General features: G+C 42.0%; 106 protein-coding genes and 1 riboswitch. Of the genes, 47 read left to right on the forward strand and 59 right to left on the reverse strand.

Annotated features, from left to right (window positions below; translation table 11 throughout):
• Positions 1–134: 134 nt before the first annotated feature.
• The 4 genes from F0227_RS05570 to F0227_RS05585 are packed head-to-tail and all read right to left on the reverse strand — an operon-like array spanning position 135 to position 3,984.
• Positions 135–1,037, reverse strand: coding sequence for a LysR family transcriptional regulator (locus tag F0227_RS05570; protein WP_171752198.1), 903 nt, complete (start codon positions 1,035–1,037; stop codon positions 135–137).
• A 15-nt stretch (positions 1,038–1,052) separates the two neighbouring features.
• Positions 1,053–1,829 carry a lactate utilization protein C gene (locus F0227_RS05575; protein ID WP_171752199.1) on the reverse strand — a complete coding sequence of 259 codons (777 nt, stop codon included), beginning with the start codon at positions 1,827–1,829 and terminating at the stop codon, positions 1,053–1,055.
• Positions 1,830–1,838: 9 nt separating this feature from the next.
• On the reverse strand, positions 1,839–3,254 hold the full coding sequence (locus F0227_RS05580) for a LutB/LldF family L-lactate oxidation iron-sulfur protein (RefSeq protein WP_171752200.1): 1,416 nt from the start codon (positions 3,252–3,254) through the stop codon (positions 1,839–1,841).
• Position 3,255: 1 nt separating this feature from the next.
• Positions 3,256–3,984 carry a (Fe-S)-binding protein gene (locus tag F0227_RS05585; protein WP_171752201.1) on the reverse strand — a complete coding sequence of 243 codons (729 nt, stop codon included), beginning with the start codon at positions 3,982–3,984 and terminating at the stop codon, positions 3,256–3,258.
• Positions 3,985–4,765: 781 nt separating this feature from the next.
• Here F0227_RS05585 and F0227_RS05590 point away from each other — a divergent pair.
• The 5 genes from F0227_RS05590 to F0227_RS05610 all read left to right on the forward strand — a co-directional run bounded on the left by F0227_RS05590 (position 4,766) and on the right by F0227_RS05610 (position 10,157).
• Positions 4,766–5,221 (forward strand): YHS domain-containing (seleno)protein, encoded by a 456-nt coding sequence (locus F0227_RS05590; protein WP_171752202.1) that lies wholly within the window; start codon positions 4,766–4,768, stop codon positions 5,219–5,221.
• A gap of 360 nt (positions 5,222–5,581) precedes the next feature.
• Positions 5,582–7,621, forward strand: a complete 2,040-nt coding sequence (tssI, locus tag F0227_RS05595; protein WP_171752203.1) for a type VI secretion system tip protein TssI/VgrG — start codon at positions 5,582–5,584, stop codon at positions 7,619–7,621.
• Complete coding sequence (locus F0227_RS05600) at positions 7,621–8,196, forward strand: Twin-arginine translocation pathway signal (protein ID WP_171752204.1); 576 nt, start codon at positions 7,621–7,623, stop codon at positions 8,194–8,196. Before tssI ends, F0227_RS05600 begins: the two co-directional genes overlap by 1 nt.
• Entirely contained in the window at positions 8,196–8,492 is a 297-nt protein-coding gene (locus F0227_RS05605; RefSeq protein ID WP_171752205.1) for a PAAR domain-containing protein, read from the forward strand. The genes F0227_RS05600 and F0227_RS05605 overlap by 1 nt, the downstream gene beginning before the upstream one ends.
• A 210-nt stretch (positions 8,493–8,702) precedes the next feature.
• Positions 8,703–10,157 (forward strand): sensor domain-containing diguanylate cyclase, encoded by a 1,455-nt coding sequence (locus F0227_RS05610; RefSeq protein ID WP_171752206.1) that lies wholly within the window; start codon positions 8,703–8,705, stop codon positions 10,155–10,157.
• Between the two features lie 57 nt (positions 10,158–10,214).
• Here F0227_RS05610 and F0227_RS05615 read toward each other — a convergent pair whose 3' ends face one another.
• The 10 genes from F0227_RS05615 to F0227_RS05660 form a co-directional block, all read right to left on the reverse strand.
• Positions 10,215–10,835, reverse strand: a complete 621-nt coding sequence (locus tag F0227_RS05615; RefSeq protein WP_171752207.1) for a glutathione S-transferase family protein — start codon at positions 10,833–10,835, stop codon at positions 10,215–10,217.
• A gap of 20 nt (positions 10,836–10,855) precedes the next feature.
• Positions 10,856–11,893 carry an NADP-dependent oxidoreductase gene (locus F0227_RS05620; protein ID WP_171752208.1) on the reverse strand — a complete coding sequence of 346 codons (1,038 nt, stop codon included), beginning with the start codon at positions 11,891–11,893 and terminating at the stop codon, positions 10,856–10,858.
• Between the two features lie 213 nt (positions 11,894–12,106).
• A complete protein-coding gene (locus F0227_RS05625) occupies positions 12,107–12,703 on the reverse strand; it encodes a TetR/AcrR family transcriptional regulator (RefSeq protein WP_171752209.1) in 597 nt (198 codons plus the stop codon).
• Between the two features lie 90 nt (positions 12,704–12,793).
• Positions 12,794–13,096, reverse strand: coding sequence for a Dabb family protein (locus tag F0227_RS05630; RefSeq protein ID WP_171752210.1), 303 nt, complete (start codon positions 13,094–13,096; stop codon positions 12,794–12,796).
• Between the two features lie 124 nt (positions 13,097–13,220).
• Positions 13,221–14,393, reverse strand: coding sequence for a hypothetical protein (locus F0227_RS05635; protein WP_171752211.1), 1,173 nt, complete (start codon positions 14,391–14,393; stop codon positions 13,221–13,223).
• Complete coding sequence (locus F0227_RS05640; protein WP_171752212.1) at positions 14,390–15,031, reverse strand: energy transducer TonB; 642 nt, start codon at positions 15,029–15,031, stop codon at positions 14,390–14,392. The genes F0227_RS05635 and F0227_RS05640 overlap by 4 nt, the downstream gene beginning before the upstream one ends.
• Positions 15,028–15,435 (reverse strand): biopolymer transporter ExbD, encoded by a 408-nt coding sequence (locus tag F0227_RS05645; protein WP_171752213.1) that lies wholly within the window; start codon positions 15,433–15,435, stop codon positions 15,028–15,030. The genes F0227_RS05640 and F0227_RS05645 overlap by 4 nt, the downstream gene beginning before the upstream one ends.
• Positions 15,432–16,046, reverse strand: a complete 615-nt coding sequence (locus F0227_RS05650; RefSeq protein ID WP_171752214.1) for a MotA/TolQ/ExbB proton channel family protein — start codon at positions 16,044–16,046, stop codon at positions 15,432–15,434. Before F0227_RS05650 ends, F0227_RS05645 begins: the two co-directional genes overlap by 4 nt.
• On the reverse strand, positions 16,046–17,443 hold the full coding sequence (locus F0227_RS05655) for a MotA/TolQ/ExbB proton channel family protein (protein WP_171752215.1): 1,398 nt from the start codon (positions 17,441–17,443) through the stop codon (positions 16,046–16,048). Before F0227_RS05655 ends, F0227_RS05650 begins: the two co-directional genes overlap by 1 nt.
• Complete coding sequence (locus F0227_RS05660) at positions 17,440–18,228, reverse strand: DUF3450 domain-containing protein (RefSeq protein ID WP_253822045.1); 789 nt, start codon at positions 18,226–18,228, stop codon at positions 17,440–17,442. The genes F0227_RS05655 and F0227_RS05660 overlap by 4 nt, the downstream gene beginning before the upstream one ends.
• A 346-nt stretch (positions 18,229–18,574) precedes the next feature.
• Here F0227_RS05660 and F0227_RS05665 point away from each other — a divergent pair, with 346 nt between their 5' ends.
• The 3 genes from F0227_RS05665 to F0227_RS05675 are packed head-to-tail and all read left to right on the forward strand — an operon-like array spanning position 18,575 to position 21,334.
• Positions 18,575–19,804, forward strand: a complete 1,230-nt coding sequence (locus F0227_RS05665; RefSeq protein ID WP_171752216.1) for an FMN-binding protein — start codon at positions 18,575–18,577, stop codon at positions 19,802–19,804.
• Positions 19,801–19,962 carry a hypothetical protein gene (locus F0227_RS05670; RefSeq protein WP_171752217.1) on the forward strand — a complete coding sequence of 54 codons (162 nt, stop codon included), beginning with the start codon at positions 19,801–19,803 and terminating at the stop codon, positions 19,960–19,962. Before F0227_RS05665 ends, F0227_RS05670 begins: the two co-directional genes overlap by 4 nt.
• Before the next feature lie 22 nt (positions 19,963–19,984).
• Positions 19,985–21,334: a flavodoxin domain-containing protein gene (locus tag F0227_RS05675; protein ID WP_171752218.1), complete on the forward strand. Its 1,350-nt coding sequence runs from the start codon at positions 19,985–19,987 to the stop codon at positions 21,332–21,334.
• A 339-nt stretch (positions 21,335–21,673) separates the two neighbouring features.
• Here the strand turns inward: F0227_RS05675 and uxuA are convergent, their stop codons facing one another.
• The 3 genes from uxuA to F0227_RS05690 all read right to left on the reverse strand — a co-directional run bounded on the left by uxuA (position 21,674) and on the right by F0227_RS05690 (position 24,853).
• A complete protein-coding gene (uxuA, locus tag F0227_RS05680; RefSeq protein WP_171752219.1) occupies positions 21,674–22,858 on the reverse strand; it encodes a mannonate dehydratase in 1,185 nt (394 codons plus the stop codon).
• A gap of 60 nt (positions 22,859–22,918) precedes the next feature.
• Positions 22,919–23,695, reverse strand: a complete 777-nt coding sequence (locus F0227_RS05685; protein WP_171752220.1) for an FCD domain-containing protein — start codon at positions 23,693–23,695, stop codon at positions 22,919–22,921.
• Between the two features lie 171 nt (positions 23,696–23,866).
• A complete protein-coding gene (locus tag F0227_RS05690; protein WP_171752221.1) occupies positions 23,867–24,853 on the reverse strand; it encodes a TRAP transporter substrate-binding protein in 987 nt (328 codons plus the stop codon).
• Between the two features lie 316 nt (positions 24,854–25,169).
• Between F0227_RS05690 and F0227_RS05695 the strand changes: the two genes are divergently transcribed.
• The 7 genes from F0227_RS05695 (at position 25,170) to F0227_RS05725 (ending at position 33,981) form a co-directional block, all read left to right on the forward strand.
• On the forward strand, positions 25,170–25,667 hold the full coding sequence (locus F0227_RS05695; RefSeq protein ID WP_171752222.1) for a TRAP transporter small permease: 498 nt from the start codon (positions 25,170–25,172) through the stop codon (positions 25,665–25,667).
• Between the two features lie 24 nt (positions 25,668–25,691).
• Positions 25,692–26,993, forward strand: coding sequence for a TRAP transporter large permease (locus tag F0227_RS05700; protein ID WP_171752223.1), 1,302 nt, complete (start codon positions 25,692–25,694; stop codon positions 26,991–26,993).
• Positions 26,994–27,054: 61 nt separating this feature from the next.
• Positions 27,055–29,451, forward strand: coding sequence for a glycoside hydrolase family 31 protein (locus F0227_RS05705; RefSeq protein WP_171752224.1), 2,397 nt, complete (start codon positions 27,055–27,057; stop codon positions 29,449–29,451).
• Between the two features lie 15 nt (positions 29,452–29,466).
• Positions 29,467–30,933 (forward strand): fructuronate reductase, encoded by a 1,467-nt coding sequence (locus F0227_RS05710; protein ID WP_171752225.1) that lies wholly within the window; start codon positions 29,467–29,469, stop codon positions 30,931–30,933.
• A 10-nt stretch (positions 30,934–30,943) separates the two neighbouring features.
• The gene (uxaC, locus tag F0227_RS05715) at positions 30,944–32,350 is read left to right on the forward strand and encodes a glucuronate isomerase (protein WP_171752226.1); all 1,407 of its coding nucleotides are present in this window, start codon (positions 30,944–30,946) and stop codon (positions 32,348–32,350) included.
• Between the two features lie 10 nt (positions 32,351–32,360).
• Positions 32,361–33,320 carry a sugar kinase gene (locus tag F0227_RS05720; RefSeq protein ID WP_171752227.1) on the forward strand — a complete coding sequence of 320 codons (960 nt, stop codon included), beginning with the start codon at positions 32,361–32,363 and terminating at the stop codon, positions 33,318–33,320.
• 34 nt (positions 33,321–33,354) lie between these two features.
• Positions 33,355–33,981 (forward strand): bifunctional 4-hydroxy-2-oxoglutarate aldolase/2-dehydro-3-deoxy-phosphogluconate aldolase, encoded by a 627-nt coding sequence (locus tag F0227_RS05725; protein ID WP_171752228.1) that lies wholly within the window; start codon positions 33,355–33,357, stop codon positions 33,979–33,981.
• Between the two features lie 341 nt (positions 33,982–34,322).
• Here the strand turns inward: F0227_RS05725 and F0227_RS05730 are convergent, their stop codons facing one another.
• From F0227_RS05730 to F0227_RS05750, 5 genes are all read right to left on the reverse strand, one after another.
• Complete coding sequence (locus F0227_RS05730; RefSeq protein ID WP_171752229.1) at positions 34,323–35,489, reverse strand: MFS transporter; 1,167 nt, start codon at positions 35,487–35,489, stop codon at positions 34,323–34,325.
• Positions 35,490–35,630: 141 nt separating this feature from the next.
• Positions 35,631–36,698, reverse strand: a complete 1,068-nt coding sequence (locus tag F0227_RS05735) for a YjhT family mutarotase (RefSeq protein WP_171752230.1) — start codon at positions 36,696–36,698, stop codon at positions 35,631–35,633.
• Positions 36,699–36,712: 14 nt separating this feature from the next.
• Positions 36,713–37,873, reverse strand: coding sequence for an N-acetylneuraminate epimerase (locus tag F0227_RS05740; protein WP_171752231.1), 1,161 nt, complete (start codon positions 37,871–37,873; stop codon positions 36,713–36,715).
• 227 nt (positions 37,874–38,100) lie between these two features.
• Positions 38,101–38,934 (reverse strand): SIS domain-containing protein, encoded by an 834-nt coding sequence (locus F0227_RS05745; RefSeq protein ID WP_171752232.1) that lies wholly within the window; start codon positions 38,932–38,934, stop codon positions 38,101–38,103.
• Positions 38,935–39,001: 67 nt separating this feature from the next.
• Positions 39,002–39,871: an N-acetylneuraminate lyase gene (locus tag F0227_RS05750; RefSeq protein WP_171752233.1), complete on the reverse strand. Its 870-nt coding sequence runs from the start codon at positions 39,869–39,871 to the stop codon at positions 39,002–39,004.
• 268 nt (positions 39,872–40,139) lie between these two features.
• Between F0227_RS05750 and F0227_RS05755 the strand changes: the two genes are divergently transcribed.
• Complete coding sequence (locus F0227_RS05755; protein ID WP_171752234.1) at positions 40,140–41,327, forward strand: ROK family transcriptional regulator; 1,188 nt, start codon at positions 40,140–40,142, stop codon at positions 41,325–41,327.
• Positions 41,328–41,501: 174 nt separating this feature from the next.
• Here F0227_RS05755 and F0227_RS05760 read toward each other — a convergent pair whose 3' ends face one another.
• From F0227_RS05760 to F0227_RS05800, 9 genes are all read right to left on the reverse strand, one after another.
• Positions 41,502–42,503 carry a carbohydrate kinase family protein gene (locus tag F0227_RS05760; RefSeq protein WP_171752235.1) on the reverse strand — a complete coding sequence of 334 codons (1,002 nt, stop codon included), beginning with the start codon at positions 42,501–42,503 and terminating at the stop codon, positions 41,502–41,504.
• A complete protein-coding gene (locus F0227_RS05765) occupies positions 42,496–43,374 on the reverse strand; it encodes a ketose 1,6-bisphosphate aldolase (protein WP_171752236.1) in 879 nt (292 codons plus the stop codon). The genes F0227_RS05760 and F0227_RS05765 overlap by 8 nt, the downstream gene beginning before the upstream one ends.
• An 8-nt stretch (positions 43,375–43,382) precedes the next feature.
• Positions 43,383–44,159 carry a PIG-L deacetylase family protein gene (locus F0227_RS05770; protein ID WP_171752237.1) on the reverse strand — a complete coding sequence of 259 codons (777 nt, stop codon included), beginning with the start codon at positions 44,157–44,159 and terminating at the stop codon, positions 43,383–43,385.
• Between the two features lie 68 nt (positions 44,160–44,227).
• Complete coding sequence (locus F0227_RS05775; RefSeq protein ID WP_171752238.1) at positions 44,228–45,175, reverse strand: glucosamine-6-phosphate isomerase; 948 nt, start codon at positions 45,173–45,175, stop codon at positions 44,228–44,230.
• 9 nt (positions 45,176–45,184) lie between these two features.
• Positions 45,185–46,381: an AGE family epimerase/isomerase gene (locus F0227_RS05780; RefSeq protein WP_171752239.1), complete on the reverse strand. Its 1,197-nt coding sequence runs from the start codon at positions 46,379–46,381 to the stop codon at positions 45,185–45,187.
• 215 nt (positions 46,382–46,596) lie between these two features.
• Positions 46,597–47,487 carry a dihydrodipicolinate synthase family protein gene (locus tag F0227_RS05785; protein WP_171752240.1) on the reverse strand — a complete coding sequence of 297 codons (891 nt, stop codon included), beginning with the start codon at positions 47,485–47,487 and terminating at the stop codon, positions 46,597–46,599.
• Between the two features lie 54 nt (positions 47,488–47,541).
• Positions 47,542–48,825 carry a TRAP transporter large permease gene (locus F0227_RS05790; protein ID WP_171752241.1) on the reverse strand — a complete coding sequence of 428 codons (1,284 nt, stop codon included), beginning with the start codon at positions 48,823–48,825 and terminating at the stop codon, positions 47,542–47,544.
• 4 nt (positions 48,826–48,829) lie between these two features.
• Positions 48,830–49,351 (reverse strand): TRAP transporter small permease, encoded by a 522-nt coding sequence (locus F0227_RS05795; RefSeq protein ID WP_171752325.1) that lies wholly within the window; start codon positions 49,349–49,351, stop codon positions 48,830–48,832.
• A 320-nt stretch (positions 49,352–49,671) separates the two neighbouring features.
• Positions 49,672–50,637 (reverse strand): sialic acid TRAP transporter substrate-binding protein SiaP, encoded by a 966-nt coding sequence (locus F0227_RS05800; protein ID WP_171752242.1) that lies wholly within the window; start codon positions 50,635–50,637, stop codon positions 49,672–49,674.
• Positions 50,638–50,910: 273 nt separating this feature from the next.
• Here F0227_RS05800 and F0227_RS05805 point away from each other — a divergent pair, with 273 nt between their 5' ends.
• From F0227_RS05805 to F0227_RS05820, 4 genes are read left to right on the forward strand one after another with little or no spacing between them, the layout of a single operon-like run.
• Positions 50,911–51,597 carry an N-acetylmannosamine-6-phosphate 2-epimerase gene (locus tag F0227_RS05805; protein WP_171752326.1) on the forward strand — a complete coding sequence of 229 codons (687 nt, stop codon included), beginning with the start codon at positions 50,911–50,913 and terminating at the stop codon, positions 51,595–51,597.
• Entirely contained in the window at positions 51,598–52,458 is an 861-nt protein-coding gene (locus F0227_RS05810) for an N-acetylmannosamine kinase (protein ID WP_171752243.1), read from the forward strand. It abuts the gene before it with no gap.
• A 4-nt stretch (positions 52,459–52,462) separates the two neighbouring features.
• The gene (gene nagA, locus F0227_RS05815; protein WP_171752244.1) at positions 52,463–53,602 is read left to right on the forward strand and encodes an N-acetylglucosamine-6-phosphate deacetylase; all 1,140 of its coding nucleotides are present in this window, start codon (positions 52,463–52,465) and stop codon (positions 53,600–53,602) included.
• 14 nt (positions 53,603–53,616) lie between these two features.
• Positions 53,617–54,558 carry a DMT family transporter gene (locus F0227_RS05820; protein WP_171752245.1) on the forward strand — a complete coding sequence of 314 codons (942 nt, stop codon included), beginning with the start codon at positions 53,617–53,619 and terminating at the stop codon, positions 54,556–54,558.
• A gap of 25 nt (positions 54,559–54,583) precedes the next feature.
• On the opposite strand, the gene F0227_RS05825 is transcribed toward F0227_RS05820, so the two are convergent.
• The 3 genes from F0227_RS05825 to F0227_RS05835 all read right to left on the reverse strand — a co-directional run bounded on the left by F0227_RS05825 (position 54,584) and on the right by F0227_RS05835 (position 57,799).
• Entirely contained in the window at positions 54,584–55,411 is an 828-nt protein-coding gene (locus F0227_RS05825; protein ID WP_171752246.1) for a GDSL-type esterase/lipase family protein, read from the reverse strand.
• A gap of 118 nt (positions 55,412–55,529) precedes the next feature.
• Positions 55,530–56,741, reverse strand: coding sequence for an HDOD domain-containing protein (locus F0227_RS05830; protein WP_171752247.1), 1,212 nt, complete (start codon positions 56,739–56,741; stop codon positions 55,530–55,532).
• Between the two features lie 152 nt (positions 56,742–56,893).
• Positions 56,894–57,799: a DnaJ C-terminal domain-containing protein gene (locus F0227_RS05835; protein ID WP_171752248.1), complete on the reverse strand. Its 906-nt coding sequence runs from the start codon at positions 57,797–57,799 to the stop codon at positions 56,894–56,896.
• A gap of 292 nt (positions 57,800–58,091) precedes the next feature.
• On the opposite strand from F0227_RS05835, the gene F0227_RS05840 reads away from it, so the two are divergent.
• Positions 58,092–58,691: a TetR/AcrR family transcriptional regulator gene (locus F0227_RS05840; protein WP_171752249.1), complete on the forward strand. Its 600-nt coding sequence runs from the start codon at positions 58,092–58,094 to the stop codon at positions 58,689–58,691.
• A gap of 118 nt (positions 58,692–58,809) precedes the next feature.
• On the opposite strand, the gene argF is transcribed toward F0227_RS05840, so the two are convergent.
• The gene (gene argF, locus F0227_RS05845) at positions 58,810–59,895 is read right to left on the reverse strand and encodes an ornithine carbamoyltransferase (protein WP_216613337.1); all 1,086 of its coding nucleotides are present in this window, start codon (positions 59,893–59,895) and stop codon (positions 58,810–58,812) included.
• A 261-nt stretch (positions 59,896–60,156) separates the two neighbouring features.
• On the opposite strand from argF, the gene aguA reads away from it, so the two are divergent.
• Both aguA and F0227_RS05855 read left to right on the forward strand, forming a co-directional pair.
• Complete coding sequence (gene aguA, locus F0227_RS05850; protein WP_171752250.1) at positions 60,157–61,254, forward strand: agmatine deiminase; 1,098 nt, start codon at positions 60,157–60,159, stop codon at positions 61,252–61,254.
• A gap of 55 nt (positions 61,255–61,309) precedes the next feature.
• Positions 61,310–62,701: an APC family permease gene (locus F0227_RS05855; protein WP_171752251.1), complete on the forward strand. Its 1,392-nt coding sequence runs from the start codon at positions 61,310–61,312 to the stop codon at positions 62,699–62,701.
• 94 nt (positions 62,702–62,795) lie between these two features.
• Here the strand turns inward: F0227_RS05855 and F0227_RS05860 are convergent, their stop codons facing one another.
• Positions 62,796–63,722 carry a LysR substrate-binding domain-containing protein gene (locus tag F0227_RS05860; protein WP_171752252.1) on the reverse strand — a complete coding sequence of 309 codons (927 nt, stop codon included), beginning with the start codon at positions 63,720–63,722 and terminating at the stop codon, positions 62,796–62,798.
• Positions 63,723–63,825: 103 nt separating this feature from the next.
• Here F0227_RS05860 and F0227_RS05865 point away from each other — a divergent pair, with 103 nt between their 5' ends.
• Together F0227_RS05865 and F0227_RS05870 are read left to right on the forward strand one after the other, a co-directional pair.
• Entirely contained in the window at positions 63,826–64,992 is a 1,167-nt protein-coding gene (locus F0227_RS05865; RefSeq protein WP_171752253.1) for a DSD1 family PLP-dependent enzyme, read from the forward strand.
• Position 64,993: 1 nt separating this feature from the next.
• Entirely contained in the window at positions 64,994–65,917 is a 924-nt protein-coding gene (locus F0227_RS05870) for an ornithine cyclodeaminase family protein (protein ID WP_171752254.1), read from the forward strand.
• Here F0227_RS05870 and F0227_RS05875 read toward each other — a convergent pair.
• Positions 65,909–66,823, reverse strand: coding sequence for an alpha/beta fold hydrolase (locus F0227_RS05875; protein ID WP_171752255.1), 915 nt, complete (start codon positions 66,821–66,823; stop codon positions 65,909–65,911). The genes F0227_RS05870 and F0227_RS05875 overlap by 9 nt on opposite strands.
• A 226-nt stretch (positions 66,824–67,049) precedes the next feature.
• Between F0227_RS05875 and F0227_RS05880 the strand changes: the two genes are divergently transcribed.
• The 3 genes from F0227_RS05880 to F0227_RS05890 all read left to right on the forward strand — a co-directional run bounded on the left by F0227_RS05880 (position 67,050) and on the right by F0227_RS05890 (position 69,380).
• A complete protein-coding gene (locus tag F0227_RS05880; protein WP_171752256.1) occupies positions 67,050–67,775 on the forward strand; it encodes an AraC family transcriptional regulator in 726 nt (241 codons plus the stop codon).
• Between the two features lie 112 nt (positions 67,776–67,887).
• Positions 67,888–68,895, forward strand: coding sequence for an EamA family transporter (locus tag F0227_RS05885; protein WP_171752257.1), 1,008 nt, complete (start codon positions 67,888–67,890; stop codon positions 68,893–68,895).
• Positions 68,896–69,014: 119 nt separating this feature from the next.
• A complete protein-coding gene (locus F0227_RS05890) occupies positions 69,015–69,380 on the forward strand; it encodes a hypothetical protein (RefSeq protein ID WP_171752258.1) in 366 nt (121 codons plus the stop codon).
• Positions 69,381–69,475: 95 nt separating this feature from the next.
• On the opposite strand, the gene F0227_RS05895 is transcribed toward F0227_RS05890, so the two are convergent.
• Together F0227_RS05895 and F0227_RS05900 are read right to left on the reverse strand one after the other, a co-directional pair.
• Positions 69,476–70,234 (reverse strand): DeoR/GlpR family DNA-binding transcription regulator, encoded by a 759-nt coding sequence (locus F0227_RS05895; RefSeq protein ID WP_171752259.1) that lies wholly within the window; start codon positions 70,232–70,234, stop codon positions 69,476–69,478.
• Positions 70,235–70,248: 14 nt separating this feature from the next.
• On the reverse strand, positions 70,249–71,139 hold the full coding sequence (locus F0227_RS05900; protein ID WP_171752260.1) for a PfkB family carbohydrate kinase: 891 nt from the start codon (positions 71,137–71,139) through the stop codon (positions 70,249–70,251).
• 234 nt (positions 71,140–71,373) lie between these two features.
• Between F0227_RS05900 and yihU the strand changes: the two genes are divergently transcribed.
• From yihU to F0227_RS05915, 3 genes are all read left to right on the forward strand, one after another.
• Positions 71,374–72,267 carry a sulfolactaldehyde 3-reductase gene (gene yihU / locus F0227_RS05905; RefSeq protein ID WP_171752261.1) on the forward strand — a complete coding sequence of 298 codons (894 nt, stop codon included), beginning with the start codon at positions 71,374–71,376 and terminating at the stop codon, positions 72,265–72,267.
• 18 nt (positions 72,268–72,285) lie between these two features.
• Entirely contained in the window at positions 72,286–73,347 is a 1,062-nt protein-coding gene (locus F0227_RS05910; protein WP_171752262.1) for a galactose-1-epimerase, read from the forward strand.
• A gap of 211 nt (positions 73,348–73,558) precedes the next feature.
• Positions 73,559–74,809: an AGE family epimerase/isomerase gene (locus F0227_RS05915; RefSeq protein ID WP_171752263.1), complete on the forward strand. Its 1,251-nt coding sequence runs from the start codon at positions 73,559–73,561 to the stop codon at positions 74,807–74,809.
• A 64-nt stretch (positions 74,810–74,873) separates the two neighbouring features.
• Here F0227_RS05915 and F0227_RS22020 read toward each other — a convergent pair whose 3' ends face one another.
• Complete coding sequence (locus F0227_RS22020) at positions 74,874–75,008, reverse strand: hypothetical protein (protein WP_301338352.1); 135 nt, start codon at positions 75,006–75,008, stop codon at positions 74,874–74,876.
• A 150-nt stretch (positions 75,009–75,158) separates the two neighbouring features.
• Between F0227_RS22020 and F0227_RS05920 the strand changes: the two genes are divergently transcribed.
• The 6 genes from F0227_RS05920 to F0227_RS05945 all read left to right on the forward strand — a co-directional run bounded on the left by F0227_RS05920 (position 75,159) and on the right by F0227_RS05945 (position 83,230).
• On the forward strand, positions 75,159–76,019 hold the full coding sequence (locus F0227_RS05920) for a class II fructose-bisphosphate aldolase (RefSeq protein WP_171752264.1): 861 nt from the start codon (positions 75,159–75,161) through the stop codon (positions 76,017–76,019).
• 253 nt (positions 76,020–76,272) lie between these two features.
• A complete protein-coding gene (locus F0227_RS05925; protein ID WP_171752265.1) occupies positions 76,273–76,803 on the forward strand; it encodes a TRAP transporter small permease in 531 nt (176 codons plus the stop codon).
• Between the two features lie 12 nt (positions 76,804–76,815).
• Positions 76,816–78,105: a TRAP transporter large permease gene (locus tag F0227_RS05930; RefSeq protein ID WP_171752266.1), complete on the forward strand. Its 1,290-nt coding sequence runs from the start codon at positions 76,816–76,818 to the stop codon at positions 78,103–78,105.
• 65 nt (positions 78,106–78,170) lie between these two features.
• A complete protein-coding gene (gene dctP / locus F0227_RS05935) occupies positions 78,171–79,220 on the forward strand; it encodes a TRAP transporter substrate-binding protein DctP (RefSeq protein WP_171752267.1) in 1,050 nt (349 codons plus the stop codon).
• Between the two features lie 194 nt (positions 79,221–79,414).
• Positions 79,415–81,421, forward strand: coding sequence for an alpha-glucosidase (locus F0227_RS05940; protein ID WP_171752268.1), 2,007 nt, complete (start codon positions 79,415–79,417; stop codon positions 81,419–81,421).
• 213 nt (positions 81,422–81,634) lie between these two features.
• The gene (locus F0227_RS05945; RefSeq protein ID WP_171752269.1) at positions 81,635–83,230 is read left to right on the forward strand and encodes a PAS domain-containing sensor histidine kinase; all 1,596 of its coding nucleotides are present in this window, start codon (positions 81,635–81,637) and stop codon (positions 83,228–83,230) included.
• Positions 83,231–83,327: 97 nt separating this feature from the next.
• On the opposite strand, the gene F0227_RS05950 is transcribed toward F0227_RS05945, so the two are convergent.
• From F0227_RS05950 to F0227_RS05965, 4 genes are all read right to left on the reverse strand, one after another.
• Positions 83,328–84,368 carry a hybrid-cluster NAD(P)-dependent oxidoreductase gene (locus tag F0227_RS05950; RefSeq protein ID WP_171752270.1) on the reverse strand — a complete coding sequence of 347 codons (1,041 nt, stop codon included), beginning with the start codon at positions 84,366–84,368 and terminating at the stop codon, positions 83,328–83,330.
• 73 nt (positions 84,369–84,441) lie between these two features.
• A complete protein-coding gene (gene hcp / locus F0227_RS05955) occupies positions 84,442–86,103 on the reverse strand; it encodes a hydroxylamine reductase (RefSeq protein WP_171752271.1) in 1,662 nt (553 codons plus the stop codon).
• Positions 86,104–86,289: 186 nt separating this feature from the next.
• Positions 86,290–87,825 carry a nitric oxide reductase transcriptional regulator NorR gene (gene norR / locus F0227_RS05960; protein ID WP_171752272.1) on the reverse strand — a complete coding sequence of 512 codons (1,536 nt, stop codon included), beginning with the start codon at positions 87,823–87,825 and terminating at the stop codon, positions 86,290–86,292.
• 80 nt (positions 87,826–87,905) lie between these two features.
• Entirely contained in the window at positions 87,906–88,796 is an 891-nt protein-coding gene (locus F0227_RS05965; protein ID WP_171752273.1) for a DMT family transporter, read from the reverse strand.
• 356 nt (positions 88,797–89,152) lie between these two features.
• On the opposite strand from F0227_RS05965, the gene F0227_RS05970 reads away from it, so the two are divergent.
• Together F0227_RS05970 and F0227_RS05975 are read left to right on the forward strand one after the other, a co-directional pair.
• Entirely contained in the window at positions 89,153–89,434 is a 282-nt protein-coding gene (locus F0227_RS05970) for a DUF1496 domain-containing protein (protein ID WP_171752274.1), read from the forward strand.
• A 178-nt stretch (positions 89,435–89,612) separates the two neighbouring features.
• Positions 89,613–89,768 carry a hypothetical protein gene (locus F0227_RS05975; RefSeq protein ID WP_171752275.1) on the forward strand — a complete coding sequence of 52 codons (156 nt, stop codon included), beginning with the start codon at positions 89,613–89,615 and terminating at the stop codon, positions 89,766–89,768.
• Between the two features lie 163 nt (positions 89,769–89,931).
• Here the strand turns inward: F0227_RS05975 and ptsP are convergent, their stop codons facing one another.
• The 3 genes from ptsP to dhaK are packed head-to-tail and all read right to left on the reverse strand — an operon-like array spanning position 89,932 to position 94,055.
• A complete protein-coding gene (ptsP, locus tag F0227_RS05980; RefSeq protein WP_171752276.1) occupies positions 89,932–92,346 on the reverse strand; it encodes a phosphoenolpyruvate--protein phosphotransferase in 2,415 nt (804 codons plus the stop codon).
• Between the two features lie 3 nt (positions 92,347–92,349).
• Complete coding sequence (gene dhaL / locus F0227_RS05985; protein ID WP_171752277.1) at positions 92,350–92,988, reverse strand: dihydroxyacetone kinase subunit DhaL; 639 nt, start codon at positions 92,986–92,988, stop codon at positions 92,350–92,352.
• Between the two features lie 2 nt (positions 92,989–92,990).
• Positions 92,991–94,055: a dihydroxyacetone kinase subunit DhaK gene (gene dhaK / locus F0227_RS05990; RefSeq protein WP_171752328.1), complete on the reverse strand. Its 1,065-nt coding sequence runs from the start codon at positions 94,053–94,055 to the stop codon at positions 92,991–92,993.
• Positions 94,056–94,306: 251 nt separating this feature from the next.
• Between dhaK and F0227_RS05995 the strand changes: the two genes are divergently transcribed.
• Complete coding sequence (locus tag F0227_RS05995; protein ID WP_171752278.1) at positions 94,307–95,392, forward strand: glycerol dehydrogenase; 1,086 nt, start codon at positions 94,307–94,309, stop codon at positions 95,390–95,392.
• Positions 95,393–95,507: 115 nt separating this feature from the next.
• Here F0227_RS05995 and F0227_RS06000 read toward each other — a convergent pair whose 3' ends face one another.
• The 4 genes from F0227_RS06000 to F0227_RS06015 form a co-directional block, all read right to left on the reverse strand.
• Complete coding sequence (locus tag F0227_RS06000; protein WP_171752279.1) at positions 95,508–96,146, reverse strand: LysE family translocator; 639 nt, start codon at positions 96,144–96,146, stop codon at positions 95,508–95,510.
• A gap of 48 nt (positions 96,147–96,194) precedes the next feature.
• A complete protein-coding gene (locus F0227_RS06005) occupies positions 96,195–97,049 on the reverse strand; it encodes an AraC family transcriptional regulator (RefSeq protein ID WP_253822046.1) in 855 nt (284 codons plus the stop codon).
• A 20-nt stretch (positions 97,050–97,069) separates the two neighbouring features.
• Complete coding sequence (locus tag F0227_RS06010; RefSeq protein ID WP_171752280.1) at positions 97,070–97,780, reverse strand: hypothetical protein; 711 nt, start codon at positions 97,778–97,780, stop codon at positions 97,070–97,072.
• 123 nt (positions 97,781–97,903) lie between these two features.
• A complete protein-coding gene (locus F0227_RS06015) occupies positions 97,904–98,848 on the reverse strand; it encodes an alpha/beta hydrolase (protein WP_171752281.1) in 945 nt (314 codons plus the stop codon).
• 102 nt (positions 98,849–98,950) lie between these two features.
• Here F0227_RS06015 and F0227_RS06020 point away from each other — a divergent pair, with 102 nt between their 5' ends.
• The gene (locus F0227_RS06020; RefSeq protein ID WP_171752282.1) at positions 98,951–99,670 is read left to right on the forward strand and encodes a WYL domain-containing protein; all 720 of its coding nucleotides are present in this window, start codon (positions 98,951–98,953) and stop codon (positions 99,668–99,670) included.
• Positions 99,671–99,916: 246 nt separating this feature from the next.
• Positions 99,917–101,251 carry an ATP-binding protein gene (locus F0227_RS06025; protein WP_171752283.1) on the forward strand — a complete coding sequence of 445 codons (1,335 nt, stop codon included), beginning with the start codon at positions 99,917–99,919 and terminating at the stop codon, positions 101,249–101,251.
• 279 nt (positions 101,252–101,530) lie between these two features.
• Here F0227_RS06025 and F0227_RS06030 read toward each other — a convergent pair whose 3' ends face one another.
• The 4 genes from F0227_RS06030 to F0227_RS06045 form a co-directional block, all read right to left on the reverse strand.
• Positions 101,531–101,755: a hypothetical protein gene (locus F0227_RS06030; RefSeq protein WP_171752197.1), complete on the reverse strand. Its 225-nt coding sequence runs from the start codon at positions 101,753–101,755 to the stop codon at positions 101,531–101,533.
• A 107-nt stretch (positions 101,756–101,862) separates the two neighbouring features.
• The gene (locus tag F0227_RS06035) at positions 101,863–102,204 is read right to left on the reverse strand and encodes a hypothetical protein (protein ID WP_171752284.1); all 342 of its coding nucleotides are present in this window, start codon (positions 102,202–102,204) and stop codon (positions 101,863–101,865) included.
• A 57-nt stretch (positions 102,205–102,261) separates the two neighbouring features.
• The gene (locus F0227_RS06040) at positions 102,262–103,260 is read right to left on the reverse strand and encodes a GGGtGRT protein (protein WP_171752285.1); all 999 of its coding nucleotides are present in this window, start codon (positions 103,258–103,260) and stop codon (positions 102,262–102,264) included.
• 17 nt (positions 103,261–103,277) lie between these two features.
• Positions 103,278–103,970 carry an iron-sulfur cluster assembly scaffold protein gene (locus F0227_RS06045; RefSeq protein WP_171752286.1) on the reverse strand — a complete coding sequence of 231 codons (693 nt, stop codon included), beginning with the start codon at positions 103,968–103,970 and terminating at the stop codon, positions 103,278–103,280.
• Between the two features lie 119 nt (positions 103,971–104,089).
• A riboswitch (Fluoride riboswitch) is annotated at positions 104,090–104,192 on the reverse strand.
• Between the two features lie 747 nt (positions 104,193–104,939).
• Between F0227_RS06045 and F0227_RS06050 the strand changes: the two genes are divergently transcribed.
• Entirely contained in the window at positions 104,940–106,157 is a 1,218-nt protein-coding gene (locus F0227_RS06050) for an aromatic amino acid transport family protein (protein WP_171752287.1), read from the forward strand.
• A gap of 119 nt (positions 106,158–106,276) precedes the next feature.
• Here F0227_RS06050 and F0227_RS06055 read toward each other — a convergent pair whose 3' ends face one another.
• Complete coding sequence (locus tag F0227_RS06055; protein WP_171752330.1) at positions 106,277–106,960, reverse strand: DNA-3-methyladenine glycosylase I; 684 nt, start codon at positions 106,958–106,960, stop codon at positions 106,277–106,279.
• Positions 106,961–107,085: 125 nt separating this feature from the next.
• Positions 107,086–109,101, reverse strand: a complete 2,016-nt coding sequence (gene fusA, locus F0227_RS06060; protein WP_171752288.1) for an elongation factor G — start codon at positions 109,099–109,101, stop codon at positions 107,086–107,088.
• Positions 109,102–109,478: 377 nt separating this feature from the next.
• Here fusA and F0227_RS06065 point away from each other — a divergent pair, with 377 nt between their 5' ends.
• Positions 109,479–110,474 carry a Gfo/Idh/MocA family oxidoreductase gene (locus F0227_RS06065; RefSeq protein ID WP_171752331.1) on the forward strand — a complete coding sequence of 332 codons (996 nt, stop codon included), beginning with the start codon at positions 109,479–109,481 and terminating at the stop codon, positions 110,472–110,474.
• 56 nt (positions 110,475–110,530) lie between these two features.
• Here the strand turns inward: F0227_RS06065 and F0227_RS06070 are convergent, their stop codons facing one another.
• Together F0227_RS06070 and F0227_RS06075 are read right to left on the reverse strand one after the other, a co-directional pair.
• Entirely contained in the window at positions 110,531–110,791 is a 261-nt protein-coding gene (locus F0227_RS06070) for a hypothetical protein (RefSeq protein ID WP_171752289.1), read from the reverse strand.
• A 134-nt stretch (positions 110,792–110,925) separates the two neighbouring features.
• Entirely contained in the window at positions 110,926–112,911 is a 1,986-nt protein-coding gene (locus F0227_RS06075; protein ID WP_171752290.1) for a U32 family peptidase, read from the reverse strand.
• Between the two features lie 186 nt (positions 112,912–113,097).
• Between F0227_RS06075 and F0227_RS06080 the strand changes: the two genes are divergently transcribed.
• From F0227_RS06080 to F0227_RS06090, 3 genes are all read left to right on the forward strand, one after another.
• Positions 113,098–113,931, forward strand: coding sequence for an AraC family transcriptional regulator (locus F0227_RS06080; RefSeq protein WP_171752291.1), 834 nt, complete (start codon positions 113,098–113,100; stop codon positions 113,929–113,931).
• 134 nt (positions 113,932–114,065) lie between these two features.
• Entirely contained in the window at positions 114,066–114,776 is a 711-nt protein-coding gene (locus F0227_RS06085) for an AzlC family ABC transporter permease (RefSeq protein ID WP_345775796.1), read from the forward strand.
• Positions 114,773–115,084, forward strand: a complete 312-nt coding sequence (locus F0227_RS06090; RefSeq protein ID WP_171752293.1) for an AzlD domain-containing protein — start codon at positions 114,773–114,775, stop codon at positions 115,082–115,084. The genes F0227_RS06085 and F0227_RS06090 overlap by 4 nt, the downstream gene beginning before the upstream one ends.
• The last annotated feature ends 259 nt before the right edge of the window (positions 115,085–115,343 follow it).

The raw sequence follows: 115,343 nt of genomic DNA on the forward strand, positions 1-115,343 counted from the left end.
GTCAGATAATCTTGAAAGGGAATGCCATTCCTTCAATTATCTTTCTTGAACTGAACTTGTTGATGTTGCTCTGAATCCTGCATCTTGAGGTCACTTGAGTATATACTACATGAATCTGATTCAATTTATCGATATTAAAAATATTCGTTTATCGCTAAATAACGATCACGGATATGTTCAATCAAAGCTTGAATTCGTTTGGCGGGTTTACGGGTGTAGGGATAGACAGCATAAATGCCAACTTCCTTCCCTACCTGTTCAGCCAAGACTTCAACCAAACTGCCCTCTTGCAAATCTTCATACACCAAACAAGTCGGTACATAGGCTAAACCGTTCCCTGCTAACGCAGCTCTTCGTAATGCAGCAGAGTTATTAGAAGAGAAGTTACCGCTCACTTTCAAGGTATACACGTCACTATTTCGCTTGAACTGCCAGTCAAATGTTCCGGTGCTTTCATAGGTGTAACCAAGACAGTTATGTCGTAATAGATCTTTCGGTTTATCTGGTTTTCCGTACTTTTCCAGATACTGAGGTGTGGCGCATATCACCCAACGTGAATTGAAAATATACCGAGCAATTAAACTCGAATCTTCTAAATAACCCGTTCGAATGACTAGGTCATATTTATCAGCGATAAGATCGACAAACTCATTGTCCATCGACATATCGATGGTAAGCCCGGGATGTTGTTGGCAAAAGTCAGATACCGCTTCTGCCAACAGTAGGTCACCCGAGATAGTCGGCACTGACATACGAATATGCCCAGACAATACTTCGTTATAGCCGTTAATCGCATTAAATGCCGATTTGGCGATGTCTTTTATATCTTTAGCGCGATTGTAGAGAACTTCTCCTGCCTCAGTTGGAGAGAGATTACGTGTGGTGCGATAGATTAACTGCACCCCTAGCTTTGTCTCCAACTTGCTAACTCGTTTGCTGACCACAGATTTGGTAATATCATTCAGCTCAGCCACTTTGCTAAAAGAGCCGTTTTCAATTACCTGGGTAAACAAGACTAAGTCATCAATATCTGGCATAAGAAGTACTCTTAGTTACATATCATCAATTATAATATATGTCGCATAAACAGGGCCATGAACCCCTACTACTTTTATCAGTTCAATATCCGCTGTAGAGCTTGGTCCTGAAATAAAGTTAACGCAAGAAGGCATTCTCTCTCCCGCGGCGGCTTTTTGATGCAGTACCGCCGTGGCTTGGGTCAACCGTGCAAACAACGTACTTTTAGCAACAACAAATATCGATGCTTCAGGTAACAAGCTCACCGCTCTCCCCTGTTGAGGGTTACTATGCAGCACCATAGTACCAGACTCTGCTAACGCTTGTTCAGCATAAACAATACCAACCTTCGCTCGTTCAGCCAGCTCAATATTGCGCTGATAGCCGATAGCCGCTTGCCAAGTATTAATATCATATTGTTCAGACTCGATAGAGCATTCAGGGATCAACGCCAACAATCTTGGGTCGGCGGACAACAGCACTTCCGCTTTATTTGTCTCTTTATTTTGTTCAGAGAGCGAGTCCACCGTACAATATTGCTCACATACTTTTGTGATAGCTGTAGAGATAGACTCTTTTGTTACCACAATGGCTTGCGACGCCAAATTGGTTTGAGTATAGGCCAGCAGCACCTCTTTTAACTCATCTTTAGAGTAATCAGACATTACCTGATGGTGGCAATTATGTCGCAAAGCGGGTCTCTCAACCGGCTCAATATTTTTTTCACGTCCGAGTTTCTGAGCAATATTGTCCAAAAATGAATTGCGGTTGTAAATGCGTTCAGCATCCTCTGTTAACAAAGCGTTTGACATCATAGGCTCCTATTTCTTTTGATGAGATTTAAACCAACTACGGAACGACTCACCATCAGGCTCTGGTAAATCCCTTGCTTCTGTCCATTCACTCGTTGCACCAATATTAATAGGCATTTTGCCATTCTTAATCAGACTACTTGCTACAGACGCTCCCACTTTTACCGTACTATTCCACAGTATTGGGCGAGCATTAATGAAGTTAAATGCTGAAACGGTGGCTCTTTCTAGCGCAGGGGTAATATTCTGTTCAGCCATTTTTTGTCTATGTTTGAGGATCAAATCAGATAGAGGAATCTTCACCGGACAAACATCATTACAAGATTGGCACAAGCTACAAGCGTACGGCAGATCTTTAAAATCTTCATAACCGCCTAATAGAGGAGAAAGCACTGCACCAATAGGGCCAGAATAAATTGAGCCATATGACTGACCACCAATATGCCGGTAAGCAGGACAAGTATTTACACATGCGGCACAACGAACACAACGAAGAATATCTTTAAATTCAGAGCCTAAGATCTCAGAGCGACCATTATCAACGATAACTAAATGAAACTCTTCTGGTCCATCGCAATGTTCATCTTCTCTTGGTCCAGTCAGCGCAGTTACATACCCCGTCAACGGAATACCAACCGCACTCCGGCACAATAAACTAATGACAATATCCAACTCTTCGAAGGTAGGAACAATACGTTCCATTCCCATTACCGCAATATGGGTCTTCGGTAAACTGGTGGCCAAACGCGCATTACCTTCGTTGGTAACCAAACTAATGGTTCCTGATTCTGCTACTGCAAAATTACACCCTGTGATGCCAATATCTGCTTCTAAAAAGTCATGACGAATATAATCACGAACAAACTGTGTCATCTCTTCTGGATCATTGCTGCCCTGATAACCAATTTTATCTTTAAAAATGTCACGGATTTGGGTTCGATTTTTGTGCAACGCAGGAACCACAATATGAGAAGGAGGATCGCAATCATCGACCTGCAAAATGTATTCACCTAGATCGGTTTCTACCACCTCGCAATCGTTTTGTTGAATCACTCGGTTAAGGTCTATTTCTTCCGTTACCATCGACTTAGATTTAACGACCTTCTTGGCATTTTTCTTTTGCACGATGGATTCGATGTAATCCGTTGCCTGTTCGGCTGTTTTTGCAAAGAAAACATGTCCGCCGTTCTTAGCCACATTGTCGCTAAGCTGTTGCAGGTAATAATCTAAATTTTCAAGTACATGGTTACGGATATCCATACCCATTTCACGCCACTCTTCCCAGTTACCAAGCTTATCTGCGGCAATCTGACGGTTAGCAAACATTCGTTCCTGAGCATTTGCGACAGACTGACGCATAAACTCATCTTTCATCTGCACATTGATACGTTCACGAAACTGCTTATTGCTGGTTTTCATCGACATATTACTTCACCTCACCGCTTAGCAATACATCCACTATGTGCATCACTTTTACTGGTTTACCTTCACGACTAATTCGTCCACCAATATTGATTAAACAACTGATATCCGCACCGATTAGATAGTCAGGCTCAACCTCGGTAATATGGCGCACTTTTTCTATTACCATCTCACCGGAAATTTCCGACATTTTGACGGAAAAAGTGCCACCAAACCCGCAACAAGTCTGCTGATTTTGAATGGGTAGCAACTCTAATCCTTCTACATTGTTGAGAAGGGTTAGTGGCTCTTCTATTACGCCTAGTTTTCGAATCAAACTGCACGATGGATGATAAACACCCCGTCCTTTAAGCTTTGCTCCTAGGTGTTCAACTTTTAACTCATTAACAATGAATTGAGTCAGTTCAAACAGGCGATCTGCCACACGTTGAGCTCGACTGGCCCATTCAGGTTCATCGGCCAAATATTGAGGGTATTTCTTAATAGAAGCCGCGCACGATCCCGCAGGGCTCACTATCGGGTAATCATTCTCTTCAAATGCCTGAATGATATTTTTCATTGCAGGCTTGCTCCCTTCAATATAACCACTGTTGAGAGAAGGCTGACCACAGCACCCCTGCTTTTGTGGAAAAATCACTTCACAGTTCAACTGTTCAAGTAGTAATACGGTTTTTTTAGCGACATCGGCTTTCACCATATCACCAAGACAGGTGGCAAATAGATTCACCTTCATTGTGTTGCTCCCGTGGTAGAGATGCAATTAGCAAAAATGCTAATTTCAGTGCAGTTATTAAATTAGGCGACGAACACTTATAAAGAAGTATTAGTCGATAAATTTTAATTATTATTATCTTTCGAACAGTAAATATATATAACCTTACTGTTTATCGGTTTATATATAGTCTAGCTACAATTTTTAGCTTCGCTAGCAATAAATAGTCTACCCTACCTCCGTCACTGTGACGTATTGTGATATAAGGCTTTTACATACGAGGTTAAATGTCAAAATCACAATAAATAACAATGTGTTAACTTTACATCCATTTCAACACCAGCATTGATTGGGTTAGTTTTGGAAACAATAATTATCTAATTGAACTACAATTGGTTACATAAAAGCCTTTACGAGTGATTGCATTAACTAATCATTAAGTATTAGTCATTTGCTTACTTATCAGAAGATGCTTATTTAAATTCACTAGAAATATTCCATTAACATTTTTAAATATAAATCTAAAACTTATTAAAACACTTAATCACCCTTTTATTTCCGCTAACTAAAATAAATATATTTACCACTGACATCATTACTAAAATTCGTTCCCCCCTGCTAATAACTTCTATTTCCTTTATTGATTTAATTTCCTTCATTTCGCTCATTACTGCACGTTCATTACCATTTAAATTATCCCATCGGGAAGGTATTAAAAATAAAATGGCCTTCACTGAAATTTTTTTACCATTGCCCCTCTCTACTACAACATAGACAAAGACAATGTACGGAGATAACGAATATGAAAAAATGGATTAACGGTTTATTGCTGATCGCAGCCCAAGCCCTTTTCGCGACTTCTGCCTTTGCTGCTGATGCCATTTATACCGGTTTTTTCAGTAATAAAGCATTAGATGGCTACGATACCGTTGCTTACTTTACCGAAGGAAAACCAGTAGAAGGCAATAAGGATTTCAAGATCTCTTACAAAGGTGCCGATTGGTATTTTTCCAGCCAGGAGAACCTTGATAAATTCCAAGCAGATCCAGACAAGTTCGCACCACAATATGGCGGATACTGTGCATGGGCAATAGCGGCAAAAAATGACTTTGCCCCAGGGGACCCTAAACAGTGGAGCATTGTCGATGACAAACTCTATTTAAACTATGACAAATCAGTCAAAAATCAGTGGTTACAAGATGTTCCCGGATTTATAGCTCAAGGGGATAAAAACTGGCCGACTCTACTTGCTCAATAATACTATTGCGTAAAATTATAGAGCGAACATATTGTTCAACCTTCTTCGGTTTACTGCCTTTACCGAAGAAGGTTGATATTGTAAAAACCGATCCAGTTAACTTAGATTTCATGTAACTACGTGTGGCTTTATTCAATGTGACTATCTTCTAACTGTAGTAATGACTGTCCTTGATAATTAGTCCCTGATAATTATTGACGGCTGTCCTTTTATTTTCATGCCTTCACTCACTCTGTATCCTTTATAAGTACTGGTCTTATTAGCACTTCAGGAGCAAATCCTATAATGACTAAAACGCTGATATGATGTACTCTTAATTCATTGAATCTATGTTAAATTCATTCTTATTTTGGGGAACATATGGCCGTTGATGAGTACAATTCTAGCTCCCGCCCTTTGACGGTAAAACTGGATGGAAAAGGTCCTTACATTATTACCGATATGACCTGTAAGGAGGCGCTGTCTGCTGGAAGTAAACTATCACTATCACTTGTTTCTCCCGAACCTGTTCAAGATTCATCGTTAGGTAAACCTGTCGCGATTGAGTTTAATCAAGGTGAAAATAACCGCTCTTTCAATGGGTTAATTACTTCAATTGAACTTATTGAGTACAGTATCGAGAAAGATCTCTACTACTACCGAATAGGTTCAAGTGACGCACTATCTATTTTAGCTTTTCGTCACAACCGACAGATCTTCCAAAATGTCAGTAGCAAAAAAGTGCTTGAGACTATTTTTGAAAAAGCGGGAATAAAAAGCTATATCAAAATATCCGTATCTGGCGACGGCGAGGAGCACGAATATTGCACTCAAATGGACGAGACGGATCTGGCATTTGCTCATCGTATTATGGCAAGTGAAGGTTGGCATTATCGAGTTGATCACTCTTCCTCTTCTCATAAAGTACTTATTTCTGATAAAAATCAAAGCTTTGAAAGCGCCAAAAATAGCCCTTACTCATATAAAAAGTTGGGGAGTAGTAACGAGTTCACCATAAGCAATTGGAAACAAAAAAGTAAAGTCACCTCTGCCAAAGTCAGCCTTGCTGATTTCAGCCATGAACTTCCTGAGCTAATAGATAGTGGCGAACAGTCTTCCTCCGCATCAGCCAGCATCAATGACTTATCGAGTTACCACTATGGCGTTGGTAGCAAGGATAAATCTATCATTCGCACTCTAGCTAAGACACAAATGGAGTCGCTGGATGCAGAGAAATATGTATGCAGCTCTTCTTCTACTATTATGGAGCTCTCTGCAGGATACAATTTCAAGCTCTCTGACCATCCAATTTCTGACAGCAATCAAGAATATGTGGTCACCGAAATCGTTCATCATATAAAAAGCGCTGAATCAGGACGAGACATTCAATATCGTAATCAGTTTGAGTGTATTCCAAGTACCACAACCTTTCGTCCTAAAATGCTAAGTAAGCCTCGTGTATCATGCGTACACAGCGCTTATGTCACAGGCCCAAGTGGAGAGGAGATTTATAGTGATGATCAGGGAAGAGTAAAAGTTCAGTTTCATTGGGATCAAAATGGTGAAAATGACGAAAACACCTCCTGTTGGCTAGCGGTATCCCAAAACTTTGCTAGCAACGGATTTGGCATGCAGTTTACTCCACGGATTGGTGATGAAGTTATCGTTAGCTATATTGATGGCGACCCTGACTATCCCGTTATCTCTGGTTCAATTTATAACCCATCCAACAAACCACCATTTGATTCTGCAACTCAAAGTGGCATCCGCACTCGAACCACGCCAGACGGAAGCAGTAAAACCAGCAATGAAATCCGCTTTGACGATCAAAAAGACAAAGAACAGTTCTATCTCCATGCACAAAAAGATCTATTGCTAGAAGTTGAAAACGATAGCACGTCGACAATCACTGGTGCAAAAGCCGTTAACATAGAAAAAACCTTAGATGTAACCAGTAAGGAAGCGTTTACCGCGGCCACAGAAAAAACGATGGCGATTTCCAGTAAAGAAGCGTTTTCCTTAGATTCCAGCAAAACCGTTCAAGCTACGAGCAAAGAAGATTTCTCGATTAAATCGGATAAAAACATCGCCGTTGAAGCGAGTTCAAACGCAGACATTACCGCAACGGCATCAATAACCGTAGACGGACAAGAGATCTCCTTAAAAGGAAAAACCAAAATTGCCTTAGCTGTAGGCGCTTGTAAAATCGAACTTAGCGCGAGTGGAATAAAAATTGAAGCTCCTCAAGTCAGTATTGCAGGACAGGCAAAAGCAGAACTTAAAGCGGCGATGGTAACCGTTGAAGGGCAAGGGAAAACCGACATCAAGGGAGCCCTTGTCTCGGTAAATGGTAGCGCGATGACGGAAATTAAAGCAGGTGCCATGGTTCAAATTCAAGGTGCAATTGCGAAGGTAAACTAATGAAATTTTTAAAAATTCCACACCAATTCGCCAAGGACATAATGGCACTATACGAGCCAACAGCAGAAGCTCAAGAAGCACTGACCGAAAACATGTCCCCTTATGATTGGCTAGAACAAGCAATTAACAGTGAGTTATATAGTGACGCAGTCACATTTATAGCTCACGGCTTGCCAATTAGAGAATCTATTTGGTGGGCCTGTAACTGCGCAGCGAGTCGGGATGATTGGTCGACTGAAGAAAATGACGCCGTTAACGCCGCCAAAGCTTGGGTTTATACACCTGATGAAACCAGTCGGCGCCATGCCGAAGAGATGGCGAAAATAGCGACTCTAGATACAGGTGCCGGCTGGGCTGCACAAGCTGCGTTTTGGAGTGGTGGTAGCATGACATCACCAACCGATCCTATCGTTCCTCCACCCGCAAACTTATATGCTCAAGCCGTTGCAGGATGTATCAATCTAACCGCAGTGTTACCGGATGGTGCTCATGCGGTAGAACGATATAAGCATTATATTGATATGGGGTCTGATATTGCTAACGGTGGTAATGGCGAACAAGAAGGAGCGTTGTAATGTTTCCTGCTGCAAGAGCAACTGATATGCATGTTTGTCCTATGCAAACTCCTGCCATTGTACCGATTCCACACGTCGGAGGCCCAATACTGCCAATGCCATCTACGGTGCTAATAGGCAACTTACCTGCTGCAACATTGGGACAGATGTGTGTCTGCGTAGGTCCACCTGACAGCATTATTAAAGGGAGCGCCACAGTACTAATTAATAATATGCCAGCAGCAAGAATGACCGATATGACAGCGCACGGTGGAACCATAGTACTCGGTTTTCCAACGGTACTAATCGGCGGCTAACACTCCTTATTCGAGGACATATATGGTCACCTCGTCCGATAGATTGAGAGATTAATGATTAAGCTCACGTTACGGCAATAAACATTGTGCTGCCTTAGGATGAATTTCGCTCTTTTATCAATATGCACCATAATTGAATAAGTTAGAGTGAAATAAGTGTATCTAGTTGCTTAGATTTACACAAAAACTCGTTCGGCCAATAGGTAGTTTATGTTTCTAATAAACAGTGGAAATTCTAAACGCGGATTATTAATCATCATTATTTCACTTTTGATGCTGGCCGGGTTTGTTTTTACCAACGCGGTAAATTTTTACTACCTTAAACTCAATTTACGCAATTCAATTATCGAAACGGAACTACCAAAGGCGACGACTGAAGTCTATTCTGAAATCACTTTGAATGTGCTCCCAGCCATTATCGCTTCCTCTATGTTAGCCAATGATCGTTTTATCCAACGCTGGTTACAGAACAATGTCTGTGAGGATGAAGATCTTGTCAGCTATTTAGCTCAGATAAAACACCGTAGTAATGCCTTAATTAGTTTTGTCGTTTCATTCGAATCACAGCAATATTTTAACTCTGAAGGGGTTAAAATGTATGAATCAGAAGATGATCCTCAAGCTGCATGGTATTTTGATTTTGTTAATAGCGACAAAATGTATGAGTTAAATGTAGGGCCAAATATCGACTCAAGCCATACACCAGCACTGTTTGTTAACTATAAAATATTTCATGAAGATCAATTATTAGGCGTTGTTGGTTTAGGGTTGAAGTTCGATGTTATCAAGAACATTCTGCAACAGTTTAAACATAACTATAACCAAAACATCTACTTTCTTGATGCTCACGGCCATATTATTTCTCATTCAGAAGGAGCAATGCTCGACAGTAAAGCCATATCTAATCTGCCAACTTTCTCCGATGCGCTGAGCAATGCCAATCAACATGATTCAACCATTCTTGAGTATCAAAATGAGCATGGAAAATTCTTATTAAACCTACAATATATTGCTGAGCTCAACTGGTGGATGTTAATAGAGCAAGAGGAAGAGATCACCTTTAGCGAGATACGGACCATCCTCTATACCAATCTGTTTATCGGCCTAGTCACCATTATCGTCATCCTCATTATTGTCTCTTGGGTAGTAAATTTCTTTCATAAGCAGCTAGAGGCTATGGCAACAACAGATGCATTGACCCAGTTAAATAATCGAGCTGCATTTGAATATCAGGCGAAAAAAGCTCTGTTGCAGAGTGAACGTTCATCCACGCCTATTTCCGTACTCATGATAGATATCGATAAGTTCAAAGATATCAACGATAAATACGGTCACTTAAAAGGGGATCAGGTACTACAGACCATTGCGACCAATATTGACTCATCGACTCGACAATCTGACTGCGTAAGCAGGTGGGGAGGTGAAGAGTTTGTTGTCTTGGCACACAATAGTGATATAGACAGTGCCGCAATACTGGCTGAGAAAATTCGCGCCAGAATAGAAAACTGCCACTCCTTTCCACAGCCGATCACCATAAGTGTGGGAGTAACGCAGGCAGTTAATGGTGATTCATTGGATCATTTATTAGCCAGAGCAGATATCGCCCTATACCAATCAAAAAATAACGGCAGAAACTGTGTGAGAACAGTGCAAGCAGAGGAGTAACATCCACTTGTACTGTCCAGTTAACCGCGACTTGAATGCATCAGTTTTGCAACACGATTAAGATTGAGCACTCAGTTCAATTTGACCTGCTTTGTTAAAAGCAGGATGACTTGCCAGTTGCTCTGCGTATGCCTCAATGTTGCTATATTGCTGAATAAGCCCAAAGTTCTGTAACGCCTCCACAACAAAAGAGATCATAATATCCGCACCTGTTAAGGTATCTGCGACTAAATACCGCTTATCTTGTAATGACGAATTTAAATACTCTGCAATTTTCGCCAGCTCTGCATCTGCGTAATCTGCTAGAAAGTTAGTTTCACAACCATCTTTCATGACAAAGATCTTCAATAGTGGCGGCAAAATACCGGAACTTTCAGCAAAGTGCATCCACTGCAGGTACTCAACATGCTCTTTAGTACCGCGTAGCGGTGCCAGTTTTCCATCGGCATATTTGTCTATCAGGTACTCCGTAATCGCTCCAGATTCCGTCACAATCAAACCATCATCTTCAATAACGGGTGATTTGCCCAGTGGATGAATAGACTTAAGTTCTGGCGGAGCCAAGAAAGTGACGCTATCTCTTTGATAAGGAGTAATTTTATATTCTACATTTAGCTCTTCCAACAGCCAAATGATGCGTTTAGAGCGCGATTTATTTAGGTGGTGTAATGTGATCATTTTTATCTTATCCGTGCTATTTAAAGAGGTTGATTGACTTTAACAACAAGTTTTCCGAAGTTTTTACCTTCAAGAAGTCCTTGGAAGGCGTCGACGGCATTTTCTAACCCTTCCACCATCTGTTCTTTATATTTCACTTTGCCTTCTGCTAACCAAACAGACATATCCGCCGCAAACTCATCATAACGGTGTGCATAATCATCAAAAATTATGAATCCTTGCATTTTGATACGCTTAACCAACAAGGTTCCCATCAACATCGACATACGATCAGGCCCTTCTGGCAAAGAGGTGGCGTTATACTGCGAAATCAAACCACATAAAGGAACTCTCGCTGCGGTATTAAGCAATGGCAATACCGCGTCAAACACTTTTCCGCCGACATTTTCAAAATAGACATCAATTCCCTGATCACACGCTTTTGCTAGTTGTTCAGAAAAATCCGCCGCTTTGTGATCAATACACTCGTCAAAACCTAACTCTTCTTTAGCATAACAACACTTCTCTTCTCCACCGGCGATACCTACAACACGTGCACCTTTCAACTTACCAATTTGCCCCACCGTTGCTCCCACTGGGCCTGTTGCTGCAGCGACAACAATCGTTTCGCCCGGTTTAGGATCACCAATATCCAACAGTCCCATGTATGCGGTAAAACCTGGCATGCCCATAATGCCCAGTGCATACGAAGGTGCCATAGGCTGCTTTCCTAACTTCAGTAAGCCTTCACCATTAGAAAGTGCCAGTTTTTGCCACCCTGTATAAGCTAATACCCACTCACCCACTTCGAAATCACTGTTGTTCGACTCTTCAACCTGACAAACCGTACCACCAACCATAACATCATCAATGGCAACTGGTTCAGCATAGGATTTAGCATCACTCATTCGCCCTCTCATATACGGATCTAAAGAGAGATAAATGGTTCGTAGTAGCACTTCGCCTTCTGCGGGTACCGGTCTCTGGGTATTTTCTAAACGAAAGTTTTGCTCTGTTGGCGCACCAACGGGACGAGAAGCCAATACAATTCTGCTGTTACTTTCAAGTTGAGTTTTCATTATTTAATCCTTGTTATATTTACCTATTTTTTGCTATTTACTAAGGTAGTAAACGACAAAAAACGTGCCAATTAATGCAGCCAAATTCCAGTTACCGGTTCAATCTATGGCGTGACAAATAAAGTAACTTGCCACCACTAAATTAGACCAGTCGTCTAGCTCTGTGTTATAAAAAAACTCGTACAGCCACCTATACGAGCTCAAATTGTCTGTTTAGAGCAATGAGTTGCCTTGCAAAAAGCGTTCTGTTTTCCGCAACGTATTCATCATACCTTGTGGATCTTTACTCAATTTATATAAAACGCTTGTTCCTAACCAAAGTTGATAAAGGCTGACAGCAGCATCATGACTGTCTGTCACTTTAATTGAGCCATCTTTTATTCCAAGCTCTATACAGTCTGCAATGGCACCCGTAATATCGTTAGCACCTTTGTGTAACGCTAATCGCATGGGCTCGGATAGATCAGACACTTCAGCAGATAGCTTAACGACTAAGCAGCGCTCTGCGCCACATGCACCTTGTGAAATTTCTATCCATCGACGCCAATACGTAAGCAAACGTTCATTAGCGGATAAGTTATCATCTTCAAATAAACCCTTTAAGCGGACCATGTATTGACTAAAATAGTCCTCTATCAATGCTTCGCCAAACTGCTCCTTTGACTTAAAGTAATGATAGAAAGAGCCTTTAGGTACTTCTGCATGTTTTAACAGTTGGGACAGACCGACACTGGTAAAGCCTTTCGCTACGATAAGTTCATAGCCAGTTTGCAATATGTGCTGTCGCGTTTCATTCGTTTTTGTTTTCATGCAGACGATAATAAACAAAATTAGACCGGTCGTCTAGTTATTTTATAGTTCGCTATTTTTCGCCGCTAAAGATGCGATATAGCGCTTGTTTTAACAGCCTACTGTATAATCAACGACGACAATATCTTGAATGATTTTTCTGAAGTGGACTTTTAATGCATCATGTTCCGGGTGAGTGAGGTAACGATCTCTGGCTTCCTCACTACAAAATGTCATCACTATGGCAAGATCATAAGATTTGTTCTTTCCCTCCGGGCTATTATTCTCGCCCCACTCCACTGTTTCTATTCCATCGACCTTGTCTGAGATCGATAAAAAAGCCGCTTTCGCTGCATCTCGCTCAATAACCGTAGCACTCTGTTTTGTTTCAACCAACATTAAATGACGAATCAATCTGTTCTCCTTATCTGCTGAAAATTGTTTGGCTATCTTATTCCAAACAAACACTGATTGACTTACTTAGACTACTTCGCTTTTCTACAAAGTTCACCTAATCTCGTCAAAACAACGATATTTCTTAACGGTCAAAATACGCTAACCATCGGGCGGTTTGTCCATCGGATTTAATGTCATCGGCGCGACGGGCAGATTGTCGTGCCATCTCTAACTCACCAAGGTAAAAATACGCTTCAGTCTTAGTTAACCACTGCTGTTGAGTTAAACGGTTAAATAGATCCAGTTCAGATATAACTTGCTGATACTGCTTATCCCGCATTAACAGCTGCACATAAGACCAGTGATAACGGCTCTCTTTTTGTCGAGCGTTATTCCATGCTACGAGCGCGAGCGAAAACGCCTTTGCTTGCTGCCAATAACCTGCTTCCGTCGCCCAATCTTGAGCATTTTTGTCGTCAATATCATTTTGATATATTCGCGCAGCCAACTCTGGCGACCCTTGTTGCTGATATAACTGAGCCATCGTCATTAGCTCTCTCTTTGTCAGAGAAAATCCTGCCCGTTGGTACTGTTTTAAACTACTAAGCGCCATTGAGTACTGCTTAAGTTGTAACTGCAAATCAATCTGATATTTCCACCAACGCGCTTTTTTCGGCTCTGTGGCTTTAATATTCTCGACGACTATCAGCGCATTTTCCCACTGCTTTAGCGCAAGATACGCGCCTAACAAAAGCTCTCGTTCCCGAGTGGTAAGCTGAGGTATTAACTGCTGGTAACGAGCCATGGTATCCAACACAACTTGCCAATGCTGTAACTGATAGTTGGCTTTTGCTAAACGAAGAAGTGTTGATGAAAGTAGTGAATCCTGCTGAGCATTATCTATCTCTGTGGCCGACTGCAATGTCGAAACCAGCTTGGTATATTGCTCTATTGCTAATACGTAATGCTGTTCCGAGAACAGTATATCTCCGAGCATACGCTGGGTAGAGAGCAATAACGGTTGCGGCAACCCATTGCTCTCTATCGCCTTAACCAGAGCACGTTTGGTTTTATCAGACTCCTCCTGCTGCCAATAGAGTACGGCTAACATGCGCTGAACATACCCTAGGTCATAATCGTTACGAGTTTTCGTCCTTTCTAGTAGCTCAATCGCCGCTACATTATTGTCTTGTTGCTGTAGAACAAAAGCACTGTTCACTCTATTAGCCACAAAAGAGCTGAGCTCTTTCGCGTTAAGCATGACAGGAAATAGCGTTCCAACAGACAACAGTAGAAAAAGTACTCTTTTCATCATTCATTCTGCAAGGTAAATTCAAGTCTGACCGTTTGTCCAGATTGAGCGGTGGCGACACCATCTGTGATCATGGGTTGGTACTTCCATCGTTTTAGCGCTCGCTTCGCCTCTTTATCAAACATCCCTTTTGGTTCACTCTTTAGCACTTTTATCTCTACTGGAGCACCGGATGCATCTATGGTGAACTGCAACACGATATACCCTTCAATATTGCGTTTTTTTGCTCGAATTGGATAACGAGGTTCTATGCGATAAAGAGGCAACGCTTGTTGGTTTTTCGCCGGCTTAATTGGAGCCAGTTCCGGCAGAACCGGGGGGGTTATAGCCAGCCCTATTACTGTGTTGTCAATCTCTAACATAGGAGCCGTGATATTCTCTAGCGGGATGGATTGTAAAGGTGCCGCGCGACTTACTAGTAATTGCGTTGGCGCTGCCAACTGTTGCTGAGGGGGCTCCGGAAGACGACGTTGACGCCTTTTGGCCTCACTCTCCTGTTCCACTTGCACAACATCAAACCGTAAAGCAGAGTCTGTACTCGGTAGTGACCGCACGTCCAATTTAACTAACCAAGTCATAAAAGCAAAAACGGTCATCGTTAATAACAGAGCACAAGGGATGATAATCAAAACCCTGATCATGGTTTCTGCTCTGTGGCTAATGCAATACGCTCAACACCTGCTCCTTTAGCACCATCCATAACTGCAACGACTGTCCCGTTAAAAGCATAAGCGTCAGCTTGAATAACTAATGAGGCATCCGGTTTATCGATAATCATGCTTTCCAAGGTTGCTTGAACCCTCTCTACATCAACCAGACGATTGTCGATATAAATATGGTTGTCGGCTGTAATTGCAATAAATATCGCCGCGTTCTTTTGGCTAGTCGCGTGGTTTGCCGAAGGGCGATTTACCTCAACTCCCGACTCTCGTACAAAAGAGCTAGTAACAATAAAAAAGATCAGCATGATAAAGACGATGTCTAGCATAGATGTCATATCAATCTGTGCGTCATCTCTATTCTCTCGTCGACGGCCTAATCTCATTGCCCTTCTCCAGTTAATTCTTTATTCGCCAAAACAGATTGTTGATTGCCACTTTCAGACGCGTTGATACGTAATAAACGTGCTAAATGCAGTTGCCTCTTCTCAGTGATTCGAGAAATACGCGAATAGACAAACAAACTCACCAATGCGGCCACCATCCCTGCCATCGTGGGTAATGTTGCCATCGAAATGCCTGCCGCCATTAACTGGGGGTCAGCGTTACCTTGCGTCGCTAACACATCAAATACCGAGATCATTCCGGTAACTGTCCCTAATAAACCTAGCATCGGAAAGAGCGAAACAATCAACTTCAGCAGTGACATGTTCACCGTTAACTTGGCTTTAGCTTCACTTAACCATCGACCTCTCTGGGCTTGAGCAAACCATGAAAAACGGTCACTGCGTTGTAGCCAAAACCCAAACCAGCGTTGTTGGTCTCTAGGAAATACTCGAACCAGATACCAAACTCGCTCCAGAACCAACGTCCAAAATAGTGTCATTAATCCAGCAAGCCACCACAGAATTGGACCACCTTTAGCCATAAATCGCTCTGCTGTTGCCAGCCATTCCGTGTTTCCAACTATAGAAATAACGTCACTTAAACCGTCCATTATTCAACTCTAACTGCTGCAACTATGTCCTGCTCCGCTCGCTCAGCAACCAATCCTATCCCCTGTTTCTCAATACTATTTCTTATGGACTCTGCTTGCGATGAAAGGAGGTTATGCGTTAGTAATAGCGGCATCGCGGCGATTAAACCCAACACTGTGGTAACTAGTGCCATGGAGATACCCCCAGCCATAATTTTTGGATCTGCGTTGCCAAACTGAGTAATGGTTTGAAATGTTTCTATCATACCTGTCACTGTTCCAAGCAACCCTAACATGGGTGCCAGTGCCGCCAACAATTTGATAAATGATAACCCTCTTTCAAGCCGAGCTTGCTCTTCCATTACTCCTTCAAGTAAACGCAGCTCCAACGCCTCAACATTATTGGAGCGATCCTGATGATAAAGAGCTAGAATTCTTCCTAATGGATTGTCAGCACTTGGTGTTGTTATCTGAGTCAATTGACGTCGAATTCTTCTCCTGCAAATCATTAAGAAACTGCCCTGAACGATTCCGACAAATAGACCAATACCCAGAATGGCAATGATAATTTGGCCAATAATACCGCCACTATTTATACGATCCATCATGGTTGGTGTATTGGTTAATTGGGTCAACAGTTCTCCACGACTAACATCAATATCAAGCAACTGATAATGGCTTGGTGCTGCTTTATTATCGTCAGCAAGAACAGCAAGATTGAGTGGCCGTTTAGGTTGCAAAGCATATGGAGTTGCTAACTCTCTATGCTTATTCCAGTGAAGATACCCTTGTTGGTTGCCCAACCCAATGGTTCCCAACCGGACAACAGGTTGAGTGATGACCTCGCCATTCGCTTGTACGACCGGTAGTTCCAATTTCTCAAGTTCGCCGCTACTGGTTGTTTGAGCGATAAATGCCTGCCACAAACCGTATAACTGCTCTTTTGAAGGCAATGTTCGAGCGTCAACAATATCATCCACCAACTGTTTATGGCGTTGCTGTGCCGAACCTTGGAAGGTAACAGCTTGCTCTTTTTGTAGGTCTTTAGCCGCTTGTCGCACGACACCAAATAGTTCACCTAAACTGCTCGATGCCAATCGTAACTGTTGTTCTTTCTCTACCAGTGTTTTCTCGTTCAGTGTAAAGCGATCACTAAGCTCATCAATCTGACTCTCTAATAACGCCACTTCATGGGTTAACTGGGCAAGTTGCTCTTTAAGTTGATGCTCCGTGGCTAAAAATTGCTCTGTTCTGTTTTTGTTATGCTGACTTTCTACTTGTTGCGCTTGCTTAGTCGTATCTAACAACTGTGCTGGCGACTTAATACTGTTTTCAGCAAACGACATCGGCGTGAATATTGCAAAACCGACTGAAAATAACGCCATTTTGTTGGCTAAAAAGGAAGTTAAACGACTCATTTCAACGGCTCCGATACATGCCTCAGCGAGACCGGCAAATTGAGTAAAGTCGGTGCGATTTGCTTATTTGCGACTTTAAAAGCAAGGTCTATATTCTCCCCAACATCTTGATTCACACCCTGCCACTCATCGGTAACCACGCTCCAAGACCAGTAGCGTTTCTGATCAATACTTCTCGCGACTAGAACGGCTTTTGCAAAATAGAGCACTTCGGCCTCTATATTGCGACCATCAACCTCAATGGATGCAAAATAACGCCCCATTTTTGAGCCATAATCGACTTCAATTTGTAACGCTTCTAATATCCGACGATACTTCTCCGCATCACTTATGTCCGCTTTCGACATCATCTCTTTCAATGAGCGAATTCGCTCAACACGCTTTTGATAACGTATCGGTTTATCCGTTTCCACCACGGTTTCTAAACCATCCAACATGGCGTACATCAGCGGAACGATACTTTTGCGCGTGTCGTCTATTTGTAGCAACTGCATCTGCAAACTGGTTAATTCTTGCTGCTGACTCTGTACGAGTTTATTCAGATGTGAGCGATACACTTCTAAGTTCTTCAACTCTGCGTTCAAGGCATCAATCTCAACTTGTAACTTCAGGCTATTTTCACTACTTTTCGACACTATTTCCTGAGTGTTCGCAGCCTGATCAGTGATTCGAGTTTCGACTTGATGTGACTCATCCATTCGCGAGCTATTCGCCAAAGCACTTACAGTAAAAACCATAAGACTAGCAAACAGAGTCTGCACCAGCCGTTTCTTTTTACTCATCATTTTCATCACTAAATTTAAAATCTCTTATATTATTAACTGATTAACCTTGTAGAGCTGCCGTAACCAATCGATGAGTCGCGACTCAACATAACTCGCTCACTACAAAGAAATAAACCACTCTCAGCGAAAGCAATCATACTACCTTGAACAATGTAAATAAGTCTATCTACATGACATTAATTTTCATTATCATTCTCGTCATTTCATTACTCCATTTCTTGCCACTTTTATGCGACTATCCGCCCTTTTTCACATGCCCCACTGATACTTTTCCCAGTGACAATATTTACTGTTAAGTAGATAGTACTTAGAGCTATATTCATCGATAATTTTTGAGGTAACTCCCTTGAGTTGTAATGATTGTCAATCACAATCTTGTCAAAAAAACACCCCCGCAACCATCGTAAAGTGGCGCTTTGATTACAGAAAGCTGTTTCGTTTATTAGCGCTAGTGTCGTTGGTTATTGCATGGTTTTCAGGGCAAGAACTCAACCGTCCTGATTGGAAGAATGCTCTACAGTCTCTATATCCACAAGCCACCATCGCTTCAATTGATAATAGCGATGTACTGTTTACCATGACTCAAAAAAATTCCGATTACTATGTCTCTATTGCAACGGAAAATAGTTTTGGTGGTCCCTTAACCGTCGCGTCAATTATCACGTCAGAAGGTAAGGTTAAATCCGTTGATATTTTGAATCACAGCGATACCCCTGCATACATTCAAAAACTGAAAAATGCCGGTTATTTTCGTCAGTTTCTACGAAAAGAGGTTGATTTTCTTCCTGTAAAAGACAAAAACTGGGATGCGGTTAGCGGGGCAACACTCAGCTCCAACGCTATCATGAGAGCCAATACCCGCGCCTCTCACCTAATTGCGGAACGCTACTTTGAACGTACAACAGAACCATTAGCAAGCACCATTAATTACACAGTGACTCATCTATTGTTGGCACTGCTCATCGCATGTTCCGTTACGAATATTTGGCTAAAAAATCAGACATTGAAACTGGTGTACGTATTGGCCAGCACAGCCGTTATTGGCTTTATGGCCAATCAGATGATCAGTGTGAGTAATTTTTCCGCCGTTATGATGGGATTTATTCCGTCGCTGTCAGAAAACCTAGGACTATGGATATTGCTTGGTAGTACATTATTAACCATCGTGTTACTGGGAAAAAATATCTACTGCGGCAACATCTGCCCATTTCACGGCGTACAGTATTTACTTCATAAAATCAGTAATCTCAATCTTCCTCTATTTCCTGCTGTATTAAAGCATGCGCACTATATTCCCAAAGTTGGACTATGGGCAGGGTTGATGGTCGGCTTTCTTACCATAAATCCAAGCGCGGGCTCTTATGAACCGTTCTCTATGATATTTTCTCTCCAAGGTGAAGGAATACAGTGGTTTATTCTACCTTCCATCTTGATTGGCGCTTTCTTTATACCTGATATGTTTTGTCGTTTTTTCTGTCCTGCGGGAGAGATGCTAACCCTACTCACTCTCTATAGAAACAAGCTGGTTTACCTAATCAAACCAATATTTGTGCGTAATAAAGGGGGCTCATTATGAGTACTGCCAATACTAACAAGCAGAGTTTGCCGAACAGCATCAAACCGCAAAAAACAACCACCAGCAACGGCATTAAGTGGCTATCGCTCTGTTTATTGCTTATCCCTGCTGGGGTGATCATTGCCTTTCTTCTGCAATCTCTACTCACAATGATGTAATCGCTCTATTTTGGTAACCACTATGAATAAAATCACCCATGCATTAATGAGTATATTGTTTACACCGGTATACGAGAATCGAGACATTCTAGTCTGTTACGCCAGTCAAACTGGCACAGCCGAAAACTTAGCATTGCAGTCAGGTCGAATTATTGCAAAAACGGCAAGAAGTGTAGAGGTACAATCATTATCAGCACTGCATCCATCTGACTTAAATGAATATAATCAAGTTGTTATGATTATTAGCACATGCGGTGAAGGGGAGATCCCGGATCAAGGAAAACTGTTTTATCAACAGCTGTGTGACCTGCCAGAACTATCCAGCAACATCAGTATTTTAGCCTTAGGGGATAAAAGTTATCAGCACTTTTGTTTAGCGGGTAAGCTTTTTCAACATGAACTTGTAAGACTCGGGCGTGCAAATAACCCTGAGCCTACGATGGTGAGCGGAGACCCACTTGAGACATGGCAAACTTGGCTTTCTCAGCAGTTGAATGAAGATATCAACACAGATCAAGTTCAACGAATCACCACTCCGGTGACATTAACTTTAACCAAACGAGAAGCGCTGCATAACACGTCACTTAATGTATCAGAGAGCGCAAGCCAACCAAACAAGAGCGGCAGTGCTAACCAAGCATACCAGCTTGTGTTTGATATCCAGCAAGACGACGAACATCCATATCAGATCAATGATTTAGTGAGCATTGTGCCACCAGGTAGTGATAAAGAGAGATTGTATTCCATTGCATCTTCTCCTAGCAAAAATCCACACCAACTTTCGCTATGTATTGCCAAACATCAATTTCTTCTCGATGGAGAGTGGCAAAATGGCAAATGTTCTCATCATCTAATAGAACAGATCGCTTTGGGCTCTCGTATAGAAGGTTTTATTAAAACAGGTAAAGGAATGCCGCTACCAAACAATCAGCAAGACACCATCCTCATAGCAACTGGCGCGGGAATCGCACCTATGATGTCGCTACTTGAAGAGAGAAAACAACAGCAACATCTTGGGAAAAATTGGTTTATTTTTGGCAACCGATACAGCAACTCTGACTTCTACTACCGCGAAGATATCCAGCAATATGTCAGTGAAGGTATTGTCCATCAACTGGATACGGCATTTTCTCGTGATAGTGAAGAAAAGCAGTACGTACAAGACAAGCTTGTTGAGCATCAACAGCAGTTGGCTGATTGGATAGTCAATCGACACGCAAATATTTACGTCTGTGGACGACCTGAATTAAAAGATGAAATCACTACCATAATCGAACAAGCATTGATTCGGTCATCACTGACAGAAGAAGAAGCAAAACAGACCGTCAACACGATGCGACAAAACGAGCAGCTAATTTTTGAATTGTTCTAACAAGTTGAGTTTAAGATATTTGGTGGTGCCAGCATCGTGCCATTATGGAATAACAGTAATGAATTTAAGTCACTTTCAATTTTAAAGGCAATTATCTACACTGTTTTAGCACATGGGGCAGATCGTTATTTGCCATCTATATGAAAAAACTGAGCATAATTTGGCTTTGGCTCAAGCTAAATACCGCTAATGCTGTAGCAAGGTGCCTTTATCTTTGTCAAAGGCAAGAAGAACTGCAACAGCCACCGGAATTGCAACGGTTAGCGGTTGCTTAGTTTTCAAAGCGTATAAAAAGAGAGCAGCCTTTATAGGCTGCTCTCTTTTCTTATATTGACTGTTTTACTTATCAAAAAACGAACGCTGTAACGCCAGCTCCATACCGCGAATTTCAGCTAAGCCTTTTAAACGCCCAATACAGGAATAACCGGGATTAGTCTGCTTGTTAAGATCATCAATCATTTGATGTCCATGGTCCGGCCTCATAGGAATCAACCTTGTATCACCCGCTTGTTTACGTTTGTTTTCTTGCTCAAGCAGCGCCATGACAACATTATACATATCAACATCACCTTCAAGGTGTGCCGCTTCATGAAAGCTCAACTGATTGTCTTCCCGCTGCGTAGAGCGCAGATGAGTAAAGTAAATTCGTTCGCCATACTGCTTAATCATGTTAACCAAATCATTGTCACCGCGAACGCCATATGATCCGGTACACATAGTGATACCGTTCATCTTGCTTGGTACTTTATTGGTTAACCACTCGATATCTTCAATCGTAGAGACAATTCTTGGTAAACCTAAGATAGGTCGAGGTGGATCATCTGGATGAACAGCAAGTTTAAGGCCATATTTTTCACATACAGGCATCAACTCATCTAAGAATAACGCCATATGATCGCGTAAATCGTCTTTGCTAATCCCCTTATAAGTATCAAGTCGAGCTTGAAACTCATCTAAGGTATAGCCTTCTTCTGCCCCCGGTAAACCGGCGATAATATTTGCGGTGAGTTTATCGATATCCTGCTGGGACATTGCGTCAAAATAGCTCTTCGCTTCCGCTATCTCAGTTTCTGAATAATCATTTTTTGCTGATGGACGTTTTAAAATAAACAGCTCAAATGCAGCAAACGCAACTTGGTCAAATCTAAGAGCTTTAGAGCCATCTTCTAACTCATACTCTAAATCTGTTCTTGTCCAATCAAGCACCGGCATAAAGTTATAGCAAACCGTGTCTATACCGCATTTAGCTAGGTTTTCTAACGAGGTTTTATAGTTATCAATCCACTTTTGATAATTGCCCGTTCGGGTTTTTATCTCTTCATGTACAGGAACACTCTCAACAACAGACCAGGTTAATTGCTGCTGTTGCAAAACGGCGATACGTTTTTCAATCTCAGCAACTGTCCATACTTCCCCATTCGGGATATGGTGCAGTGCAGTCACTACTCCTGTTGCACCAGCTTGACGAATATCGCTCAATGACACGGGATCATTTGGCCCGTACCAACGCCAGGTCTGTTCCATAACTTTCACCTTCTTCTTTCTTCTTCGCTCTACAATGAGAGAGCGGGGCTTATTAATTGACTAAGAAGCGACGGAATAGGAACTAAATAGAAATCCATCAAATTTAGGATCATCCACATCCGATAGCTCAAATAACGTTTGTTTTACATTTTCTAAGTGTTGCCACATCGCTTCACGTGCAGCTACAGGGTCTTTTCTGATTAGCGCTTGTAGAATCTTTTCATGGTCATTTAACCATCGTTTTCTATAATCCTGATTCGAAATGCGTTCATGTAATTGTCGCCACATTGAACTACTTTCTCTTCGAACCCACATGTCTTTAACCATGTCCGTTAACACGCTATTCTGTGTTGCTTCAGCAATGGCGAGATGGAACATCTCATCACCGTCATAGTCGGTTTCATTGCCTTCTAAATGCTCTCGTTCAACTTCCAAAGCGGCGCGTAACTTATGAATATCATTCTTAGTTACTTGCGTAGCCGCAAATTCTGCAACATGGCTTTCTAGCAACTGTCTAGCTTGAAGCATTTCAAAAGGACCAACATCATCATTAGATTCTTCCGAATCACTTTGATTAGTGCTGTTTTCTATATCGTCACTAGGCACATCGATCACGTAGACCCCTGAACCTTTGCGTACTTCAACTAGCCCTTTCAACTCAAGCATAATAAGGGCTTCACGTATCACTGAACGACTGACTTCCATTCGCTCTGCAATTTCACGTTCAGGAGGTAATCGGTCACCGATTTTGTAAACGGAGGAAGCAATTTGGTTGATTAGCTGTATGCCCACTTCTTGGTATAGACGCTTGGTGTTATTAGTGTTTTCTTTCATCATTATCTATCACTTAAATATGTCTTATACGAGTTTGCGTGGAATCATAGCAGCAATCTTAAACTGGTCAACCAAGTGGTTACCAATTTTGTACTTAATTATCAATATGCTTATTTCATCGATTGATTTGATAGATAGAGGGGAGGATATCCCCTCTACTTATGCAACTATCAATTAGTTTGCCAACGCGTCGATGCCTTTGACATACTCAGCGATATCGGCATTTTTAAGTGCTTCGTCATGCATAGGTTTTACCGCATCAACAAATGGTTGTTTCTCTACAGACACCACTTTTACACCTAAAGAACTTTTTGCTTTCTCTAACGCAGCGTTAGTCATTTCGCTCCACAATGTTTTGTGATACATCATCGAATCTTTCGCCGCTTTCTTCAGTGCTTTTTGCTCATCCGAAGATAGCTTGTCCCACACTTTAGAGCTGATAACTAATACATCTGGAATCATCGTGTGCTCATCTAAGCTATATACTTTTGCTACTTCGCCGTGGCGAGAGTTAGTCAATGCTGTCGGGTTGTTTTCTGCGCCGTCAACCACGCCTTGTTGCAGAGCGGTATATAACTCACCGTATGCAAGTGGTGTCGGTGAGCCACCCATCAACTTGATCATATTGACTGCCGCTGGACTTGGCTGAACACGAATTTTCATCCCTTTCAGATCCGCAGGCGTGTTGATGGCTTTATTTGCATAGAAACTACGAGAACCGCCATCGTAATATGTCAAACCAACAAAACCTTTATCGTATGAAGCTGATAGAATTTTCTCGCCCACATCACCTTTTAATACTCGATAGTAATGGTCACGGTCGCGGAAAATGTAAGGAATATTGAATGCGCCGTATGCAGGTTCAAATGACTCCATTTCACTTGCATTTGACTTGGCCATATCTAATGCACCATTTTGCATTAGCTCCATAGATTCACGTTGTGTTCCTAGCTGTCCATTTGGATAAATTCGAATTTTAACTTCACCATCTGTCAGCTTTTTAACTTCATCAGCCATATATTGCATCGACTTATGTACAGGGTGAGTTCTATCTTGGTTATGGCTTAACTTTAGTGTTGTTGCTGCATACGTTGGAAGCGAAGCTGTTGCGCCGATAGCACACGCCATTAAAGTCGCTACCGCTGTTTTATTGCCAAACATAAAATATTCTCCATTTCTCTCATTTTAATGAGTTGTGATTCGTGGTTCGTATTGACGAACTTTGGTCAACCAGACCTCTATTTACGTTATTGCCAAAGTAATTTCGCTGTTCTCCGACCAATTTACAAGATCAAAATGGCAATTGGTTGACCAATATCACAAAGATTACTGCTTTTTTGGTAGGACCAATTAACTGTGATCTGGCTCACTTGGCTAACCAATCAGTCGTTCTATAATCGGCGAAATTCTTTTTGTCTGTATTTAGGAAAATTGATTAGACAGGTAGAAACATTCATAACTAATAATGGATTAGAAAATGAAAAAACTTATTTCCGTAATGGACAAATCCTTGTCTATGTTCTGTGTGTCGCTGAGTAGCTTTTTGGTGATATGCGTAGTATGGCAAGTGTTTTCCCGCTATGTACTTAACGCCCCCAGCACTATGACTGATGAAGTTGCACGCTTCCTCTTCATATGGGTTGGTTTAATGGGAGCCGCCTATACCCTAGGTAAAAAGCGTCATCTAGCCATTGACTTAATCTCCCAAAAAATGGAGCACAACCCTCATAAACAAGCCGTTCTTCATATTGTTATCAACCTTGTTAGCCTCTTTTTTGCTGGCATCATCATGCTATATGGCGGGGGTTCACTGATGCTTAAAACGCTCTCTACCGGACAAGTTTCTCCAGCCTTAGGAATCGAAATGGGGCTTGTTTATGCCGCAATTCCACTTAGTGGTTTCTTTATGCTTATCTATTTAATTGAAGATCTACTCAACAATATTTCTATCATCAACAAGCCAATCAACGGCTAAACCCATAACCAAAGGAGAAGCCTGATGGAATGGCAGGTTATAATTGTATTATTTGGTAGTTTCTTTTTATTTCTTGGCTTAGGAGTTCCTATCTCTTTTGCCATTGGCGTTGCATCATTACTGACCGTATTGCTACAACTTCCGTTTGATGCTGCAATTGCCGTTATCTCACAAAAAATGGCCTCTGGCTTAGATAGCTTTGCGCTGCTAGCGATTCCGTTTTTTATCTTAGCGGGTAACATCATGAACCAAGGTGGTATTGCTATCCGCCTTATTAATTTTGCTAAAGTTCTCGGTGGCCGCCTTCCCGGCTCTCTCGCCCACGTGAATGTGCTTGCCAACATGATGTTTGGTGCAATTTCTGGCTCGGCCGTGGCTTCTGCCGCTGCGGTTGGCGGAACCATGGCACCATTGCAGAAAAAAGAGGGCTATGACCCAGCATACTCAGCCGCGGTGAACATCACCTCTTGCCCGACCGGTCTACTTATCCCACCTAGCAATACTTTTATTGTCTACTCTCTAATCTCAGGTGGGACATCAATTGGCGCTCTGTTTCTAGGTGGTTATATTCCAGGCATTTTGATGGGGTTAGGGTTGATGACTGTCGCGGGCATTATTGCCAAAAAGCGTGGCTACCCTGTAGCAGACAAACCGTCATCTGCAGAAGTCGTTAAGAAGACCCTTGATGCATTACCAAGCCTAGGGCTTATTATCGTCATTATGGGAGGCATTATTGCAGGTATCTTTACCGCCACTGAAGCGTCAGCAATTGCGGTCGTCTATACCTTAATTTTGGCGGTCGGTTTTTATCGTGAAGTGACCATCAAACAACTTCCTAGCATTATTCTAGAATCCGTTGTTACCACCTCCATTGTGTTGCTACTTATCGGTGCATCTATGGGTATGTCGTGGGCGATGGCAAATGCTGATATTCCTTATATGATCAGTGACGCATTACTAGCCGTGTCTGAAAATCCGATCATCATCTTATTGATCATCAACGTTATTTTACTCATCGTTGGTATCTTTATGGATATGACTCCGGCACTGTTAATTTTTACCCCTATTTTCTTACCAATAGCGATGGATTTAGGCATGGATCCGGTTCATTTCGGCATCATGATGACCTTTAACCTTTGTATTGGTATCTGTACACCTCCAGTAGGCAGTGCGTTGTTTATTGGCTGCTCAGTAGGGAAAGTGAAGATAGACAAAGTTGTCAAACCACTTCTGCCATTTTATGCCGTTCTGGTGTTAGCACTCATGCTAGTAACGTTTGTTCCACAACTTAGTCTTGTACTTCCACAGTTCTTTTTAGGCTACTAATTCAATTAAGCACCAAGGGCGAGAGCACTCGCCCTCTATTTACAACTAAAGGATTCCCTTTATGAAATCAGTTAAACAGTGGCAACTCATTAAACAAGAAAACAACCGCATTGATTTACAGTGCGATGATCGCCATCTGCTGCATATTTTCGTACTGGAACAGGACGTCATTCGCGTGATGTTTCAAAACAAATGTGAACTTCGCTTAGATCGCACATGGTCAGTGGCCCCCGATAAAAAAGACGTTCCATGGTCTGGTCGTGACAAATTCTCTACCGATGGTTTTTCACTGCCTGACTATACGGTGACAAATAGTGAGCAACAACTTTGCATTGAAACCGAACAGCTAAGATTAACACTCCATCAGCCGCTCTGGATGGAATGGCAATACAAATCCGGTGATCAATGGCTACCTTTAGCCAGCGATCGAAAAACCGGCGCGTATCAACTTGGTGTGAGCGACAATAGCGTTGCACACTTTATGAATCGCTGTGATAGCGACCAATATTATGGTTTAGGTGAGAAAACAGGCGATCTCAATCGCGCAGGTCGACGTTTTGAAATGCGAAACCTCGATGCCATGGGTTATGACGCCAGCTCAACAGACCCTCTGTATAAACACATTCCGTTTTATATTACCCGTATCACCTCTCAACAAGAGTCGGTAAGTTTTGGTTTGTATTACGATAACTTAGCCAGCTGTTGGTTTGACCTTGGTAACGAACTGGACAACTACCACGTAAAATATCGTAGTTATCGCGCAGAAGATGGCGATTTAGACCTCTACTTTATGCTTGGCAAAACCGTTGCTAATGTTTCTAAAAAGTTCGTGCGACTTACTGGAGGAACAGCATTTGGTCCTAAGTGGAGCTTAGGCTACAGTGGTTCAACCATGCAGTATACCGATGCAGAGAACGCGCAAGAGCTGCTAGAAGGTTTCGTTGAAAAATGCGAGGTCAATGGGATTCCTTGCGACTCATTCCAATTATCTTCAGGCTACACCTCCATAGGAAATAAACGTTACGTCTTTAACTGGAACTACCAAAAAGTACCCAATCCAAATGCAATGGCTGATGTTTTTCATAGCGCTGGTCTAAAGCTAGCGGCAAATATCAAACCTTGCTTGCTGCACGATCACCCTATGTATAACGAGGCCAAAGACAAAGGTCTGTTTATTCAGGATTCAGAATATGACCAACCTGAGATATCAGTGTTTTGGGATGCCGACGGTTCTCACCTAGATTTTACTAATCCAGACGCCATCAAATGGTGGCAAGACAACGTAAAAGAGCAGTTGCTGGACAAAGGTATTGATTCTACTTGGAATGATAACAACGAATATGAAATTTGGGACAAAGCTGCGAGATGTCATGGCTTTGGTAAATCAATTCCAATTGGATTGATCCGTCCATTACAACCTTTGCTAATGATGCGTGCCTCATACGAAGCACAAGTTGAGTATGCGCCAACTCTTCGTCCTTATCTTATTTCCCGTTCAGGTTGTCCGGGTATGAACCGCTATGTGCAGACCTGGAGTGGCGATAATAGAACAAACTGGACCAGCCTGAAGTACAACATACGCATGGGCTTGGGGATGAGTTTATCTGGTCTGTATAACCTAGGTCATGATGTTGGCGGATTTTCAGGAGACAAACCAGACCCAGAACTGTTTGCTCGTTGGGTTCAAAATGGCGTTATGCACCCTCGTTTTACCATTCATTCATGGAACGACGACGGCACAGTAAACGAACCTTGGATGTACCCAGAAATCACACCAATTATTAGTGAAGCGATGGCGACAAGGTATCGCTTGATGCCTTATCTCTACAACCTGTTATGGAAAGCGCACCGAGATGACGAGCCAATGATGCGTCCAACATTCCTCGATCATGAAACAGACGACAATACCTTTGTAGAGAACGATGACTTTATGCTCGGTGAAGAGCTACTTGTTGCTTCAGTTGTCGAGCAGGGACAGCGACAGCGTGATGTCTATCTTCCGGACAATGGCAAAGGTTGGTACGACTTTTATAGTAAGCAATGGTTTAGTGCCAATCAAACTATCACCCTTGATGCGCCGTTGGAGCGTTTGCCGTTGTTGGTAAAAGCAGGAACGGTGTTGCCGACCAGTGAGCGAGTGGCACACACCAGTCGCAGCAAAGATACGCGACGAAACTTAGAAGTGTTCCCTATAAAGGGTTATGGAAAAGCGAAAGTGACGGTATTTGATGATGATGGTGAAACCCATGCTTATCTAAATGGCGATTATTTAATGTTGAACATAGAGATGGATTGCAATAACAACGAGATTTCATTGACCGTTACCACAGAAGGCCAGTTCGAACCTGCCTATAACGATTACACCATCTCGCTTCCAGAGCAAGAAAACCGAACCTTATTGATAAACGGCGACATCTACCGAAATGGTGACATTTTGTCACTCTCTACACTGAAATAATAACGGGTAATAAAGATGACAAACACTATTTCAAATACTGAGCTGAATACCAGCATTGCGACACCAACCTATCCACGCTCTCGTCTACATTCGAAGATAGTCCACCTTGGCTTTGGTGCATTTCACCGAGCTCATCAGGGACTATTTACCGATGAAATTGCTCGTACATCTGACAGTGATTGGGGCTATTGCGAAGTCAACCTATTTGGTGGTGAAACGCTAATCGAGCAGCTAAGAGCTCAAGATCACCTATATACTGTGGCAGAAAAAGGGGCAGAAAAGACAGAGTTGAAAGTAATTGGTTCTGTGCGCGAATCATTGCATCCGGCCTTAGATGGCAAGCAAGCGATCCTAGAAAAAATGGCTGAACCTCAAGTCGCTATTGTCTCAATGACCATCACTGAAAAAGGGTACTGCTCAGATGCCAGTACAGGCTTGCTAGACAAAACCAATCCACTGATCATTCATGATCTTGCTAATCCAACTGAACCAGACTCTGCGATAGGCTACATCGTTCAAGCACTTCGTATACGTCGCGAACGAGGCTTAACTCCCTTTACAGTGATGTCTTGCGACAATGTGCAAGAAAATGGTCATGTGGCTCGTGCCGCGGTCATGGGTTATGTTCAACAACTCGATAATGAGCTTGCAAGTTGGATTGAAACGAATGTTACCTTCCCCTGTACGATGGTTGATCGCATCGTACCTGCAGCAACACCTGAGACATTAAACGAGATTGAACAACAGTTAGGCGTTGCCGACCCATGTGGCATTGCTTGCGAACCTTTTCGCCAGTGGGTAATTGAGGATAAATTTGTCGCAGGACGACCAGAATGGAATTTGGCAGGTGCTGAATTTGTTGAAGACGTTATTCCTTTTGAAGAGATGAAGCTACGTATGCTCAACGGCAGCCACTCATTCTTGGCTTATTTAGGTTATTTAGGCGGGTATGATCATATCTCTGACACCATGACTAACCCTGCCTATAAAGCAGCAGCATTCCATCTAATGCTGAATGAACAGGCCACAACATTGACCATGCCTGAAGGAACAAATTTAAAAGCCTATGCAGAACTTCTTATTGATCGTTTTAGCAACCCTAGCTTGAAACATCAAACATGGCAGATCGCCATGGATGGTAGTCAAAAACTACCTCCTCGCATGCTGGGCTCTGCTCAATGGCATTGCACTCAGGGAAGTGACTTTTCTCACCTTGCTCTGGGGATTGCTGGCTGGATGCGCTATGTGTCTGCGGTTAATGAAACAGGCCAAGCTATCGATGTTAGAGACCCTCTAGCCAAGTCACTAAAAGCCATATGCGACCAGCATGGTCATACTGTCAGCGTGGTTAAAGCTTTACTATCCATTGAAACGATTTTCTCAGCAGAATTAGCAAACAACAGCACATTTGTTACCGCGGTAGAAAATGCCTATAGCACTTTAATAAATAAAGGTGCTAAACAAGCCGTTGAGTCACTATAAGGAGAGCAGCATGAAAGAGTTTATGTGTGACGACTTTTTGCTAAGCACAGAAACAGCAAAGCATCTTTATCACCAATACGCTAAGAATCAGCCGATATTTGATTATCACTGCCATTTAAACCCTCAAGAAATTGCCGAAAATCGTCAATTTGAAAATCTGGGTCAAATTTGGTTAGAAGGCGATCACTATAAATGGCGTGGTATGCGATCTGCGGGCATTAAAGAGCAACTCATTACAGGTGCTAGCTCAGACTATGATAAATATTTAGCATGGGCGAAAACTGTCCCTCAATGTCTTGGCAATCCTCTTTATCACTGGACTCATTTGGAGCTTCGTCGTCCGTTTGGGATCGCTGATCAATTGTTTTCACCATCAACAGCAGAAATGATTTGGCATCAATGCAACGAAAAACTGGCAACCCCTGATTTTCGTGCTCGTGGCATTATGCAGCAGATGAACGTGCGCATGGCAGGGACAACGGATGACCCTATCGATTCATTAGAATATCATGCGGCTATCGCAAATGATGACAGTTTTGATATCGATGTCTTACCGAGTTGGCGCCCAGATAAAGCCTTTAAAATTGAACTGGATGGCTTTACTGACTATATGCAGGCTCTCGGAAAAGCAGCGGATATCAACATTGTTCGTTTTAGTGACCTGTTGCAGGCGTTGTCTAACCGATTGGATCATTTTGATGCTCATGGTTGTCGTGCCGCAGATCATGGTATTGAGATTGTTCGATTCGCAGCAGTTCCGTCAGAAAACCAACTCGATAATCTATTAACCAAACGGTTAAACGGCCAGCATCTAGATGAAACGGAAATAGCACAATTTAGCAGCGCTGTTCAGGTGTGGTTAGGGCAGCAATATCATCGTCTTGGCTGGGTCATGCAGTTGCACATTGGCGCGCAGCGAAATAACAATACCAGAATGTTCAAATTACTCGGCGCTGATGCAGGTTTTGATTCCATCGCAGACAGAGCCTTTGCACTACCGTTATCTTCACTGCTTGATGAGATGGATAAAAGCGACCAATTGCCGAAAACCATTCTTTATTGTCTAAACCCTAGAGACAACGAAATGATGGCGACCATGATTGGTAACTTTCAAGGTGGTGGCGTAGCAGGAAAAATTCAATTTGGTTCAGGTTGGTGGTTTAACGATCAAAAAGATGGCATGCAACGGCACATGCAGCAACTAGCGCAACTAGGCTTACTTAGCCAGTTCGTAGGTATGTTAACCGACTCTCGCAGCTTCCTTTCCTATACACGTCACGAGTATTTCCGAAGAATACTGTGCGAGATGGTGGGTCAATGGGTAGAAAATGGCGAAGCACCAGATGACATGTCATTACTTGGTCCTATGGTAGAGAACATTAGTTTTGGTAATGCTCAGCGTTACTTCCAAAAGTAGGCACAGTGATATGAAAAAAATCGCGATTATTGGCGAATGTATGATTGAGCTCAACGGCAAACCTTTTGCTGAGATGTGGCAAACGTTTGGAGGTGACACGCTTAACTCAGCCATTTACCTCGCTCGCAGTGCGAGTCAACATATAGAGGTAAACTACGTTACTGCCATGGGGACAGACCCTTTAAGTAAAGGGATTATTCAACGCTGGCATGATGAAAATATCAATACTCAATGGGTACTAAGCGACCCTACTCGCCAGCCGGGACTCTATCTTATTCAATTAGATGATTCAGGAGAGAGAACCTTCTTATACTGGCGAGATCAGTCAGCTGCCCGCTATATGATGCAACAGCCTAACTTTGAAGCACTCATAGCTCAGCTTCACAATGTCGACATGGTGTATTTAAGTGGTATCAGTTTAGCCATTCTACCTAAAGCAGATCGTCAACGACTGCTAGATATACTCGAAACCTTAAGCATGCAAGGGGTTGAGATAGCGTTTGATAGTAACTATCGACCCGCCTTGTGGCCTAATGACGACATGCAAACAGTACAACGTTGCTACCAAAGAGTCCTCTCATTTTGCTCTCTCGCCCTAGTTACTTTTGATGATGAACAGGTTGTATGGAAGGACAGTTCAACTCATGAATGTCTATCTAGGCTTGCAAAAGCGGGAGTTAAGCAGGCGGTAATCAAACTAGGAAAAGAGGGTTGTCTTTATCAGAATTTTTCCACCATGGATAGTGCGCTCTTGGTGGAAACAACACCAGTGGTCAATGTCGTCGATACCACTTCAGCCGGTGACTCTTTTAATGCTGGCTTTTTAAGTGGTTACTTACTTGACCTTCCAGCAGAGCGAAGTTGTCAACGCGGTAATCTATTAGCAGGTGCCGTTATTCAACACCAAGGGGCTATCGTTGCTCAGCACGCGACAACCCCAGTTACTAGTACATTCAATACATTAGACTGATCCTTCAGTCATCACTTATTTTAGAGGAAGCAACATGAACAGAACCACAGAAAAGCTGAAGGAACTGAAAGTCATTCCCGTGATTGCGATTGACCGTGCAGAAGATATTATTCCTTTAGGAAAGGCACTAGCAGAAAATGGCTTACCTGCTGCAGAAATTACCTTTCGTTCAGATGCGGCAGTAGCAGCAATCCGGTTACTTAGCGAAAGCCAACCAGACATGCTGATTGGTGCAGGGACCGTACTCAACCGTGAGCAAGCACTTGCCGCTAAAGAAGCGGGAGCCACATTCGTCGTCTCCCCCGGTTTTAACCCAAATACTGTGAAAGCGTGCCAAGAAATAGGTATTGAGATTATCCCCGGCATCAATAACCCATCTGGCGTAGAGGCAGCACTAGAAATGGGATTAACTACTGTTAAATTTTTTCCTGCTGAAGCTTCAGGTGGCATCGCCATGGTGAAGTCTCTTCTTGCCCCATACACCGATATTCAAATCATGCCAACCGGTGGTATAAACGCCAACAATATTAACGACTATTTGGCCATTCCTCGAGTCATTGCTTGTGGCGGTACTTGGATGGTTGATAAAAAGTTAATCAATGAAGGTAACTGGGACGAAATTGGTCGACTAACACGTGAAGCTGCGAATTTGGTAGCATAATTTTCAACGATTAACACGGTTAAATAGGTGATAACGAATCCTTATATACTCAAGTGACCGACAAGGTGCTTGTTCGGCGAGAATTTATTGGCTTCTGATCAAGGCGCTGATTTGAAGGCATAGTCATTCTACGGCAAGAATCAGTAACACAGAGCAGGAGCCAATAAAACTCGCCCTTTGGCAGCACATCAACACGCCCATTTCTTCAATTATCTTTCTTGAACTGAACTTGTTGATGTTGCTCTGAATCCTGCATTTTGAAGTTACTTGAGTATATTATCGCCTATATGTTCATTTAGCTTTACCTACTCAGGCTCTGTAACCGACGCCGTCATTTAGTGTTAACACAAAGCCTCTTCTTTATTTCCTTTTACCCACAAGCCTAAACAACCGACCAAAAGCAAAACCGTCAGGATTAGCGCAACGCTTTGTGCCCCAGATGCCGAGAATATGCCACTCAAAAATCCATTTACTATGGCTGCCACGATATTGGACAAAAACAGCCATGAGTACACTTTTGTTAACGCCGATTCTCCCCAGTATTGACGAACACGAGTTGCGTATAACACCAGCACGCCACCGTAATTAAAACCCGCAAATGCTGCCAATAAACTTGGTGAGTAATCAAATGAGAATAACCAAAGCAGTCCAAATACTGACATAGCTTGCAGAAACAAGTTTGCTTTTAAGCAGAGTTCAACACTAAGGCTATCACTAATTGCCCCCCATACCACTCGGCCTACGGCATTGCATAAAGCAAATATGGCTACCAGTGACATAATTGACAGATAACCATCTCCAGCGATTAATACTATTTTGCTGTTAACAAAAAAGCCGGCCGTTAACCCCACTGTCATTGCGACAAATAGGCCAATGAATACTGGATCTTTCAACAAATCAATCAAGGTGACATTTTGCTCTTTTACCGACTCGTTATACGCTGTCATTGGCCGATACATTAAACAAGCAGGGATAAAGCCAATACATAAATACAAAACACCAATCATAGTTAATGCGGTAAACGCAGAAAACTGAGCATCATAAATTAGGTAATTTGAAAACTCACCGACCAAGGCCGCACCCGCTGCAAATCCTCCTACAGCAAGCCCAGTTATCAGTCCACCTCGCTCTGGAAACCAAGCAATTCCAACCAAAATTGGTACTAGATAAGTTAAACCAACGCCTATTCCACCAATAACGCCAACGCCTAAAATGGTAAATAGAAAATGAATATCGCCAAATGTTGCTAATGACCAACCAAACGCAAACAACACAATGCCAATTTGAGCACTTAGCCGAGTGCCTATTCGAGCAATGATCCGATGAGAAAACAGTAAAGTTAATGGAAAAACAATGTAGAACACATTGAAAGGCATGGTGGAAAGTACCGGATCTACATGGTAATTATGAATGAACTCGGCATCATAGATTGACCAAGAATACGTCCCACCAAGACACGCTTGAAGTAGCACAACAGCGGTAAGAATGGCATATCGATTGTGTATCATTACATCTTCCTAAATGCCTGATCATTCAGGCTAAGGTTAACTGAAAAAATCACCAGCAAATGCTGACTAGGCATCTGCTGGTGAAGGGATGTTGTTATATCTGTACTAAACGAAAAGTGATGTACTAATAGGGGAATACAATCAAGAACATTCAAGTAAATAACAACTTACTAACGCTTTTTGGTTGGTATCTTCACCACCAATAAGTATTAATCCTGTTTCGCTCTCCACTGTTGAGCCATAAGCTGTACCAATAGACATGTGTGCAATCGCTTTCCATCGATTGTTATCAAAACACCATATTACGTCGCTGTAATGCTTAGTTAACCCTTTATGGCTGTACCATTGACCCTGCTTAGCGTTAAATTGACTGCCGATAAAATAAGCACCACCAAGTGCGACAAGCTTATTATCTAGCACACCTGCATAGCAGCCTGCCAACCCTTCATGTTCAGCTGTATCAGATTGAATAGAAGGCAACAGTGCTGATGAAATCTCATTTTCAGCATTAAATGTGAACTGTTTTATTTCTGTACTTCGTAGGCCCGGCTTGATCTCTCCGTCAATTAACGTCACGGTATTATCACGCCAGATGAGTCCAGCACCACAGTTAGCTTGATAGGGATTTGTTTGCAATGTTGACCATTCATTATTTATAACATCATACTGAATGATCTCTTGGTTCCAGCCATAATCTAGCGGTTTTTTCGACATAAACTCAGACAACAATAACTGCCGTTCAGCCTGATCATGCTCTTCATCTAGCAGAGACATTTTTGCGCAAAAATGATCAAACGTCGCTTTATTGTAGCCACCGAAAAAGACAAATTTCCCTGTAGAAACTTGGCAACCACTTGCTCCAAGTAAACCAACGGGAATTTCTGTCTCTATCTGACGCCAACTTCTGTCAGCAAAGTCAAAGAAATACACATCCGTTAGCACTTGCGCACTATTTGTATTTTCAGGGGTTCCTGCCCCTGAAAATACCCATATTCCTTTGCTGTCTGTAATGGTTACTGCATCATTTCTTGTTGTTCCCGGAAAATCAGCTGATCTTTGCCAACCAGCACTAAGGTTATCTAAATCAAGCAAAAAGAAACGCTTCCCTGCGCTACCCAAACCAGCATAGAGAGTAGTACCGTCTCTAGCTGCAACGCCATTTTTTACCCCCTCAGGTAAATCTGGCAAAGATGAAAATATTACAGACATCATCACTCCGAAAATTAGTCTTGAATGGTCACTTTTTTACCGTCCCAACTTAGTAAATAGGCACTTTTCGTTGCTTTACGAGCACCATTTTCACCACCAACAATTAGAACGCCATCTTTCGTTGTAAAAGATGCTCCATAAGCAAGGCCTTCTGGCAAATCATTAACTTGATTCCACAGCCCATCTTTTAGTACATACATTTCTGGATTAAACGCTTTACCAAATCCGTTGTGAGCAAACATATTGCCACTTTCAAATGCACCTTTAGCACCATGGAAGTTAGCCCCACCAGCCACAATTACAGCGCCATTACTCATACCAGCAAATGCGCCTGCAACACCTTCTTGTGCTGACTGAGTTTTCGGTGCAGGTAATGAATGTAAGCTTGTCCACGGCTGAGAAGCACCATATTGATACTGCTTCACTTCAGCCGTTCTTAAACCGGGCTTAATCTCTCCACTGATAATGGTGGTTGTTTTGCCATCATTAACTAGAGCAGAGCCACAATTAGGAATATATGGAGACAAACCAAGATCCGTCCATTGACCCGTTTCTGGCTTAAAGCGTAATACTGAGCGGTTCCATTTGTAATCTAAAGGCTTCATACCCATGTAATCATCAACAATTTTCTGCCACTTTTTAGGCTGTTTGGCTTTATCTGTGGCATTAATGTCTGATAAATAGGTATCAAAATAACCTTTGTTGTAACCACCAAAGAAAACAATACTGTGGTTATCTGGAGAGTAAGATGCAGCACCAAGCAAACCAACTGGAGTCGTTGTATTAACTTGTGCCCATGAGTTAGATGTTGAGTTATATCGATAAACAGTATCAAACAGAATTGGTGATGCATCCGTTGGTTTTACCTTACCTGAACCACCAAATATATAAATATCATCACCAACTACCGATGCAGTCGCACCACTACGAGCAGGACCAGAGAAGGTCGCTTGCTTTTGCCAACCCTTATCTCGTTGCTCTAGGTCGAGCATATAAAACGACTTGCCAGCAGAACCAAGACCTACGTACAGTTTGTCTCCAATCTGGGCGCTTACACCACTTTTAAGACCTACCGGTAAGTCTGGCCATTGATTAGCGGCCATACTTGATGCACTGACGAGTAAAGAAGCACAAACCAAAGATGTTTTAAAAGTGTTTTTTGTTCTATTTTTCATTACCTTAATATCCTTATTTACTTATGCTCAAATGACTTGAGCATATTTATTATGTTGCGACTGCTTTTGGATCATGGACATTATCGTTCAATAAAAAAATATTTCTTTGATCAAGATAACAATAAAAATTATTTTTATCTTTTTAGCTAAAAAAACTCACCTTTGGCAGTGAGTTTTTTTGTAGACAATAACTGATTGTTATGTAGGTGGTTAATAAATAAAAGAAATTAGTTCATTAGAGGCATAACAACCTCTGCCGTTTCAACCACAGACTCAGAATAGTTAGGATACATCTCCAATAACGAGTTAATCAGCACATCAACCAACAACAATGCGCCTACCTTAGATGAGAATGCACCACCAGTTAAAGGGCCCTCAGGACGAGCTGCAACTAACATTTCGGTAGAGAGTGCGGACAAAGGACTGTGACTTATATTCGTTAATGTCACCACTGGAATATTACGCTTATAAGCCTGGCTTGCCGCATGAATGACCTCTTTAGTAGAACCTGAACTGGATACCGATATCCACAAGTCCCCTTCAACACATCGTGCAGCATTCATTGCCGCTAAATGCGTGTCTTCATGCATGGTTACTTTTTTACCGACTCTCAAGAGCCTAAACGCCAAGTAACGACCAACAATACTCGAAGCACCCACCCCGACGCAGCTAATAAATTGAGCCTGATGAATAAGTTCACAAATACGCTTCATTGACTTTCTGTCTATCAACTTTGCCGTATCTTGCAAACTTGCGATTGCCCCTTGAGCAGAAATATCACAAATATCACCTTCTACTGGAGGCGCGGTTTGACTCGCAACCTGGCTAATATCAACCGCCAGTGCCATACGAAAATCTGAGTAACCTTTGTAGCCCATGTCACGACATAAGCGAACCACGGTAGCCTCGCTGGTTTCAGTGTTACGGGCCAGCTCAGTAATGGTTTGAAACTGCACATCATGGGCATTTTCTAAAATATAGTTAGCTACCAATCTGAGTTTTTTACTTAAAGGTTCGATGTTAGAACGCAATCGAACCAGTAGATTTTTAGGCGAATTCACAATAGCCTCATATTTAATATCATTATATTTACTTGGATAAAATAACAGAGTACACAGTACAATGACACTAACTATACTCTATTTTATCCAACACCTTAGTCATTCGTCTTTTATTCTCGTCGTTGAGGGGCATAAATGGCTTTCTACACTCGCCATAATCAACACCTAGTTCTCTCATGGCAAAGTGAATGCCTTGGTATATACCGACTTGAACTAATACTTGAATGACCTCATTGACACCATGTTGAACTTGTATCGCTTTCTCAACATCACCTTCCATCATCGCGTTATAAATGTTTACAAATTGAGCCGACATTAAATTATACGTACTACCAATACCGCCGCTTGCACCCATCTGCAACCCATTGACCAACATAGCATCTTCACCATGAAAGATAATGCTATCAGGTTGTTTTACTCGCAAACGCTCAATGAAGAACATATCGGTGGTGGTATGTTTAATACCTACAACGTTATTCAACGCTGCTAACTCAAATAGCTCTTGATGTGAAAAACTGACTCCGGTTGTAGCTGGAATATTGTATAAAAGAAGCGGTAACGGAGAAATCGCTGCAATATTTTTATAATGTTGTATAACTTCTTGCTGGGTAAACGAGTAATAAAATGGTGGAGTAGCCGATATGGCCTGATAGCTCTCTTCCGCGACACACTCTATCAATTTCTTTACTTCGAAAAACGAAATTGCCCCTACATGAGCAATTAAAGGAACTCGCTGTTTAACTATTCTTGAAACTATCTTAAGCACTTGCTGCCGCTCTTCAATAGTCATCATGAAACATTCAGATGAACTACCACCGATGTAAAAGCCATGCACCCCCTGCTTCAAATGATGCTCTATCATGGCTTCAATTTTATCTATAGCCAGCTCCCCATTAGGGTAAAATGGCGTCATTAATGGCAGATATATACCTTGCATTTAGGCTCCGAAACGATTTCAACTCAAGGTTGACATTATGCTTCAATGAAAAATATTTTCTTTGATCTATATTGCAATAAAAATAATTATCTTCACTACAAAATGTAAGCCTAATAACAATGCATTTTATAAGTAATTGAATGTATTGATGTTTTTATTATACAGTTCTTCTATATGAATGACTTAACATCTTTGCTTCAATTGACTCAATTAAATTAAAACAATATGCTTTAATTAATTTCTTAACATCTTATGTAGAGCGTAATTCGTGCTTCGACCACAATCCACCACTACTCTAATTCAAACAGACAATATTCTTCTGGTACTTGAGCACATTCGAAACAACCCTAAAATCACCAAAGCCCAGCTATCAAGCGCTTTAGATATTACCTTTCAAGGAATGACAAATATTGTTAATCGCTTAGAAAAGAGTCAATTAATCACTAAAGTCAAATGCGAGTATGCGGGAAGAGGAAAACCACCCATTGGTTTTGAAATAGAGCCCAATAGTGTATATGCATTAGGGTTTCATTTGGATCACGAGAAACTCACCGTGGTGCTGACCAATTTAGAAGCTGAAATCATAGATGAACAAATCGCGACCTGCCATTATGCGAGTCCCGATGTGGTTATGCCAATGTTGGAACACTACACCAGTACGTTACTAGCCAAACACATGATTCCAACTGAACGTTTTCTTGGTGTCAGCATCGCGATGTCTGGCCCATTCAATGTTCCAGATCTTACTTCGAAGGGGCCAACTACACACCCCGGCTGGCAAAGTATCGATCTTAAAAGCGAGTTAACAAAGCGCATTAAGCAACCGGTTTTTATTAATAATGAAACTTCCGTTGCTGCTATGTATCAACTGTTATTCGATCGCACCCACTATCCTGATAACTTCCTCTACATATATTGTGGATTAGGCTTAGGTGGAGGTTTAATACTTAATGGACAGCCCTATTTAGGAACCAGAGGGAATGCAGGAGAAATCGGACATATTCCTGTTTGTGAGCAATTTGAACAGTCATGCAGTTGTGGTAATAAAGGCTGCCTGGAGCAAGTATTCTCTCTCCACGCTTTCTACTCACAACTTAAACAAAAAGACATTATTTGTAACACTACCGAAATGTTAGAGCAGTTGATGAATGATGACAATGAAGCACTAAAAGAGATACTCATTGACGCCTGCTCCTATTTAAGAAAAGCCATACAGTTTTTTGAAAATACACTTGATCTAAATACCGTATTTTTTGCTGGTATATTACCAAGTAATGTATTGACCTTTATAAGCACTCAACTTCAACAACTCAACCCTTCCATAAGAAATGGTACAGCCATTAACAGTCGTTTGAGATTCCAAGCGATTTCTCCCACCGCAATTGCTCATGCCGCAGCTGTTTACCCGTTATTTGTAGTTGATAACCGTAAATTTAACGATATCCTTAAGTTATAAATTCAACGGTATATTTTTGAATAATACTGAAGGTATCAATTCATAAAACCCCAAAAATCACCGCCTTAATCATTTGGCGGTGATTTTATTCTTTATAACTAATTAACTGAAATGACATACCGAGAGAGTGGAATCCATATATCAAGTTGTGGTTACTTAATAAAATAACCACGTTTAATGGTTAATTAATTCCGTTAGCATTTGATAGCTTGGTGCACCATCCGTTGCTGATAAAGCAAACAGGTTAAAGTGTGCAGATGCGCAGCCAAGTTGCATGCAGTATTGCAAGGACTGGTTCTCATGCAAGCCATATAAAACACCAGCACAAAATGCATCACCAGCCCCTAAAGTACTCACGATATCTTGTTTCTCTACTCTGTATGCAGAGACAGAGATCACCTCTTTACCCAACTGAGCGCCTGTTGCACCTTCTGGATAGTGAATGACTACTGTGTCATTCACTCCCATCTCAAACAATTGCATCACCATCTGTTGATAGTCATCTTTGTTTTCATTAGGCGTTATCCCAGTGAGTGCATAAGCTTCTTCATCATTAATTATCAAGTAATCAACATACTTTAGTGCTGGTTTCACCCACTGTTCAAAACGTTCTACATCTGAATCTGAAACGAGATCCAAGGATGTCTTAAATCCAGAATCTTGCAATGATTTAAGTGCCCTCGCACCTTGTGAACCATATTCACTGTCATTTTTATCTAACTGAGGCAGAACCAATAAATAGGCAAGGTGTGCTATTTTCGCGCTGCTGTTAATCGACAATATAAAATCAGCATCAAGCTCGTTGTTGGCTCCACTGTTGTGGAAAAACGTTCGATTACCGTTCTGCTTATTGATAAAAACATCCGTGTATGACGTACTACTACACGGCTTCATTGTAATGTTTGAACTGTCTATCGTTCTGTCATTACACTGTTTTAAGATGTAACTACCTTCTCGATCTTGACCCACTATTCCTGCAACAAAGAGCGGCAACGTACTGTCAATTTCAACAAGATCAAACAGAATATTTAAACAGCCTCCCCCACAACTAATACTTTGACTCTCTATATGTGTCAACATGCACTCTCTGGGATAGCCTGTAATTGACTTCATTTTATCGATAAGCAAGTTTCCAACAGCCAGCACACCATGACGTTGGGGAAAGGTCTTACTCATATAGTGCCTTTTTGTTTACGCTGCTAAATATGTTCATTTGCCCTGTAACCGTATCAGCAATTTCAGCCTGAACTTCTTTCATCATCAATAGATAATGGTCGTACTGCGTAATAAATTCTGGGTTATCAATGTTATCGCGTATGGATGCAATTGATGCCTGAGACATACCAGTATAAAAATTGATTTTAGCAATACCAAACTCAATAGCGCGTTTAAAATCACGTTCAGACAATCCTGAGCCACCATGCAACACCAATGGAACTGAAGACAAGTGATTCAGCGCTTCTAGTCGTGCGAAGTCTAGCTTAGGGATACCTTTATATTTACCATGAGCATTACCAATGGCAACGGCTAGTGCATCAATGCCAGTTCTACCAATATAGTCTTGAACTAAATCTACCGGAGTATATAAAGACTCATCAGCTTCACCATTAAGAGCACCGCCTTCGTCTCCACCAACTGCGCCAAGCTCTCCCTCTACAGAAGCACCATACTCTTTACACATTTCAACCACAGTACGCGTGTTTTTAACGTTCTCTTCATATTCGAGGTGTGAACCATCATACATAATTGAGGTGAAACCCGCTTTTAGAGCTTTCTCAACAGTTTCGAAAGTCAAACCGTGATCCAAATTAAGCGCAACCGGAATCGCTGCTTGGTTCGCTTTATGTTTTACATAAGTAGCAATATCCACAAGATCGATTCTTCGTGTATGAACTTCAGCAACATTCAGAATAATGGGCGATTCATTCTGCTCTGCGGCAGTAAAAATTCCATCTATAAAATGGGAATCGATAGCATTAAATGCACCAACAGCAAACCTGTGTTGACGTGCAACGCCGAGCATCTCTTTGAGAGTTATTAAAGACATATTTTTTCCTAGTTATTTGAACGTATTGCGTGTTGATGTAATGAAAGGTACAGAGGGTCATACTCACTATCACAATAGCCAACGTGATAGAAACGGCTCCACCCTTCAGCGAAAGCATATTTCTTGGATTGATTGCCCATTTCTCGACAATCTTCAATCATTTCATCAGCCAAAGTTTTTGTGCTTTGACTCTCCCCTAACCAAGCTTCTTGACTCTTATGTAGACATATCGCAATGGATTTCACTTCCATATAGGAGGTGACATCGATATACAACTCTGCGCCAATAGGCTGACGCATCCTATTATGAAGTCGATGAGGTTGTGACATATAAATACAGACATCTTTGTTGTATGCAGAAACCTCAGGTAAGCTCTGATAATTGACCGCAGCCCTTGCGAATGCAGCCGTACAGGTTAATCTGGCGGTATTCATATGGTCTTCCATATAATCTTCCAGAGGATGGGTCAAAATGATATCAGGCTGTACTGTACGAATAATTGCAGCGACTTTCTTAACCATTTCCTCGCTATGATAGATACTCAGATCATCGCAAATACTTTCATGGTAAATTGCTCCCATAAACTTTGCGGCTTCCATCGACTCTTTACGCCTAATGGCAACAATATCCTGATATGAGTGTTCTCGTGTTCCATAGCACCCATTTGCCAAAGAGACATAATGGATCTCCCAACCTGCATTTTTGAGCTGCATTAGTGTTCCAGAAGCTCGCCATTCAATGTCATCGGGATGAGCCATAATTGCTAATGCAATTTTTGAATTCATAGTCTGTCCTTACAGATAATTAAACAGATGGTCACATAAGATCTTAAATTGAGCTCTCATCTCTGCCACTATTTAATAGGCAAAGGGTATCCAATCTCAGGAGTACAGTTACCTAATCCATCTCGATAAAAATGGAACTGAACGCACTGATGCTCTGCCAATAACGACATAGGAACACAACTGTCAGCCAGACCTTTACTGATCATAAATGCCGTAAGTCTTTGACCAAATGGATTAGCATGATAGCCCGGATGCCAAATTGACACTTTCTCTGCTAACCACGTTTCTTTTGGTCCTAATGTCACGGCTTTATTAGGCACTGAAAATAGATTTCCACCAGCCATCGCTTGGCTATTTTGGATACAGGACATAGGATGAAGATCCACATGACGGGCACCAAGCTGCAAATACTCATCAACAGTTGGGGGAACGTCACTAAATGAACCTTCTCGTTTGACAGGATCATTAAACGCCCAATGCATAATGTCCCCTTGACCACCTTGCACCGTCATGCAGAGGAAATCGGCGAATGATTGGCTGAATGTTGCCAAATCTTCTCCGGGAAAATGAAGGTTCTCTTTTGGCATTCTCAGATCTGGGCGTATAAGGTTGTACCAAAGTCGCAAATTGGTTCCGGCAAAACTCAGTGGATGCGATTCTCCGACAACCTTACCCTGTTCAACCCACTCGTCCATTCCCCAAAAGTGACTATTAGATAGATCCAGTTCTAGCTCATTTACTATTCTTGCTACTAGAGGTAGATGTTCGGTAGGCCCTATCGGACCACAGATCCCTGATGGGTTTTCGGCTGTTGCGGCTTTCCAGTCATGGATATACTGCATAGCTTGAGCCATAAATAGCTCTTCCCTTGAATCGTAAAAATGCACTTCAAAGCCTGGCCGGGCAAGCTGTTCGATATCTTTTACGGTTAACTTCGCTGCATCATTGATAATAGAGGGATCAATGGTAGTAAAATCCCACCATTGACTGCTTAACTTGCTCTCTTCTCTTAACATCTTACTTACCTATTTAATGGCTTGCTGCTTAATTTGCTCTGCAAGCTTCCAACAAAATAATTGCATTCTTGGGTGATGAAACGGTCCTTTCCACATGGTGCCTTTTGACATAAACGAAGGTCTTCCATCTCGATTAAGATAGCCGTACCACTCACCATACTCTTCATCCGGGAAATATTTATACGCCCAATCATGGGCTTGCTGGTGCATCTTTTGATATTTTTCCAACCCCGTAATTTGATACGCCATTAACGAAGCAATGATTAACTCATTTTGTGGCCACCAAAACTTCATGTCCTGCCAATACTCTTGTACGGGTTTACCGTATACATCTCGGTAATAAAGCACACCGCCGTATTCCTGATCCCAACCACGCTCGAAAGAATAATCCAGCATTCTCAAACCCAGATCGATATAGCGCTGTATGCCTCGTTTTTTTCCTTCATCCATGATGAACCACGCCCCTTCGATGGCGTGACCGGGATTAAGAAGTCGACCATCAAAATGATCAACAATCTCTCCATCTAATGAAACAGTTTCCATTACACAACGAATATCGTCTTTAACATGAAACTGTTCTATATCTGCTATAGCTTTATCGATGATCTCGGTAGCGTTAGCTAGGTCTACTGTGTCGCGCAAGATTTGGCAGGTAAAGATATCGATCATTGGGATGCCTAAACCGCGCATCGGCCGCTCTTTCAGGTACTCATCGGTAAACTTAGAAGGTTGAGAACTGCATCTATTCTCTCTTTGATACAGCTCGAATAAATCAATGGCTTGCTGTTTTAGCTGATCATCATTAGTTGCTTTCGCTAACTCCGCCATGGCGATACAGGCAAAAGTTTCAGTAAAACGATATCGACGCTTTCTAACCGGTGTACCTGTCTTAGTCACGGTAAACCACATCAAACCATCGTTTGGGTCAATACAGTGTTTTTTTATGAAGTCGACACCGTGCTTAGCAAGATCAAGCCACTGTTCATTCTGCTCAACATTGTTATATAAGTGACCAAGTAACCATGAAAACCGTCCTTGCTGCCAAACACTCTTATCGCTATCTAAAAGCGTGCCATCACGGTCAAGAGCACAATGAAAACCACCATCATCAAAGTCCACGGCATTGTTTATCCAGAACGGCAAAGTATCGTTAAGTAAGCCGTCTCTATACGTTTTCAGTAATTGATCTATCTGCTCAGTTTTCATAGTAATCGTAAACTCCATATTATTTAAAGAATATATATTAAACTAACTTTAATTAATAGTTATGTACTGTCCTAATGTGAATGAAATCACATCAAAAGGATCCTGATCGTCGTTGTTAGTTGGTGTTGTACTTAGACAATTTAAGTATAGAGATAAAAAAACGGGCTTAATCTCTTCGTGATTAAGCCCGTTATTCATATTATAAGGAGATCTAATTAAACAAAATCAGCGTCACGCAGTTTCGCCAAGACATCGGCTTTTTGCGCAGCAGATAATGACTTGATTGGTGTACGAGGATCACCAGCATCAATACCATGAAGCTGCATAGCAACTTTACCAGCAGCAACTCCGCCGTACTCTACCAAGACACGAATAATGGCAATAACTTTATCCATTAAACGAGCGACTTCGTCCTGCTTACCCGCGTTAAACGCTTCGATGATCTCTAGATAAAGTGGAGCGGCATAGTTGTATGTACTACCTACAGCACCAACGGCACCTACAGCAAGACCTGCTGGTAAGAACTCATCTACACCAAAAGGAATATCGAACTTACCACCAGCAACACGCATACAACGTTGGTATTCATACAGATCCGCATTGTTGAACTTAGCACCGAATAAGTTCGGAATGTTCTTATCACCTTGAATCAAAAACTGCTCTAAATCCAAGTTCACACCAGACATACCAGAGTGATAATAATAAAAACCTTTAGATGGTGCTGCCGCAGCAACCTGTGCACAGTAATCAACAAGATCTTCAACACTTCCCGGTTTAAAGAAGCAAGGTCCAATCGCTGATGTCGCTAGAATATCCAAAGTATCTGCATGGCGCGTTAAATCCAAAGTATCAACAATACTTAACGCACCAGTATGTAAAATCAGATCAAGTTTACCATCTGCGGCTTTTACCCAACGCTCTGCAACAGCTTTACGTTCTTCAACCGAGCAGTGAATGCCTTCTCCAGTTGTTCCACAAACATAAGCACCTTTAACACCTTGGTCAATTAACAACTGAGCAATCTGATCAATCGCAGAGAAGTTAACCTTGTTATTGCTATCAAATGGCGTATGTGGAGCCGCTATTAAGCCTTGTAATTTTTTCATTTCAATTATTCCTAAATTTTTCGACATATAGGGGCTTTCGCCCCTAGCAAACACTTACAAACCATACCCTAAGAAGAATTCCGGAAGGAATAGGGTAAATTGGGGAAATACTGCTACTAAAAACAACACAACAAATAGCGGCACAAGTAATGGTAATACACCTCGGGTGAGAGTATGGAATGGAATATTCCCCACTCTAGACACCACATAGAGAGCCATTCCCATTGGTGGAGTCAAAATACCAATCATTAAGTTTAATATCGCCATAACACCAAAGTGAACAGGGTCAATACCAACCGCCGCGGCAACAGGAACAAGGAAAGGCACCAACAGTAAAAGCAATGCTAATGACTCAATAAATGTTCCCAAAAATAGTAACAGTAAGTTAATCAGCAACAGCAGTATTAGTGGGTTGTCACTAATGGTTAAGAAGTAATCCGCCAGCATTTGTGGCAACTGTTCACGAGCAACAATCCAACCAAATACTGTTACGCCCATTACCATAAGAGCAACAACTGCCGTGGTATTTACCGTATCTTTAAGTAGCTCTACAAACTTCTCTAGCGTTAGCTGCTTATAAACAACTGTCCCCAAAAATAGTGCATAAAGCGAAGAAACAACGGCGGCTTCTGTAGGGGTAAATTTACCAGAGAATATGCCACCGATAATGATCACTGGTGTCAGTAATGATAAGAAGGCTTCTTTAAACGAAACTAACTGTTCACGACGTGTCGCTTTTGGCAACGTCATATAACCACGCTTCTTACAAATAAAGTAACTCATGGCCATTAATGCAACGCAACAGAGCAAACCAGGAACCGCACCGGCTAAGAATAGAGCACCAATTGACGTATTGGATACCACACCGTAGATGACCAAAGGAATCGAAGGTGGAACCAGTGGCCCGATAATGCATGAAGCCGCCGTTAACCCACCAGCAAAATCATCATCATACTTTGCGTCACGCATCGACTTTATTTCTAGTTGTCCCAGTCCACCAGCATCAGCTAGCGCTGAACCAGACATTCCGGAAAAAAGCAGACTCGCCATAATATTTACATGACCCAAGCTGCCCGTAACATGACCAACCATAGACTTAGCAAAATTAAAAATACGTTCTGTGATACCTGCACTATTCATTAAATGTCCGGTTAGAACAAAAAATGGAACAGCCAAAAGTGTAAAGTTATTGATGCCACCAAGCATCTGTTGCGCAGCGAAATTCATGCCCGTACTATTGGTCAGAAATAGGAAAACTAACGCCACAAAAATAAGAGAAAAACCAACAGGCATACCAGCAAATAGAAGAGCTAGCCAGCCAAAAATAGAACCAGTCATAACATTACCTCTCCGCTGCCTGTGAATCATTGACAATATCTTTATTGCCACAATTCTTTATGTTTAACACAATACCGTACATTTTCTGCGTTTGACGAATCACCATAAACACGCCACCTAACGGCAAGCTATAGTTCATCCATTTAGAGGAAATACCTAAAGTGATCAGCTCAAAAAAGGCTGTACGTTGTACGTGTTGATAGCCAAGATAAATAATGGCGAAAATAGAAGCTAACACAGCAAGCTCAAGGCTAAAGACTAGCCATAACCGAATTTTTTCCGGCAGCTTATCGGAAAAAAACGTAATGTTGACGTGAGTACTGGTTTTAATCGCGTACGCACAGCCAATTAACGACATATACATAAAAAGAACTCTAGCGAGCTCTTCACTCCAAAGGGAAGGATCATTCAGCAGCCATCGAGTAACAATCTGCCATGTTAATAAACACAACAGAATTACCATTAGTGGTACTGTGATAATCTCTTCAATATTTTTAAAAATCTTACCAAACATTTTATGCTCCAGAGCTGGCGAAAAACGCCAGCTCAGTTTTAACAACTTAATAAGTATTGTCTTGATACCCATGTAACCTCAAGATGCTTGTTCAGCGAGAATTTATTGGCTTCTGATCAAGGCACTGATTTGAAGGCATAGTCATTCTACGGCAAGAATCAGTAACACAGAGCAAGAGCCAATAAAACTCGCCCTTTGGGAGCACATCAATACGTCCATTTCTGCGTCAGATAACCTTGAAAGGGAATGCCATTCCTTCGGCTATCTTTCTTGAACTGAACGTATTGATGTCGCTCTGAATCCTGCATCTTGAGATTACTTGGGTATATCATTTACATGTTTGCTACTTTTTCGATAACTGGCGCATCTAAAGTAGCATCAAACTCTTTATACAGTGGTTTCATTGCTTCACGGAATGGTGCTAAGTCTGGATATGTAACAGTCACACCTTGAGACTCAAAGAATGACACAAGATTTGCTTCTTGATCTTGCACTTTCTTAGTATGTGCCGCACCAGCTTTAGCTACTGCTTTGTTCACAATCTCTTGCTGCTCTTTTGTTAATTTATTCCAAGTAACATCTGACATAATAACCATTTGGTCATTAACAACGTGGTTTGTGATAGCTAGGTAAGGCTGTACTTCGTAGAACTTCATCGCTTTGATAGTAGGTAACGGGTTTTCTTGTCCATCTACTGCATTGGTTTGAAGAGCTAGATAAACTTCTGAGAACGCCATTGGCGTTGGAGAAGCGCCAGAGTATTTTGCATAGCTTAATAGTGATTTAGCATTTGGTACACGAAGTTTTAAACCTTTAAAGTCTGCCATGGTTTTAAGTTCACGGTTCGACGTTGTTTGACGAGTACCGTTGTACCATGTGTCTAGAGCACGCCACTGGAACTTGTCTTGCATTTCTTTGCGAATTTCTAATCCATAAGGTGATTCAAAAATGCGTTTAATGTGATCATAATCTTTAATCACATATGGCTGGGCAAATGCTCCAGCACGCGGAATCCACAAACCAACACGACCAAATTCAGCATAAGTGAAATCAAGGTCACCCATTGTAACTTGTTGCATCATGGCACGATCATCACCCAATTGTGCGCTAGGATAGATAGCCAGTTCCATCTCCCCTCCGCTTAGCTCTTTAAGTGTATCACCCAAAACAACCGCTGATTCATACTCAATAGAGCCAACTGAAGGTTGCATACCCATTTTGAGTTTCATTGCAGCATTAGCAGAAGCCGCACAACCCAGTGCTAGCAATGCGATAGATATCTTGTTCATGGCTTTCATAGTTATTCCCTTTTGTTCCTTTCACACAGTAAGTTTAACTCTTTTCAAACTTTTCAAAAAAAAATTTTATTTTATTTGAAAAAAATCTTCGTTATGGATTATTATTGCGGTGAAGTTTTTTTTCAATTGTAGTTTTTTGGAAATGTGATCACGGGCAATATTTCGTTAGCTGAATCAATCTGCTCGATTTTTAATCTAATTTTCTACCATGAGTAGAGGTCACATTTTCTGTAGTAAAACATCTATAAGAAGAGGTCAATCGTGAGTAATAACATGTTATGCATCAATAATTTAAGGGAATCTCTACATAAGCAAACTATTGTATCTATTCAACCTGTTGTTGATAGCCCATTAGAGAAAAAAGAGATTATTGTTGCTATGGCTGTAGCCGCAGAACAAGCCGGAGCAAAAGGACTAAGAATTGAAGGCGTTGCTAATGTGATGGCAGTGGCGCAAGCTGTTACCATTCCAATTATCGCTATTGTTAAACGCGATCTCGACGATAGTCCGGTACGAATTACACCATATGATAAAGATGTAAAAGCATTAGCAGAGGCTGGTGCCACTATTATCGCTTTTGATGCAACCGATCGAGAGAGACCTGAGTCTCGTGACCATATTGCAACAGCAATCAAAAATTCCGGCTGTTTTGCAATGGCCGATTGCTCTTGTTTTGAAGATGGTCAGTGGGCGCATGACCATGGCGTTGACATCATTGGCTCTACACTTTCTGGTTACTGTGGTGGCGAAGAACCAACAGAGCCTGATTTCGAATTAGTAAAGCAGTTTTCCGAAGCAGGTTACTTTACCATGGCAGAAGGTCGCTATAACACGCCTGAGCTAGCAGCAAAAGCAATTGAAAATGGCGCTGTAGCCGTTACAGTAGGCTCAGCATTAACACGATTAGAAGTTGTGACTAACTGGTTCAACTCAGCGACACAATCAGCAGAGGTACGATAAATGAAAACGCTGGCAATAGATATTGGTGGTACAAAAATCGCTCTTGGTCTAATTGAACATGGCGAGTTGCAACAACGTAAGCAGATAGCAACACCAAAAGCCATTTCAGCCGATCAGTTTGCTAAAGCTATCATTGATGAGTGTCAAGCTTGGTTACCAGATGTTGACCGTATTGGCGTATCAACAACGGGCTTAGTGACACCTGAAGGAATAACGGCGATCAACCCTGATACACTTTTCTTCCCAGCGCCATTCCCACTACACAATGCCCTTAGTTCATTAACAGGGTACCCAGTTGACATCCTTAATGACGCGCAAGCCGCAGCGTGGTTTGAGTTTTTGCAGCTTGATGAAAATGTAACGAACATGGCCTATATAACGGTTTCTACTGGTGTAGGAGGTGGGCTAGTCATCAATAAATCTCTACATAAAGGAACCACCAATTTTGCTGGACATATCGGTCACATGGTGATCGATCATACAGGCCAAGAGTGTGGCTGTGGTCAAAAAGGCTGCGTAGAAGCTATCGCATCAGGAACCGCAATAAACAAACGTGCTCGACAACTGCTTTCGCCAGAGATAACCAACCCTGAACTGTTCGCGCTATCCGAAAGTGACGCACAAGCAAAATCGATCATTCAAGCAGGCGCTATAGCGACTCTTTGTTGCAACCTGAAAGCCAGCTTAGATTTGGATATTATTGTATTAGGTGGTGGTGTTGGCTTAGCAAACGGCTACTTAACCCGTGTGCAGGAGGAAATCAATAACCGCCCCGTTCCTTTTAGAGTAAATGTAATGGCAGCCAATGGAAGCCATGACGCTTGTCTATTAGGTGCCGCGTACCAGTTCGAAGGTCAATAAACATATGTATCCGCAAGCGATTATTGCTGACCGTATTTTTGACGGCGTTCAGTTTCATGAAAATTCGGCACTTGTTTGGCAAAATCGACAAATCACCGCTATTGTTCCTGTCGATAAGTTATCAAGTGATACTTACCAGCATCATTACCCACGCTGTACCGTCACTCCGGGGTTTATTGATCTACAGGTCAATGGTGGTGGTGGCGTTATGTTTAACCAACAGACGACCATTGAAGGAGTAAGAACTATATGTTCTGCACACCATAAACACGGAACAGCCTACTTATTACCCACGCTAGTTAGTGACAGCGTTGAGAAAATGGAACAAGCCTTAACAACAATTGAGCAAGCCATATCTGAGCACTTGCCGAGTGTTCTAGGTATTCATCTAGAAGGACCATGGTTAAATGCCAAAAAACGTGGCGCACATTTTGAGAAATTTCTCTACTCACCTAAAGTATCTCAGTTAAAGAAACTACCTTGGCTAACCAAGGGAACAGTGCTGATAACACTCGCGCCTGAGTGCGTAGAAGCGAACTCTATTCAATGGCTACACAATCAGGGTTGTATCGTGTCATGTGGGCATAGCAATGCGACAGCAGCTCAACTTTCAACAAAACTTTCTTCCATGGACGGCTTTACTCACCTATTTAATGCAATGTCTCCTTTAACGGGTCGAGAGCCGGGTGTAGTTGGCACCGCATTATCTGAGAATAAAGCATGGTGTTCCGTCATTGCCGACAATATTCATGTAGCTCAGCAAAACTTATTGCTAGCGAGCAGAATTAAACCGAAAGGAAAGCTATTGGTGGTCACAGATGCAATGGCAACTCTGGGGGATAGTAAAGATCATTTTACGCTTGGCGAAGAGACTATTTATGTTGATGGCAAAAAACTGATCAACGAAGAAGGTAACTTAGTTGGCGCACATATTGGTTTGGATGAATCACTCGCTAATTTAGTTGATTGGGGTGTTGATGAAAAGGAAGCCATAAAAATGGTATCCACTTACCCAGCACATGCTATCAACATGCACGAATCTCTCGGTTATTTAAAAACCAACTTTACCGCTTCAGCCACCATATTGAATCAAAACTATCAGACTAAATCGGTACTAGTGGATGGTCGACTAATTAAGCAATAACCGAAAAAGGCAGCATGAATAACTCATTATCTCCGGCCTTGTCCGATAAGAGAGAAAACAGTATTACTCTGTTTCTCTCTTATATATTACTGACAGGGATTGGTTTCCCCTTGCTTAGGTATGTAAGCATTCACTTTGACGTTATAAATAACAATGCTGTACGATTCATTTCCGGCGGCAGTGTTTTTTTGCTGCTATTGCTGTTCAAATATAGGCAAGAAGTAAAGGTAGTACTGGCATCACCTCAATTAATAGTTCAGTTGTTTCTGGTTGGTTTATTAATGAGTGGCAACATGTATTTTTTCATGAATGCAATGCAACTAACAAGCGCATTAACTGGCAGCATCTTTTGCATCCTAGGTTTGCCTATCACTACCGCACTCGCATCCATTTTCTATCTTGATGAAAGACAGAAAGCCTGTCAAAAACGATTTATCACCAGCAGCGCACTCGCCATAATTGGATCAATACTTTTCGTTAGTGCGGCATCACAACTTAACTCTAGCAGCAATTTTGCTTATGGTTCCGTGCTATGGCTAATCACCATAACCATCGCTGCAGCACAAAATATACTGGTAAAGAAAGTAGCTAAAAATGTACATACGCTGGTAATTAGTACCTTTACTGCTCTGATCACCGGCGCCATATTTGCTGGTTATGCTTTCTACTCAGGTAAAGTCAACCTACTGCTGACTAAACCAGAGCTCACTTTGATGATTCTTATTATTGCGGGAATATATGGCTTAGCGACAGGCATGTACTTAGCCTTTCATATTATTCAGAAGAAGGGTGTCATTACTTTTAATATACTCCAAATGATGACACCACTATCCACGGCTATTGTGGCTTATTTTACTCTAGGAGAGACAGTTTCACATCTGCAGTTAGTAGGTGCAGCCATTGTAGTTGTCGGATGTTATGGTGCAATATATTCTGGTCGCTCCTCGAGCCACTAAAAGCAGATGAAGAACAGGACTTCCACTATTTCAGCAAATGCGCAATGGTTTCTCGCCACTGTTGATAAGCAGCAGCTCTCAAATGCAACTCATCGCAACTATATTCTATAGGCAGTAACGCATTAGGGCATAGCTTCTCTGTTAGATCGACAAAAGTAATACCTGATTCATGACAATACTGAGCCAACAGACGATTAAGCTCTGCAACAAGCGGATTCCAGTCACTCAGCCGTTGGCCAACATACAGTGTCGATTGCACAATTGGCTCAATGTCGTTCGCCTTCCAGGTAGAAAGCATCTCCACATACCTCTTAAAGATATCATCGACATGATGCCCTTGAGCAATGTCATTGATTCCTGCCATAACAAACAGTTTATTCGGCTTTAACTGTAGCGTGGTATCAATCCTGCTGAGCATACCGAGCGTTGTATCACCCGCTATACCACGGTTGATAATAGACAGAGATGGGAACATCTCGCCCCACAGCCCCCATTCAGTAATTGAATCGCCAAACATGACAGTATCAGCTTTGCCAGCAAAATGGCGATGGCCATCAGTGGCTTGAATATATCTGCTAGACATATTACTTGTTTGGATAACCGCTAACTGGCGACAAAGCAGAGTAACTCTTTCATTTAGATTTTCCTGAGCAGGAATTTGTGTCATTACGGCTTCTGCCTGACTCAGGAAAAACTGCGACTTTAACTGAGGCTTTATTTGCTCGATAACATCCATCAATGCATCTACAAATGAGTAAGTACCGATATGAGGAAAATCTAAACAGAGATCAACCAAAGTTAGGTGAGGAGATTGTTCTATTTTTCTGGCTATTTTTTCTTTAAGCGAAGCCATATTTATTTCCATTGAAGCAGTATTAGAGTGGTGATTATTTTACACCACCAAGCTCTGCTCGTAAAAAACTTTTACAGAAAAATAAATATTGAAAATATTCTTCAAAAATAACGCAAGCCTAGCGAAACTCACCAAATAGCTCTTCAACCCAAACCATAGAATCTTCATAAAACTGAGCAGTAATGGAGGGAATAACCCCTAACTTTTCCGTTAACACATCCACCTGATCCCACTCTGCTTTATCATAGGCAATCACTAATGTCAGTATTTCACCTAATACTCCAGAGTGCTCCAGCAGTCCGAGCTTTATCTCTTTCTCAATAGGGATAGCATCGATAACATCATCCAAAGGCTGATCGAGTAACGAGTCCAGCAAGGAAAAGAGTCCCATCAAAAAAGCTTGGCTTTTATGATTTCTACTAACCGTTTCACTCAACAGTTCACAAAACTTGGCTCTTTGTAACGACAAACTATAAAGAGAGTCTGGCTTATCATTTTTAACGGTAGATATCGCCACCAAAGAGACGAATTTCTTCAGTTTATCTTTACCTAAATAGGCCAATGCTTGGCGGAACGATTTAATCTCCGAGGAGATAGAACTAGTAGAGTTGACGTAACGAAGTAACTTGTATGAGAGAGTCACATCAACCGTGATCAGTTTCTCAACCTCGTCATAATCCACTTCATCTTGAGCTATCGCTTTACATAAATGAACAATGGTTAAAAAAGAGGGCTGAATCGCCTTGGTCTGAATCATCTCAGGTTTGCGAAAGAAGTAGCCTTGAAAATAGTGAAAACCTGCCTGCCGAGCATTAACAAACTCTTCATAGGTTTCGACTTTCTCTGCCAAAAACTTAATTTTACTTTTTTGTAGCCGCCGTATCAGCGGGGCAATTTTAGCAATTGGAAGAACACGTAGATCAAACCGAATTAGGTTAATATAGGGCAAGAAGTCTATCCACTCTTTACTGGGAATAAAATTGTCCAAAGCAATTTTATAACCCCGCTCTGAGAGTTCCTTTACCGCATCGAGTAACTCTTCTGTTGGAGGACAGTCCGATAGGATATCTATCATTAACGCATTTTTAGGGAACAAGGCAGGCAGTCGATTAAGTATACTTTGATAGGGAAAGTTAACGGATCCAAGTTTATTATCTAAGACCGCATTGCTGCCACTAAGAAAATAATTGGAGAGCAGCAACTTGGTTGCATACTCAGCGTCCACCTCAGGAAATGAATTTCGAGGGCCATCTCTATACAGCAATTCATAGCCTACGGTTTTTCTATCCCGATTCATTATTGGTTGACGAGCAAAGTATGAGTTTTTCAAGTTGACTGCGTCCCTATTTATTAACAAGTAATCATTATCATCATACGCTTATCTTTTCATAAAAGAATAGCAAGGTTATGAGACAACAATATTTCATTGTTTTTTAATAAGTTACTACATAAAGCAACTTACCCTGTTGTCGAGGTAGTTCCTCAAACAAACGTCTCTTGTAACTGCTCTAACAATGTTCTCTGTTTATCACTTAGCTGAGTAGGGGTAACCACCTTTATTTTGATTAACAGATCCCCTGTTTCACCTTTTCGGCTGGTCACGCCTTTTCCTGAGACCTTAAACTTGCGTCCGGTTTGTGTTCCAGCCGGAATTTTAAGTTTAAAACGATTATCTAACGCCTGAACATCGATCTGTCCACCGAGTGCCGCGGTAGCAACATTAATCTCTGTATGGCAAATTAAATCATTCTCATCACGCTCTAAATACGCATGAGTTCGAACAACAATTTTGATGAACATACTACCCGCAGGGCCACCGTTTCTACCTGGACCACCCTTACCTGAAAAGCGAATTTTCTCGCCATCTTTAATGCCTTTAGGGATTTTGACATTGATCTTTTTCTGCTCACCATTTATAGGTAATTCAACCACCTTTTCGGCGCCTTGAATCGCATCAATAAAATCGACCGTCACAGAGAACTCGACATCTTGACCTTTTTGTGGTCGTGCTTGACGTCCTCTACCCTGCGAAAACATATCATCAAAACCACCAAAGCCTGAGCCGCCAAACCCTTGCCCACGTTGTCTAAATGCGTCACCAAATATATCTTCAAAACCGCCGCCAAATCCTTGTGAACGACCTTGTCCACCAAAACCGGAATTTTCAAATCCGGCGTGACCAAACTGATCGTATTGACGACGTTTTTCAGCATCTGTCAGAACTTCATAGGCTTCTTTTACTTCTTTAAAGTTTGCTTCCGCCGTTGCATCACCCGGGTTTTTATCTGGATGGTATTTCATCGCCAATTTTTTGTAGGCTTTTTTAATCTCTTTTTCTGAGGCATCTTTGGAGACACCGAGCACGCTGTAAAAGTCGCGTTTAGACATGCAAATACCTCACACACTATAAACTGATATCAGAGCACTATTTTTGCCCCGCATTTTGCAGTAGAAGTGTATGGATTTATCTTGATAACACAACTATTAGTTTCAGCAATCTTATCGCGGTACTTGTTCCCTACTTCTGCTCAGTGTTACTGAACCTTGCCGTAGATTGACGATAGTTTCACATTCGAGTTCTGTTCAGAAGCAAATAAACTCTCGCTAAACAAGCATCTAGAGGTCACTTAGGTACAGAATATGATACATTAAACCATCTCATTCCAATTGACTCTTCCGTATGAAAACGTCAAAACAAGACAAAATTGATAAAATAAAAGAGACATTTATTCAAGTTGGTCAAAGAAAAGAGCTCACAGAAATATCGATTTATGATATTGCTTTCGAAGGAAAAATGTCACCTTCGACCATTTATCATTACTTTCCTAACATGAATGCGCTCATACTGAATTATTTAGATGATATTTTTGACAGTTTTACGCGAATCGTAAAAACCTGTGCGAATGACATTAAGGTCACACACTGGAAAGATTTGAATCGCCAAATACAGACGTCACTATCAGATTATTGTGATGAAAATATATTGGTTATGAAGATTCTTTATACCTATCACTCTTATCATTCTGTCCGGGAAATGATAGTCGAAAAGGATAATAGTTTAGGAGAAGAGATCGAGAAACTCTATCGTCAGTACTTTAATTTACCTCCAATTCCAAAGCATTTTAATATTTTTGTGATTGCTCTCGAAGCAAGCGATAGCGTGTACTTTTCACGAAACGCAGGGCTTGAAAACGAATCGATCAATAAAGAGGCCATCATCGTTGCCGAGTCCTACCTGTCTCACTACCTACCGGACTATCTTGAATTGCTGGAACAATAAAAAAGGGCATATAAAATGCCCAAAGGTCGAATTGTAATCGTTAAATAAGTTTCACTTTATGTTGTGAAACAATCACCAAGTTGGGCATTGTTCTGCTTATTTAACAAAATGAAAAACTCTATTTAAGCCTTGTATCCAAGAATTGGCGTAGTTGCCCTTCCGTATACTGACTCAACGTACTATCCGCTTTACGCAACCTTGGATAAAGTAGCCAAGTCAACAAACCACGCTGTGTATGAAGACGGTTTTCTGCCTCCTGAAACACAATCGATCGTGTTGGGTGGTCCATCACTTCACTGGTGATTTCAACATCACGGTTGGCAGGCAAACAGTGCAATGCTTTGCAGTGATCCGGAGCGTTATTCAGCATAGACATATTTAGCTGATAGCGAGGCATAAACGCTTCCATACGATCCTCTTCTTCGTCTTCATAACCATAGTAGGTCCAAACATCAGGAATAATATAATCCGCGTCCTTGATCGCGTCTTCAACGTCGTCTGTCACCACTAGCGTGCCGCCAGATACTTCCATCTTATCTCGGATTTTTTTCTGCTCTTGCTCAGACATGGAATAACGCTTAGGTGATGCCACGGTATATCGTAATCCGAGTGTCGCGCACATATGCCCAGTCTCTTTGCTCATGATCCCGGTATCTTCACGAGAATCACCAACGAAAACAACATGCATATCTTTTAGCTCTTTACCTTCGGGAAGATGTTCAATCATGGTAAAGAAATCACAAATACCTTGAGTTGGGTGGTTGTAATACGTCATAGCATTAAACACTGGTACGGTAGCGTGTTCAGCTAGATTTAATAAGGTTTCATGTTCTTTACTTCTAAACATGATCCCGTGACACATGCTTGACAATATCTTGGCCGTATCTTTAATCGCTTCGTGAGAACCAAAATGAATTTCACCCGGTTTCAAATACAGTGCATGTCCTCCCAAATCAGTCATTGCGGTTTCAAACGACACTCGAGTACGGGTTGATGGCTCTTCAAAAATCATCGCTAACGATGTGCCTTTTAGTATTTGAGGTACCGCCCCTTGCATATCCGCTTCTTTCAACATTCGAATCGTTTCGAACAGATCCAGCATTTGTTGTTTTTCCAGATCAATCGTATCAAGCAGATGAGTTACTGGTCCTGTGGTTCTGGTCTTGGCATGCATATCAATTTCCTTAACTATTTTTTTAAGCATTTATCGTTCACCAAAATGTTAAGTGTGGCTGATACAAAAAAACCGATACTGTTTCAAATATCGACGTTCTACGCTTCACACAACCGTTAAATGTGAATAATCGCACACAAGTACACCAGCAGAAGGCATGCCGATCGATAAACAATACAGATCACAGTTTTACCCACTATTTGGCGCTGTAGTAATAGGGCAAAAATTAACCCATAACGAGTAAGGTAAAAGCACAGCTTAACTACTCAGTTGTCAAAAAGAAGGTGAAATATGTCTAGAAAACTTAACTCAGTTCCTCAGCTAGATGGCTATAGAATGCCCGGTGAACATGAGCCACAAGAAGCAATATGGATTGCATGGCCAGAGCGAACTGACAGTTGGCAATGGGGGGCAAAACCGGCCCAAAGTGCCTTCGTTGAAGTAGCAACAGCCATTGCCCAAGAGACGCCCGTGAATATGGTTGTCTCCTATAATCAATATGAAAATGCTCGACAGCAACTGCCCGCTGACATCCGACTTGTAGAGATGACGACTAATGATTCCTGGATGCGAGATATGGGACCAACCTATGTAACAAACAACAATGGTTCTCGACGTGGTATCGACTGGGAGTTCAACGCTTGGGGTGGCTTGTTGGATGGTCTTTACTTCCCTTGGGATGCTGATGACGCCGTGGCGAGCAAAGTGACTGAATTTCACAATGATGACAGATACCGAGCACCACTTGTGCTTGAGGGTGGCTCTATTCATGTTGATGGAGAAGGGACGGTATTTACCACCGAAGAGTGTCTACTCGATCCAAGTCGTAATCCAGACCTAAGCAAACAAGACATAGAGACCCACCTCAAACAGTATCTCAATGCGAGCAAGGTCATTTGGTTACCTCGTGGTTTGTATAACGACATAGATACTAATGGCCATATTGATAATCTTATTCATATTGCTCGCCCCGGAGAAGTGGTACTCTCATGGACAGAAGACAAAAACGACCCACAGTACGAGATTTCTCAAGAGGCGTTTAAAATCCTTGATAACGAAACCGATGCCAAAGGCCGTAAGCTAAAAATATACAAGTTGGACATACCAGGCCCACTGCACATCACAGAAGCAGAAGCCGATGGTTTTGATGTGTGTGAAGGCATGGAGCGAAGTGCTGGCGAAAGATTAGCAGGCAGTTATGCTAATTTCCTTATTACTAACAATCTCATTGTTTATCCTCTACTTGATGCTGAAAAAGATCCGATAGCAGAAAATACTCTAAAAGAGATATTTCCCGAGCATAAATTGATTGGTGTAAATGCGCGAAACATTCTTCTGGGAGGAGGAAATATTCACTGCATTACTCAACAGGTTCCTGCTATTAAATAATTGCGTTGCACTGCCAATTATTATTCGTTTGGCAGTGTAAACCGAGGTACTTACTATGGAAAATAAAACAAAACTTGGCCTGTCCAGCATCATCTTTTTCGTCCTGTCGGGTCTTATTGGTATTGATGGATTAGCACCGGCAGCGAGTGTAGGCCCATCTGTTTTTGGTTGGTGGTTACTTATCATCCTTTTGTTCGTCATCCCTTATGTTTTTATTGTATGCGAACTTAGTTCAGCGTTCCCCGGAGAAGGTGGAATTTATGAATGGACATTGCGTGGCATGGGTTCAAAAAATGCTGCCCGAGTAAGTTGGTATTATTGGATAAACGTTCCCTTCTGGATACCTTCTGTTTACTTAATTTGTGGTGGCATGCTATCTGAGCTTTTCTGGCCTGATATGAGTATTTGGGGAATGATAGCGATTGCTATCGTCATGGTTTGGGCAACGGTTTTTGTTGCCAATGCATCAATGGACACAGGAAAACTTGTTAACACCATTGGCGGCATTTCAAAAGTAGCCATCATGATTGCATTTGCGGTTGGTGGATACATGCTGATCGGCAATGGTAGCGAGCCTGCTGTAGAACTGACGCTAGAAACCATGAAACCGTCAATGGGAGCATCTTTTATTTATGCACCCACATTGATCTATATGTTTTTAGGGGTAGAAACGGTTGCCTGCTTGGGATCCAACATTAAAAACCCCGAGCGTAACTTACCTCTAGGCATATTAATCGCCATTGCCATTATTGTGGTTCTATACTGGTTTGCAACGTCATCAATGATATTAGCAATCCCGCAAGAAGACTTATCGTTAGTTGGTGGGCTAGTACAAACATTACAAATACTATTTGGTCACACTGGCATAGGTAATGTCGTCACGATTACTCTATCACTATTGGCAGTGTTGGGGCTGTTTACCTATATCATCCCTTGGATTATGGCCGCTTCTCGAGCGGCAGTTGAAGCGGCTAACGCACAGGAAATGCCAGCAATATTCGCAGTAACAAACAAAAATGGTTCACCATTTGGTTCCAACATACTTACCGGTGTAATTTCCACTGCCGCGTTAATCATCTACGGTTTTATGGCGGGAAGTGCGGATGATCTATTTTGGTCACTGTTTGCCTTCGCTAACTTCTTACTGTTTATTACTTACTTTTTCTTCTTTATCTCATTTGTTCGCTTAAGAACATTAGAGCCAGAAGCAAAAAGACCGTTTAAAATTCCGGGAGGAAAAGGAGTTGCCTACATCGTAGCCATTATACCCGCGATTTTGCTTCTGTTTGCCTGCTTGCTTTTTGTATTCCCAGACATTCTAACTGGCGTAATAGATTGGCAGTACTCTAGCCCCACTCTTATTGCCATTGTGCTTGCTTTGGTATTAATAGAAATGAGCATTAATAAGCTAAGAAAAGCTCAAGGTGAAGCAATACAAGCCGAGTAATCAAGTCAGATATACCAGCCTAGCTGGTATATCTTTTTTTTAGAGCTCCAGCCGTCGTCTGCGTTCGCTCAGATTTGCCAAAATTACCATCATTTTAGACAGGTGTCCTACAGCTTTCCCATGGTCTTGGTTCTAGCACTTGTTTTAGTAGATCTATAAACCCAGACACTCTGGCAGAACGCTCTTTCTCTGGGCTACTGAGCAGGGCCACTATATCGGCATCGGGAAGGTGATAGTCATCGAGTAATCTAACCAACTCACCGCTGTTTATCTGCGGTAATACGTCCCATTCTGAACGCATAACAATGCCTAAGCCGTCTTTAGCCCACTCTTTTATTACACGGCCTTCATTGCATGCCAATACTGGGTTAATTCGAACCAGATCCTGCTTATCATTGTTATCATTAACAAAAGACCATAGAGTCACATCTTCGTTGTTTTCGCGAAGAGCCAAGCAGTCATGATTGAGCAGTTGCTGGGGAGAGCTAGGTTTACCTCGTTTATTAATATAGTCCGGTGAGGCGCAAATAAAGCGTCTGTTTTTGGCCAGCGTGATCATTTTAAGTGACGAGTCTTTTAGAGCACCGATATAGATCACCACATCCCATTTATGATGATTCGACCACGATGGTTTATCTGATAACTCCAGTTCAACTTTAAGTTGTGGATGCTGCTGCTTGTACTGAGCTAATAAGGGCGCAACATAATCATTACCAAACCCTAGTGGTGCTAACACCCTTAATGTTCCACAGATATGCTGTTTTCTCTCATCCAACTGCTCTTGGAGGTTATCCAACTCCTCTAATATAGGCCTGCCGCGTTCCAGCAACATATGCCCTTCTTCTGTTAGCACCACCGTCCGGGATGGCCTCTGGATAAGAGTCACCGACAACTTTTTCTCTATATGCTTAACTCTAAGGGTCACCGATGGGGGAGTTATATTCAATGCTCGCGCAACATCAGCCAATGTTTTGTGGCTGGCAATGGTTGCGATAAAGCGCAAATCGTCCGTATTAATCATTAAGGTAAAACCTAATCAATAAGTAAATTTAAATTAATATAATGCATAACCAAGTTATTAGATACTTGAGTAAATATAATCCAACGACTCAAGGTTTATCACTATGCACCCAGACTCTCAACATCAAGCAGATTGGCTAACCCGTTATCATCAGTTAGATACGCCATTTCTCTCTATCGACAAAACCATTTTTTTGAACAATCTTGCCATGTTAAAAAACAAGATTGAGCAGCTTGGGTCAACGCTAAGACCACACTTTAAAACGATCCGTGCCTTAGAAGCGGCCAAGTTCGTTCTGTCTGATCACTCTGCGCCTGTAACGGTATCTACCCTTAAAGAAGCCGAAGCTCTGGCCTCTATGGGTTACAACAATTTTCTTTATGCTGTCGGCATTGCCCAAGCTAAATTCCCTCGGGTTAAAGCATTAATAGAGCAAGGTGCAAAAGTCGATATTATTCTTGATAGTGTGGATCAGGCGGTTGCACTTAATAACTTTTGTTCAGAGCAACAGTGCGTAATTTCTGCCCTTATTGAACTCGATTGCGATGGGCATAGAGGCGGTATAAAGGCAAACGATCCAGAATTAATAGAAATAGCGCAGATTTTGCAACAGGGCGCGGCGGAGTTTTTAGGGGTACTCACTCACGCAGGGGAATCCTACCTCTGTTTTGATGACTCTTCATTAAAACAGGCCGCAGCCAATGAAGTGAATCAAGTGTTACTTGCCAAGCAGCAGTTGACCGGAGCGGGCATCCCCTGCCCGGTTACCAGTATTGGCTCTACACCAACGGCTTGTCGCTATCAAGATCTCACTGGAATTAGTGAAGTTCGTGCTGGCGTATACAGCTTTTTTGATCTGGTGATGGCGGGTATCGGCGTATGCCAGCATGACGATATCGCGTTAAGTGTGGCAACAACGGTGATTGGTCACAACAGAGAAAAAGGTTGGTTATTTATAGATGCCGGATGGATGGCTTTGTCATCCGACAGAGGAACAGCCAATCAACCCGTTGACTGTGGCTACGGCTTGATTACCAATCAAGCGGGTGAAGTGATCCCGTCACTATTGGTCGACACCGTCAATCAGGAACACGGCATAATCAAGCATAGAGACGGGGAAAACATCGATTTTTCACAATTCCCAATTGGCAGTCGATTACACATTCTCCCCAACCACGCCTGCGCTACCACGGCTATGCACGATAACTATCAAGTCATTGATAAAGAATCACAAACACATGAAACTTGGGCAAGAATTAAGGGCTGGTAATATGATCTATTTAACCGAATCGCAAACTCAAAAACTGATTAGTCACCAACTTGCCTATCAAGCCATTGAGCAAGCTTTTGTTGCGGCATGCAGCAGTGACTCTACCCTGTTTCCAGTGGTGAACGCAGCTGGCCCACAGCAAGGCTCGATGTTCTCGATGAAGTCAGCTTGTACGTCCACACTGGTAGGCTGGAAAACCGGCAGCTACTGGCCAGAGAATATTAACAAAGGCCTTGCCAACCATGGCACCACCATCTTTCTCTTAAACCCAGAGACTGGAGCTCTGCATGCTATTGTTGAAGCAAACCAAGTAAACGCTTATCGAACCGCAGCAGCCGATGCGGTGGCTGTCAATCACCTAGCTCGACAAGACGCACAAACACTAACGGTTTTTGGCACTGGCCATCAAGCAGAATACGATGTATCAGCAGTATGTGAAGTGCGCAATATAGACAAGGTGTTTGTGGTTGGTCGAAGCAAAGAGAACAGTGAACGTTTTATTAAAAACCTAGCCAAGAGAGAAATTGAAGCAACAGTTGCCTCTGGTCAGTATGGTACTGAAAATGCCGACATCATTATTACCGCAACCACCGCTTGCCAACCACTCTTTTCAGCAGAATGGGTCAAACAAGGGACTCATATTTCCGCCATGGGAGCAGATAAAGTAGGCAAACATGAGCTACCAAATGCGCTTTATGATCAAGCTGTACTGTTCTGCGATCTAGCAAGTCAGTCGAAGGTGATTGGCGAGTTTCAGCACTCACCTGCAACCTCTTTAACTGAAATTGGTCAGGTGATTAGTAAGGGTGCAGCGGGACGCACATCAGACAAAGAGATCACCATATTTGATAGCTCTGGCATCGCGATTCAAGATCTATTTGTCGCTGACAAGCTGATAGAGCTGATAGAGCTGAGCTCAAGATAAGGATGTTGTTGCACTGCTTGCGTTACTTAACCACTTTTGTAAGTCAATAAAGTGGTCTTTTTCAGCCAGTTTGTGCGTCAATATATTGATATGGTCATAATCCACTAAGTTGCCATTTTGCTTTGAAAGAACAGAAAATTTAGCGTCCGGATGTCGTGTTTCTTGTAAGAATCGAAACACGTCTTCTGCATGGCCAAGACTGAGGTCGCTCACGCCCGTCATATACCAAGTAGGAGGCCAAGTGAGTGATTTAGCCGCGGAATAATAGTTAAAATTATCGACAGGATCGACCCACCTTTTGTTCTTTACCCATGCAACACTCTGCTTGATGAACTTTTTCGTTTCTGGGGCAGCACCAACTCGATAGAATTTTGCATCTAAGTAGCCTTTTTTACTGGCCAAGATAGGCGCTAAGTTGTTCCAAAACAGGCTCACTTTTAATACCCTGTCCATATTCCAGACGGCAACTCGTCTTTTGGTGCCGAAACAGACAATACTAGCGATGCTATTATTGAAGCCTTTCTGACGAATATACGCACTAGAAAAAAGAACCCCTCCCCATGAATGGCAAACAATGTTTATAGGCTGCTCAGTCTGCTTTTGAACATAATTAATCACGGCTGGGATATCATCTGATATGACGTCAAACTGATCGTGATTGCTGTTCTGTTCGATACTAGGTTGACTCATCCCCTTGCCTCTAAAATCAACCACATACACATCGAAACCATGATTGGCTAAATAGTTCGCCAACCCTTTATCATCGTTCTTATAAAAAATAGAACCATCTTCAATGACCCCGTGAAACATCACAACGACTGGCCGGTTATCATCTAACCAGATTCGTTTGATATGTAAGGTGTGATCACTCACCGGCAGATAATGTGACTGCTGAAAAAGTTTCATTTTGACTGTCCATTTCAAAATAGAGTTGATGTTTCTGACTAGGGTCTGTTGTCATACCAGCAACTGGTTAAACCAGTTGTCGTCATGCTCTCAAAATTGCCATCAAATGTAAAATGTTTGTTACTAGAAATGATTGTAATATGAAATATTGATTCATCTTCGACATATGGGATACTAAAGCCCGCATTAGCCGCAATTGCATTAACCCTACGAGATAAGCCGCATTATGAAGAATCGATTAACGGTACGCTCATACAGCAAACAGTCAAACAGTCATTCGCACACCTATCATCAACTGGTGCTGCCCATACAGGGTTCTATCGAGATCGCCATTACTGAAAACACGTCAACCGTATACGATGGCATTATTAGCGTTGGCGATTGTGTCGTGATAAAAGCAAATAATACTCACCGTTTTTGCGCAGATGACCAAGCCAAGTTTATCGTTGCCGATTTAATCGCTCTTCCTAGCAATATAGAGAATGGCCAACACACTCATTTTGCAATTTCTCCGTCTCTTCAGTCATTTATTCAATATGTTGGTGTTCAGTTGGAAAGTCAGATTGATATTGAGGTAGAACAGCTCACCCTTGATCTTTTCCAACAGTTATTGCAACAACAAGAGTTCAATCACCGTACCGACTCTCGTATTGAAAAAGTGATCCAGCTGATTCAGCACGACCTATCGCAATCCTATTCAATCACTCAATTTGCCAAAACAGCCTATTTAAGTACCACGCAGTTTAAGAAGCTGTTTAAACAGAGTACCGGCCTATCATCTATGCAGTACGTAACAAAATTAAGAATGGAAAAAGCAAAAGCACTGTTGATCCATACTGATACGCCCATTCAAATCATAGCTGAACAAGTTGGCTATAATGACTTATCTGCATTTAGCCGCCGATTTTCCATTCATTTCAACCAAGCACCAAGCGCATTTCGAAAATCATAACAAGCACCATAAGCTGCATCTTCTCAAACAATATTAGCGTCTTTTCTGCACAATTTTCATATTCACTTGCTCTTATACTTCCATGACCAATTTGCATCAAAGAGCAAGGATCATGCAATCACAACTTATTTCTAAGCCATCATTTTTCTCTAAACAAACAATGGGCTATTTAGCCATTTTATTAGCGTCCATTTTATGGGGAACAACGGGTACGGTTGCTTCATTTGCGGTAGATGTTTCAGCAAGTTCTATCGCCGCAATAACCACTGGAGGTGGTGGACTATTGTTATTCTTATCTGCTTTACCTCACTACAAAGGTAGCTTAGTCGTATGGCGGAAAAACATTCCGCTGACCCTATTAGCGGTGTTGTGCATCACCTGCTACCCTCTGGCATTCTACACATCAATGCAATTGTCTGGAGTCGCTATCGGGACAGTCGTATCCATTGGTTCCGCGCCAATCGCATCAGCAATAATAGAACGAACAGTAGAGAAAGTACCGTTAACAACACGCTGGATGATGGCATGCATACTGGGCCTTATTGGTGTCACTATGTTATCTATCGCCACACATTTAAACATAGAAGAAACCACAAACCTCAACGCAAAACAAACCCTACAGTCGGTACAAGGTATTGCTTTAGGAATCATCGCGGGTATAACGTACGCGTGCTATTCATGGAGTGCAAAACGTCTAATTAGCAAAGAACTCTGTTCGAAAACGGTCATGGGTGTGCTATTTGGCCTTGCCAGCATGCTGCTGTTACCCATCGCGGTTCAAGATTCCGCTTCCTTCTTATCATCATGGCACAATAGTATGATTGGCCTCTATCTTGCAGTTATACCTATGTTTTTTGGTTATCGCTTGTTTGGTTACGGCCTGAGCCATAGCCGCGTAAGTACAGCCACAACACTCACCCTATTTGAACCCGTCGTCGCCACCATACTATCCATTGTTATTGTTGGAGAAATATTATCCACACAAGCATGGTTTGGGCTAGCACTGATCTTAACCAGTTTATTGGTTATTATGCTGCCTCATAAATGGCTCTCGGCAACAAAAAGTCGATATGGCCGAATAAGCTCAAAACGCAGGATTTCAGCGGACAATACTCGCTGAAACTGCAATAGTGAACTAGCCTAAGTATGTCTATACTCAAGTGACCTCAAAATACAGAACTCAGAGCGACATCAATACGTTCAGTTCAAAAAATAACGTCAGTAATAAAGGAAAGTAACATGATAAGGAAGACGCTAGTGATGAGTGCTTTAACTGTACTTGCGATTAACCCGGTGCACGCAGAGAATGTCGCGATGCCAAAAATGACCAAACAGCAGGTCTACTCAATGTTGAAAAGTGAAATAGAGAATGATACGTCTATAGCGCCTCTGGCTAAGTGTATCTCTAAATCGCCAGATGAAGTTAAAGCCGTTCTTGTTTCGGTACTTGATAAATGCTGGGATCTAGCACCAGAAAAATTCGATCAGTTCACCGATGAGAATGACATGAAAGAGTTTGCTTTATGTTACGAAAGCACAGTCCAGCATTCATTTGGTAGAGATATGAAAGATGTTGAAACGTGTGTAGAACAAACTGAGGGCTAGACGACTCTCAATCCAGACATGAGTTTCAAAAAGTGACGGTTAAAAAAATGCCCAACATGATATCAGTTGGGCATTCTCATTAACGGATGTATGACCTAATTGCAGATTTCCAGTTTAACTCGACTTTGATCCAATACTTCTTTTATATCATCCGGTGGCATTTCATCGGTAAAAAATACCGTTGCTTCGCTTATATGCCCCAATTCAATAGATCCTTTCGGTGTGTATTTAGTGGAATCTAGCGCGACATATACATTTCTTGCCGACTTAATGACACTTTGCGAAATAGCCGTCTCATTTAAGTCATACTCAAGTAACGTACCGTCCTCATCAATAGAGCCTGCGCTGGTTACTAAATAATCAAACCTAAAGTTTTTAATAAAATCTATTGCTTCAGTACCAACAATTCCACCATTCGATGCTCTAATTTTTCCGCTTGGAATAAGAACATCAAAACTTTTATTGCTATGGAGAACATTGGCTACCCGCAATGAGTTTGTTATCACTTGAAGGTTACTTTTTTTCAGCAAATGACTGGCTATAACTTCCGTGGTGGTTCCGATAGTAAGAAATACTGTTGAGTTATCAGGGATCATCTCCGCAATACGCGCACCAATAGCATTTTTCTCTTCTGTTTCAGATACTTTTCGAATTTCATAGTCTAGGTTTACTGTGCTTGATGGTGAGCTAGCACCACCATGGTGACGAACAATAAGACGTTCATCACTTAGCTTTTTAATATCGCGTCGAATGGTTTGGGTAGAAACATCCAATGTTTCTGCTAATTCTTCAACGGTGCAGTAACCTTTATCGATAACTAATTGTAATAACTTGTCTTGTCTTGGATTAGTCATGATAAACCTTATTATTATTTGGCGATATCGACTTCAACTGTCTCTCTGTCTGGAATACCTTCACGCCCGCCTATTTTAGTACATTTAAGAGCCGCTACTGTATTGGAAAAAATCACTGCATCTCGCGTTTCCATATGCTCAGAAACGGCTAATGCAAAAGCTCCGTGGAATACATCACCAGCACCAGTGGTGTCTACAACGTCGACAACCTTGCCTGATTGATGTTTAAGATCCCCGTCTTCCAACCAGTAACATCCCTTTGCGCCGACAGTAACATAAACCTTACCATTTGTCCTTTTTTGAGCAATTTCTAACCCTTTAATTGGGTCTTCTGTCTCAGTAAATCTTGCAAGCCCAGGCTCAGAAAAGGCCACATGGTCTGCTAATTCAACAAGCTTATCAATGGGTTCAGGTGACAAATCAGCATCTAGAACAGAAGGAATAGCGTATTTTTTTGCTTGTTTTAGAGCGTATTCTGCTCCTTCAGGCCATCTAACATCACACAACACTGTAGAATATGTAGAAAAGTCGACAGTTTTCAGCCGCTCGATATCTCTGCTTAGTGATTTGTCTTGATAATTAATGATCATTCTCTCACCTTCATCATCAACCAAAACGGCAGAAAATGCAGAGGAAGCATTAGCAATGCGGATAACATTGTCTACATTCACACCATAATCTGACATCTCTTTTAACATTGTGTCAGCAACCGAGTCGTCACCTACACGGCCAATAAAATCAACAGATTTGCCTAATTTAGCGACCGCTACTGCAGCTGTCGCCGCTGGGCCACCACCTATTTCAAAATAATCCGTCGCAACAAATTTTCCTCCCGTTGTTGGCAGGTTATTTACGCGCTGTACTCGGTCTAAAACGGTGATTCCTACACAAGCTATCGGCATCATTTTCATCTCTTTTATTGATATCTCACGTCTAACTGGCTTTTCTTGTACCATATTTACATAAGATAAGGGCTAAGTTTTCTCACATTATAAGAAAAATGACGGATTTGGTTGGGATTGCAATCACAAAACGACATTTGGTGAGCATAAAACAACATTATGTGACATTGATTACGGTTGTTTTTGTTGAAAAGGTTATAGTTGCGCTAGTTTAAACACATTTAAAAGGAAAAGTTCATGTCAACTATCGGCTTTATCGGTCTTGGTCAAATGGGTAGCCCAATGGCAGCTAATTTAATCAAAGGCGGCCATTCTCTAAAGGTTTATGATATTAGCAAAGAGGCGATTGATGTTTTAGTCAACCTAGGAGCAACAAGTGCCGCTTCACCACAAGCAGCAGCAGAAGGTGCAGACTTTATCGTCACAATGTTGCCAAATGGTGCATTAGTACGTAATACCATTTTTGCGGACAATGGCATCATAAAGGGCATGAGCAAAGACGCGCTGCTTATAGACATGTCGACTATTCACCCTTTTGAAACAGATGCGCTTGTTAAAGATATGACTGCGCAAGGTTTCGCTATGATGGAAGCGCCTGTAGGCCGTACATCTGATCACGCCATTAAAGGCGAACTATTAATCTTGGCAGGCGGAACAAAAGAACAGATCGAAAAAGCACAACCTCTATTCGACTGCATGGGTTCAGAAACCATCGATGCAGGCGGTGCGGGTAAAGGTATACGCGTTAAGATCATCAACAATTACATGAGTATCGCGTTAAATGCATTATCAGCAGAAGCCGCAACCTTAGCGGAAGCAATCGGCTTAGAGTTTGATACTGCACTAGCCGTTATGAATGGTACACCAGCTGGTAAAGGTCACTTTACTACTACATGGCCTGGCAAAGTTCTAGCGGGCGATCTCTCTCCAGCATTTATGGTTGATCTGGCGCATAAAGATCTCGGCATTGCTTTAGATTTAGCCAATCAAGTTCATGTGCCAATGCCTTGTGGCGCGGCATCACGCGAGCTTTATAGTATAACCAAAGCAGCAGGACGTGGCCGACAAGATTGGACGGCTGTTCTGGAACAACTTCGTGTAACGTCAGGGCTTGAAGCAAAGATTAAATAATCCGACGAGGCAAATATAGTGGAATTGACGATCACACCTTGGGGAGCCGTAGAGGGAGAGGAAAAACCTGTCCAACTATTCACTCTGCAAAACAAAAGTGGCATGAAAATGTCAGTGACTAATTTCGGTTGCATTGTTACATCAATAGAAACACCTGATCGCTCAGGCCAATTGGCCGACATCGTTCTTGGCTACGAGTGCTTAGAGAAGTATCTCGCGGGTCATCCCTTCTTTGGTGCAATAGCCGGACGTTTTGCAAACCGCATAAAGGATGGCAAATACCAACTTGATGGAAAAACATTTCAGCTAGAAACCAATGAACCACCCACTGTCCAACATTTACATGGTGGCAGCAAGGGGTTCGATAAGTATGTTTGGCACCACTCAGTTGAACAGACTGATAATGGTGTTTTTGTACACTTCAGTCGAATCTCTCCTGACGGTGAGTCTGGTTATGGTGGTACATTAACGGTCACTCATACCATCGGTTTGGATGAAGATAATCAAGTCCACTATAATTTTAAGGCCACGACAGACAAGCCAACGGTTATCAACCTTGTTAACCATAGCTACTACAACTTAGCTGGACATGATTCCGGACCGGTAGACAAGCATAGTCTGAAACTCTATTCGGATTTTTACACCCCAGTGTCAGATAACATGATCCCTACGGGGGAGATTTTATCGGTTAAAGACTCCGGGCTCGACTTTACTCAGTCAACGGTTATTGCTGAAAACAAACAGCGAGTAGTAAATGGCGCATTTGATCATAACTATCTTCTTCATAAGCGTGAAACTGAAGGTGAATATGCCATGGCAGCTGAGCTATATGAGCCATCATCAGGTCGGCTAATGACCGTACTAACCACACAACCAGCGGTTCAGTTTTATAACGGCTCAAAGCTATCAAATAAGCCGTGGTTTGGAAAAAATGGTTTTAAGTATGAGTCTTGTGGTGGAATGTGTTTGGAAACGCAACATTTTCCTGACAGCCCAAACCAAGCTCACTTCCCGAGTACTCGTCTAAATCCGGGTGACATTTACCAAGAGAAAACAATCCATCGTTTTGACGTTAGATAATCAGTTTCTCATGTTCATCGGCGCTCTTAGCGAGCGCCTTTTTTATCTAATTTATCTTTATTAATAGTGACACAACGATTGTCATTTTATGACATTAACCAGCAAAAATGTCCATTTCTGGAGATTAATGTCATAAAGTGATACTTATCTAACAGAAATGAAACTGTTTGACTGATAATTTCAGTATTAACAGACAATGAGGAAATTTTTTATGAAGTGGATTAACACTCGGTCCCATAACTCTTGGTTAGAAACTGAAACGGATCGTATTTTTGAATTTGGCAGAAATGCTGTCGTAGCAAATGGCTTTGGCTGGATTGGTAACAACGGTCAGGTTCGCGAAGAGATGGGCACACGTCTGTGGATCACCTCACGTATGCTGCACTGTTATTCACTGGCTGCTTTGATGGGTCGTCCGGGCGCCATGGATCTAGTTGAGCACGGTATCGCTGCTCTGGAAGGTCCGATGAAAGATAGTACTCATGGCGGCTGGTTTGCCACCATCGACAACGAAGGCGAAGGCATTATGGATTCGTCTAAACAAGGTTACCAGCACGCATTCTTACTACTTGGCGCTGCCAGTGCTGTAACTACCGGTCACCCTCGTGCTCAAGCTCTTCTAGACGAAGCTATTACGGTTTACGAAAACCACTTCTGGGTAGAAGAAAAGCAGATGTGTTACGAGTCATGGGATCAGGCATTCACTGAAACAGAAGATTACCGTGGCGGTAATATGGCGATGCACTCAGTAGAAGCTTTCCTCATCGTTTACGATGTGACTAAAGATAAGAAATGGCTGGATCGCGCACTGAACATCACAGAGTTTATGATCCACAAAACAGCCAAAGGCCTCAGCTACCGTGTCAACGAGCACTTTGATTCTGACTGGAATCCACTGCCCGATTACAATAAAGAAACACCTGCCAGCCATTTCCGTGCTTACGGCGGTACTCCGGGTCACTGGATCGAGTGGGGACGCCTGATTTGTCACCTACGCGCCACGCTGATGGAAATTGGCGCTGACGCTCCTGAGTGGATGCTGGAAGATGCCAAAGGTTTATTCGATGCAACAGTACGTGATGCATGGTCTGTAGATGGTGCACCAGGATTTGTTTATTCGGTAGATTGGGATGGAAAACCGGTTGTTCGTGAGCGTATCCGTTGGACACCCGTTGAAGCCATCGGTACTGCTTATGCGCTATTTACCGTTACAGGTGACAAAAAATATGAAGAGTTTTATCAAATTTGGTGGGATTACTGCCGCACTTACTTAATTGATTACGAAGGATGTTCATGGTGGCAAGAGCTTGACGTTAACAACCAAGCTGGCACCAGTAAAGTATGGGATGGCAAACAAGACATCTATCACTTAATGCACTGCTTGGTCATTCCTCGTTTGCCACTAACACCAGGGTTAGCACCTGCGCTAGCGGAAGGTTTACTCGATCAAAAGATGCAGTAACCTTAACCTGATAACTTGTCAGACATTAAAGATGATGGTTTAAACACCATCATCTTTTTTTCCCTTAGAACGCTCTGTCCATTGGCTTCTCGTCATTAAAGCCTATTGAGCTGTCGCTGCTCATTTTGCCGCAATGTATTGATGCATCAACAAGCCTTAGCGATTCCGACAAATCATCAATATTCAACAAACTTTTCATGTCCAGTGCTCACAGCGTAAAAATATGTGTCATAACGCTCACAAATGTCCATTTGTGATTATTTTTGTCCAAAAGTGGTACTTAATTAACAGAAATGACAATCACTGACTGGTAACTTTATCCACACGAACTAATTATGAGGATTCTCAAATGCCATACCAATCTGGTAAAACAATGATTAACGAAGCGTGGAACAATGGCTACGCTATCGGCGCTTTCACAGCTCACAACCTTGAAACAATCAAAGCGGTTCTTCTTGCTGCTGAGGAAGAACGCTCTCCAATCATGCTTCAAATTGGCCAGAAAGCAATTAATGAAATGGGCATGAAGCCTCTACGTGATGCTGTAGATTCTCTTATTCAACATCACCAAATCACAGTGCCAATCTGTATTCACCTTGACCATAGCCGTAAGTTCGAACAGTGCATGGAAGCAGCAACACGTGACTTCCAATCACTTATGTTTGATGGCTCAGCATTACCGTTTGAAGAAAATATCCGTATCACGAAAACCGTATGCGAAGTTGCTGCGGCACTGGGCTTAGGCTCTGAAGGTGAGATAGGCAAAATCGGTGGAACAGAAGATGACATCACAGTAGATGAGAAAGATGCCATGATCACCACCGTTGAAGAAGCGCTTGATTTTTCTGAGCGCACAGGTGTTGACTATCTTGCAGTTTCAATTGGTACTGCACATGGTGTGTACAAAACAACACCAGAATTGAAATTTGATCGTTTAAGTGAAATTAAACAAGCGGTTAAAAAGCCTATCGTACTTCACGGTGGATCTGGTGTGCCTGACGACCAAATCATTGAAGCAGTAAAACGTGGCGTTGCTAAGGTAAACGTTGACACTGAGCTTCGTCAAGGTTTCATAAGAGGCGTACAAGGGCACTGGGCAAAAAATGAAAATGACTTTATCCTAGCAGATGTGTTTAATACTGGTATCGCTTCCATGAAAGAAGTGGTTCAACATAAAATTCGTTTATTCGGTTCAAACGGTAAAGCGTAATCTAAATAACTATTATTTAGGGAGTAGCCCTCCCTAAATAATGTTATAAATGTGACATCAAATATACACAAAATTACAAATCTTGATTGAATGTGAAAATCATCACGGTTCGATTGAACCAAACTGATAGGATTCAATTCAAGAAATAATATAACAACTTTATAAAGCAGTTCTCCAATAGATTACCGAAACAGAGATATTTGATTATGCTGTTTCTATAACGTCTGTTTAATAAAGTTTTAATGGTGACTATATGTTTAAAGGTATTGAAAACGCGTTGAATAAGATTAACGCACCTATAGCAAATTTTGCTGCTCAGGTTTCAGGTATCTTATTATTAGTAATGACAGTAATCGTACTACTACAAGTCGGATGCCGTTACATTTTGAATATACCTCTTAGCTGGACCGACGAATCATCTCGTTTTTTGATGATTTATATGACTTACCTTTGCTTACCTATCGTTTATCTACGCGATCAAAACATCGCAATGACATTCGTAACTGACAAGTTTAAGAATCTACGCGTTTATCACGTGTTTATGATGATCGCTCATATTGCGGCACTAATTCTATTCGCAATCTGGATCTACTATGGATACATCTTCTTCCAAACGGGTGGAGTAATGGCAGATAGCTTGCCAATTCCGATGTATGCCATCTACATCATTCCACCTGTGATGTTAGCCATATCAAGTTTAACGGCTCTAGAAAAGCTAGCTGCGTCAGTACACAACTTTATTCATTTCGCTGACCAACGTAAGTTAGCAGAAGTAGCGGAATAGGGACTAATAATTATGATTTCTCCAATTTTTCTTGTCTATTTTATGACATTTCTGATCATTGGTGTGCCTGTTCTGTTTGCTCTAGGTCTATCACCAATCATCACTTTTGTTCAAGACGACCAAATTCTATTTATAAACATGCTTTATCAGAGACTTTACTCTGGTCTAGACAACTTTTTACTGTTAGCTCTGCCATTCTTTATGTTGGCAGGTGAATGCATGTCTAGCGGGGGGATTACTCCTCGTATCATCTCTTTTGCTCAAACTCGCGTTCAACATATGCGTGGTGGACTTGGACATGTTGTTATCATCGCTTCAACACTATTCGGGGCACTTACTGGGTCTGCGGTAGCTGCGACCTCAGCGATTGGTAATATGCTGATCCCAGAAATGACTCGTTATAAGTACGACAAAGCATACGCCGCTGCTCTGACTGCTGCTGCCACTGTACTGGGAACGATTATTCCACCATCCGGTATTATGCTGATCTATGCGTTTGTTATGAACACATCGGTAGCGGCTATGTTCCTATCGGGTATCGTTCCGGGGTTAATTTTTTGCTTAGGCTTAATGCTGGTTAACCGTATTCAGATTCGCAAGTACCCGAATGTTCAGCCGTTTGAACGTGCGACGAAAGAAGAACGCCGTAAGAGTATGAAAATGGCCATTCTACCTTTAATGACACCAGTAATTATTCTTGGTGGTATTTATGGTGGTATTTTCACTCCAACTGAAGCAGCCGCTGTCGCGGTACTGTACGCCATCATACTGTCGGTTTACATTCTTAAAGTTAGTGACATTAAAGCGACTTATGCTCTGTTTTCAAAAGTAGCAGTTAACGCCGCAGCCATTCTAATCATTGTGGCCGCCGCTAGTGGATTCGCATCTGCAATCAGCTTCTCTGGTATTTCTAACAGTGTTGCCGCGTTCTTTAACGGCATAACTGATAACCCATATTTGCTGTTCTTTATCATCAACATCTTCTTGTTCATTGTAGGGATGTTTCTTGATGCAGGTCCTGCCATTCTAATTTTTGCTCCAATCATCGCACCTATCATGATTGCAGCAGGAATCGACCCAGTACACTTTGGTGTCGTAATGGTATGTAACCTTTCTATCGGTCTTGCAACACCACCGATGGGTCTCGTTCTCTTCGTGGCATCTGGCGTTTCAGGTGTACCACTGCAACACATTTCGAAGGCGATTATCCCGTTCCTAGCAATCGAGTTCTTAATCATCTTCTTAATTTCGTTCTTCCCATCATTAGTTATCGGTTTACCGCAACTATTAGGGGTTATGTAACACCGAATTATTCGTGAAACAAAATCTTATTTGAAAAAATAAAACAATAAGTTAAGGAATATAACATGAAAAAAACACTACTTGGATTAGTTACTTCAGCACTGTTCGTATCTGGCGCAGCATACTCAGCAGACTATAAACTAACAGTCCCTCATGTATCTAACCTAGATAGTTACAACCACCAGTCTCTATTAGTATTTAAAAACTATGTTGAGTCTCGTTCTAATGGACAGATTGAAGTTGATATTTATCCATCAGGTCAGCTATGTAGCAACGCGAAAGAGTGTTTAGCAGGTATCCAAGCAGGAATGTTTGATTACTTCCAAACAACAATCGCAGAGCTAGCTAACTACTGGCAACCTGTAGGTGCGTTTGACCTACCTTACATGCTACCAAGCGACCGTGTGGCAGAGTGTGTTTACGACAATGAAGCGTTCCTTGGCGACGTTCGTCAAAACGTTCTTAAAAAAGCACCAAACTCTCGTCTAATGATGGTTTCTAACTCAGGTGGTTGGAGAAACATTGCTACAACCAAGAAACAAGTTAAGTCTCCGACAGATGTTGAAGGTCTAAAACTGCGTACTGTTCCAGCTAAAATTCAGCAAGAATTGGTTAAGAACCTTGGTGGTGCACCAACACCTATCGCCTGGCCTGAAGTTTACACAGCCCTTTCTACAGGTGTGGTTGACGGAACTAAGAATGGTATCGTAGATATCGTACAGAACCGCTTCCAAGAGAGCTTAAACTACATGGTGCTTGATGGTCACGCATACATGGGTGGTGCTTGGGTATTTAATGACAAGAAATTCCAATCTTTCCCTGATGAGCTAAAAGCCGTCATCATCGATGCCGTTAATGCTCAAAACCAGTACCTACGTTCTTATCCTAAGCACCGTGAATACACAGCTTACGAAGAGTTTAAGAAAGCTGGCGGCGCGATCTACAACCCAACAAACCAAGAGAAAGAAGCATTTAAAACAGCAGCAGCGCCTGTTCGTGATTACTTCTTAGAAACTTCTGGTGCGGAAGGCGAAAAATGGCTTCAACGTTTTGAAAACGAAATCAATACTTGTAAAGCTAAAATCGACGCTGACTATAAAGTACAGTTTAAATAAGCCTATTATTTAATATTCTAGCCTCTTCTATTGGGGAGGCTAATTAAGATGACAGAAAGGAGAGCAATTATTCTCTCCTTTTATTTCAAATGAAATCTCATTTATTTATTTAAATATTTTCTACAAAGAACATTTAATTAAATTTATTTACATAAATAAATTAGTAATTTTTCCTGACTATTTGGAGCCTAAAAATGGACGTATCCTGCAACGACAGTGCTTTAATCATAAAACATAAAAATAGAATTGTATTCCAGCACTCTAAAGACACTCCCTCTTTATTCTTAGGTGTAGGTGAAGCGAACTACGACATGTACCGTGGTAATTTTGATATTACGGACTATGTGACTGAAAGATTGCCAATGCGCCAATATGATGTTGAGCAAGGTGATAATGCGACAACAGTAACCTTCTATTTTGATGGTGAGCCAAGTATTAAAATGGTGGTTTCAGAAACAGAAGAGACCCGTCTTAAAGCTGAATTTGTTGCTTTAGACGAAAAATATAACCGTTTCTGGATTCGTCTTGCTGCCACAGAAGATGAGAAAGTTTATGGCTGTGGCGAACAGCTCACCTACTTTAATCTGCGAGGCAAAAACTTCCCTCTTTGGTCTTCAGAGCCTGGAGTAGGCAGAAACAAAAACAATTACGTGACATGGCTTGCTGATGTTAAAGATAAAGCAGGCGGCGATTACTACAACACTAACTACCCTCAACCGACGTTTGTTTCCGACAAAAAATACTTCTGTCACCTAGAAACTACCGCCTACGCTGACTTCGATTTCACTAATGCGGATTTCCATGAACTACAGTGTTGGAACATTCCTCAATATCTGCTGCTAGATGCTGAAGAATCATTCCCAGCCTTAGTGAAAAACATTACCGGTGTATTTGGCCGCCAACCAGAAATGCCAGACTGGGTTCATGATGGTGTGATCCTCGGTATTCAGGGTGGTACGGACATTACAGTAAGCAAAATAGACAATGCGAAAGCGGCAGGTGTCGAAGTTGCAGGTGCGTGGTGCCAAGATTGGCAAGGCATTAAGATGACCTCTTTTGGTAAACGCTTGCAGTGGGATTGGCAATGGAACAAAGAGCTATACCCAGAGCTTGATAGTAAGATTCACAAACTGAAAGAAGAAGGTGTGCGCTTCCTTGGTTACATTAACCCTTATGTTTTAGAAGACTTCCCTCTTTATAACGAAGCGGCTAAAAATGGCTATCTTGCCACTAAACAAGACGGCTCGAAGTATGTGGTTGATTTCGGTGAGTTCTACTGCGGCGTGGTTGACTTCACTAACCCTGAGGCCTGTGAGTGGTATAAAGGCGTAATTAAAACGAACATGATCGAATTTGGTCTTGATGGTTGGATGGGTGATTTTGGTGAGTACTTACCAACTGACTGTTCCCTAAGCAACGGGGTTAGTGCTGAAATCGAACACAATAAGTGGCCATATCGTTGGGCAAAAGTTCAGCATGAAGCGATTGAAGAAGCCGGAAAAACGGATGATATCCTGTTCTTTATGCGTGCGGGTGGGACCGGCATTCAAGGCTACTGTCACACATTATGGGGTGGCGATCAGTGCGTTGACTGGTGTATTGAAGATGGCTTGGCGTCTGTTATCCCAGCCGCACTTTCATCCGGTTTAATGGGTAATGGTATTCACCATAGCGACATTGGTGGCTATACCACGCTTCACGGAATGAAACGCAGTAAAGAGCTATTCCAACGTTGGGCTGAAATGGCAGCATTTACACCAATTATGCGTAGCCATGAAGGTAACCGCCCGGGAGACAACCATCAATTTGATAGCGATGCAGAAACCCTTGCTCACCTTGCCCGCATGACCAAGATATTCAAATATCTTAAGCCTTATATCAAGGCGGCTAGCAAGTTGAACGCTCAAGAAGGATTACCTATTCAACGTCCTCTGTTTATGCATTATGAAAATGACACAGAATCGTATGAAATTAAGTTTGAATACCTATTTGGTCGTGACCTATTAGTTGCGCCTGTATACAACCAAGGCGAACAAGAGAAAGAAGTGTATCTTCCAGAAGATGAGTGGGTACATGTATGGACAGGTGAGGTTTATACCGGTGGTTGGATTACCGTCGACGCACCTATAGGCAAACCTGCGGTATTCTATCGTAAGAACGCTGAACAAGCGGAATTCTTAAGCAAAATAGCGGATTTCTAATAACATTATCCATCCTCGTGTTTTGGCCTCTTTTTACTAAAGAGGCCTTTTTTATCCCTCTCAACTCTCTCTATTCTCTGTTGTATAACTCGCCACAGTCGCGCTGGATAGTCAGCTATTAGCATCTCATTATCTAAATTACTTTTTATATGCTATTAAAAGTTGACCTGTTAGCTCTCAATATTGATTTATCAATACAACTTGCGAGCAATAATGATGCTTTTATCCGACAACATCAGTGTAGATAGCAAATTACTCTCTGAATTAATCACCTCTTCCGGCGGAGACGACAGTATATTTAGTATCTCCACGATTCTAGATAATATTGACGCCGTTATTTGTGCCAAAGATCTTCAAGGACGACACTTTATTGCCAATAAGTGTTACCAACACTCTGTTGGTGTAAAAAGAGAAGATGTATTAGGAAAAACCGATCGAGAAATTTTTGTTTTTTCCCCTGAGACAGCCGAACATATTCGCCAATTTGATCAACAAGTCATTCGCGAAAAGAAAAAAGTGACCATTGAAGAAGAGGTACCAAACTCTAAAGGTCATTCTCATTATTATCTTACGCAAAAGGCACCGATATTTGACAGCAAAAATAAGGTTATTGGCGTAATGTGTTTAGCGGTCGATATTTCAAAACAAAAACGTTTGGAACTGAATTTAAAGCAGGCAACAAAAACAAAAAATCTATTTTTAGCCAAAATGAGCCATGAAATCCGTACCCCCATCAGCGCAATTTCGGGTTATCTTGATCTGATAAAACATTCCGATTCATCAAAGCACGACGAGTATCATAGTAATATTGAAGCATCCGTCGATCACCTACTTAACTTAGTCAATGACATTCTTGATATCTCATCCATCGAGGTGAACCAGCTTAAATTGGATCAACATAAGTTTAACCTAGTTAACGTCATTGAAAGCGTGTTATCTAATCAATCTTTTAAAGCCAGCGCGAACAATATTGATCTAATCTCAAAATTTACTATCAATAAAGAAGATCAATTTATTGGTGATGAGACCAGAGTAAAACAGATCATTTTTAATTTGGTCTCTAATGCCATTAAGTTCTCCAGAGATGCCCCGGTTGAAATCCGCGTCTCGTCGCTGACAACACGCACTCCGAATCGACATAAAATAATGATATTAGTCAGAGATCACGGTATCGGGCTCAACACTCATCATAGAAACTCTGTGTTTAAAGTGTTTAAACAACTCAAAAGTTCAGAAAAATACTTTGAAGGGACAGGATTAGGGCTTGCGATAGTAAAGGAAATTGCTCTACTGATGGGAGGAAATGTAAAGTTATTTTCAACACCTAACCGAGGCACTATTGTCGCGGTATCTTTATATTTAGATAAAGTCGAAGAAGAACAAGTTTTCACAGAAAACAGGCCGACATTATTTTCTGACAATAAACGCTATTTACAAAATAAAGTGATCTGTATTGTAGAAGATCAAGCGTTTAATCGAGAGATCTTAAAATATATGGCACGCTCAGAAGGCGCAAAGGTCATTGCGTTCGCCGATGGTGATGAGCTAATTAAAGCAATAGAACAACAGCAATTTCCCAAATATATCGACTGTTTTTTGCTGGATATCCATATGCCAATACTTTGTGGTCCTGATACCTTAAAAATACTCAGAACGATCGAAGAGTATAAAGAGACGCCCGCTTACTTTATTACAGCAGATGCAATTAAGAGTAATTTGGAAGGGTACAAGAACAGTGATTACAATCTTAGTGGCATTTTTATTAAGCCAATAGAGAGAAATCAACTAATAAGCTGCTGCTTAAATTAACTCCACACCATTACGTTGAGGTTATACAGGCCTAAGATAATTAGGCCGTATCTATTAAATCTTCCGTTGAGATAATGCAAGCAACTTTCGTGGTCAGCTAGTTTAAGCTCACTTCGACATCCGAGTGTACTTTGCAAGAACAGGCCAATACAAAACCTTGCTCAATATCTTGCTCTGTTAACGTCTCGACACTTGTACGTTCAACTTCACCAACCGTCACTTTGCACTTACACGAGCCACAAATACCACTGCGGCATGCGGCAATGACAGGCACTCCCCCTTTTTCTAGGGCGTCTATAAGCATTGAACCTTTGTCTGCTTCAACATCTGCACCAAAGCTTGGTACCTGTATAGACACGGTTCCGGCCACTTCGGTATCAACCGTTGTTTCGGTGTCAGTAGTAATATCTGGCGTAAAGCTCTCTTCAAAAAAGTTGGCGCTATCAAAATTCAGCTGCTGTAAATAATGACTGATATCTTGCATAAAACCGACAGGCCCACACAGATAAACGGTTCTTTGCGTTATGTCAGGACTCAGCTCTGATAACCATTTCTGATCTAATCTTCCTTGAGGGTACTGAGTGTCAGCACTATTTTTTAGTAGCAGCTTTAGATGAAAATTATCGTATTGCTTGGCCAATAACTCTAACTCATCAAAGTAGATGGTATTGGCTTTGTCACGCGCCATATGAACAAAGTCAATGTCGATCTTTTCACCGCTGTTGAGCCAATACTTAACCATGGACATAACAGGCGTTATTCCGCAGCCAGCACTGATCATAGTCACCTTTTCTTGCGGTATGCAGTCAATATTGTTAAAGCTTCCTGCCGGCTTCAACACTGTTACTCTTTCACCCACCTGAAGGTGGTCAAGTATGTAATTTGAGACAAGCCCGCCGTCTACACGCTTAACAGTAAACTGCAAAAAGTGCTCATTAGGTAACGAACTGATTGAATAAGCACGATATTGAACACTATCTGAAAGAGTAACACCTAGCGAAGCAAACTGCCCCGGCTTAAATGAAAATCTGACATCATTATCGGCGCTGGCCAGTATAAAACTAACGCTATCAGGGGTTTCGTGCCATTTATCTTTGCAGATAAGTTCTATGGTATCTGAGTGTGTCCAAGCTAACATGATTTACATCCTCGAATTCTAAAACAAAAAAAACCGGCAACGCATAAGCAGTGCCGGTAAACCCTTAATACAATTAAGCAGCGAGGATTGTTTTAAGATCGTTTTCTACGGTAGAAATGCTACGCATATCAAACTCTTTTTGCAGAATAGCCAATAGGTTATCTGTTAAGAATGCTGGTGCTGTCGGCCCGGTGTAAATGCCTTTTACACCTAGAGCGAATAGCGTAAGCAAAATTACGATCGCTTTTTGCTCAAACCAAGATAGAACTAAGGTAAGAGGAAGCTCATTAATGTCGCAATCAAACTCTTTTGATAACGCAAGCGCTAATTGAATCGCTGAATACGCATCGTTACATTGGCCAACATCAAGCAAGCGAGGGATACCATTGATATCGCCAAACTGGTTTTTGTTGAATCGGAACTTACCACACGCCAGTGTTAGAATGACACTGTCTTCTGGAGCTTGCGCGGTAAAATCGGTGTAGTAGCTACGTTCTGCTTTATCACCATCACAACCGCCCACAAGGAAGAAGTGCTTAATATTGCCTTCTTTCACTTGCTCAACAACCGCTGGGGCTGCTGCCATTAGCGCATTTCGGCCAAAACCAACAGTAATCATTTGTTCAATTTCATCGTGTTGGAAGCCATCTTGTGCCAAAGCGCACTCAATCACTGCGCTGAAGTCATCACCTTCGATATGAGCAACACCCGGCCAGCCAACAATACTGCGAGTAAATAGACGATCAGAATACTGACCCACGTCAGGGCTAAGTAGACAGTTAGATGTCATCACAATAGCGCCCGGGAAGTTAGCAAATTCTTTTTGTTGATTCTGCCAAGCACTTCCGTAGTTACCGACTAGGTGAGGGTATTTTTTCAGTTCAGGATAAGAGTGTGCAGGCAGCATCTCACCATTGGTATAAACATTGATGCCTTTGCCTTCTGTTTGTTGAAGGATTTTCTCAAGGTCGTGTAAGTCATGACCAGAAACAAGAATGCAGTTGCCTTTCACTGTTTTAACGTTAACTTGAGATGGCTCAGGGTGGCCAAAGGTGTCAGTTTCACCTTTATCCAGCATCTCCATGATTCGATAGTTCATCAAACCAATTTGCATAGAGCATTTTAGTAGCTCTTGCAGATCCGTTGGATCAGTACCAAGCCACGCCATAATTTGATGGTATTCGCCATACACGACATCATCAGTTTGAGAAAGTACTCGTGCATGCTCCAAGTATGCTGCAGCCCCTTTAAGGCCGTATAGACACAGCAGTCGAAGACCAATAACGTCTTCATGCAAAGTATCATGACCACGGTTTACCGCGGCTTCAGGAGCAAGAGAGATGATCGCTTGAGCATCATTCGGTAGATCAAATTTAGCGGCTGGAGAAAGCTCTGGAAGCTCAAACCCGGAAAGAAGCGCGGCTGCTTTCACTTTTTCAGACAAGCTTTGCTTATAAGCGTCAGATTGTTGAGCAAATTCAATAACACGTTCAGGATCGAAGTTGACATTGGTTAACGTTGAAAAGAATGCTTTTGGTGCCCACTGATCAATTTCATTGTCGATAACACCAACTGCGCGACCGAGATCCGCCCAGTAAGAAACACCTTGAAGAGAATATACTAATATATCTTGCAGATCAGAAACTTCTGCTGTTTTACCACACATACCTTGGGTGTATGAGCAGCCTTTCCCTACAGGGGTTTGAATCGTTTGTTCGCATTGAATACAGAACATAGTTTAAGCTCCAGTTAATTAATTCTTGCTATTGATACTCTGCCAATAGCTTTTCATTTCGGAGCAGATATAGCACACTCCGTGCCAAAACTTATCCTATTGATTTTTAACAATTTTAATTAAACTGAGTGCTTAAAGTGATGTAAATACCACAACATCACGTTGTCATATTTACATCAAGTCATTCTATTTACTTTCAATGCCGAGCTTTTTACCCATACGGTAAAGGTTTCCGCGATCCATATGTAAAAACTGCGCGGCTTTTGCCCAAACACCATCTGACTGTTGCAGTGCATGTTGAATCAGGTGCTTCTGAAACACCTCAACCGTTTCTCGCATCGGTTTTGGTGCCTGATGAAAATAATCTCGCTCAGTCGTCACTTCCATTGGCGGTATCGGATGACCCAAATCAGCCGAATGTATAACATGCCCTCCTTGCTGTATCACCTTCAAGCTTACTCGCATTAAAGTATGCTCTAACTCCCTTACATTGCCTGTCCATTCCATTCTCTCCATAACGGCTAAGCAGTCAGGATGAATATATAAATTGGGGATATTAAATTGACTACGAACTTTATCAAGAAGGTAACCCGCTAATACAGGAATGTCCCCCACCCGCTGTCTTAATGGCGGAATATAAATAGGGAATACATTCAATCGATGGAAAAGATCCGCTCTAAAGTGCCCTTGCTCGACTTCATGGTGAAGTTCTCTATTTGTTGCCGCAATAATACGCACATCTACCAAGGCATTTTTATCTGCCCCTACTCTCTGCACTTCGCCCTGCTGAATAACTCTGAGTAACTTAGCTTGCAACAGTAGAGGGAGCTCACCAATTTCATCAAGGAAAATGGTACCGCCATCTGCAAGCTCGAACTTTCCGGCACGATTCGATATTGCTCCGGTAAATGCTCCTTTAACATGCCCAAACAACTCACTCTCGGCAATGGACTCGGGCAGCGCAGCGCAGTTTACATAGATCATAGGCTTATCACTGCGTGTCGATTTCTCATGCAGAGCATGAGCTACCAGTTCTTTACCTGTTCCCGTCTCGCCACTAATGAGGACGGCATAATCTGACGCCGCCACCATGCTAATGCTGTCTTTCAACGACTGCATTTGAGGACTCACCCCCACTAACTGTCCTTGCTTATGCCTTGCTTGTTCTATTAACAGCTGATTAATGGATTTCTGTTGGCGGTTGGACTCTTGTAACGCTTCAAATAGGGTGATATTTCGTAGGGTTGCAGCTGCAAGCGCAGCAAAGGTTTCAATGGTAATCGCATCCACTTTATCAAACGCCCCTACCTCCAACGCATCAAGGGTCAATAACCCTACGAGTTTGTCTTCGACATACAAGCTACAGCCCATACAGTCATGAACATCTATTTGTTCTCTTGGGGCAATAGACAACAAACCGTCAAATGGGTCGGGTAATTCGGAGTTTGCACTAAACCGGATCGGTTTTTTGTTTGATAAGATTTTGCTGAGTCTAGGGTGATCGGCAGGAATAAACTGTCGGCCAAGAACGGAGGTAGACAAACCACTCACCGCCACAGGCACTAATACTCCATTTTTATCTAACACAAATAACGCGCTAGCATCACAAGGAAGCACCTGCTTTACAGAATCAATAAGCTTTTGATAGTGCTGACCTTTAGGAAGGGCTGAACTTAAATCCAATGCTATTTGTAGTAATACTTTCTCTACGGACGCCTTCATTCTTTATCTCAAATACTGAACAGGGCGTTAAGATAACACGATGTTGTCTTTATGACATCACCGTGTTATCTCAATAGCGATCAATCTCGCTGATAATTATGCTGTAAACGTCTTTCCCATTGAGTGATAAAGGCCACTGCACCGATAATGATAAACGCGCCTAGCCATAGCCTACCCGGTGGAACCCACCCAAAGACCAACCAGCCGAGCAACACATTTAGAGGCAATTTAGCATGGTCAAAAGGTTGAACAAATGAGGCATCAGCAACTGAATATGCCTTCACGATTCCCCACTGTGCCAGCGCTGTCATCGCTCCTGCCACAAATAAGATCACCCAAACTTGGGTTCCAGAAGGGATTGACCAGTCAGGCAACGCCAACAAAATATTAAATGGGGTAATGAACAGCAGCAGATACACCACCATAGTCGAAGGAGAATCTTGCGACGATAGTTTTTTCACCATTAACGAATAACAAGCCCAGAAAAAAGCAGCCCCTACTGGCAGCAGAGTTGCCCAGCTAAAATCATCAGCCCACGGCTCTAGTATGATCATGGCACCGGCAAAGCCCGCTAACGTGGCACTCCAACGGGCAACCCCTACCTTCTCCTTAAGGAACAGTCCTGAACCGACGGTGGCAAATAGAGGAGAGGTCATCAATAATGCTATGCCTTGCCAAATTGGTACAGGGTACGCAAGTGCCCACATCCACAGCTGAATGCCGATCACCGATAAGAACACACGAAAAATATGCTGCTCAAGATTACTCGTCGATAAAGAACGACGAATACCAAGCGTTTTTAAGTAAGGCAAGATTACGATCAACGCAATAGCGTACTGAATTAAAGCAACAGTGGTAGACGGCAAACCAAAATTGATACTGACGTACTGTGCCAAGCTATTAACAACAGCAAAAGCCAGCCCTGCGGTTAGCATCCAGCTTGCACCCAGCACTGGGGAATGAGAAGACATATTGACCTAAGATAATGTAAATAATTGCTACATAATAATAGAAAATAGCCAGTAGCCAAATAGTTATTATTATGTTTCCAATTGAAACATAATCAGACAATAATCCATAAACCTCAAGGGATCGGCTTAACCCGTTATTTTTTGTGCTCCCATTTACTTCTCCATAGTGACGTTAATCAAACATCAAACTAACGCAGATCATTTACAACAATGTCATCTCATGTCACTTTCACGCGCTATACTAATTCAATAAATTATTACCAATTCTCTTATCAGTCTCACGGGTCTGTTGATCTTACAAATAGACACGTTGATCAATCTGAACGCGGTTCGAGCATGGCATGAGGTTAAAATTAATGTTCAGCAATAAAAGTACTAAGCTAGTTTTACTATTTTCACTGGTCACTTTTTCATGGTTCAGCAGTGCCAAAGTGGTATCCACTCCTAATACTGCGGTCGTGGTTGGTCTAGGGAGTGATATAGGAAAAAGAGTCTGTTACTACCAAGATAAAAGTTACTCCGTTGGTGCACTCTTAAAGGTCGGCGACTACTACATGATCTGCAAGGCAGAAAATGCTTACGAAACCAATGGAGCATTAAAATGGTTTACTGTTGAGCAACCTGCAGAAAAACAATAATACGGGTTTGATACACCACTAACATAATAATTTCATTCGATATTTATGAAATAGGCACCTATTTTTGTAATTTTCTCTTCATAAATGTAATTTAATTACCATTTTTATTTGACTTACATCACATAAAGACTCATAATTGTGACCGAAATCTAAAAAAACACATTCAAAAGGAATCATTATGAGCTCAATCTTATCATCACAAATCACAACAACTGAAAACCAACACATCAGCTCTAAGTTAAAAGATACATTCGCTGAAATCGCTGCTCTAGCAACAATGTTTACCGTTACAGCAACCATCGTTCTATTAATGAGCCTGTCTTGGGTAAACTAATTAACGCACCAATTTATTATGTAGTTTTACTACATAAATAGTTACCTAACGAACAAAAAAAGACCGCATTTCATCAATAGCAATTACGCTAAATCAAAAACACGGTCTATATGTCAATATCAATGTAGCATTCCCGACCAGGGAACCCACACTCAGCTACATACTATCCAATTGCATCCACATCACGAATCTGAGCCTTAAGGCTTGGAAGCAGTGATGCGCTAGCACTCAGTTTATGCACGCCTAATTGAATCAACATTTGTGACATTTCTGTATCGCCAGCCATTTCTCCACACATGCTTACTGGAATATCGTACTTACTAGCCGCTACACATGTCATTTCAATGGCTGAAATGACAGCCGATTTTTTATAATCCACCAGCTCGGCAACCGACGTATTTCCGCGATCAGCCGCCATGACATACTGAGTAAGATCATTGGTTCCTATACTAAAGAAATCTGCCTCTTGTGCTAGCTCATCAGCATTGAGCACCGCTGCGGGCACTTCAATCATGATACCCACTTTTAATGGGCATTCGCTGTCAGGCAAATTCAGCTCTTCTCGACACTGAACAATAAGCTTTTTAACCGCACGTAGTTCAGCAGCTTCAGCAATCATAGGTATCATCAACTGAACATTACTGTGTTGCTTAGCAGCACGTAATACGGCTTTAAGTTGCGGTTTAAACAGGGCTTCATTCGCCAAGCATAATCTCACGCCACGAAGACCGAGAAATGGATTCTCTTCTTCTGCCATTGGATAAGCGGGTAACGGCTTGTCACCGCCCACATCCAAACTACGTATAGTGAGAGGTTTATCGCCTAACGCCGCTGCAATGTCTCGGTAGATTTGGAACTGGTCATCTTCTGTTGGTAATGTTTCTTGCGACTGAAATACAAATTCAGTGCGCAGTAACCCAACACCCTCTGCACCATTTTCTAGCGCCGACTTAACATCTTCTAAGCCACCAATATTGGCATGAACGTCAATTTTCAAACCATCTTTTGTGACTGCTGGTTTAGATGCCTGCTGTTTTTTCTCAGCAATATCGGCCATCCAGATAGTTCGCTCTTCAGTAAGTCGAGAGCGCGTTTCTGCATCAGGGGTTAACCAAAGGTGACCACGTTTGCCATCGAGTATGACGTCTTGTCCACCCGCTGTTAACGCTAATGCGCCTTCTGCTTTTACTATGCACGGAATTCCCATTGCTCTCGCAATAATGGCACTATGAGAAGTACGCCCACCCGCCTCTAAACAGATACCAGCCACCTTTTGTGGATCTAACTGTGCGGTTTGTGCAGGAGACAGATCGACCGCAACGATAACGCAGTTATCCGTTAATTCTATGCTTTCTGCTTTGGCACCCGCGAATGAATACATGGTCTGTTTCGCCACATCCCATACATCCGCTTCACGTTCGCGCATGTAATCACTATCAGAGCTTGCGTATTCATTAGCAAGTTCAGACATTGCAGAGAGCAGTGATGCTTCCGCAATCGAACCATTTTTAATGTTTAGCAAAATGGAACTACGCAGTTCTGGATCAGAAATCATCATTGAGTGAGCACTAAAAATATCGGCATGCTCTTTACCTAATGTTTTCTCAGCTTCTGCATGTTGTTGCTTCAGAGAAGCTAACACCGCAGCTAACGCATCATCAAAAATAGCGATTTCCTGAGCCTCACCTGAATACTGACGCTCTGGCACTTCAGGCATGGCACTCTCAAGACCCAAGACTTGGCCCATTGCTATACCATCACAAACCGGAATCCCTGCAATTGCGCCATCGACCTGAATAATCTCTTCAGCAGCCTTGTGAGTCGCAATTTCAGCGCTATTAACCACTTCCGCCTCAACAGATTCACCAAAATGTTCATTGGCTAATCGTTCAAACGCTTCTATCGCTCTATCTGCATCCGATCCTGATGCCAGGATGCGAATCTGTTCATTCAGTTTCACACTCAGTTTTGCTATAGCATTTAAACTTTTCGCATTGGCTATGCCCGCTGGCGCTTCAAGTTGAATATCAGAATCAAAGCCAGCGAGAGTAGACACAATCGCCGCAGCAGGACGTGCATGCAAGCCATGTGGATTAAGTACCGTCCAGTTGAACTCGACTATCTCCCCAGACATCTCTACAACGTCCACTGTCACTTCGTCTTGATCGCTCTCACCTAAATGCTCACATTTGGCAGATAGCGAACCCGCCGCTTCTTGCAGTACAGATGCAATATCAAGACCCGCAGATGCCGCGACCGAGGCCGCCATGGTTCCTTCAACAATAGGAGCAGAACACAATGAAATATGCTCTACCATCTCAGGATCAATAAGCTCCAATGCAGTTTCGGTGCTCAATAGCGCTGATCCCATATCCATCATCACCACGACGCCGCTGTCATCATAAACTTCTTCAATTGCCATCATAATGCGAATGGTATCTGTACCAATCGGATTTTCAGGATCATCAATGCCTCCGGCCGCTGCAATTTTGCAACGACCTTGAGTCATTTGGTTTGCTAGCTCAACCACTCCGTTTGCCAGCAATTCGCTGTGTGAAACGACAACGATACCTACCATTATTTATGCCTCATTTACCACATTATTAAGTGTTTGAATCATTAGTTTTGTTGACGTTGCACCCGGATCAGCGTAGCCAATACTGCGCTCACCAAGATAGCTGGCACGCCCTTTCTTAGCCTGCATTGGAATGGTTTTTTCAACGGCAGATTCAGCCACTAACGCCATGTTAGCCAGCGCAACCTTAACATCTTCACCCGCTGCGGCTGATTGCTTAGCGGTTTCAATGACATCCCACCAAACATCACACATGGTTTTATCTCCAGCGACCGCTTTACCGCGACCAACAACACCGTCGACACCCGCTTGAAGAACGTCAACAAACTCTTCTAATGTTAACGCTTCCTTTCCAGCAGATTTTGTTGCGGCACGAATAAACAGAGTGCCGTATAGCGGGCCAGACGCACCACCGACTTTTGAAAGTAGAGACATGCCTGTGATCTTAAATACGTTAGCAATATCTTTATCGGCAACGGTTGGCAATTTTGCGGCAACTTCAGCAAAACCACGTTCCATATTCAAGCCATGATCGGCATCACCAATAGCGGCATCCAGTTCCGTTAGCATATCTCGGTTATCGATATAAACCTGACTGCAATCCGTTAACCAACGGATGATTTGACTTTTACTGATATCAGACATAATTAGCATCCCCAACGCAGTGATGGCGCATCGACTGGTGCGTCCCATAACTCTAAAGTCTCTTGGTCTGCTTTAAGCAGAGTAATAGAGAAACCTTCCATATTTAACGACGTACAATAGTTACCAACCAATGTACGGGCAACATTGAAACCGGCAGCTTCTAACTCTTTATGCACTTTACGATACGCACCAAACAGTTCTGATTCAGGTGTTCCACCCAGTCCGTTTACCAATACAATAAGATCATCGCCTTTTTCAAAACTTTCTGTTACTTGCTCAGTTTCAATCCAAGCACCTTCTTCTCTGTCCCAAGTTTTCAGTACGCGACTGTAACTATCAGAAGCTAAGATCTCTTCAAGCATTTGTGATGTTGTCGTATCAACATTTTTATATTCACGACGCTCGATACCCGGCTCGCCATGAATACCAACACCAAACTCAATTTCGTTATCAGCCAACTCGAATGATGGCTTACCGTTGGCAGGAACAACACAAGCCGACAATGCGACACCAAACGAACGCGCTCGATTATTTAAACGCGTCGCAAGTGCTTCACAATAGGAGATATCTTTTCCAGCTTCAGCCGCGGCACCTACGATTTTTTCAATGAGAACCGTTGCTGCAACACCACGACGACCTGCGGTATAAAGTGAATCTTTTACTGCAACGTCATCATCAATGACCACAGAGCCCACTTTAATGCCTTCCATATGCAACATTTCAACCGCCATTTCAAAATTTAAAATGTCGCCAGTGTAGTTTTTAATAAAGTACAAAACGCCTTCTTCATTAGGAATAGCTTTACCACATTCCATCATCTGGTCAGGCGTTGGCGAAGTAAATACAGCACCAGGACAAGCGGCAGTCAGCATGCCCTTACCAACAAAACCGGCATGTAGAGGCTCATGACCGCTACCACCACCAGAAACTAAAGAGACTTTACCTTGGCTTTTATCGTGATAAATAAAATACGGGTCTGTCACTAGTTTCAACTCTGGGTTGGCTAATACCAGCCCTTCTACTTGTTCAGAAACAACGCTTTCTACTTCATTAATTAGTTTTTTCATCACATTCACTTCACTGTTTATAGATAAATTATTGGAGCTAAAATAACAGGCAACCCACCCTCTGTCGTTGCTGCATGTCACTTTTTGTAATATTTCCAACAGTGTAAACGTTTTACTGAGAGAAACATCAAAAATAACACTCACAAAACACCATTAATACACAAAATGAGTCATCGATCACTGTCGCGATGGAAAATAACTGGTTACATTAAATAAAGAACCCTACGCATCCAATTTCAAAGAGGTCTAAAATGGACAAAATCATTATCTCGCCTAGCAAATATGTTCAAGGCGCTAACGTACTTAAATCTATCGGCGAATATGTAAAACCACTGGGCACCAACGTACTCGCCATCGCAGATAGCTTTGTAACGGAATTAGTTGGTGCGACAGTATCTAAAAGCTGTAGTGACTCTGGCGTTGAGTTAAAAATGGCAGAATTTGTCGGAGAGTGTAGCCGTCCAGAAATTGAACGTTTAATGGACATCGCAAAAGCACAAGGTGCTGAAGCCATTGTTGGTATTGGTGGTGGTAAAACCTTAGATACAGCAAAAGCCATTGCCTTTTACAGCAAAATTCCAGTCATCGTGGTACCAACGATTGCTTCTACAGATGCACCGACAAGTGCGCTTTCTGTTATTTACACACCTGAAGGTGAGTTCGCAGAGTACCTAATTTATCCAAGCAACCCGAACATGGTTATCATGGATACGCAGATCATTGCAGGTGCACCTACTCGACTACTTGTTGCAGGTATGGGTGATGCGCTATCTACTTATTTTGAAGCTCGTGCAAATGGCATTTCTGGCAAATCGACAATGGCTGGCGGCGCACCAACTCGTTCGGCTCAAGCACTAGCTAAGCTATGTTATGAAACATTAATTGCTGACGGCCTGAAAGCAAAAATCGCTTGCGACCAAAATCTATCAAATACAGCAGTAGAGAACATTATCGAAGCGAATACTTACCTTTCTGGTATCGGTTTTGAAAGTTCAGGTCTAGCAGCGGCTCATGCTATCCACAACGGTTTAACTAAGCTTGAAGAGTGCCACCACTTATACCATGGTGAAAAAGTAGCATTTGGTACACTCACACAGCTTGTTTTAGAAAATGCACCAATGGAAGAGATCAACGAAGTACTCGACTTCTGTCGTTCTGTTGGCCTGCCAACTAACCTGAAAATGATGGGTGTTACGGAAATCAATCGTGATAAATTACTGGAAGTAGCAGAAGCATCATGCGCTGAAGGCGAAACTATTCATAACATGCCATTTGAAGTTACACCAGAGCTAGTGTTAGCCGCCATTCTTACTGCAAACGAACTAGGTTCAATGTAAAAGGTAGTCATTTCATCTTTTCCTTTTTTTGCCGTCACATTTGTGGCGGCTTTTTTATACCCAAATAGCACCAAATTCCAACAGAAATATTGACCCAGAAAATTAATGACAACAATTAAACAGGAAGATAATCGATAAATAGGAACATACTAAATGCGATGAGAATACACCCTGCTCCCCTCTCAATAATATGTACACTCTGCTTTAACGTTTTCTGTACCATTGGCCAGCCAATGACTATCGCAATTAATAAATCCCAAAATAGAACAGCAAAAAACATCCACACACCACAAATAACCTGCTGCGCAAACGTAACGTCACTCCCTAAAATAACCGTCATCAAGCTCATATAAAACAAGGCATTCTTAGGGTTTAATATCGCCGAACTGATACCAAGCACCAGTTGTCTCATTACCGAAGGGGCTTCTGTGTTGTCAGCTTCAAGAGCAACACCATGGTTTTTACTTTTCAGTAGCCCTATCCCCAGCCACATAAGATAGCTAGCACCCAATACTTCTACCAGCGAAAAGAGCATAGTGTTATCCCGAATACTGGTCCATCCAACGATAGCAACCGCAATATAAACAGCATTTCCCAGTGCAACACCAAGACAAATATATTGACTTCCGCGCAATTTATGACGAAGAGCGTGCGCCACAATCAGAAAAAAATCCTGTCCCGGACTCAAAAGAGCAGCGAAATGGGCAATAGCTAAAGCGGGAAATGCAGCGGGAAGAAAAGTTGAGAAGAACATAAGACAGCACCTATAGTAAAAATGATGTCAAACTATAGGGTTTTCAGCCTAGCAATTATTGTCGAAAATTGACGCTCCCTGTTGATACTGTCTAGGCGTTGAAGCTGTATAGCTCACAAATACTCGATGTAGCTGACTCTGATCCGAAAAACCAACTTCAGCAGCAACATCGACAATATTCATTCCACATTTTAACAACACCTTTGCTTTTTCAACACGATGATTGTTTAAGAACGATTTTGGTGTTATCCCAAACCGACGTTTAAAAGCCCGGATTAACGATTCTGTAGGTCTACCTAGTTGTTGAGAAATAGCATCAAGAGATAGGGAGTAACTAATATCCTCTAGCAATCGTTCTCTCACATTTACCGCCAACAGGTCATCACTTTTTAGCGGATAACTCGGTGAACAATAATGGCTCAATAAATAAAACAGATGATTATCGATCTCAAGAGCAGACTGTTTAGACTCATTCTCTAGCAGTGAGCAAACCGAATCTGTTAAGTCTGAAGTAACGTCACTGCAGGACAAATGTTTATGATCACAGGTAAGTTGAGTCACTTTATAGCCATACAATGCAGAGAGCACATTGCAACACCACTCATTCTCAACATAAAGCATATAGTAGCTACGGGGAGTCTCTGCTATAGGATTACAAGCATGAACCATATTCGGTTCAATAATAACGGCATCACCTGCTTGTAAAACAGTTTGACCTGTCGGCAAAGATAAGCAAGTCGACCCCGACAATAAGATACCAATAGATAACTCTGAGTGGCTGTGAGCCTTATAACTCTGTAGGCTTGAGCTTGTCGTGCGAATAGTCAAATGCGGGTTAGTTTTACTACTGAAAAATCGTTGATTAATGTTACGAACAGTACCAGTCATTCTATCAAATTCCATTTTGACAACTCATCCATGTTTTATCTTACATAGGTTTTGAGTCTAACCAAAACCCAATCTACTAGCTGTTGCTGTTCAATAGCGATCAGTTTTTCACTCGACTTTATGTAATCTAACGCATCTCGTTTACTTACCAGCTCACCCTTTTCTAAATAGTACAAAATACGGCAAGCACAGTGATAACACGCTTCGCCGGGGAAGTAGCTAACAAACCAATTTAAGCATTCCTGCATAACATCCAATAGCAAATTCTGATCAATGTTTGGAAAAACAGCAGAGAAAGGTTGCCCAACTAAATTGATGCCATACTTCTCGGCCATCGCAATATCCAACACAAACCAATGGCGAGGATCACTGGTGTAATCAAATGAAACATAATCAGCTATGGTTTTACCCGTATTGAGATTAATTGAATATTGCAGCAGCTCGGGAGAAGAAAGCCCATACTTTGTATAGGTTACAAACTCTAACTTTGTTGCAGGGCATGGGAAGTTATCATGGCGTAATACTTGCGACACATCGATCTTATTCTGTTCCGTTAACTCTTGAGCAACAACCATTTGAATATCAAGATCACTCTCGCCTTTTACATAGCAAGACTGGCTAGCTGAACCTAGCAGATACACACCGACAAGATTATCTCCCACAAGCGACTGAAGCTTATGACAAAGCTCGTTGATGTAACGTTCTTCATCATAAGGTAGGTTTAAATTTCGGATACTGGTTAACACTATGACACTTCACCAAAAACTGTTTTGTTTTAAGATAAAACAGTAACATGCAAAGGCTTTATCAACCAATTAAATAGCTTTCCAGCGCAGATGTGGCAAGTGCTAAAGCTTCAACCGTTGAACTTATTCCCCACTGCGTCGAGCTAACCAATTTATGATAATTTCATTTACTTGTTGCGGCTTTTCTTGCTGTATCCAATGCCCACAATCTAAATTAACGACGTCCACATTAGGTACGAACTGCTGTAAGTTTTCAAACTGAGGAATGACATCTTGATCACCGTAGATCATAAGAGAAGGGTGCCGAATAACAGGATCCACATCCGCTAATAAATGCCAGTTTCTATCGAGATTTCGATACCAATTGATACTCGCTGTGAACCCTGTTGATTCAAACGCAGCCACAAAAACAGCCAACTCTTCGTCACTCATAAGAGGTTCACCTATCGGCTTTTCCGCTCTCGCAAGATTGATCATCTCCATGCCGAGTTCCGGCGCACTAACAGGCTTATTTTTCCTATACAAATTACGAAGAAACTGACAAGCGTGTTGTTCTAGTACCGCATCAGCTACGCCAAACTGTCGATTGAAATGAACAAAATAGTAGTCATCACCAAGGAACTGCTGCATCAGTTCTATCCAAGGTGTCTCCCCACGCTCTTGGTAGGGCAAGCTTAAATTGATCACCTTATTAACACGGTTAGGATGCAACAAAGCCAATCCCCAAACCACCATCGCGCCCCAATCATGGCCAACAAAAATGGCATCTTTGTATCCATAGTGATCAAGAAGAGCAACAAGGTCTCCTGACAAATGCTTAATATCGTAATCCGTTACTTCTGACGGACAAGATGAGTGACCATAACCTCGCTGGTTTGGAACGATAACATGGTAGCCCGCTTCGACGAGAGCTGGGATTTGATAACGCCATGAAAAAGCGTGCTCTGGCCAGCCATGGCAAAGCACTATCGGTTTACCGATATTCGACAGACCGGCTTCAAACACTTCAAGTGTCACACCATTAACTGAAATTAGGCTAGGTTTTGAAAAATCCGCTAGATCAAACATTATATTTCTCCTGTATATGTTTAGCATTTACTGACATCAACGGATTATTTATATATCGTAATAGTGACAAATATTGGCACCATTGAGGGATAATCTGACAAGATGAATATTCGCTTACGACAAGACGCCATAGTGCGACACCTTCGCCGCAATGGTACTTCCACCATCGCCAACCTCGCGCAAGAGATAGGCGCATCCAGACGAACGATATTACGTGACATTAATTCACTTCGTGATGAGGGTTATGTGATTCATTCCGAACCAGGCAGAGGAGGAGGTTTGCAGCTCGATCCACGCTCTGTTCAAACTACAGTTAAACTCTCAGTAGCAGAGGTTTTTGCCCTGCTCATCAGCGTGTCATCCATGTATACCATAGGCAATATTCCATTTTCCGGACTTGCAGATACTGCACTGAGTAAAATAGAAAAAGCTTTGCCATCAGACAAACTTCACGACCTACGCCGCCTGTTAAGTTGCTTATATGTGGGAAAGCTAGCAGAACAAGTGAACATAACGGATATGGCAGAGATGGACAGCGCACTACTGCCTTCTTTCGAAGCCGCATTTCTACAACAACAGTATTTGCAATTTCAATACTGTGACGCTAATGGAACGATGACCAGCCGAGTTGTTGAGCCACAAGCGATGCTCATTTTGCCACCCTTATGGTATTTGGTTGCTTGGGATCCAACACGTGAAGACTTTCGCCATTTTAGAATGGATCGAATTAGCCAACCTGAACTGATTAAAGGGAAAACGTTTTTGCGACGACATGTACCGTTTGAAGACCATGTCTCGCCCGTTCGCAATCTAGCCCGCTGATTTTCATTGATTAGACCAATAAAGCTAAACCAAACAAATTCGCTCTGAATCAACATCTATTTGACACTACAACTCAATAAATCATATGAGAGCGACGCTTTCCTTTATGACAGAAGTTTTTTTATGATTTCAGTAAATTGTGGGGAGTTATCAACGTTAAGAACTTTAGGTATGAAAGGCTATCGAACTTGACAGTATCGCACTGATCAGTATCATAGTTTTTAGTTCGATAATGACAGGTATACGATGAAAAAGTTTTACAACAGAGAATCACAACTAACTAGTCTAAGAAAACCAAATTCAGCCACAACTGGCGTTTTTGACGTTGTTGTAGGAAGGCGTAGGGTAGGCAAAACACGCCTAATACAAGAAGCATTCAGCAGTAGTGAACATGTTTACCTATACCTGTTCGTCAGCAGAAAATCTGAAAAAGCACTTGTCGATGAATTCTTATCAATCATCAAGTCCGAATTAAATGCAAAATTCTTTAGCCCCAAATCACTAAAAGACATTATCGAATTCTTGCTGGATTACTCGACAAGCAACTCTATCACAGTTGTTATCGATGAATTCCAAGACATCGAAAAAGTAAATCCAAGCTTTTACTCGGATCTTCAAAACCTTTGGGATAGCTACAAGAACAAATCAATGATGCACCTTGTCGTTTGCGGCTCACTATACAATTTAATGACGAAAATATTTAAAGACAAAGACGAACCGCTTTTTAACCGCCACGATCATTACTACCACATCAAGCCGCTAACCCCGTCATATATCAAAAATATCATGCTTGATAATGGTGCCTACACCCCTGAAGATTATTTACTATGGTGGTGTTTAAGTGGGGGTATACCAAAATACATGGAATGGATTATCGATGCCAAAGAAGACGTTATAAACACATTAATAAAAGATGGTTCACCCTTAATTAAAGAAGGCTACCACCGTTTAGTCGAAGACTTTGGCGATGAACACCGCACCTACTTCGACATACTGGGAGCAATCGCATCAGGGTATAATTCAAAGCCCAAAATCATTGACTACCTTGGATACCAGATAAATGAAGCTTTCCCCAAACTAACGGAGAGCTTTGAGATCATAAACAAGGTCATCTCAATGGATGCTGGCGCAAACACTAAAACCATTCGTTATGAAATAAAAGATCCATTCCTAAGGTTCTGGTTCCGATTCATTTACAAAAACCGTAGCGCTACTGAGATTGGCAACTTCAAATACATCAAAGACATTATAGCCAGAGATTACACAACCTATTCAGGTATAGAGCTTGAAAATTTACTACGCGAGATTCTTATTGAGTCAATGCTATTTAATCGAATTGGCTGCTTCTGGGATAGAAAAGGCACCAACGAAATCGATATTGTTGCAATCAACGATACAAACAAAAAGGCAGTGTTCATCGAATCAAAGCGGCAACAGAAAAGCTATGATGAGCAAGCGCTGTTGACTAAAGTCGCATTCGCGATTGGCAAACTAAAGCTTAAAGGCTATTCAATCGAACACAAAGGCGTATCACTTGATACCTTGGACGAATTCATCAAAGAGTATCCTCCCGCCCTTTAACCTCCCACTGAGTATCGCACCAAACACTATAATACTATTCGGTGCGATACCGTTAACCTATATGCCGAACCTTTTGTCACACCTCTGTCCTGCCAGAGCATCCTTTTAAAAAGATAAAGCTTCTTAAATTCCTTCTGACCAGATTTTTGTTCTATATAAAAGCCCAGCATCTGTTCATACAAACAGCGGAACAGGGTTTGTTATAGGACTACACTAGCTATTCAGCACCACGAAAGCGCAATGGCTTGCCCTTGAAGCGGTTTATCAATCAGTACCGCACTATTTTTCTTTCTGTTCCGCATAATCAGCCACTTTCTCAGCCACATCATCTAGTGTCAGGCCGTGATTGTCATTGAGTGCAAGATCACTATGCGCGTTTACGCCCATTTCATCTTCAGCAATATGTAACCATGACTGATGCCAGTAGTAACTTGCCCCTTTTGCTGAGCTCCAACTATGGACACCGTTTGATTCACCTTGGTAATGTATTGTGTTATTTTTCATTATGTTAATTCCTGTAAAACAAGCTAACTAAAGTAAATAAGTGCATCACCACTTCTCCAGTTAACGAATTTAGTTAATTTATCTTGATTGACGCCTGCCTAATAAGGCTATTTAGCATGAATCTTCTCTTGTAGAACTAATCCACCAGCCACAGAAACCATTTCATAATTCATATGATGTAGATAATGGCTAATGTCTTTCTTGAAGTTATGTATCTGTTCCTTTGCCATATCTGCAATAGTTTCCTCTGGTCGTTCGCCCAGCTCAACTTCCATCAACCGTATTTCCAGCTTGGGCAAATACCAAACTTTTTTCCAACAATGTTCTTCTCCGTTATGGCTATAGATAATAGAGACACTAAAAGCTTGCTCTTGCGGCATCTCAAAATACTCTCTGTTATAAATTAGAAAATCATCAAACGCTTCTGGTAAATGCTCATGGAAAAACAAAATACTATTTCCTTTTTGATATATAGCTTTGGCTGACGTTATGCTCCATTTACAAAATCACGAATGTGACTGTTCAATCGCAACGGCTATTGCAACGGTTGCTCCAACCATTGGGTTGTTGCCCATACCGATTAATCCCATCATTTCCACATGGGCAGGGACAGATGAGGAGCCTGCAAATTGAGCATCACAGTGCATTCTTCCCATGGTGTCAGTCATACCATAAGAAGCAGGACCAGCTGCGACATTATCTGGATGAAGAGTCCGTCCAGTACCACCTCCAGAAGCAACCGAGAAATAGTGTTTGCCGTTCTCTAAACACTCTTTTTTATAAGTGCCCGCAACAGGATGTTGAAAGCGCGTAGGATTGGTTGAATTGCCCGTTATCGATACATCAACTTGCTCAGCATGCATAATAGCAACGCCTTCTCTCACATCATCTGCGCCATAGCAGAGGATATTGCTTCGCTCCCCTTTCGAAAAAGGTCTTCTAGCTACTTCATGAAGAGTGTCATTTTGGTAGTCGAATTTAGTTTCTACATAGGTAAATCCGTTAATACGGGATATAAGATAGGCAGCATCTTTACCTAATCCATTTAGAATAACGTTGAGAGGCTCGGCTCTAACTTTATTTGCATTCAGAGCAATTTTTATTGCACCTTCTGCTGCTGCAAATGATTCATGACCCGCGAGAAAACAAAAGCAGTTGGTTTTTTCGTTTAGCAATCTAGAAGCAAGATGACCATGCCCTAAACCGACTTTTCTCACTTCCGCTACAGAGCCCGGAATACAAAATGCTTGTAGCCCTTCACCAATATAATCTGCGGCCTCACATGCACTTTTGGCTTGCTGTTTAAGTGCTATTGCAGCACCTAACGTGTAAGCCCATTGTGCATTGTCAAATGCGATGCGTTGGGTCTCTTTTACTATGTCTCTTGGATTAACATTATTGGCAAGGCAAAAGAGTTCTGCCTGTTCAAGAGTCGTAAAATCATATGCAGACAAAACATGTTGAATTTTATCCGCCCTTCTGTCGTAATTTTCAAATAATGGCATAAGCTGGTTACTCCTAATTATTGATGGCGGGGGTTTATAGTCTGAACACTTTCATCAAAGCGGCCATACGTACCAGAAGCTAATTGCAGCGCTTCGTTTGCATCAATGCCGTCGTTAAGAGCATCCATCATTTTTCCTAAATTGACATATTCATACCCTATAATTTCATCATTTTCGTCTAAGGCTAACCGCTTAACATATCCTTCTGCCATCTCCAGATATCTAGGGCCTTTGAGTTTCGTTCCGTAATGAGTACCTATAGAGCTCCTTAACCCTTTGCCTAAGTCTTCTAGCCCTGCGCCTATCGGCAGTCCTGCTTCAGAGAAAGCGGTTTGAGTTCTTCCATAGGCAAACTGTAGAAAAATCTCGCGCATGGCAACATTTATAGCATCACAGACTAGGTCAGTATTCATTGCTTCAAGAATTGTCTTACCTGTAAGAATTTCTGCTGCCATTGCTGCAGAGTGAGTCATTCCAGAGCAACCAATAGTTTCTATTAGCGCCTCTTCTATTACACCGTTTTTAACGTTTAAGGTTAGTTTGGATGCACCTTGTTGCGGGGCGCATGCTCCAACACCATGACTAACACCAGATAGAGCAATGACCTCTTTCGGTGAGATCCATTGGCCCTCTACAGGGATGGGTGAGGAGTTGTGTTTTGGACCCCGACTTATCGGGCACATAGTTTGAATTTCTGAAGAATATTGCATTGCTTACCTATATCACTATTAAATAATATTATGTAAAGCAACAGTAAGTAGGGTGAGGCTATATCAACAACAATCTGCCAATACACCAGCCTAGGGGAAAACCCTAAATACTGTTGTGTGTATTACCAGACGTCATCAGCTCAAAGGCGGTTTTGCTACTGTTTAATGAGGTAACTAGGCAGTCACCAAATAGCAAGGAGGAACATCATCTCCGGTCAATTAGTATACACCTATACGTTGGCCTGTAAAGGTTGTTGAAATAATCACTGATCTTTTCTGCATTAAAAAACCGCCTCTGGGGCGGTCTCTATAAAACAAATATCTACCAGATTATTCGCCATGATAGCATCACTAATAGAGTGACTATGGTTAAGAATATTGCTGGTTCATATTTTACTAATAATTGTTTCATCATCGTTATTTCTTTCCTAGGATGTTGTTTACTACAGATATTCAACAAATTTCACTTTATGCACGAAAACCTTTTTTGTAAGGCTTAACATCCTTTTAATCCACTCGAATTAGCTTTCGCTATTTCTCATTACCCTACCGAGTACTGACTGATCAAAACTGGTACAACTCTAGCGTGCATAGGGAGATATATCTGACACAGATCACATTATAGTTTTTCCTCGCGACTTTACCAGTCTAAATTTTCAGCAGATATATTCACAAACAACAGGCTTCACGCATCAACTCCCTTGTTGTCACAATAAGTTGTCACAAAATTAATACCATTTATTGCGTTAATTAAACGACAACGCCCTGTCAATTATAGAGAAAAATATTTACTACCACCCATACTGTAAATAATAAATTACACCAGTAATAATTTATTTTACACTTACACTTGATCACCGAGTATAAATACTACAGAATCCAGACTCACCACTAGATATGACTATAAACAACCTGTAGCTCAGCGTAACAAGCTATTAACACACATTTGACTGTAAAAGAATTTATACAATGACTAACTCCAAAGTTTTCGGTAGTACTTTGATCGTTGCTGGTACCACGATAGGTGCAGGCATGCTTGCCTTGCCTCTCGCCTCTGCAGGTATTGGCTTTTTTACTTCTCTTGCCATTATGGCTTTGTTATGGGCATTGATGACCTATACCGCTCTTCTCATGCTGGAACTACACCAACATGCACCAGCAAACGCCACATTACATACGTTAGCTAAACAGTTTCTTGGTGATAAAGGTAAATGGATAGCAAGCTTCTCTATGTTGTTCCTATTTTATGCTCTTTGCGCCGCCTATATTGCAGGTGGAGGATCTCAATTTGGTCAACGCATTACTCAATTAACCGGAGCTGAGATAAGTGGCTCGATGGCGACGGTAATATTCACCGTTATTGTGGCTCTTGTGGTTACTATCGGTACACGTACCGTAGACCATTTAAACAGACTGCTGTTCATCACCAAGTTAATCACAATGGCTGTTGTGCTGTTTTTCCTTGCGCCTAATGTAACTGAGTCTTATCTGTTAAATATGCCTATTCAGCAAGGGCTGATTGTGGCATCTATCCCGGTTATTTTTACCTCATTCGGCTTTCATGGCAGCATTCCGGCTATCGTGAACTACTTAGATGGCGATACGCGCTCTCTTAAAAAGGCCATCGTTATTGGTTCTGCGATTCCGCTGGTCATATACCTATTTTGGCAAGTGGTTACTTTAGGTGTTGTTAGCCAACAAGAGCTGTCTGAAAATAGTGGATTGAGCAACTTAATTGCGGCACTTGGAGAGAAAGTTCACTTCAGTCAACTCAGTCAAATCATCGGCCTTTTTGCTGATTTAGCATTACTGACCTCATTTTTAGGAGTGAGCTTAGGGTTATTTGAGTTCCTTGGTGACACACTTAATAAAGGTAACGGTAAAAACAGCCGCATACTTTCTGCTGTTGTTACTTTCTTCCCTCCAATGTGTTTTGCGCTATTTTATCCGCAAGGTTTCATTATGGCGCTGGGCTATGCTGCCATCGCATTGGCAATATTAGCGATATTTTTACCTGTTGCCATGATCAAGAAATCTCGTTCTGATGCATTTAAAACAGAGCAGGTTGATGACCTTTATCAAGTTAAAGGTGGCCAGTTAACATTGGCCGTAGTCGCAGGTTGTGGTGTATTAATTGTCTGTGCGCAATTTATGATTACGTTCGGCTACCTCCCCTCTCTAGGCTAGTTTCATAAAGAGTGACTGTTAGCCAGTAAAGCATATCAAAAATGCCACTAAACCTTTGTTTAGTGGCATTTTTACACTACACGATGTTTACTAGATACCATGCTTAAAATATACAAAGCCTACAACACACGATTATCCCCACCGCTGTAGGCAATAATCTGGCTTATTTCACTTAAACTGCGTTGTGATTCTTGCTGCCATTTAAGAAACGCCGTGTTGGCAGCTTTTAACGCTCTTTTGCTTCCTCGCCCTGAATCAATAATGTCGTAGTTTCGAAGATAGGACTCAACATCCGAAGAAAGAATAAAGGTATCAACGCCAAGCTGTCGTAATGCGTATGGCCCCGTGTTACCACCCAAGCGTTTTCCATTCTTCTTTAGGTATTCCCATAAGCCAATCACGTCGTCAGCCGGCCACTGAGCAACCATATGACCAAATGAACCATGCTCAATAGAGGCAGAGTGAATCATATGCGCGTTATCGGCAATCGACATCACCTTAGTTAAATGCCGAATAATGGCTTTGTCTTGTGCTTTTGCTTCCCACTGCTCTTGAGAAAGCATCAATAAAGGTTCTACTCTAAATTGAAAAAACAACTCTTCAAAATTTGGCCACTTTTTACGCACCACATCCCAAGAAATTCCGCATTGAAAAACCTTCATCGAGAATGCAGATAACCATCGGTCATTACTGATTGCGGCGACATCAGCAGCAGATAACGGCTGGCTAACCAACTCCTCAAGACGAACCTCGCCACCTTTTCGTTCCGCTGCTCTGGCATAAATAACGTCAAATTTTTCCATCATGTTCTGTTTTTTCCTCAGTATTAATCGGTTAACTCTGCGGTTTTTGTCATTAAACTCAACCATCTTAAACTAATAGGGCGCGACTTTTAACAAGTCACGCCCTATTCATTGACTCACTAAAGCTAATCTACCGATGCTTTACATACCTCTTTTTGTATCGCTGCTGGGGCTGGCTCATAATGACTTAATGTCATGCTGAAGCTACCTTCACCTCCTGTTAATGCTCGCAATCGACGAGAGTAGTCTTGTAACTCATTAATTGGAGACTTCGCTTTTAATAAAGCAAAGCTATTGGGTTGAGTCTCTGTACCTTCGATTAACCCTCTGTTAGCAGATAAATCACCGGATACGTCACCCACCGATTGAATAGGAATATGAAGGTTTATCTGCACTATCGGTTCTAACACGATTGGGTCGGCATTATTAACCGCATCTAGGAAAGCTTTTTTGCCCGCAATAACAAACGCGATTTCCTTAGAATCAACAGAGTGGAACTTGCCATCGTAAACCGTTACTTCGATATCACGCAACGGGTTTCCAGAAATTGCGCCTTCGTCTAATGCTTGACGAATACCTTTTTCAACTGCTGGAATTAACGCGGTAGGGATAGCGCCCCCCACCACTTTATTCACAAACTTGAAACCAGTTCCTCGTTCTAGAGGCTGTACCCTTAGCTGTACTTCACCAAACTGACCGGCTCCGCCACTCTGTTTCTTATGACGATAACGCCCCTCTGCTGGTTGAGTAATGGTCTCGTAATACTCGACACTAGGTTGTGACGTTTCGACCACTAGCTTGTAGATCGACTCCATTTTCTCTAGTGCCATTTTTAAATGAAACTCTCCTTGGCCACTTAGTAGGGTCTCATTAGTACGAGTTCTATGTTCAATACGCAATGAAGGGTCTTCGGCCACAATACGGTGCAGCACCTCAGACAGTTTTTGTTCATCCCCTCTTTTAATTGGCTTCACCACCTGACTGTACATAGACTCGGCAAAAGAGAGCGTTCTCATTTTTACATCGTCTTCATCATGAGAATCATGAATAACAGAGTCAAAGAACAGGTCATCCACTTTGGCCAGTACGCATAGATCACCCGCAATCGCTCGGTTAATTTCAATACGTTTTTTCCCTTGCAGCTGATACAAATGTCCCACTTTAAAGGCTTTATTACTCTCACCGACATACAGTTGGCTGCCAGCATTGATCTCGCCTTGGAACACTCTGATGTACGCCAGCTTACCCATGTATGGGTCAATACTAACTTTGTATACATGCGCGACGGTATGTTCCAAGGTATCACAATCTACTGGAATCAATTTGCCCTGTTTTTCCAGCAATGGAGGGTTCCCCTCATAGGGCATAGGCATAATTTCTGCCAAGGTTTTTAGCAGCAGTGGAATACCGGCTCCCGTCTCGGATGAGACAAAACAGATAGGGACAATATGCTCGGTCCGGAGTGCTTCTTCAAAGGGATCATGAAGTTGGTTTGGCGTCAGTTCCGAACCTTGTTCCAGATAAATCTCCATTAACTGTTCGTCGACTTCAATCACTTGATCAACTAAAGCTTCATGTGCGCGACTCACATCATTAAACAGTGTCTGTTGGTCATATTCTGGGGTAAAAAAACAATCAATCACTGAGTCACCATCCTGAGCAGGAAGGTTTATTGGTAAACAAGCATCTCCAAAATGCTCGTTAATCACCGACATCAGTTCAATTATTTTCTTAGGGTTTAAGTCGATCTTATTTACCACAATCATCTGGCATTTCTTCTGCTGTTTGGCAAAGGAAAACAGACGATCTGACACTTGGCTGATTGGGGTATTCGCATCCACCACTAATGCCGTTGCTTCTACCGCGGGAAAAATGCTCATCGTCCGTCCAAGCAGTTCCGTTTGTCCTGGAGTATCAATAAGGTTCATGCGGTGTTTATTCCAGCTAAGTGCAACTGGAGTCGCTTCGATACTGTGATGATAATGAATGGATTGCTCATCAAAATCGGTAACAGTGTCTCCTTTATCAACACTGCCAAGATGAGATGTTGTTTTTGATTCAAACAGTAAACGTTCAATAAGACTGGTTTTGCCGGTACCACTTTGACCAATGAAGGCAATATTGCGGATTTTATTTGGCATATAAGGCTCCTAAAAATTACTGGAAATGATGGTTCAAATTCAAAACATCTTCAGAGTAGGCGGACTTAACCGCCTACTCGTCTTCCACGTCATTTTTCGGATAGATATATGCAAAGTTACTCCATCAACTTTTAATAACGAATACAGATTGCACCTAAATGCACATAAATAATGTGATTTATTTCATAGCTGTAGCATTCCTGTAAATAGAACATTAAAAACTGGATATGGATTACAAAAATAACAGCAAAAATAAACCGCAATGCCCATCCGATGAAGCAACATTTAAGTTACTCAATAACAAAAACTTGTTGGTAAAAGCGTGTCGTTATGGTGTAGTGTTGAACTCAGAAAAAATCAATCAAGGAGATGCAGTTATGATCAATCTAGCCGTTATTGGTACAAATTGGATTACAGAGAAGTTTGTTGAAGCCGCCGTCGGCACAGGAGAATTCCAATTAAGCGCCATTTTTTCACGCTCGATTGACTCAGCAGAAAACTTTGCTACCCCACTGCAGACCATCAATTGTCACTATTATGATGACTTACAAGCGATGGCCCAAGATGAGCATATCGATGCGGTTTATATTGCCTCTCCAAATAGTCTTCACTGTGAACAAGCATGTTTAATGATGACTCATGGCAAAAATGTTATTTGTGAAAAGCCTATTTCATCCAACTACGCTGAAGCACAAAAAATGTACGCTTTGGCAGAAGAAAAAGGTGTCATTCTCTTTGAAGCATTCAAAACTGAGTTTTTACCTAACTTTGAAGAGTTAAAGCGCAATTTAGGCAGCGTCGGCAAGTTAAACTGTGTCAGTCTAAGTTATTGTCAATACTCCTCTCGCTATCAAAAATACCTCAATGGCGAAAATCCAAATACCTTTAATCCTGCCTTCTCCAATGGCTCAGTGATGGATATTGGATATTACTGTATTGCATTTGCTGTCTCTCTTTTCGGTAAACCTGATCACGTACAAGCCAGTGCTAAGTTATTACCGTCCGGGGTTGATGCGTACGGATTCGCTACTCTAGCGTATCCAAATTTTATTGTTTCCATTCAGCACTCCAAGGTCTCTGACGGATACGTACCTAGCGAAATCCAAGGTGAGAGCGGCGTGATTCTGTTGGATCATTTTTCCGAATGCAGTGGCTTCACTGTAAAACTAAGAAATGGTAAAGCCAAATCTATTAACCTTACTCAAGATGAAAACTCCATGAGTTATGAAGCAGTGGCGTTTGCAAAACAGATTGAAGAGGGTGAAATGAACCAAGCTTATGTTCAGCGTTCACTAGAAGTGTCTGAGGTCATTACTGAGATCAGGAAACAGACTGGGGTAGTTTTCCCTGCCGATGACATGCAAAACAATTAATATGCCTTTGCTCTAGCAAAGAGCGGTCATTCGGTATATCTCGTACCGTTACAATACTACGCCACTGCGTTTAACAGAGTTCCTTTATCGTAGTGGCGAGTTTGAGTAAGTTCATTTTGATTGAGCTGATAAGTCACCATCTTTGACGGTGCTTTCTTCGGGTTCGCTAAGTAAACAACGACACCTTGTGGTTCGCTCTTAGTTGTATTGGTCAGCGCTGATTTTTCAGCAACTTCATTAATCAACTGTTTGCCCGACTGAATAGACAATACTGGTAGCCCTGTTGCACTCACTCGGTATTTTGTATTTATTGACATCATTGATTCCCTACTTAACTCGTAACGAGGTAATCAATGTACAATAATCAGCTATTCGCTCTGTTCAGCGCTTGTCATCGTCGGTTAAAAATTTGTCAGAAGATTCTAGCAAATGTCAGATTTTGACTAGATCATCATAAACCTTTTTTATACTGATTCTTCACGGTCGGCGCGACACTCTTCGCTAATCCAGCGACCGCATCAGGATCGCCTCCACTGGCTAAAATAAATTGTTCCACCAGCTGCTGCTCTGTTAAGTTGCGTTTGGTCATGGTGTCAATTTGGCGAAGATCCAGTAGATAGTCGCTATAAAGCGTCGACAGATCATTTATCACATCCATGTTCATATAGTGGTACTCACCATACAAACTGTTGTAATGACCTTTTTGCTTATCCACTATATACGGGTTGTCTTGCAGATTAATAATAGACGTGTGTTTTTGGCATCGTGGCAAACAGCCCTTATTGATGCGCATTTTCTTACACCCCATACTTTGCTGAAATAAGCACTGACGGCTAGTAAGTAATGTAATTGGGTGATAAATACTGTGCAGTAACTTGAAACCCTCAGGGCGCACAATTTTCCGCATCTGAAGCTTGCTTAATTCATTAGAAATAAACGCACCTGAGCAGTTGAACTCTTCGATTAAGCACTGAATAGCAAACGAGTTAGTAATGTTCATTTGCGGCCCAGCAATCCATTTTATACCTTGCTGTTTGGCGATGTAACCAATGCCACTATTGTTCGCCACTAACCACTCAGGTTTAACTTGCTCTATAAACGACAGTGCGGTGTCGTACTCTTTGTCTATCAATATTGATGGGAACCAAGGGATCAAAAATGAGTGCTGCTGAAAGAGTGCCACCACTTCGTCTAACGTTTTTTCCATTGAACTTGGCAACTCATAATAGACCGCGGTTTTGCCATCGCTATGCTGAGAGATCTGCTCTGGTGATGATATCAGCACGGTAATGTTGCTCGGTTCATTTCGCGGTGAATGCTCTGCCAATGCAGGAGCATCTATCACGCCACCTGATTTTAAGCTGGTCACCGCCTGACTCATTGGTTCAGGGAGTAAGTGCTTGGTTTTAGACTCGACATTGCGAATAATGGCGGTTTTCTTATCGTAGAGTCGCTGCTTAACTTGCTGCTGGCTCTCTGGTGTTGAGCAGGCATACACTTTGCTAAAATGTTTGGCTGAATAGTCTCTTGGGTTATCAATAAACATATTCTGATGGATATCCGCTTTTAGATAACCATTGGAAAAATCCCGATTAAACACCGTATACAGCTCACTCATATCGGTAAGCATTTCATCGCCATTGCAGTAAGCGTCGATCTGTTTTCGCCAATTATCCACGACCGTATACACATAGTGGGACTTCTTAATTCTGCCTTCCACTTTCAATGAATAGACGCCTGCGTCAGCCAGTGCTTCCAGATCCCCAAACGCGGAGTTGTCTTTCATATTAAGCGGAAAATCACTACCCGCTTCCGTGGTTTGGTATTGATCTCGGCAAGGTTGACTGCAACGTCCGCGGTTTCCTGATGCACCATTACGCACAGAGCTTATATAGCATAATCCAGAGAAACCAATACAGTATGAACCGTGAACAAAGACTTCCATCAGAACATCATGCTTTAAGCCAAACTGAGCCAAGCGTTTAATTTCATTAATATTAAGTTCGCGAGACAAGTTTACCCGGCTAACACCAAGCTGGTTAAGCAGTAGAATCTGCCCTTCATTATGGGTATTAAGCTGAGTTGAAGCATGAACATCCAATTGTGGAAAATGATGTTTAAGGATATAAGCAAGGCCGAAATCCTGAACAATAACACCATCTATTTTGGTGTTCACCAGCTCTCGCAATAAGCGAGTAACCGCAGGTATTTCATTTTCTAAAATGATCACATTTAAAGTGACAAATATTTTACAGTCGTGCTGATGAGCAACCTCGACAACATCATTCAGGTTGTCGAAAGTTAGGTTCTCTGCACGGTTACGAGCATTAAATCTATCCAACCCACAATAGATGGCATCTGCACCCGCAACAATAGCGGCTTTTATTGACTCAATGTCACCACCTGGGGCTAACAACTCAAATTGGCTTTTATCCACGACTATCTCAATATTTGTCTAATTCATTTTCAGGCGCGTATTCTACTGCTTACTAGCACGTTTTTCTCGCTAATTTTTCTTTTTACTGACAGATAAAAAGCAATTTTGTACAAAACATGTTTTTAATATTCATTATATACTCAAGTGACCTAGTGGAAATTGAATCAATAAGCGAAATGGCGAAAGATGACCGAAAAGAAAAACAGCATCGAACAAGCTAAATTCCATGTCGCGCAAGAGCTCGGAGGGTTAGAGATCCTCGATGCAAAATATGATAAGCAGAATTTTTCACGTCACAGCCATGAAGGCTATACCATTGGGGTGATAGAGCAAGGAGCTCAACGTTTCTATCGAACTGGCGGCCACCACATCGCCCCAAAAGACACCATTATTTTGGTTAATGCCGACCAAGTTCACAGTGGCCACTCTGCACACGAAGGGGGTTGGCAATACAAAGCCATGTATCCGTTGCCAGAACAGTTCGAAAACATTACCAATGAGCTTGGCTTGCCCAACTATGGTGCTCCCTACTTTATGCAACCCGTGGTTAATGACCCTGAACTGGCAGGTCAGTTACGGCTGGTGTTCAATATTCTAGAGCACTCCACCAACCCACTGTTAAGAGAGACGTTGGTGTATGGCACCTTAGTAAAACTGATAGCCAAACATGCTAAATCTCACCTTTCTCAAACCAGCATAGCAACGCCACAAAAGCAGCTAAGTTTAGTTAAAGAGTTCTTAGATGACTTTCCTCAAACGGATGTCTCATTGGAAGACTTAGCGAAGTTATCCGGGATCAGCCCATATCATATGGTTCGCTCCTTTCAAAAAACCTATGGCTTACCACCGCACGCATACCAAATTCAAGCGCGATTACGCTTGGCAAGGACGCTGTTAAAGCAAGGACACTCGATTTCCGATGCAGCACAACAAAGCGGCTTTCACGATCAGAGTCATTTTCATCGTCATTTCAAACGTGCCATGGGTTACACCCCCGGCCAATATTTAAAGATGCGTTAACCACCTACCCCATTCATCTCGCCTTGATAAAAACAGGGCGCAACCTCGTACAATATACGCGTTACATCTCCCTTTATACTCAAACTGACCTCAATATCCAGATGACAACAGGAGAGAATGTGACTACTGAATCTATCGATTGCAGCCAATTGCAGCACAAGCAGCAACTCATAAAAGGAGCCATGGCGGTTCTTCCACTCTGTATCGCCGTGCTCCCTTGGGGGGTACTTGCGGGTTCATTTGCCATTGAAGCGGGCCTATCCATTATGGAGGCGCAAGCAATGTCAGCCATATTATTTGCAGGGTCTGCTCAACTGGTGGCGATTGGAATGTTTAAAGCGGGTGTCGGCTTAGGCACATTGCTGCTTACCACTTTTTTCATCACCTCACGACACCTGTTATACAGTGTGACTCTGCGAGAGAAAATCAGCCCTCTTCCTTTTCGCTGGCGATTTATTCTGGGATATTGGTTAACCGATGAGCTCTTTGCTGTTTGTGCAAACCAATCCAATAGTGAGTTTAATCGCTGGTTTGCTCTGGGTGCTGGGGGAGCGTTCTACCTTATTTGGAACTTGGCGACGTTTGCAGGCATTGTGGCGGGAAGTTACCTCCCTTCCCTAGCGGAATTAGGGCTGGATTTCGCGGTTGCCGCAACATTTATTGCCTTAGTGGTACCATCCATGACGAACAAGCCGATCGTCGCATCGGTTGTGGTCTCTCTTACCGCCTCTGTAGTCACAAGTGCCTATCAAATTGAAGGATCATTAATGATCGCTTCCATTCTGGGTATGTTTGCCGGTTATTTCTGTGAAATAGCCAATACCAAGTCGGAGGGAGTATCATGATCTTGCTGTCAATTTTAGCCATGACTTTAATCGTTTTTCTTAGCCGCTACCTATTTTTGGAACCCGCAATACCCTTGAGATTAAACACCACAGCTCAACGAATACTCCGATATTCAAGTCCTGCGGTTTTGACCGCTATTTGGGCTCCGATTGTTTTTCTACCAGAAGGTCAGCTAAATACAGGTATTAACAACCCCTATTTCATCGCTGCACTACTCGCGGCTCTGTTGGCGTGGACAAGCAAAAATATCCTGATTACCGCAACCGTTAGTATGGCGGCATTTCTTTTACTGAAGCTGGTTATATGATCATAAGGCAGAAAAAAAGCAAGCCGCCAGTAACGAGTACTAATGCGGCTTATTGCTCAGTGAGCGCCATTCTCTTTATTATCACGAGAGAGGCAAAAACGTATGTTTGAATCAACGGTTAGGCAAAGGTAAATACCGAGACAACAACCGTGATAGACAACAGACAAATACGCTCAATAAATCCGATAGAGCGATGTTCAATCATTTCAGGTTTCATATTAACTTCCTATAGAATTACAATGTATATACATTGTAATTC

The sequence above is a fragment of the Vibrio sp. 99-8-1 genome, from assembly GCF_013114595.1.
In the GTDB taxonomy this organism is placed as follows: domain Bacteria; phylum Pseudomonadota; class Gammaproteobacteria; order Enterobacterales; family Vibrionaceae; genus Vibrio.

Coding starts and splice junctions, on each gene's coding strand:
- F0227_RS05570 (WP_171752198.1), bottom strand. CDS start 1,037: ATGCCAGATATTGATGACTTAGTCTTGTTTACCCAGGTAATTGAAAAC.
- F0227_RS05575 (WP_171752199.1), bottom strand. CDS start 1,829: ATGTCAAACGCTTTGTTAACAGAGGATGCTGAACGCATTTACAACCGC.
- F0227_RS05580 (WP_171752200.1), bottom strand. CDS start 3,254: ATGTCGATGAAAACCAGCAATAAGCAGTTTCGTGAACGTATCAATGTG.
- F0227_RS05585 (WP_171752201.1), bottom strand. CDS start 3,984: ATGAAGGTGAATCTATTTGCCACCTGTCTTGGTGATATGGTGAAAGCC.
- F0227_RS05590 (WP_171752202.1), top strand. CDS start 4,766: ATGAAAAAATGGATTAACGGTTTATTGCTGATCGCAGCCCAAGCCCTT.
- tssI (WP_171752203.1), top strand. CDS start 5,582: ATGGCCGTTGATGAGTACAATTCTAGCTCCCGCCCTTTGACGGTAAAA.
- F0227_RS05600 (WP_171752204.1), top strand. CDS start 7,621: ATGAAATTTTTAAAAATTCCACACCAATTCGCCAAGGACATAATGGCA.
- F0227_RS05605 (WP_171752205.1), top strand. CDS start 8,196: ATGTTTCCTGCTGCAAGAGCAACTGATATGCATGTTTGTCCTATGCAA.
- F0227_RS05610 (WP_171752206.1), top strand. CDS start 8,703: ATGTTTCTAATAAACAGTGGAAATTCTAAACGCGGATTATTAATCATC.
- F0227_RS05615 (WP_171752207.1), bottom strand. CDS start 10,835: ATGATCACATTACACCACCTAAATAAATCGCGCTCTAAACGCATCATT.
- F0227_RS05620 (WP_171752208.1), bottom strand. CDS start 11,893: ATGAAAACTCAACTTGAAAGTAACAGCAGAATTGTATTGGCTTCTCGT.
- F0227_RS05625 (WP_171752209.1), bottom strand. CDS start 12,703: ATGAAAACAAAAACGAATGAAACGCGACAGCACATATTGCAAACTGGC.
- F0227_RS05635 (WP_171752211.1), bottom strand. CDS start 14,393: ATGATGAAAAGAGTACTTTTTCTACTGTTGTCTGTTGGAACGCTATTT.
- F0227_RS05640 (WP_171752212.1), bottom strand. CDS start 15,031: ATGATCAGGGTTTTGATTATCATCCCTTGTGCTCTGTTATTAACGATG.
- F0227_RS05645 (WP_171752213.1), bottom strand. CDS start 15,435: ATGAGATTAGGCCGTCGACGAGAGAATAGAGATGACGCACAGATTGAT.
- F0227_RS05650 (WP_171752214.1), bottom strand. CDS start 16,046: ATGGACGGTTTAAGTGACGTTATTTCTATAGTTGGAAACACGGAATGG.
- F0227_RS05655 (WP_171752215.1), bottom strand. CDS start 17,443: ATGAGTCGTTTAACTTCCTTTTTAGCCAACAAAATGGCGTTATTTTCA.
- F0227_RS05660 (WP_253822045.1), bottom strand. CDS start 18,228: ATGATGAGTAAAAAGAAACGGCTGGTGCAGACTCTGTTTGCTAGTCTT.
- F0227_RS05670 (WP_171752217.1), top strand. CDS start 19,801: ATGAGTACTGCCAATACTAACAAGCAGAGTTTGCCGAACAGCATCAAA.
- F0227_RS05675 (WP_171752218.1), top strand. CDS start 19,985: ATGAATAAAATCACCCATGCATTAATGAGTATATTGTTTACACCGGTA.
- uxuA (WP_171752219.1), bottom strand. CDS start 22,858: ATGGAACAGACCTGGCGTTGGTACGGGCCAAATGATCCCGTGTCATTG.
- F0227_RS05685 (WP_171752220.1), bottom strand. CDS start 23,695: ATGATGAAAGAAAACACTAATAACACCAAGCGTCTATACCAAGAAGTG.
- F0227_RS05690 (WP_171752221.1), bottom strand. CDS start 24,853: ATGTTTGGCAATAAAACAGCGGTAGCGACTTTAATGGCGTGTGCTATC.
- F0227_RS05695 (WP_171752222.1), top strand. CDS start 25,170: ATGAAAAAACTTATTTCCGTAATGGACAAATCCTTGTCTATGTTCTGT.
- F0227_RS05700 (WP_171752223.1), top strand. CDS start 25,692: ATGGAATGGCAGGTTATAATTGTATTATTTGGTAGTTTCTTTTTATTT.
- F0227_RS05705 (WP_171752224.1), top strand. CDS start 27,055: ATGAAATCAGTTAAACAGTGGCAACTCATTAAACAAGAAAACAACCGC.
- F0227_RS05710 (WP_171752225.1), top strand. CDS start 29,467: ATGACAAACACTATTTCAAATACTGAGCTGAATACCAGCATTGCGACA.
- uxaC (WP_171752226.1), top strand. CDS start 30,944: ATGAAAGAGTTTATGTGTGACGACTTTTTGCTAAGCACAGAAACAGCA.
- F0227_RS05720 (WP_171752227.1), top strand. CDS start 32,361: ATGAAAAAAATCGCGATTATTGGCGAATGTATGATTGAGCTCAACGGC.
- F0227_RS05725 (WP_171752228.1), top strand. CDS start 33,355: ATGAACAGAACCACAGAAAAGCTGAAGGAACTGAAAGTCATTCCCGTG.
- F0227_RS05730 (WP_171752229.1), bottom strand. CDS start 35,489: ATGATACACAATCGATATGCCATTCTTACCGCTGTTGTGCTACTTCAA.
- F0227_RS05735 (WP_171752230.1), bottom strand. CDS start 36,698: ATGTCTGTAATATTTTCATCTTTGCCAGATTTACCTGAGGGGGTAAAA.
- F0227_RS05740 (WP_171752231.1), bottom strand. CDS start 37,873: ATGAAAAATAGAACAAAAAACACTTTTAAAACATCTTTGGTTTGTGCT.
- F0227_RS05750 (WP_171752233.1), bottom strand. CDS start 39,871: ATGCAAGGTATATATCTGCCATTAATGACGCCATTTTACCCTAATGGG.
- F0227_RS05760 (WP_171752235.1), bottom strand. CDS start 42,503: ATGAGTAAGACCTTTCCCCAACGTCATGGTGTGCTGGCTGTTGGAAAC.
- F0227_RS05765 (WP_171752236.1), bottom strand. CDS start 43,374: ATGTCTTTAATAACTCTCAAAGAGATGCTCGGCGTTGCACGTCAACAC.
- F0227_RS05770 (WP_171752237.1), bottom strand. CDS start 44,159: ATGAATTCAAAAATTGCATTAGCAATTATGGCTCATCCCGATGACATT.
- F0227_RS05775 (WP_171752238.1), bottom strand. CDS start 45,175: ATGTTAAGAGAAGAGAGCAAGTTAAGCAGTCAATGGTGGGATTTTACT.
- F0227_RS05780 (WP_171752239.1), bottom strand. CDS start 46,381: ATGAAAACTGAGCAGATAGATCAATTACTGAAAACGTATAGAGACGGC.
- F0227_RS05785 (WP_171752240.1), bottom strand. CDS start 47,487: ATGAAAAAATTACAAGGCTTAATAGCGGCTCCACATACGCCATTTGAT.
- F0227_RS05790 (WP_171752241.1), bottom strand. CDS start 48,825: ATGACTGGTTCTATTTTTGGCTGGCTAGCTCTTCTATTTGCTGGTATG.
- F0227_RS05800 (WP_171752242.1), bottom strand. CDS start 50,637: ATGAAAGCCATGAACAAGATATCTATCGCATTGCTAGCACTGGGTTGT.
- F0227_RS05805 (WP_171752326.1), top strand. CDS start 50,911: ATGTTATGCATCAATAATTTAAGGGAATCTCTACATAAGCAAACTATT.
- F0227_RS05810 (WP_171752243.1), top strand. CDS start 51,598: ATGAAAACGCTGGCAATAGATATTGGTGGTACAAAAATCGCTCTTGGT.
- nagA (WP_171752244.1), top strand. CDS start 52,463: ATGTATCCGCAAGCGATTATTGCTGACCGTATTTTTGACGGCGTTCAG.
- F0227_RS05820 (WP_171752245.1), top strand. CDS start 53,617: ATGAATAACTCATTATCTCCGGCCTTGTCCGATAAGAGAGAAAACAGT.
- F0227_RS05825 (WP_171752246.1), bottom strand. CDS start 55,411: ATGGCTTCGCTTAAAGAAAAAATAGCCAGAAAAATAGAACAATCTCCT.
- F0227_RS05835 (WP_171752248.1), bottom strand. CDS start 57,799: ATGTCTAAACGCGACTTTTACAGCGTGCTCGGTGTCTCCAAAGATGCC.
- F0227_RS05840 (WP_171752249.1), top strand. CDS start 58,092: ATGAAAACGTCAAAACAAGACAAAATTGATAAAATAAAAGAGACATTT.
- argF (WP_216613337.1), bottom strand. CDS start 59,895: ATGCTTAAAAAAATAGTTAAGGAAATTGATATGCATGCCAAGACCAGA.
- aguA (WP_171752250.1), top strand. CDS start 60,157: ATGTCTAGAAAACTTAACTCAGTTCCTCAGCTAGATGGCTATAGAATG.
- F0227_RS05855 (WP_171752251.1), top strand. CDS start 61,310: ATGGAAAATAAAACAAAACTTGGCCTGTCCAGCATCATCTTTTTCGTC.
- F0227_RS05860 (WP_171752252.1), bottom strand. CDS start 63,722: ATGATTAATACGGACGATTTGCGCTTTATCGCAACCATTGCCAGCCAC.
- F0227_RS05865 (WP_171752253.1), top strand. CDS start 63,826: ATGCACCCAGACTCTCAACATCAAGCAGATTGGCTAACCCGTTATCAT.
- F0227_RS05870 (WP_171752254.1), top strand. CDS start 64,994: ATGATCTATTTAACCGAATCGCAAACTCAAAAACTGATTAGTCACCAA.
- F0227_RS05875 (WP_171752255.1), bottom strand. CDS start 66,823: ATGAAACTTTTTCAGCAGTCACATTATCTGCCGGTGAGTGATCACACC.
- F0227_RS05880 (WP_171752256.1), top strand. CDS start 67,050: ATGAAGAATCGATTAACGGTACGCTCATACAGCAAACAGTCAAACAGT.
- F0227_RS05885 (WP_171752257.1), top strand. CDS start 67,888: ATGCAATCACAACTTATTTCTAAGCCATCATTTTTCTCTAAACAAACA.
- F0227_RS05890 (WP_171752258.1), top strand. CDS start 69,015: ATGATAAGGAAGACGCTAGTGATGAGTGCTTTAACTGTACTTGCGATT.
- F0227_RS05895 (WP_171752259.1), bottom strand. CDS start 70,234: ATGACTAATCCAAGACAAGACAAGTTATTACAATTAGTTATCGATAAA.
- F0227_RS05900 (WP_171752260.1), bottom strand. CDS start 71,139: ATGATGCCGATAGCTTGTGTAGGAATCACCGTTTTAGACCGAGTACAG.
- yihU (WP_171752261.1), top strand. CDS start 71,374: ATGTCAACTATCGGCTTTATCGGTCTTGGTCAAATGGGTAGCCCAATG.
- F0227_RS05915 (WP_171752263.1), top strand. CDS start 73,559: ATGAAGTGGATTAACACTCGGTCCCATAACTCTTGGTTAGAAACTGAA.
- F0227_RS22020 (WP_301338352.1), bottom strand. CDS start 75,008: ATGAAAAGTTTGTTGAATATTGATGATTTGTCGGAATCGCTAAGGCTT.
- F0227_RS05920 (WP_171752264.1), top strand. CDS start 75,159: ATGCCATACCAATCTGGTAAAACAATGATTAACGAAGCGTGGAACAAT.
- F0227_RS05925 (WP_171752265.1), top strand. CDS start 76,273: ATGTTTAAAGGTATTGAAAACGCGTTGAATAAGATTAACGCACCTATA.
- F0227_RS05930 (WP_171752266.1), top strand. CDS start 76,816: ATGATTTCTCCAATTTTTCTTGTCTATTTTATGACATTTCTGATCATT.
- dctP (WP_171752267.1), top strand. CDS start 78,171: ATGAAAAAAACACTACTTGGATTAGTTACTTCAGCACTGTTCGTATCT.
- F0227_RS05940 (WP_171752268.1), top strand. CDS start 79,415: ATGGACGTATCCTGCAACGACAGTGCTTTAATCATAAAACATAAAAAT.
- F0227_RS05945 (WP_171752269.1), top strand. CDS start 81,635: ATGATGCTTTTATCCGACAACATCAGTGTAGATAGCAAATTACTCTCT.
- F0227_RS05950 (WP_171752270.1), bottom strand. CDS start 84,368: ATGTTAGCTTGGACACACTCAGATACCATAGAACTTATCTGCAAAGAT.
- hcp (WP_171752271.1), bottom strand. CDS start 86,103: ATGTTCTGTATTCAATGCGAACAAACGATTCAAACCCCTGTAGGGAAA.
- norR (WP_171752272.1), bottom strand. CDS start 87,825: ATGAAGGCGTCCGTAGAGAAAGTATTACTACAAATAGCATTGGATTTA.
- F0227_RS05965 (WP_171752273.1), bottom strand. CDS start 88,796: ATGTCTTCTCATTCCCCAGTGCTGGGTGCAAGCTGGATGCTAACCGCA.
- F0227_RS05970 (WP_171752274.1), top strand. CDS start 89,153: ATGTTCAGCAATAAAAGTACTAAGCTAGTTTTACTATTTTCACTGGTC.
- F0227_RS05975 (WP_171752275.1), top strand. CDS start 89,613: ATGAGCTCAATCTTATCATCACAAATCACAACAACTGAAAACCAACAC.
- ptsP (WP_171752276.1), bottom strand. CDS start 92,346: ATGGTAGGTATCGTTGTCGTTTCACACAGCGAATTGCTGGCAAACGGA.
- dhaL (WP_171752277.1), bottom strand. CDS start 92,988: ATGTCTGATATCAGTAAAAGTCAAATCATCCGTTGGTTAACGGATTGC.
- dhaK (WP_171752328.1), bottom strand. CDS start 94,055: ATGAAAAAACTAATTAATGAAGTAGAAAGCGTTGTTTCTGAACAAGTA.
- F0227_RS05995 (WP_171752278.1), top strand. CDS start 94,307: ATGGACAAAATCATTATCTCGCCTAGCAAATATGTTCAAGGCGCTAAC.
- F0227_RS06000 (WP_171752279.1), bottom strand. CDS start 96,146: ATGTTCTTCTCAACTTTTCTTCCCGCTGCATTTCCCGCTTTAGCTATT.
- F0227_RS06005 (WP_253822046.1), bottom strand. CDS start 97,049: ATGGAATTTGATAGAATGACTGGTACTGTTCGTAACATTAATCAACGA.
- F0227_RS06015 (WP_171752281.1), bottom strand. CDS start 98,848: ATGTTTGATCTAGCGGATTTTTCAAAACCTAGCCTAATTTCAGTTAAT.
- F0227_RS06020 (WP_171752282.1), top strand. CDS start 98,951: ATGAATATTCGCTTACGACAAGACGCCATAGTGCGACACCTTCGCCGC.
- F0227_RS06025 (WP_171752283.1), top strand. CDS start 99,917: ATGAAAAAGTTTTACAACAGAGAATCACAACTAACTAGTCTAAGAAAA.
- F0227_RS06030 (WP_171752197.1), bottom strand. CDS start 101,755: ATGAAAAATAACACAATACATTACCAAGGTGAATCAAACGGTGTCCAT.
- F0227_RS06040 (WP_171752285.1), bottom strand. CDS start 103,260: ATGCCATTATTTGAAAATTACGACAGAAGGGCGGATAAAATTCAACAT.
- F0227_RS06045 (WP_171752286.1), bottom strand. CDS start 103,970: ATGCAATATTCTTCAGAAATTCAAACTATGTGCCCGATAAGTCGGGGT.
- F0227_RS06050 (WP_171752287.1), top strand. CDS start 104,940: ATGACTAACTCCAAAGTTTTCGGTAGTACTTTGATCGTTGCTGGTACC.
- F0227_RS06055 (WP_171752330.1), bottom strand. CDS start 106,960: ATGGAAAAATTTGACGTTATTTATGCCAGAGCAGCGGAACGAAAAGGT.
- fusA (WP_171752288.1), bottom strand. CDS start 109,101: ATGCCAAATAAAATCCGCAATATTGCCTTCATTGGTCAAAGTGGTACC.
- F0227_RS06065 (WP_171752331.1), top strand. CDS start 109,479: ATGATCAATCTAGCCGTTATTGGTACAAATTGGATTACAGAGAAGTTT.
- F0227_RS06070 (WP_171752289.1), bottom strand. CDS start 110,791: ATGTCAATAAATACAAAATACCGAGTGAGTGCAACAGGGCTACCAGTA.
- F0227_RS06080 (WP_171752291.1), top strand. CDS start 113,098: ATGACCGAAAAGAAAAACAGCATCGAACAAGCTAAATTCCATGTCGCG.
- F0227_RS06090 (WP_171752293.1), top strand. CDS start 114,773: ATGATCTTGCTGTCAATTTTAGCCATGACTTTAATCGTTTTTCTTAGC.